The sequence below is a fragment of the Eikenella sp. HMSC061C02 genome (assembly GCF_001809035.1).
Classification (GTDB): domain Bacteria; phylum Pseudomonadota; class Gammaproteobacteria; order Burkholderiales; family Neisseriaceae; genus Eikenella; species Eikenella corrodens.
This window is the reverse complement of record NZ_KV795566.1, coordinates 1-101034: the sequence shown is the minus strand read 5'-3', so window position 1 is coordinate 101034 and position 101034 is coordinate 1. Positions and strand designations below refer to the sequence as shown.

The 101034-nt window shown below is 57.3% G+C and carries 98 protein-coding genes, 4 tRNA genes and 1 pseudogene; 51 read left to right on the top strand and 52 right to left on the bottom strand.

Annotated elements, in window-relative coordinates:
• The first annotated feature begins 207 nt into the window (after positions 1–207).
• Positions 208–567, top strand: coding sequence for a hypothetical protein (locus HMPREF2541_RS09670; protein WP_023887052.1), 360 nt, complete (start codon positions 208–210; stop codon positions 565–567).
• Positions 568–991: 424 nt separating this feature from the next.
• Here the strand turns inward: HMPREF2541_RS09670 and HMPREF2541_RS09665 are convergent, their stop codons facing one another.
• Complete coding sequence (locus HMPREF2541_RS09665) at positions 992–2143, bottom strand: class I SAM-dependent methyltransferase (RefSeq protein ID WP_070543391.1); 1152 nt, start codon at positions 2141–2143, stop codon at positions 992–994.
• 260 nt (positions 2144–2403) lie between these two features.
• Here HMPREF2541_RS09665 and mraZ point away from each other — a divergent pair, with 260 nt between their 5' ends.
• The 7 genes from mraZ to HMPREF2541_RS09630 all read left to right on the top strand — a co-directional run bounded on the left by mraZ (position 2404) and on the right by HMPREF2541_RS09630 (position 9973).
• Positions 2404–2859 (top strand): division/cell wall cluster transcriptional repressor MraZ, encoded by a 456-nt coding sequence (gene mraZ / locus HMPREF2541_RS09660; protein WP_023887050.1) that lies wholly within the window; start codon positions 2404–2406, stop codon positions 2857–2859.
• The gene (gene rsmH, locus HMPREF2541_RS09655; protein WP_070543389.1) at positions 2856–3812 is read left to right on the top strand and encodes a 16S rRNA (cytosine(1402)-N(4))-methyltransferase RsmH; all 957 of its coding nucleotides are present in this window, start codon (positions 2856–2858) and stop codon (positions 3810–3812) included. The genes mraZ and rsmH overlap by 4 nt, the downstream gene beginning before the upstream one ends.
• Positions 3805–4068: a cell division protein FtsL gene (gene ftsL / locus HMPREF2541_RS09650; RefSeq protein ID WP_023887048.1), complete on the top strand. Its 264-nt coding sequence runs from the start codon at positions 3805–3807 to the stop codon at positions 4066–4068. Before rsmH ends, ftsL begins: the two co-directional genes overlap by 8 nt.
• Before the next feature lie 88 nt (positions 4069–4156).
• Positions 4157–5893, top strand: a complete 1737-nt coding sequence (locus HMPREF2541_RS09645) for a peptidoglycan D,D-transpeptidase FtsI family protein (protein WP_070543388.1) — start codon at positions 4157–4159, stop codon at positions 5891–5893.
• A 20-nt stretch (positions 5894–5913) separates the two neighbouring features.
• Positions 5914–7395: a UDP-N-acetylmuramoyl-L-alanyl-D-glutamate--2,6-diaminopimelate ligase gene (locus tag HMPREF2541_RS09640; protein ID WP_070543386.1), complete on the top strand. Its 1482-nt coding sequence runs from the start codon at positions 5914–5916 to the stop codon at positions 7393–7395.
• Between the two features lie 123 nt (positions 7396–7518).
• Positions 7519–8901, top strand: coding sequence for a UDP-N-acetylmuramoyl-tripeptide--D-alanyl-D-alanine ligase (gene murF, locus HMPREF2541_RS09635; RefSeq protein WP_070543384.1), 1383 nt, complete (start codon positions 7519–7521; stop codon positions 8899–8901).
• Positions 8891–9973, top strand: a complete 1083-nt coding sequence (locus HMPREF2541_RS09630) for an MBL fold metallo-hydrolase (RefSeq protein ID WP_070543382.1) — start codon at positions 8891–8893, stop codon at positions 9971–9973. Before murF ends, HMPREF2541_RS09630 begins: the two co-directional genes overlap by 11 nt.
• A gap of 93 nt (positions 9974–10066) precedes the next feature.
• On the opposite strand, the gene HMPREF2541_RS09625 is transcribed toward HMPREF2541_RS09630, so the two are convergent.
• Entirely contained in the window at positions 10067–10834 is a 768-nt protein-coding gene (locus HMPREF2541_RS09625) for an alpha/beta fold hydrolase (RefSeq protein WP_070543380.1), read from the bottom strand.
• A gap of 281 nt (positions 10835–11115) precedes the next feature.
• Between HMPREF2541_RS09625 and mraY the strand changes: the two genes are divergently transcribed.
• The 14 genes from mraY (at position 11116) to ftsZ (ending at position 26100) form a co-directional block, all read left to right on the top strand.
• On the top strand, positions 11116–12198 hold the full coding sequence (gene mraY / locus HMPREF2541_RS09620; RefSeq protein WP_070543379.1) for a phospho-N-acetylmuramoyl-pentapeptide-transferase: 1083 nt from the start codon (positions 11116–11118) through the stop codon (positions 12196–12198).
• 321 nt (positions 12199–12519) lie between these two features.
• Entirely contained in the window at positions 12520–12822 is a 303-nt protein-coding gene (locus HMPREF2541_RS09615; RefSeq protein WP_083296816.1) for a hypothetical protein, read from the top strand.
• Positions 12823–12923: 101 nt separating this feature from the next.
• Positions 12924–14267 (top strand): UDP-N-acetylmuramoyl-L-alanine--D-glutamate ligase, encoded by a 1344-nt coding sequence (gene murD / locus HMPREF2541_RS09610; RefSeq protein WP_070543377.1) that lies wholly within the window; start codon positions 12924–12926, stop codon positions 14265–14267.
• 100 nt (positions 14268–14367) lie between these two features.
• The gene (locus HMPREF2541_RS09605; protein WP_246824989.1) at positions 14368–14928 is read left to right on the top strand and encodes a hypothetical protein; all 561 of its coding nucleotides are present in this window, start codon (positions 14368–14370) and stop codon (positions 14926–14928) included.
• Between the two features lie 109 nt (positions 14929–15037).
• Entirely contained in the window at positions 15038–16192 is a 1155-nt protein-coding gene (gene ftsW / locus HMPREF2541_RS09600) for a putative lipid II flippase FtsW (protein ID WP_003822459.1), read from the top strand.
• A 10-nt stretch (positions 16193–16202) separates the two neighbouring features.
• The gene (murG, locus tag HMPREF2541_RS09595; protein WP_070543372.1) at positions 16203–17273 is read left to right on the top strand and encodes an undecaprenyldiphospho-muramoylpentapeptide beta-N-acetylglucosaminyltransferase; all 1071 of its coding nucleotides are present in this window, start codon (positions 16203–16205) and stop codon (positions 17271–17273) included.
• Between the two features lie 78 nt (positions 17274–17351).
• Positions 17352–18068 carry a hypothetical protein gene (locus tag HMPREF2541_RS12060; RefSeq protein ID WP_155733683.1) on the top strand — a complete coding sequence of 239 codons (717 nt, stop codon included), beginning with the start codon at positions 17352–17354 and terminating at the stop codon, positions 18066–18068.
• A 167-nt stretch (positions 18069–18235) separates the two neighbouring features.
• The gene (gene murC, locus HMPREF2541_RS09585; protein ID WP_070543370.1) at positions 18236–19633 is read left to right on the top strand and encodes a UDP-N-acetylmuramate--L-alanine ligase; all 1398 of its coding nucleotides are present in this window, start codon (positions 18236–18238) and stop codon (positions 19631–19633) included.
• Entirely contained in the window at positions 19626–20675 is a 1050-nt protein-coding gene (locus tag HMPREF2541_RS09580) for a hypothetical protein (RefSeq protein WP_003822450.1), read from the top strand. The genes murC and HMPREF2541_RS09580 overlap by 8 nt, the downstream gene beginning before the upstream one ends.
• Positions 20676–20678: 3 nt before the next feature.
• Positions 20679–21725, top strand: coding sequence for a hypothetical protein (locus HMPREF2541_RS09575; RefSeq protein WP_070543368.1), 1047 nt, complete (start codon positions 20679–20681; stop codon positions 21723–21725).
• A gap of 73 nt (positions 21726–21798) precedes the next feature.
• Entirely contained in the window at positions 21799–22719 is a 921-nt protein-coding gene (locus HMPREF2541_RS09570) for a D-alanine--D-alanine ligase (RefSeq protein ID WP_070543366.1), read from the top strand.
• On the top strand, positions 22703–23458 hold the full coding sequence (locus HMPREF2541_RS09565) for a cell division protein FtsQ/DivIB (protein ID WP_070543364.1): 756 nt from the start codon (positions 22703–22705) through the stop codon (positions 23456–23458). The genes HMPREF2541_RS09570 and HMPREF2541_RS09565 overlap by 17 nt, the downstream gene beginning before the upstream one ends.
• 131 nt (positions 23459–23589) lie before the next feature.
• On the top strand, positions 23590–24828 hold the full coding sequence (gene ftsA, locus HMPREF2541_RS09560) for a cell division protein FtsA (protein ID WP_070543362.1): 1239 nt from the start codon (positions 23590–23592) through the stop codon (positions 24826–24828).
• A 99-nt stretch (positions 24829–24927) separates the two neighbouring features.
• On the top strand, positions 24928–26100 hold the full coding sequence (ftsZ, locus tag HMPREF2541_RS09555) for a cell division protein FtsZ (protein ID WP_049258065.1): 1173 nt from the start codon (positions 24928–24930) through the stop codon (positions 26098–26100).
• Between the two features lie 310 nt (positions 26101–26410).
• Here ftsZ and HMPREF2541_RS09550 read toward each other — a convergent pair whose 3' ends face one another.
• The 5 genes from HMPREF2541_RS09550 to rarD form a co-directional block, all read right to left on the bottom strand.
• Entirely contained in the window at positions 26411–27073 is a 663-nt protein-coding gene (locus HMPREF2541_RS09550; protein ID WP_070543361.1) for a hypothetical protein, read from the bottom strand.
• A 62-nt stretch (positions 27074–27135) separates the two neighbouring features.
• Positions 27136–27657, bottom strand: coding sequence for a hypothetical protein (locus HMPREF2541_RS09545; RefSeq protein WP_070543360.1), 522 nt, complete (start codon positions 27655–27657; stop codon positions 27136–27138).
• Between the two features lie 94 nt (positions 27658–27751).
• On the bottom strand, positions 27752–30151 hold the full coding sequence (gene gyrB / locus HMPREF2541_RS09540) for a DNA topoisomerase (ATP-hydrolyzing) subunit B (protein WP_070543358.1): 2400 nt from the start codon (positions 30149–30151) through the stop codon (positions 27752–27754).
• A 115-nt stretch (positions 30152–30266) separates the two neighbouring features.
• Positions 30267–30677: a hypothetical protein gene (locus tag HMPREF2541_RS09535; protein WP_064087164.1), complete on the bottom strand. Its 411-nt coding sequence runs from the start codon at positions 30675–30677 to the stop codon at positions 30267–30269.
• A 167-nt stretch (positions 30678–30844) separates the two neighbouring features.
• A complete protein-coding gene (rarD, locus tag HMPREF2541_RS09530) occupies positions 30845–31771 on the bottom strand; it encodes an EamA family transporter RarD (protein WP_223417324.1) in 927 nt (308 codons plus the stop codon).
• Between the two features lie 338 nt (positions 31772–32109).
• Between rarD and HMPREF2541_RS09525 the strand changes: the two genes are divergently transcribed.
• From HMPREF2541_RS09525 to HMPREF2541_RS09495, 7 genes are all read left to right on the top strand, one after another.
• Entirely contained in the window at positions 32110–32766 is a 657-nt protein-coding gene (locus tag HMPREF2541_RS09525; RefSeq protein ID WP_070543356.1) for a hypothetical protein, read from the top strand.
• Between the two features lie 216 nt (positions 32767–32982).
• Positions 32983–33804: a bifunctional DNA-formamidopyrimidine glycosylase/DNA-(apurinic or apyrimidinic site) lyase gene (gene mutM, locus HMPREF2541_RS09520; protein ID WP_070543354.1), complete on the top strand. Its 822-nt coding sequence runs from the start codon at positions 32983–32985 to the stop codon at positions 33802–33804.
• Positions 33805–33849: 45 nt separating this feature from the next.
• Positions 33850–34626 carry a 1-acyl-sn-glycerol-3-phosphate acyltransferase gene (locus HMPREF2541_RS09515; protein ID WP_070543352.1) on the top strand — a complete coding sequence of 259 codons (777 nt, stop codon included), beginning with the start codon at positions 33850–33852 and terminating at the stop codon, positions 34624–34626.
• Between the two features lie 432 nt (positions 34627–35058).
• Entirely contained in the window at positions 35059–36816 is a 1758-nt protein-coding gene (locus tag HMPREF2541_RS09510; RefSeq protein WP_246824988.1) for an ESPR-type extended signal peptide-containing protein, read from the top strand.
• Positions 36782–37414 carry a phage portal protein family protein gene (locus HMPREF2541_RS09505; RefSeq protein WP_070543350.1) on the top strand — a complete coding sequence of 211 codons (633 nt, stop codon included), beginning with the start codon at positions 36782–36784 and terminating at the stop codon, positions 37412–37414. The genes HMPREF2541_RS09510 and HMPREF2541_RS09505 overlap by 35 nt, the downstream gene beginning before the upstream one ends.
• The gene (locus HMPREF2541_RS09500; RefSeq protein WP_070543348.1) at positions 37404–37763 is read left to right on the top strand and encodes a hypothetical protein; all 360 of its coding nucleotides are present in this window, start codon (positions 37404–37406) and stop codon (positions 37761–37763) included. The genes HMPREF2541_RS09505 and HMPREF2541_RS09500 overlap by 11 nt, the downstream gene beginning before the upstream one ends.
• Positions 37764–37777: 14 nt before the next feature.
• Positions 37778–38056, top strand: a complete 279-nt coding sequence (locus tag HMPREF2541_RS09495; protein WP_070543347.1) for a hypothetical protein — start codon at positions 37778–37780, stop codon at positions 38054–38056.
• Between the two features lie 52 nt (positions 38057–38108).
• Here the strand turns inward: HMPREF2541_RS09495 and HMPREF2541_RS09490 are convergent, their stop codons facing one another.
• Together HMPREF2541_RS09490 and lgt are read right to left on the bottom strand one after the other, a co-directional pair.
• The gene (locus tag HMPREF2541_RS09490) at positions 38109–38606 is read right to left on the bottom strand and encodes a DUF1697 domain-containing protein (RefSeq protein WP_083296814.1); all 498 of its coding nucleotides are present in this window, start codon (positions 38604–38606) and stop codon (positions 38109–38111) included.
• Between the two features lie 78 nt (positions 38607–38684).
• Positions 38685–39560, bottom strand: a complete 876-nt coding sequence (lgt, locus tag HMPREF2541_RS09485; RefSeq protein ID WP_070543402.1) for a prolipoprotein diacylglyceryl transferase — start codon at positions 39558–39560, stop codon at positions 38685–38687.
• Between the two features lie 351 nt (positions 39561–39911).
• Between lgt and dapF the strand changes: the two genes are divergently transcribed.
• The 4 genes and pseudogenes from dapF to HMPREF2541_RS09465 form a co-directional block, all read left to right on the top strand.
• The gene (gene dapF / locus HMPREF2541_RS09480; protein WP_070543345.1) at positions 39912–40760 is read left to right on the top strand and encodes a diaminopimelate epimerase; all 849 of its coding nucleotides are present in this window, start codon (positions 39912–39914) and stop codon (positions 40758–40760) included.
• Positions 40760–41410 (top strand): DUF484 family protein, encoded by a 651-nt coding sequence (locus HMPREF2541_RS09475; protein WP_070543343.1) that lies wholly within the window; start codon positions 40760–40762, stop codon positions 41408–41410. Before dapF ends, HMPREF2541_RS09475 begins: the two co-directional genes overlap by 1 nt.
• The gene (locus HMPREF2541_RS09470; protein WP_070543341.1) at positions 41410–42054 is read left to right on the top strand and encodes a hypothetical protein; all 645 of its coding nucleotides are present in this window, start codon (positions 41410–41412) and stop codon (positions 42052–42054) included. Before HMPREF2541_RS09475 ends, HMPREF2541_RS09470 begins: the two co-directional genes overlap by 1 nt.
• A 110-nt stretch (positions 42055–42164) precedes the next feature.
• Positions 42165–42449: pseudogene (locus HMPREF2541_RS09465) on the top strand (tyrosine-type recombinase/integrase); the annotation flags it as partial.
• 29 nt (positions 42450–42478) lie between these two features.
• Here the strand turns inward: HMPREF2541_RS09465 and HMPREF2541_RS09460 are convergent.
• The 11 genes from HMPREF2541_RS09460 to HMPREF2541_RS09410 form a co-directional block, all read right to left on the bottom strand.
• A tRNA-Lys gene (locus HMPREF2541_RS09460) sits at positions 42479–42554 on the bottom strand.
• Between the two features lie 138 nt (positions 42555–42692).
• The gene (locus tag HMPREF2541_RS09455) at positions 42693–43373 is read right to left on the bottom strand and encodes a hypothetical protein (RefSeq protein ID WP_246824987.1); all 681 of its coding nucleotides are present in this window, start codon (positions 43371–43373) and stop codon (positions 42693–42695) included.
• 226 nt (positions 43374–43599) lie between these two features.
• Entirely contained in the window at positions 43600–46383 is a 2784-nt protein-coding gene (gene ileS / locus HMPREF2541_RS09450; protein ID WP_070543336.1) for an isoleucine--tRNA ligase, read from the bottom strand.
• A 192-nt stretch (positions 46384–46575) separates the two neighbouring features.
• The gene (locus HMPREF2541_RS09445) at positions 46576–47022 is read right to left on the bottom strand and encodes an ExbD/TolR family protein (RefSeq protein WP_070543334.1); all 447 of its coding nucleotides are present in this window, start codon (positions 47020–47022) and stop codon (positions 46576–46578) included.
• 4 nt (positions 47023–47026) lie between these two features.
• Positions 47027–47683, bottom strand: coding sequence for a MotA/TolQ/ExbB proton channel family protein (locus HMPREF2541_RS09440; RefSeq protein ID WP_070543332.1), 657 nt, complete (start codon positions 47681–47683; stop codon positions 47027–47029).
• A 51-nt stretch (positions 47684–47734) separates the two neighbouring features.
• Complete coding sequence (locus HMPREF2541_RS09435) at positions 47735–48691, bottom strand: energy transducer TonB (RefSeq protein ID WP_070543331.1); 957 nt, start codon at positions 48689–48691, stop codon at positions 47735–47737.
• 187 nt (positions 48692–48878) lie between these two features.
• Entirely contained in the window at positions 48879–49547 is a 669-nt protein-coding gene (locus HMPREF2541_RS09430; protein ID WP_070543329.1) for a hypothetical protein, read from the bottom strand.
• 72 nt (positions 49548–49619) lie between these two features.
• Positions 49620–50384: a hypothetical protein gene (locus HMPREF2541_RS09425; RefSeq protein WP_070543327.1), complete on the bottom strand. Its 765-nt coding sequence runs from the start codon at positions 50382–50384 to the stop codon at positions 49620–49622.
• A gap of 108 nt (positions 50385–50492) precedes the next feature.
• The gene (locus HMPREF2541_RS09420) at positions 50493–50852 is read right to left on the bottom strand and encodes a hypothetical protein (RefSeq protein ID WP_070543325.1); all 360 of its coding nucleotides are present in this window, start codon (positions 50850–50852) and stop codon (positions 50493–50495) included.
• A gap of 72 nt (positions 50853–50924) precedes the next feature.
• Positions 50925–53087 (bottom strand): heavy metal translocating P-type ATPase, encoded by a 2163-nt coding sequence (locus HMPREF2541_RS09415; protein WP_070543324.1) that lies wholly within the window; start codon positions 53085–53087, stop codon positions 50925–50927.
• 99 nt (positions 53088–53186) lie between these two features.
• Positions 53187–53396: a heavy-metal-associated domain-containing protein gene (locus HMPREF2541_RS09410; RefSeq protein ID WP_003674677.1), complete on the bottom strand. Its 210-nt coding sequence runs from the start codon at positions 53394–53396 to the stop codon at positions 53187–53189.
• Between the two features lie 147 nt (positions 53397–53543).
• Between HMPREF2541_RS09410 and cueR the strand changes: the two genes are divergently transcribed.
• A complete protein-coding gene (gene cueR / locus HMPREF2541_RS09405; protein ID WP_070543322.1) occupies positions 53544–53936 on the top strand; it encodes a Cu(I)-responsive transcriptional regulator in 393 nt (130 codons plus the stop codon).
• 56 nt (positions 53937–53992) lie between these two features.
• On the opposite strand, the gene HMPREF2541_RS09400 is transcribed toward cueR, so the two are convergent.
• Genes HMPREF2541_RS09400 through HMPREF2541_RS09385 form a run of 4 tightly spaced genes read right to left on the bottom strand, consistent with a single transcriptional unit; the run spans position 53993 to position 60468 of the window.
• The gene (locus HMPREF2541_RS09400; protein WP_246824986.1) at positions 53993–55531 is read right to left on the bottom strand and encodes an efflux transporter outer membrane subunit; all 1539 of its coding nucleotides are present in this window, start codon (positions 55529–55531) and stop codon (positions 53993–53995) included.
• A 40-nt stretch (positions 55532–55571) separates the two neighbouring features.
• Positions 55572–56693 (bottom strand): ABC transporter permease, encoded by a 1122-nt coding sequence (locus tag HMPREF2541_RS09395; protein WP_070543318.1) that lies wholly within the window; start codon positions 56691–56693, stop codon positions 55572–55574.
• A 1-nt stretch (position 56694) separates the two neighbouring features.
• The gene (gene rbbA, locus HMPREF2541_RS09390; RefSeq protein WP_070543316.1) at positions 56695–59475 is read right to left on the bottom strand and encodes a ribosome-associated ATPase/putative transporter RbbA; all 2781 of its coding nucleotides are present in this window, start codon (positions 59473–59475) and stop codon (positions 56695–56697) included.
• 9 nt (positions 59476–59484) lie between these two features.
• Positions 59485–60468, bottom strand: coding sequence for an HlyD family secretion protein (locus HMPREF2541_RS09385; protein ID WP_083296813.1), 984 nt, complete (start codon positions 60466–60468; stop codon positions 59485–59487).
• Positions 60469–60641: 173 nt separating this feature from the next.
• Between HMPREF2541_RS09385 and HMPREF2541_RS09380 the strand changes: the two genes are divergently transcribed.
• Positions 60642–61217: a TetR/AcrR family transcriptional regulator gene (locus HMPREF2541_RS09380; RefSeq protein WP_070543315.1), complete on the top strand. Its 576-nt coding sequence runs from the start codon at positions 60642–60644 to the stop codon at positions 61215–61217.
• Between the two features lie 462 nt (positions 61218–61679).
• On the opposite strand, the gene trpS is transcribed toward HMPREF2541_RS09380, so the two are convergent.
• The 3 genes from trpS to HMPREF2541_RS09365 all read right to left on the bottom strand — a co-directional run bounded on the left by trpS (position 61680) and on the right by HMPREF2541_RS09365 (position 64261).
• A complete protein-coding gene (gene trpS / locus HMPREF2541_RS09375) occupies positions 61680–62687 on the bottom strand; it encodes a tryptophan--tRNA ligase (protein WP_070543313.1) in 1008 nt (335 codons plus the stop codon).
• 307 nt (positions 62688–62994) lie between these two features.
• Entirely contained in the window at positions 62995–63465 is a 471-nt protein-coding gene (locus tag HMPREF2541_RS09370) for an Aca2/YdiL-like domain-containing protein (protein WP_003822378.1), read from the bottom strand.
• Positions 63466–63484: 19 nt separating this feature from the next.
• Complete coding sequence (locus HMPREF2541_RS09365; RefSeq protein WP_070543311.1) at positions 63485–64261, bottom strand: tRNA threonylcarbamoyladenosine dehydratase; 777 nt, start codon at positions 64259–64261, stop codon at positions 63485–63487.
• Positions 64262–64403: 142 nt separating this feature from the next.
• Here HMPREF2541_RS09365 and HMPREF2541_RS09360 point away from each other — a divergent pair, with 142 nt between their 5' ends.
• Positions 64404–64868 (top strand): universal stress protein, encoded by a 465-nt coding sequence (locus HMPREF2541_RS09360; RefSeq protein WP_003822375.1) that lies wholly within the window; start codon positions 64404–64406, stop codon positions 64866–64868.
• A gap of 205 nt (positions 64869–65073) precedes the next feature.
• On the opposite strand, the gene HMPREF2541_RS09355 is transcribed toward HMPREF2541_RS09360, so the two are convergent.
• The 4 genes from HMPREF2541_RS09355 to HMPREF2541_RS09340 form a co-directional block, all read right to left on the bottom strand.
• Positions 65074–65496 (bottom strand): hypothetical protein, encoded by a 423-nt coding sequence (locus tag HMPREF2541_RS09355; RefSeq protein WP_064086919.1) that lies wholly within the window; start codon positions 65494–65496, stop codon positions 65074–65076.
• A gap of 260 nt (positions 65497–65756) precedes the next feature.
• Positions 65757–66929, bottom strand: coding sequence for a radical SAM family heme chaperone HemW (gene hemW / locus HMPREF2541_RS09350; protein ID WP_070543309.1), 1173 nt, complete (start codon positions 66927–66929; stop codon positions 65757–65759).
• Between the two features lie 31 nt (positions 66930–66960).
• Positions 66961–67401: a hypothetical protein gene (locus HMPREF2541_RS09345; protein WP_070543307.1), complete on the bottom strand. Its 441-nt coding sequence runs from the start codon at positions 67399–67401 to the stop codon at positions 66961–66963.
• An 89-nt stretch (positions 67402–67490) separates the two neighbouring features.
• Entirely contained in the window at positions 67491–68591 is a 1101-nt protein-coding gene (locus tag HMPREF2541_RS09340; protein ID WP_371327088.1) for an NUDIX domain-containing protein, read from the bottom strand.
• A gap of 182 nt (positions 68592–68773) precedes the next feature.
• On the opposite strand from HMPREF2541_RS09340, the gene HMPREF2541_RS09335 reads away from it, so the two are divergent.
• Positions 68774–69856 carry an ATP-binding protein gene (locus tag HMPREF2541_RS09335; RefSeq protein WP_064084558.1) on the top strand — a complete coding sequence of 361 codons (1083 nt, stop codon included), beginning with the start codon at positions 68774–68776 and terminating at the stop codon, positions 69854–69856.
• Positions 69857–70089: 233 nt separating this feature from the next.
• On the opposite strand, the gene glnD is transcribed toward HMPREF2541_RS09335, so the two are convergent.
• Together glnD and HMPREF2541_RS09325 are read right to left on the bottom strand one after the other, a co-directional pair.
• Positions 70090–72642: a [protein-PII] uridylyltransferase gene (glnD, locus tag HMPREF2541_RS09330; RefSeq protein ID WP_210387156.1), complete on the bottom strand. Its 2553-nt coding sequence runs from the start codon at positions 72640–72642 to the stop codon at positions 70090–70092.
• Between the two features lie 109 nt (positions 72643–72751).
• Positions 72752–74965 carry a RelA/SpoT family protein gene (locus HMPREF2541_RS09325; RefSeq protein WP_070543305.1) on the bottom strand — a complete coding sequence of 738 codons (2214 nt, stop codon included), beginning with the start codon at positions 74963–74965 and terminating at the stop codon, positions 72752–72754.
• 167 nt (positions 74966–75132) lie between these two features.
• On the opposite strand from HMPREF2541_RS09325, the gene HMPREF2541_RS09320 reads away from it, so the two are divergent.
• Complete coding sequence (locus tag HMPREF2541_RS09320) at positions 75133–75723, top strand: adenine phosphoribosyltransferase (protein WP_035579973.1); 591 nt, start codon at positions 75133–75135, stop codon at positions 75721–75723.
• 173 nt (positions 75724–75896) lie between these two features.
• A complete protein-coding gene (gene azu, locus HMPREF2541_RS09315) occupies positions 75897–76466 on the top strand; it encodes an azurin (RefSeq protein WP_070543304.1) in 570 nt (189 codons plus the stop codon).
• A 115-nt stretch (positions 76467–76581) separates the two neighbouring features.
• Here the strand turns inward: azu and HMPREF2541_RS09310 are convergent, their stop codons facing one another.
• On the bottom strand, positions 76582–77307 hold the full coding sequence (locus HMPREF2541_RS09310) for a phosphatidylserine decarboxylase (protein WP_049259183.1): 726 nt from the start codon (positions 77305–77307) through the stop codon (positions 76582–76584).
• A 160-nt stretch (positions 77308–77467) separates the two neighbouring features.
• Positions 77468–78157, bottom strand: a complete 690-nt coding sequence (locus HMPREF2541_RS09305; protein ID WP_049259184.1) for a hypothetical protein — start codon at positions 78155–78157, stop codon at positions 77468–77470.
• 54 nt (positions 78158–78211) lie between these two features.
• Here HMPREF2541_RS09305 and argG point away from each other — a divergent pair, with 54 nt between their 5' ends.
• Positions 78212–79558: an argininosuccinate synthase gene (gene argG / locus HMPREF2541_RS09300; protein WP_049259186.1), complete on the top strand. Its 1347-nt coding sequence runs from the start codon at positions 78212–78214 to the stop codon at positions 79556–79558.
• A gap of 173 nt (positions 79559–79731) precedes the next feature.
• Entirely contained in the window at positions 79732–80916 is a 1185-nt protein-coding gene (hflX, locus tag HMPREF2541_RS09295) for a GTPase HflX (RefSeq protein WP_070543395.1), read from the top strand.
• A 303-nt stretch (positions 80917–81219) separates the two neighbouring features.
• Here the strand turns inward: hflX and HMPREF2541_RS09290 are convergent, their stop codons facing one another.
• On the bottom strand, positions 81220–82110 hold the full coding sequence (locus HMPREF2541_RS09290) for an NAD(+) kinase (RefSeq protein WP_070543302.1): 891 nt from the start codon (positions 82108–82110) through the stop codon (positions 81220–81222).
• A 258-nt stretch (positions 82111–82368) separates the two neighbouring features.
• Between HMPREF2541_RS09290 and miaA the strand changes: the two genes are divergently transcribed.
• Complete coding sequence (miaA, locus tag HMPREF2541_RS09285; RefSeq protein ID WP_070543300.1) at positions 82369–83322, top strand: tRNA (adenosine(37)-N6)-dimethylallyltransferase MiaA; 954 nt, start codon at positions 82369–82371, stop codon at positions 83320–83322.
• Entirely contained in the window at positions 83319–83837 is a 519-nt protein-coding gene (locus HMPREF2541_RS09280; RefSeq protein ID WP_049259191.1) for an RDD family protein, read from the top strand. Before miaA ends, HMPREF2541_RS09280 begins: the two co-directional genes overlap by 4 nt.
• A 283-nt stretch (positions 83838–84120) precedes the next feature.
• Here HMPREF2541_RS09280 and rplI read toward each other — a convergent pair whose 3' ends face one another.
• The 7 genes from rplI to HMPREF2541_RS09245 form a co-directional block, all read right to left on the bottom strand.
• Positions 84121–84573, bottom strand: a complete 453-nt coding sequence (gene rplI, locus HMPREF2541_RS09275) for a 50S ribosomal protein L9 (protein WP_003822342.1) — start codon at positions 84571–84573, stop codon at positions 84121–84123.
• Between the two features lie 19 nt (positions 84574–84592).
• Positions 84593–84823, bottom strand: coding sequence for a 30S ribosomal protein S18 (gene rpsR, locus HMPREF2541_RS09270; protein ID WP_003822340.1), 231 nt, complete (start codon positions 84821–84823; stop codon positions 84593–84595).
• A gap of 5 nt (positions 84824–84828) precedes the next feature.
• Positions 84829–85125 carry a primosomal replication protein N gene (gene priB, locus HMPREF2541_RS09265; RefSeq protein WP_003822339.1) on the bottom strand — a complete coding sequence of 99 codons (297 nt, stop codon included), beginning with the start codon at positions 85123–85125 and terminating at the stop codon, positions 84829–84831.
• A gap of 10 nt (positions 85126–85135) precedes the next feature.
• A complete protein-coding gene (gene rpsF, locus HMPREF2541_RS09260; protein WP_049259193.1) occupies positions 85136–85510 on the bottom strand; it encodes a 30S ribosomal protein S6 in 375 nt (124 codons plus the stop codon).
• 250 nt (positions 85511–85760) lie between these two features.
• Positions 85761–85836 (bottom strand) — tRNA-His (locus tag HMPREF2541_RS09255).
• Positions 85837–85849: 13 nt separating this feature from the next.
• Positions 85850–85926, bottom strand: a tRNA-Arg gene (locus HMPREF2541_RS09250).
• A 38-nt stretch (positions 85927–85964) separates the two neighbouring features.
• Positions 85965–86042 (bottom strand) — tRNA-Pro (locus HMPREF2541_RS09245).
• A 392-nt stretch (positions 86043–86434) separates the two neighbouring features.
• On the opposite strand from HMPREF2541_RS09245, the gene folD reads away from it, so the two are divergent.
• Positions 86435–87298 (top strand): bifunctional methylenetetrahydrofolate dehydrogenase/methenyltetrahydrofolate cyclohydrolase FolD, encoded by an 864-nt coding sequence (gene folD, locus HMPREF2541_RS09240; RefSeq protein ID WP_049259194.1) that lies wholly within the window; start codon positions 86435–86437, stop codon positions 87296–87298.
• Positions 87299–87430: 132 nt separating this feature from the next.
• On the opposite strand, the gene HMPREF2541_RS09235 is transcribed toward folD, so the two are convergent.
• A complete protein-coding gene (locus HMPREF2541_RS09235; RefSeq protein WP_070543298.1) occupies positions 87431–87796 on the bottom strand; it encodes a hemerythrin domain-containing protein in 366 nt (121 codons plus the stop codon).
• Between the two features lie 127 nt (positions 87797–87923).
• Here HMPREF2541_RS09235 and hemC point away from each other — a divergent pair, with 127 nt between their 5' ends.
• From hemC to HMPREF2541_RS09215, 4 genes are all read left to right on the top strand, one after another.
• Entirely contained in the window at positions 87924–88862 is a 939-nt protein-coding gene (gene hemC / locus HMPREF2541_RS09230; protein WP_070543296.1) for a hydroxymethylbilane synthase, read from the top strand.
• A gap of 282 nt (positions 88863–89144) precedes the next feature.
• Complete coding sequence (locus tag HMPREF2541_RS09225; protein WP_081253496.1) at positions 89145–89660, top strand: CPCC family cysteine-rich protein; 516 nt, start codon at positions 89145–89147, stop codon at positions 89658–89660.
• Between the two features lie 48 nt (positions 89661–89708).
• Positions 89709–90512, top strand: a complete 804-nt coding sequence (locus HMPREF2541_RS09220) for an SEL1-like repeat protein (protein WP_049259200.1) — start codon at positions 89709–89711, stop codon at positions 90510–90512.
• Positions 90513–90710: 198 nt separating this feature from the next.
• Positions 90711–91556: a leucine-rich repeat domain-containing protein gene (locus tag HMPREF2541_RS09215; RefSeq protein ID WP_049259202.1), complete on the top strand. Its 846-nt coding sequence runs from the start codon at positions 90711–90713 to the stop codon at positions 91554–91556.
• 185 nt (positions 91557–91741) lie between these two features.
• Here HMPREF2541_RS09215 and lolD read toward each other — a convergent pair whose 3' ends face one another.
• The 5 genes from lolD to HMPREF2541_RS12055 form a co-directional block, all read right to left on the bottom strand.
• Positions 91742–92422 carry a lipoprotein-releasing ABC transporter ATP-binding protein LolD gene (gene lolD / locus HMPREF2541_RS09210; protein WP_049259203.1) on the bottom strand — a complete coding sequence of 227 codons (681 nt, stop codon included), beginning with the start codon at positions 92420–92422 and terminating at the stop codon, positions 91742–91744.
• A complete protein-coding gene (locus HMPREF2541_RS09205) occupies positions 92415–93665 on the bottom strand; it encodes a lipoprotein-releasing ABC transporter permease subunit (protein WP_070543294.1) in 1251 nt (416 codons plus the stop codon). The genes lolD and HMPREF2541_RS09205 overlap by 8 nt, the downstream gene beginning before the upstream one ends.
• 355 nt (positions 93666–94020) lie before the next feature.
• On the bottom strand, positions 94021–94176 hold the full coding sequence (rpmG, locus tag HMPREF2541_RS09200) for a 50S ribosomal protein L33 (protein WP_003822324.1): 156 nt from the start codon (positions 94174–94176) through the stop codon (positions 94021–94023).
• 25 nt (positions 94177–94201) lie between these two features.
• Positions 94202–94435 (bottom strand): 50S ribosomal protein L28, encoded by a 234-nt coding sequence (rpmB, locus tag HMPREF2541_RS09195; RefSeq protein ID WP_035579964.1) that lies wholly within the window; start codon positions 94433–94435, stop codon positions 94202–94204.
• Positions 94436–94676: 241 nt separating this feature from the next.
• The gene (locus tag HMPREF2541_RS12055) at positions 94677–94961 is read right to left on the bottom strand and encodes a hypothetical protein (protein WP_141744234.1); all 285 of its coding nucleotides are present in this window, start codon (positions 94959–94961) and stop codon (positions 94677–94679) included.
• Between the two features lie 331 nt (positions 94962–95292).
• Between HMPREF2541_RS12055 and HMPREF2541_RS09190 the strand changes: the two genes are divergently transcribed.
• The 3 genes from HMPREF2541_RS09190 to HMPREF2541_RS09180 all read left to right on the top strand — a co-directional run bounded on the left by HMPREF2541_RS09190 (position 95293) and on the right by HMPREF2541_RS09180 (position 97686).
• Positions 95293–95838 (top strand): RNA 2'-phosphotransferase, encoded by a 546-nt coding sequence (locus HMPREF2541_RS09190; protein WP_070543293.1) that lies wholly within the window; start codon positions 95293–95295, stop codon positions 95836–95838.
• A gap of 276 nt (positions 95839–96114) precedes the next feature.
• A complete protein-coding gene (locus HMPREF2541_RS09185; RefSeq protein ID WP_070543291.1) occupies positions 96115–96864 on the top strand; it encodes a GNAT family N-acetyltransferase in 750 nt (249 codons plus the stop codon).
• A 21-nt stretch (positions 96865–96885) separates the two neighbouring features.
• Positions 96886–97686, top strand: coding sequence for a lysophospholipid acyltransferase family protein (locus HMPREF2541_RS09180; protein WP_070543289.1), 801 nt, complete (start codon positions 96886–96888; stop codon positions 97684–97686).
• Positions 97687–97960: 274 nt separating this feature from the next.
• Here the strand turns inward: HMPREF2541_RS09180 and HMPREF2541_RS09175 are convergent, their stop codons facing one another.
• The 3 genes from HMPREF2541_RS09175 to HMPREF2541_RS09165 all read right to left on the bottom strand — a co-directional run bounded on the left by HMPREF2541_RS09175 (position 97961) and on the right by HMPREF2541_RS09165 (position 100971).
• Positions 97961–98302 (bottom strand): YbaB/EbfC family nucleoid-associated protein, encoded by a 342-nt coding sequence (locus HMPREF2541_RS09175; RefSeq protein WP_003822314.1) that lies wholly within the window; start codon positions 98300–98302, stop codon positions 97961–97963.
• Positions 98303–98358: 56 nt separating this feature from the next.
• Positions 98359–100542, bottom strand: a complete 2184-nt coding sequence (dnaX, locus tag HMPREF2541_RS09170) for a DNA polymerase III subunit gamma/tau (protein WP_070543393.1) — start codon at positions 100540–100542, stop codon at positions 98359–98361.
• A gap of 177 nt (positions 100543–100719) precedes the next feature.
• On the bottom strand, positions 100720–100971 hold the full coding sequence (locus HMPREF2541_RS09165) for a putative hemolysin (protein WP_070543288.1): 252 nt from the start codon (positions 100969–100971) through the stop codon (positions 100720–100722).
• Positions 100972–101034 lie beyond the last annotated feature (63 nt).

Here is a 101034-nt window from a genome sequence, read left to right as displayed (position 1 = left end):
TTGCTTCCTAAGCCCCTAAATTTAATTCACTATACTTCATCATTATGCGCGCCAACAAATAAGGTGCGCAATGTTTTGTGTTCAATGCTATCTATCTTTGATTTTTTGCCCTGCCGGTATGGTTATCGTGGCTGCATATTGCCCGTTTGATACTTGCTGCTTTTTGATAAAATGGCGGTTTTTATCTGTTTCATGCCAAGGACGAGCATGTCTTTTATTAGAAGAACATTTGGCGGGTTGTCTGCCGCATATTATATCCGCCACTTTCTTATTGGCCTGATTTTCTATATTTTCATCATGTTCGATTTCGGCGGTAGTAAAGAAAATCCGAATTATTGGTCGATCATGATGGCATTTACCGCATGCCAGTTGCTGTATCCGTATGCGTATTTTGTGTATGACCGTATCGCAGATTATATTTCGGGTGATCGCGGGACTTACTTTGTTTCGCATATCATGTCGGTTGTGCGGATTTTTGCCGCGATTCTGTGCTGGTTTGGCGCCCCAATCATCGCGCCGCTCGGTTTGGCTTGGCTGTATTGGGAACACGGCAGGCAGGAGCAATGAACAGAATATTAAGGATAAGATGCGGAGGCAGCTTGAAAGCAGTTTCAGGCTGTTTTTGTTTTATAGTGAATTAACAAAAACCAGTACAGCATTGCCTCGCCTTGCCGTACTATTTGTACTGTCTGCGGCTCGGCCGCCTTGTCCTGATTTTTGTTAATCCACTATAGAAGGGGCGGTGGTTGCTGCGGGTTGTTGTTTAAAGCCGATATTTTGGTTTTCAGGTAGCCTCAAAGCGGGTAGAGGCTACCTGAAAAACTAGGTAGGCAAATACCCGTCTGGCGGCTTTCAGGTAGCCTTTAGGCTTTCGGCAATGCCATCAAAGTAAACAAAACGCTTGCGGAGCATGATTCCGCAAGCGTTTTGTTATTGGAAGGCGCGGGCTGGGGCTACCTGAAAGTGTCGGCTGCAAACCGGCAGTTGGCGGCTATAGCTTGTGGCACAAATCTCCGAGGGCGAAGCCTGGCCAGTCGGGGTCGATATCGCGGCCGAAGGCGATAACTTTGAAGAGCTCGCCCATTTCCTGCGGGGCGAGCAGGGTTTGGCAGGCAGTAGCAGCACGGATGTAGGCTTGGCTTTCCGGTTCGCCTTGGGCGGCAAGCAGGTCGGTGAGGCCGAGATTGAGCAGGAAGGCGGCCTGGGTGGTGTAGCCGATGAGGTCGAGCCCGGCTTGGCAGGCGGCTTCGGCGATGGCGGTGAAATTTATATGGCAGGTGAGGTCGGTGAGGCCGATGTGCTCGAAGGGGTTGTGCACGGCGTGGTGGCGGTAGTGGCCGATGAGGGTGCCGCCGTTGCGCTGGGGGTGGTAATACTGGGCGGCGTCGAAGCCGTAGTCGATAAAGAGCAGGGCGCCGCGCGTGAGGCGCTGGGCGAGGGTGCGGATAAAGGCTTGCTGGTGCCGGTGCAGTTCGCTGGTGTAGCCGTCGATGGCGGGTAGCAGCGCTTGGGCGGCGGGCAGCAGCTCGGCCGGCAAGGGGGCGCTTTGCCATTGGAATTGTTGGTTTACATCCAGCCCCACACCCATCAGCTGCCATTGGCCGCTTTGATAGCGCACGATGTCGCAGGGCATGGCGTCGAGCACTTCGTTGCCGATGACGATGCCGTCGAACTCGGCGGATAGTTCGGTGAGCCACGTGATTTGGTGCTGGTGTTGGGGCAGGGCGGCAGCAAGGTGGCGGCGTTGGCGTTCGGCCAAATCGGGTGAGACTTCAATGATGTAGTAGTGCCGGAGGCTACCTGAAAGTTTGCTGATCAGTTGGGCGGCCAGCTCGCCGGTGCCTGCGCCGAATTCGTAGATATTGCCGTCGGTTTGCGGCAGCATGGATTGCAGCTGGATGGCGAGGGTTTGCCCGAACAGCGGGGTGAGCGTGGGGGCGGTGATGAAGTCGCCGGCCGCGCCGATTTTATGTGCACCGCCGGAGTAGTAGCCGTATTGCGGCTGGTAGAGTGCGAGCTGCATGAAGTCGGCAAAGGGCAGGAAGCCGTGGTTGGCCTGAATGCGTTGTTGTATCAGGCCACACAGTGCCTGTGAGGTGACCAGCGCTTCGGGGCCGGGGGTGGGCAGGGTAGGGCGGTTCATAGAGCAATTATGCGAATAATCTGGAAAACGTGCGCAATTATAAAGGCTTGCTGCCGGGAGGCAAAATCGGGGCTGCTCGGAAAACGGCAGGCGTGGTGATTGAGACTAACTATCTTATGTAAAAACAGTTTGTTAATCGTGGGTTTTTACGGTGTTTGCAATTGACCGATGCCGTAGCTTTGCCGTATAGTGTCGCTTCGTGGGGAATTGTGGGGCAAAGTGCCTTTTCAGTTCCAAAAATTAATCGAAGGTGGGAAAAAGTGTTTGGCGGCGTACATGAATTGAGCATCGACAGCAAGGGGCGCTTGGCGATTCCGGCCAAGTTCCGCGACTTGCTTGCGCGCCACTACACGCCGTCTTTGGTGGTTACCGTGGAGGCGCGCACGCATCTGGTGATGTATCCGGAAGCGGAGTGGCAGAAAACGGCGGAAAATTTGCAGGCGATGAATGTGTCGGGCAATCCGGCTGCCAGAATGTTCCGCGATTTGATGCTGAACCATGCCGAAACGCTGGATTTGGATGCTTCAGGCAGAATTTTGCTGCCGCCGAGCCTGCGCCGTCGCGTGCAATTTGATAAAGAAGTAACGTTGGTGGGTCGTGCCGACCGGCTGGAGCTGTGGAACCGCGAACGTTGGGAAGCCAATATGAACGCAGTGCTGGATATGGATCCAGACGAATTGGCCGAACAGCTCGATAAAGCCGGGTTCCGCCTATGAGCGCGCAGGAATTGGCGCACGTTACCGTGCTTTTGCACGAGGCGGTGGACTCTTTGGCAGTGAAGCCGGACGGCGTGTATGTGGACGGCACTTTCGGCCGCGGCGGGCACTCCCGCCTGATCTTGTCGAAACTGGGCGTGAACGGCCGATTGGTGGTGTTTGATAAAGACCCGCAGGCCATTGCCGTGGCGCGGCAGCTGGCGGAAGCCGACAAACGCGTGCAAGTAGTGCACGGTGGGTTTTCCAGCTTTCAGGTAGCCTTAAAAGAATTGGGTATTGAAGCGGTGGACGGTGCGTTGTTTGATTTGGGCGTGTCTTCGCCGCAGATCGACGATGCCGAACGCGGCTTCAGCTTTCGCTACGATGCGCCGCTGGATATGCGGATGGATACCACGCACGGCCAAACCGCCGCGCAATGGCTGGCCGAGGCCGGCGAAGAAGAGATTCGCGAGGTAATCAGAGATTATGGTGAAGAGCGGTTTAACAGCCAGATTGCGCGCGCCATTGTGCAGCAGCGGCAAGAGCGCCCCATCCTTACAACCGGCCAGCTGGCGCAGTTGGCGGCACAAGCCGTCCGTACTCGCGAACGCGGCCAAGATCCGGCGACGCGGACGTTTCAAGCCATTCGGATTTTCATCAACCGTGAGCTTGAAGAAATAAGCGCGGTGCTGCCGCAGGCCGCAGGCTACCTGAAAACCGGCGGGCGTTTGGCGGTGATTGCCTTCCATTCGCTGGAAGACCGGATAGTGAAACAGTTTATCCGCCGCCACAGCCGCCCCGCGCCGCTGCCCAAGTGGGTGATGGTGCGCGAAAGCGAACGCCCCGAACCGCCCTTGCGGGAAATCGGTAAGGCACAGCGGGCTTCGGCAGCAGAAACCGCAGCCAATCCGCGTGCACGCTCCGCTGTGTTGCGCGTGGCCGAGCGGACGGCGGGAGAGTTTGTAGATGAATAAGCTGAATATCATGCTGTTTGTGCTGGTGGTGCTCTCTGCATTGGGCGTGGTGTCGGTGCAGGACAGCTCGCGCGAATCGTTTATTGTGCTGGAAAAAGAACACCAGCGGCAGGCAGATTTGGAAGAGGAATACCGCCGCCTACAATGGCAGCAGGCCAAGTTGGCCAACCATAGTTTCATCAAAGAGGCGGCTCAGCAGCAGCAGTTGCAGCCGCCCACCATGCAGAACACCAAAATCGTGCGTCTGCAATATTAAAAGGCGAATGAAGCCGATATAAAGTGGTTGAATATATTAAATAAGCAGTTTTGCTGCCGTGTGGGCGGCAGCGTAGAGAGTAAATACCATGCTGATTAAAAGCGATTACAAGCCGCAGATGCGGCAGAAACCAGTTAAACAGAAGAAACCGGTAAGCACCAATGGCCGGATTGCCTTTGTTTTGCTGGTTTTTGCTTTGGCTTTCGCCGCAGCGGCGGGCTGGAGCGTACATTTGCATACGGTGGAGCAAGACCGCCTGCAAACCGAGGGCAATAAGCGTTTTGTGCGCACTTTGGTGCAGCAGGCCAATCGCGGCACGATTACCGACCGCAACGGTGCAGTGCTGGCCTTGAGCGCACCCACCGATTCGCTGTATGCCATCCCTTCTGCCATGGATAAAATGCCCAGCCAAGAGCAGCTGGAGCAGCTTTCCGAAATCATCGAAGTGCCGGTGGAAACCATTGCCGACCGTTTGGCGCGTACCAACAGCGATTTTGTGTTTTTGAAACGGCAGATGAGCGCGGAAACCGCTGCCAAAGTGCGGGCTTTGAAAATTGAGGGTTTGGCCTTCCAAACCGAGCCCAAGCGGCAATATCCGATGGGCAATTTGTTCTCCCACGTTATCGGCTTCACCAATATCGACGGCAAAGGCCAAGAAGGTTTGGAGCTCTCGCGAGAAGACGACCTGCGCGGCCAAGACGGCGCGCGCGTGGTGCTGCGCGACAATAAAGGCAATTATGTTGATCAATTGGATTCGCCGCGCAACCGCGATGCGGTAGACGGGCGCAATATGGTGCTCTCGCTGGATCAGCGTATTCAATCGCTGGCGCACGATAAATTGGCGCAGGCTATTGACTACCATCAAGCCAAAGCCGGCACCGCAGTGGTGTTGGATGCACAAACCGGCGAAATCCTTGCTTTGGTAAACCTGCCGGATTTCGATCCGAACCAGCCCGGCGGTGCCGAAATCTCCCTGCGCCGCAACCGTGCGGTGACCGATATGATCGAGCCCGGCTCGGCCATGAAACCTTTCCCGATTGCCAAAGCCTTGGATTCGGGCAAAGTGAACGAAAATATGGTGTTCAACACCAATACTTATAATATCGGCCCGGCTACCGTGCGCGATACGCACAACTACCCTTCGCTCACCCTGCGCGGCATCATGCAGAAATCTTCCAACGTAGGCGTGAGCAAGCTTTCGGCCATGTTTAAGCCAGAAGAGATGCACGATTTTTATAAATCAGTCGGTTTCGGCCGCCGCATGCACTCCGGTTTCCCCGGCGAATCGCCCGGCCTGGTGCGCGACTGGCGCAACTGGCGGCCCATCGAGCAGGCCACCATGTCGTTCGGCTACGGCTTGCAGATGAGCCTGCTGCAGCTGGCGCACAGCTACACCATCTTCACCAGCGACGGCAAACTTTTGCCGGTGAGTTTCCTGCGCCAGAGCACCGCGCCGCAGGGCGAGCAGGTGATTAAGCCTGAAACCGCACGCGCCATCCGCCGCATGATGGTATCTGTTACCGAACCCGGCGGCACCGGTACGCAGGGTGCTGTGCCCGGTTTCAACGTGGGTGCGAAAACCGGTACCGCACGCAAGCTGGTGGGCGGTCGCTATGCCGACAACAAACACATGGCCACCTTCATCGGTTTCGCCCCAGCCGAGCATCCGCGCGTGATTGTGGCGGTGAACATCGACGAGCCTACCCAAAACGGCTATTACGGCGGTCTGGTGGCCGGGCCGGTGTTTAAAGACATCATGGCCGGTTCGCTGAATATTCTGGGCGTAACGCCCACCAAACCTGTGCAGCAAGTTGCTGCCAAATAAATCGGTGCTTGGAGCCGACCATGTATTGCTTGAAGGACAAACAGTTTGACTTGCCCGACAACTGCACCCTGCCGCCCGATGTGGCGGCGGGGTGCATTTTGCGTATGGACAGCCGTCTGGTGCAGCCGGGCGACGTATTCGTGGCCTGCCAGGGCGAATATGCCGACGGCCGCAACTATATTCCCGCCGCGATTGCCAATGGCGCGGCGATGGTGTTTTGGGACAGCGGTGACGGTTTCGCTTGGCAGCCGGAGTGGCAAATCGCCAACCTCGGCGTGCCGCACCTGAAGCAAAATGCCGGCCTGTTGGCAGCCAAACTCTACGGCAATTTTTCAGGTAGCCTCTCCTGCTGGGGAGTAACCGGCACCAACGGCAAAACCTCGATTTCGCAATGGCTTGCCCAAGCCGCCGATTTGCTCGGCACGCCCTGCGCCATCATCGGCACGGTGGGCAACGGCTTTTGGGGGCGGCTCGAAGAAACCACCCACACCACGCCCAATCCCGTGCGCGTGCAAACCCTGCTGCACCAATTCAAACAGCAGGGTGCAAAAGCCGTGGCGATGGAAGTATCCAGCCACGGCCTCGACCAAAACCGCGTGGTCGGCACGCCCTTTTCCTCCGCCATCTTCACCAACCTCACCCGCGACCACCTCGATTACCACGGCAGTATGGCCGCCTATGGCGCCAGCAAGGCCAAGCTGTTCTATTGGCAAAGCCTTCGGCACGCCATCATCAATACGGACGATGAATTCGGCCGCGAGCTGGCCGCCGGATTGCGCACCGACCGCCCAAATTTGAACGTGTATGGCTACGGCTTCAATGAACAAGCCGATATCCGAATCACCCGCTTTGCCGCTTCCGCTCAGGGCATGCAGGTAGCTTTTGATACGCCTTGGGGCAGCGGCGAAATCCACAGCCGGCTCTTGGGGCGGTTCAATGCGCAAAACCTCGCTGCCTGCGTCGGACTTTTGTGCGCCGAAGGCTATTCGCTGCCCGACGTATTGCGCGTGCTCGCACAAATCCGCCCCGCCACCGGCCGCATGGACTGCATCAGCCGCGCAGGCCGCCCGCTGGTGGTGGTGGATTATGCCCACACCCCCGACGCGCTGGAAAAAGCGCTGGCCACCCTGCGCGAAATCAAACCGCAGGGCGCGAGCCTGTGGTGCGTGTTCGGCTGCGGCGGCAACCGCGACCGCGGCAAACGCCCGCTGATGGGCAGCGCCGCCGTGCAGGGTGCAGATAAAGTGGTGATTACCAGCGATAATCCGCGCATGGAAGAGCCACAAGACATTATTGCCGACATCCTGCCTGCCGTGCCGCAGCCCGCGCTGGTGGAGGCCGACCGCCGAGTGGCCATCCAAACCGCCATCCGCCGCGCTGCGCCGCAGGATATCGTGCTGATTGCCGGCAAAGGCCACGAAACCTATCAAGACGTACAGGGCGAGAAGCACCATTTCTCCGATTTTGAAATAGCCGAAGCCGCGTTGGATGAGGCTACCTGAAAAGTCTAGATTTGGTTGAACCCATACGTTCAGGTAGCCTTTTGAGCTTGCCACAGGCTACCTGAAAGCGTTAATACCTTTTCAGCTAGCCTGCCGCCCTGTCATATTTTCAATGGAATGCCCATGCCCACACTCGATTTAGCCTTTGTCTGCCGCGCCCTGAACCTGCCCGTGCCGCAGCACAACCTCCCCATCCGCCGCGTCATCACCGACAGCCGTCAAGCCGCTGCTGCTGACGAGCGCGGCACGGATTTGTTTGTCGCTTTGGTGGGCGATAAACACGACGCCCACGATTTTGTGCCTGCCGTGTTGGCACAGGGCGCTTTGGCACTGGTGTCGCGCCAAGACTGCGCCGCACTTTCAGGTAGCCTGCCGGTGGCCGATACGTTGGCGGCACTGCAAACCCTGGCTGCCGCTTGGCGCGAAGCGGTGAACCCGCTGGTGCTCGGCATCACCGGTTCTTCCGGCAAAACCACGGTGAAGGAAATGCTGGCCGCCATTCTGCGCCGCCAGTTCGGCGAAGCGGCCGTGTTGGCTACCGCCGGCAATTTCAACAACCACATCGGCCTGCCGCTCACCCTGCTTGCCCTGCGGCCGCAGCAGCGCTACGCCGTTATCGAAATGGGCATGAACCATTTCGGCGAGCTTGATGCGCTCACCCGCATTGCTCGTCCCGATGCCGCGCTGGTCAACAATGCCCTGCGCGCGCACATCGGCTGCGGTTTCGACGGCGTGGGCGATATTGCCCGCGCCAAAAGCGAAATCTATCGCGGGCTACCTGAAAGCGGCACGGCGCTGATTCCGGCGGAAGACGAATACGCCGAAGTGTTCCGCGCCGCCTGCCGCGCCCTGAATTTGCGCCAAATCGAATTCGGCGTGGACAAGGGCGAAGTGCATGCCGAAAACGTTCAGCTGCTGCCCCTGGGCTGCCGCTTCGATTTGGTGTGGCAAAACCAACGTGCGGCGGTAGAACTGCCGGTGCCGGGCAAGCACAATGTGGCCAATGCCGTGGCCGCTGCCGCGCTGGCTTTACAGGCCGGCGTGGGGCTACCTGAAAGCGCCGCCGCACTGGCCGGGTTTGCCAATATCAAAGGCCGTTTGCAACGCAAGGCCGGCCTGCGCGGCAGCACGATTATCGACGACACCTACAACGCCAACCCCGACAGCATGAAGGCCGCGCTGGATGTGCTGGCCGAGCTGCCGGTGCCGCGCATTTTCGTGATGGGCGATATGGGCGAACTAGGCGACGGAGAAGCCCCCTCCCTGCACGCCGAAATCGGCCGCTATGCGCGGGATAAGGGCATCGAAGCCGCCTATTTTGTGGGCGATTTCAGCGTGGAAGCCGCCGAAGCCTTTGGTGCGGCCGGGCTGTGGTTTGCCGCCAAAGACCCGTTGCAGCAGGTGCTGGTGCACGAATTGCCGGAGCAGGCTTCGGTGTTGGTGAAAGGTTCGCGTTTTATGCAGATGGAAGAGGTGGTGGCCGCCTTGCAGGGTCATGAAGCGTAGGCCGCACGGCGGTTATCCGCTCTATCCGGCCAGCAACCACTACGACCCGATCCGCCGCCGTTTTTTCAACCCAGAGCCCAAACGCCGATTGCAGCCGCTGGATTTTGGCGGAGCATTCAAAATGCTCAGCCGGCAAGGCCGCTTTCCCGCGCAGCCGCTGCCGTTTGAGAAGCCTGATTTTGCCGCCTTCATGCGGCAGGAAGGGCTACCTGAAAACGAGCAGCGCGAGTTTCGCCAAAACGAGCAGAGCGAGTTTCTGTGCAGCAAAAATGAGCAAAAGGCGCAGTTTGTTTGGTTCGGCCATTCCACCTTGCTGATGCGTGTGGCCGGGTTGAATATCATCACCGACCCCGTGTTCGGCATGAGCGCGGCGCCGCACAATAAAATGTTCCGCCGCTTCCAGCCGCCGCCCGCCGCGCCGCACGAATTGCCGCCGCTCGACATCATCCTCTACAGCCACAACCACTACGACCATTTGGAGGAATCCTTCGTGCGCAGCGTGGCAGACAGCGGGGTGCATTTCCTCGTGCCGCTTGGCATGGAAGTGCTGTTGCGCCGCTGGGGTGTGAAGGCGGAAAACATTTCGGCGGCGGATTGGTATCAGAGCCATACCGTTGGCGGCGTAACATTCACCGCCACCCCCGCCCGCCACGACAGCTCGCGCAACCTGGCCGACCACAACCGCATGCTGTGGGCGGGCTGGGCCATCGAAGGCGGTGGCCAGCGGCTTTATTTCAGCGGCGATTCGTCCTACGGCAGCCACTTCGCCGACATTGGCCGGCACTTCGGCAGCTTTGATCTGGCCTTTATGGAAAACGGTCAATACGACCGCCGCTGGCCGGACAACCATATGTTTCCCAGGCAAACCGTGCAGGCCGCCATCGACGTGGGCGCGCGCCGCATGATGCCGATTCACTGGGGTGCCTTCAGCCTGGCCATGCACGATTGGGACGAACCCGTGCGCCGCAGCATCCCGCTGGCCATCGAGCGCGGCCTGCCGGTGCTCACGCCGCTGATCGGGCAGGTGTTTGATGCGGATACGGAAACTGGGTTTTGGTGGGAAGAAGTTTGAGCGGTTTGGACAAATTCGACTTCGTTTGCTTTCAGGTAGCCTTACTGGTTCAAAGTTGGCTGAAACAAAAACAGCCATGTTGGTAACCCAAGCTCAAGCGCACATAAATTCCGCCAAAGCGGTAGCCAAGCCTTCCGGATTTTCCCAAGACATCGAGTGCCCGGCATCGGCAATCACGGCGCAGGGAATACCGTATTGAAGGATAAGGTCGTAGTCTGTGTTGGGCAGGGAACGATCGCCAACTAAATAAATTTTGCGTTGGGGCAGGGAGGAGAGGCGGTACAGCCAATCGGGCGATATACCGTTCACTAAATGATATGCACTACGCCACAATGCCCACGGGGCAGCACTTTGTAGGCTGCCCGCCCACGGCGAGAGTTCGTTATTTAGCAATTCGGCATAGCCATTGTGGATGAAATACGCTTCATTCTGTGCGGTAATGTTGCGGCTGAATATACCGCCGCCAGCAATCAGGTTGCATTCGCTAACCATGAGTCCGCGCACGCGGCTGCCGAGCTGTTCGGCGGCTTCAATAGCGATGCTGCCACCCATGCTGTGCCCATAGAGATAGAAGTGCGGCAAGTTAAGATGGTTGGCCAGTTCGGATACGATTGCGGCTTGCGCACTGGTGGAATAGGAGAAATCCTGTGGGCGTTCGCTGTAGCCGTGACCTGCCAAGTCAAGCAGGATAGTGCGGCGGCCTGCCAAGGCCGGACTGGCAGCGATGCGGGGGTACTCGTAGCTGGCAGCGCAGCCTAGGCCGTGGATAAATAAGCAAGGGGTGCTGTTTCTGCCCGCATGGGCTGGTAGATCCATAAATCGGATGCGGCAGCGTGCGCTGTGGGAGTGCATGGTTTGCATAGTTTGTGCCTCGCATGGCAGTGGGAATTTCGGTTTTCAGGTAGCCTCTCTTGGGTAGCGGCTTAGTTTATAATGCCACATTTGCCCATTTTACAGTGGTGCAATACAGATAATTATGTTTCAGGTAGCCTTTTCTATTTCCGGCTGCCTAGGTTAATTAAGCGAATTCAATTTAAATCAGGACAAGGCAGCGAGCCGCGGATCGTGCACACGTACGGCAAGGCGGGCTAACGCAATATCGGTTTAAATTGAACTTACGAGAAATGATTTAAGGAAGTTTTATGCTTTTATGGTTGGCCAAACTCAGCAACTGGATTTCGGCGCTGAACATTTTCCAATACACCACTTTTCGCGCGGTGATGGCGGCGCTCACGGCACTGGCGTTCAGCCTGATGCTGGGGCCGTGGACCATCCGCAAGCTCACCGAGCTGAAAGCCGGCCAGGCCATCCGCAGCGACGGGCCGAAAACCCATCTGGCCAAGGCGGGCACGCCCACCATGGGCGGGGTGCTGATTTTGGTGTCGATTACGGTGTCCACACTGCTGTGGGGCAATGTGTCGCACCCGTATATCTGGATTCTGCTCGGCGTGCTGCTGGGCACGGGCGCGCTGGGCTTCTACGACGACTGGCGCAAGGTGGTGTATAAAGACCCGCACGGCGTGTCGGCCAAATTTAAGATGGTGTGGCAGAGCAGCGTGGCGCTGGCGGCGGGCTTGCTGCTGTTTTATGTGGCGAGCAATTCGGCAAACAATATTTTAATCGTGCCGTTTTTTAAGCAGGTGGCGCTGCCTTTGGGCGTGGTGGGCTTTGTGGTGCTGTCGTATTTCACCATTGTCGGCACGTCCAATGCGGTAAACCTCACCGATGGTTTGGACGGCCTGGCGGCTTTCCCGGTGGTGCTGGTGGCCGGCGGGATGGCGGTGTTTGCCTATGCCACCGGGCACTGGCAGTTTGCACGCTATCTGCAGTTGCCATTCGTGCCGGGGGCGAACGAGGTGATGGTGTTCTGCGCGGCCATGTGCGGCGCGTGTTTGGGCTTTTTGTGGTTCAACGCGGCACCCGCGCAGGTGTTTATGGGCGACGTGGGCGCGTTGGCACTGGGCGCGGCGCTGGGCGCGGTGGCGGTAATCGTGCGGCAGGAATTTGTGTTGGTGATTATGGGCGGCCTGTTTGTGGTAGAAGCTTTGTCGGTGATGCTGCAGGTGGGCTGGTATAAGAAGACCAAAAAACGCATCTTCCTGATGGCGCCGATTCATCACCATTTCGAGCAGAAGGGCTGGAAGGAAACGCAGGTGGTGGTGCGCTTTTGGATCATCACCATCGTGCTGGTGCTGGTGGGCTTGAGCACATTGAAAATTCGTTAAACGGTTTTCAGGTAGCCTAATCTGTAGAAATCGACAGCGTTGTTTACACTTTCGGCTTTTGCTTGAAGACCTATTTGAGCAGCTATCCGGCATTGTCAAGAATGTCGATAGACACGGGGAAACCGCTCTGTTCTTGATAATGACGGATAGCTGTCTAAGAATCATTCAAGCAAAAACAAAAGCTGTCCACCATAGAAAAAGTGTAAACAACGCGACGATTTCCTACACCTAATCTGGTTAAAGAGAGGCTACCTGAAAGCGGACACGGCAGGCTGCTATGAAGCCAAAATCCATTGCAACCCAATTTAAAGAACCTAGGTTATGCTGCTACACATGCTAATTTTGCTGGCCTTTGCCAAAATGCAGGATTTCGCTGAGGATTCCTATGCTTGGCAATGGGCGCTGGCTTTTGCCGTTGTAACTTTTTTATTCGGCTTGTTTGGCGGCCCCCTGATTGCGGCAGCTATTTCTACTGTGATTTGGGGCTTGTATTCATGGGGCTATTTCGCCCTGCTGCGGCAGATGGCAGACAGTTTGATTTTGTGGCTGATGGTGTGCATCGGCGGGATTATGCTGCCGTGGCTGCTGCTGATGAAGCTGCTGGCTAATACAGCCGTGCAGTAAAGGCTACCTGAAAACGCAAGCTACAACGCAGTCAAAATGAGCGAAGCGAAAAACTGAGAAAGCAGCCGCCTGCAGGCAAACCGGGCGGCATGGAGAATAGAATGAAAAGCGAATGGCAAAACCAAAAAATCCTCGTGGCCGGGATGGGCGGCAGCGGCATTTCCATGTTGGATTTCCTGCGCCGCAAAGGCGCGGTGGTAGCCGCTTATGATGCCGACTTCCCGGCAGCCAAACAAGCCGAGCTGCAACAGCGTTTCCCCGGCCTGGCCTGCCACACAGGCTACCTGAAAAACGCATTGGCCGAAGGTTTCGGCATTTTGGCACTCAGCCCCGGCATCAGCGAGCGCACGCCTGAAATCGAAGCCTTCAAACAGGCCGGCGGCCGTGTGCTGGGCGATGTGGAAATCTTGGCACACGAGCTTTCCGGCAAGCGCGACAAAATCATCGCCATCACCGGCAGCAACGGCAAAACCACCGTAACCAGCTTGGTGGGTCATTTGTGCCGCGAATGCGGGCTGGATACCGTGGTGGCCGGCAATATCGGCACGCCGGTGCTCGAAGCCTATGAAGAACGGCAGGAGCAGAGCGCCGACGTGTGGGTGCTCGAGCTTTCCAGCTTCCAGCTGGAAAACACCGACCATTTGAACGCCGCCGCCGCCGCCGTGCTCAATATTTCCGAAGACCACCTCAACCGCTACGACGACCTGCTCGACTACGCCCACGCCAAAGACAAAATCTTCCGCGGCAACGGCGTGCAGGTAATCAATGCCGACGATGCGCTGTGCCGCGCCATGAAACGCAGCGGCCGCGAAGTGCGCCGCTTTTCGCTGCAGCAGGAAACCGATTATTGGTTTGACGCCGCATCAGGCTACCTGAAACACGGCGCGGAAACGCTGATTGCCGCCGCCGACATTCCGCTGCAAGGCCTGCACAACGCCGCCAACGTGCTGGCCGCGCTGGCTTTGTGCGAAGCCGTCGGCCTGCCGCGTGCCGAACTGCTGCGCCATGTGCGTACCTTCAAAGGCCTGCCGCACCGCGTGGAAAAAATCGGCGAGAAAAACGGCGTGGTGTTTATCGACGACAGCAAAGGCACTAATGTGGGCGCCACCGAAGCCGCCATCGCCGGCCTGCAAAGCCCGCTGTTCCTGATTGCCGGCGGGCAGGGCAAAGGGCAGGACTTCACCCCGCTGAAAAACGTGCTGCCCGGCAAAGCCCGCGCTGTGTTGCTCATCGGCGAAGACGCACCGCAAATCCGCCGCGACCTGGCCGGCTGCGGCGTGGAGATGATGGATTGTGCCAGCCTGCAGGAAGCCGTGCAAACTGCCTACCGCCTGGCCGAGCCCGGCGACATTGTGTTGCTCAGCCCAGCCTGCGCCAGCTTCGATATGTTTAAAGGCTATGCCCACCGCTCGCAGGTGTTCATTGAGGCGTTTGAGGCCTTGTGATGTTTTCAGGTAGCCTTTGTTGAAGCCGAAAGGCTACCTGAAACTGCCGCATCGGCAGGCAAACTGACTTGGGAAAGCACAAATGGTATTGCACACTTTTTTGGAAAACTTTCCGTGGCGTCGGTTTGGCACGCCTTATGAAACCCACGCCAAAGGAGTGCAGCAGAACATTTTGAATATATTGGCGGGATCGGCTGTAGAAAAAGATTATGAGCGGCTGATTGACAGCTTGGAATCGCAGGCTTGGCTGGTGAAATTGTCGCCTTGGGGGCTGAAGGTTTGCCTGGCGTTGCTGGTGGAAGAGAAGCCGAATAAGGCTTGGTTGCTCAAGGGAATGCGTACGCTGTTTGAAGCGGCCAACTATAGTGCCCAATCTCCGCAGGCTCAGGCATTTAAAGAAACCAAGGGCAAGGCGCTGAAATACGGCATATTTAAAGCCAAGCTGTTCGATCCTGCCTTCGATGGCAGGATTGACGACGAGTTTCTTAAAATAAGCAAAACATTAGACAGGCATTATTTACACGTGTCTGTTTTAGAATTGTTTGCGGCAAACCGCGACCTGATAGCGGGTTTGGCCGCTTCCGCAGATGCAGAAACCGCCAAGCAGGCGGCTTTGTTGGCGGAGGCGATTGCCAACCCTAAGCAGTATCCTTGCAGTTAGCCGGCCGCAGATTTGAGCCGCAACAGATTTTTCAGGTAGCCTCTGTTGAAGCCTAAAGGCTACCTGAAACCTTGTTCCATTGATTTTTGAAGTAACTTGAAGTACCTGAATGATTACCGAATCCAAACTCCTCGACCGCAAAATCCTGCGCCACGGCCACATCATCGATCAATCGCTGCTGTGGCTGGTGGTGCTGATGCTGGGCTTCAGCCTGGTGATGGTGTATTCCGCCTCGGTGGCCTTTGCCGGGCAGGGCGGCGGCAATAAATGGGCATTCCTTATCCGCCAGGCGGCCTATATTGCCGTGGGCGGCGGGGCGGCTTGGGTGGCGTTCCGGGTGCCGATGCGCACTTGGCAGAAGTATTCGATGGTGCTGCTGGTGATCAGCCTGCTGATGCTGATTGCGGTGCTGCTGGTAGGGCGCGATGTGAACGGCGCGCGGCGTTGGATTCCTTTGGGCGTGGCCAATTTGCAGCCGAGCGAATTTTTCAAGCTGGCGGTGATTCTTTATCTTTCCGGCTTTTTCATGCGCCGCGCCGAAGTGTTGCAGCATTTGAAGAAAGTGTGCTGGGTGGCGCTGCCGGTGGGCTGCGGGCTGGGGCTGATTATGCTGCAGCCGGATTTCGGCTCGTTTGTGGTGGTGTCGGTAATCAGCGTGGGCTTGTTGTTTTTGGTGGGGCTGCCGTTTCGCTGGTTTATCGTGGTGGTGCTGGCCGGTTTGAGCGGCATGGTGACGCTGGTGTTGATTTCGCCCTACCGCATGGCGCGTGTTACCGCCTTCCTCGATCCGTGGGCCGACCCGCTGGGCAGCGGCTACCAGCTCACTCACGCGCTGATGGCCATCGGACGCGGCGGCTGGACGGGCGTGGGCTTGGGCGCAGGGCTGGAAAAACGCTTCTACCTGCCTGAAGCGCATACCGATTTCATCACCGCCGTGATCGGTGAGGAATTCGGCTTTCTCGGCATGATGCTGCTCACCGCCTGCTATTTGTGGCTGGTGTGGCGTTCGTTTTCCATCGGCAAAATGGCGCGCGATTTGGAGCAGTTTTTTGGCGCGTTTGTGGCCAGCGGCGTGGGCATTTGGCTGGGGATTCAGAGCTTTTTCAATATCGGCGTGAACATCGGCCTGTTGCCCACCAAGGGGCTGACCCTGCCGCTGATTTCCTTCGGCGGCTCGGCACTGGTGGCCATGCTGATAGCCGTGGCGCTGCTGCTGCGGGTGGATTATGAAAACCGGCGCAAAATGCGCGGTTTTGAAGTGTGAGGAGCCGAATATGGGCGTGAAAACCTTTTTGCTGATGGCCGGCGGTACCGGCGGGCATATTTTCCCCGCGCTGGCGGTGGCCGCCGCGCTGCGCGAACGCGGGCACAAGGTGGTGTGGCTGGGCAGCGAGGGCGCGATGGAAACGCGTATCGTGCCGCAGCACGGCATCGAAATCGAAACCCTGGCCATCAAAGGCGTGCGCGGCAACGGCCTCAAGCGCAAGCTGATGCTGCCGTTCACGCTGTGGCACACCATCCGTGCGGCGCGAAGCATCATCCGCAAGCATCAGGTAGACGGTGCCATCGGCTTCGGCGGCTTCGTTACCGTGCCCGGCGGCGTGGCAGCCAAGCTGTGCGGCGTGCCGCTGGTGATTCACGAGCAAAATGCCGTGGCCGGGCTTTCCAACCGAATTTTGGCCAAGCTGGCCAGCCGGGTGCTGTATGCCTTCCCAAAGGCGTTTAGCGATGAAAACGGGCTGGTGGGCAACCCCGTGCGCGCTGATATTGCCGCATTGCCCGCGCCGCAAGAGCGGTTTGCTGAGCGTTCAGGTAGCCTGAAGCTGTTGGTTACCGGCGGCAGCCTAGGCGCAGATATTCTCAACCGCCTGCTGCCCGAAGCAATGGCCTTGCTGCTTGCCGAGCAACGCCCCCAAGTGCGGCACCAAAGCGGGCGCGGCAAGCTGGAAGGCTTGCGCCAGCGTTATGCCGAAGCCGGTGTGCAGGCTGAATGCAGCGAATTTATTGATGATATGGCAGCGGCCTACGGTACGGCGGATTTGGTGGTGTGCCGCTCCGGCGCGCTTACCATTGCCGAGCTGGCCGCGGCCGGCGTGGGCGCATTGCTCGTGCCCTACCCCTATGCGGTGGACGACCACCAAACCGCCAACGCCCGTTTCGTGGCCGCCGGCGAGGCCGGGCTGCTTTTGCCGCAGAGCGAGCTGACGGCGGAGAAACTGGCTTTGGTGCTGGGCGGCCTCAACCGCGACACTTGCCTCCAATGGGCGCAAAACGCCCGCCAAATGGCCAAACCGGATAGTGCGGCCAAGGTGGCGGAAGCTGCGCTGGCAGCAGTGGGCGGATGATTGATGTGAGGCTACCTGAAAAGCGGTTTTGAAGTTTCAGGTAGCTTGTCTGAGGCGGTTTTGGAAGGCTACCTGAAAATGGAGTTTGGGATTTCAGGTAGCCTTGGCTTGGCAGGAGAGAGTGCAATGTTCGATTGGCTGAAAAGCAAAAGCCGCCGTGAAACCGGGCGGCTGAATGCGCTGCTGGCCGAAGTGTTCGCACAGCTTGGCGAAGAGCGGCTGCGGCAGGCTGTGGCAGATGGGGCGGTGGCGCGGTTTCCACACGGTTTGGGTAATTGTTTTGACGTGGTTTTCTCTCCCCATGCGGCGGCGTATGAAAACCTGCTGCCGAAGCAAAACGCTGTGTTCCGCCAAATTGCGGTGCGTAACGCGGCCGGGCAGCACACGCGTTTGGAAATCACGGTAATCGACAATCTGCCTGCGGGCATTGCGTTTGACAATGTGGCGTTTGATTTTACGCAGCCGCTGTTTGCGGATACGGGCATGGCCGTCCGGGCGGCATCGGTAACGGAACAGGCTTTGGCACGCCGGCTGGCGGCGTTGGGCTTTGTCGGAGATATACCGGCGGCAGTGGTGAATGAGGTGGAAATCAAAGGGCAGTCCTATCTGCGGCTGCAAGAAACCGCCGATGGTGATTTTGTGGGCTTGGGTGCGGACGATGCGCTGTATTGGTGCAGGCATGCGGGCGGGGTACTGGCGGTGCCGCCGGAGTTGTCTGCCGTGTTGCGGGAGAGGCTGTTTGCCGCGCCACGCGGGGAAACGGCGGCGTTGTTGGCAAGCCTGCTTGATGATTAGCATGCAGATGGTTTAAAGGCCTTGCTTGGGTAGCGTTCCAAGTGGCTGTTTTCAGGTAGCCTCAATAGTAGTATCGGCTTTTCCCGCTTGTGTTGTATCGAAAAATGTTTATCCGCTATACAATAGCGGTTTTGTCTGCAAAGGCTGCTTGGGAAGCAGTGATAACTATGAAGCAACGAGTAAAACGCATCCATTTCGTCGGCATCGGCGGCTCTGGCATGTGCGGCCTGGCCGAGGTGCTGTATAAAGAATTCGACGTATCCGGCTCGGATCAGGCACAAAGCGCGGTAACGCGCCAGCTGGCCGATATGGGCATCAAGGTGTTCCACGGCCATGCGGCAGAGCATATCGAAGGCGTGGACGTGGTGGTTACCTCCACCGCCATCAAGCCGGATAATCCGGAAGTGTTGGCCGCCCGCGAGGCAGGCATTCCGGTGATTCCGCGCGCCATGATGCTGGCGGAAATTATGCGCTTCGGCCAGGGCATCGCCATTGCCGGCACGCACGGCAAAACCACCACCACCAGCCTCACTGCCTCCATTCTCACCGCCGCCGGCCTCGATCCGACTTTCGTTATCGGCGGCAAGCTCACCGCTGCGGGCACCAATGCCAAGCTCGGCGGCGGGCAGTATATTGTGGCCGAGGCCGACGAATCAGACGCCTCTTTCCTGTATCTCACGCCCGTGATTACCGTGGTGACCAATATCGACACCGACCACATGGACACCTACGACCACAGCGTGGACAAGCTGCACCAGGCCTTTGTGGAATTTGTGCATCGTATGCCGTTCTACGGAAAGGCATTTTTGTGTATCGACAGCGAACATGTGCGCGCCATCCTGCCGGAGATTCAGAAACCGTTTGCTACCTATGGCTTAGACGAAACCGCCGATATTTATGCTGATAATGTGCACAGCGAAGGTGCGCAGATGTGCTTTACCGTGCACCTGAACAAACGCTCAATCGCGCCGTTTGAAGTGCGGCTGAATGCGCCGGGGCGGCACAATGTGCTCAACGCGCTGGCTGCCATCGGCGTGGCGCTGGAGTGCGGCGCGGACGTGGAAGCCATTCAGCGTGGGCTGGCCGGTTTCGGCGGCGTGGGACGGCGTTTCCAAAGCTACGGCGAAATCAAGCTGCCGCAAGGCGGCAGCGCCTTGGTGGTCGACGACTACGGCCACCATCCGGTGGAAATGGCTGCCACGCTCTCCGCCGCACGCGGTGCTTATCCAGAACGCCGCCTGGTGTTGGCATTCCAGCCGCACCGCTACACCCGCACCCGCGATTTGTTTGAAGACTTCGTACGCGTGCTGAACACCGCCGATGCAGTGGTGCTGACCGATGTATACGCTGCCGGCGAAGAGCCGATTGTGGCCGCCGACAGCCGTGCGCTCACCCGTGCCCTGCGCGTGGCCGGCAAGCTGGAGCCGATTTACTGCGCTGATGTGGCCGATATGCCCGCCACCTTGCTTAATATGCTGCAAGATGGCGACCTGCTGCTGAATATGGGCGCAGGCAGCATCAATAAAGTACCGCAGGCTTTGCGGGATTTAGCAGCGCATGGATGATTTCCTGAAACGCCGCCAAGAGGCGCGGCAGCGTGCCGCCGCTTTTTGGCAGAGTTGGCAGTGGGAGCAGCCCTGGCAGGCCGGCGGCGGTTGTGTGGCGCTGGTGAATAGCGGAAACTATCTGCTGCACCACTATTTCCCCGGCGTGTTTTTGCAGATCGTGTCGGATTATGCTGTTGATGCCGGCGCTAAATTTCAGGTAGCCTTCAGTAGCGGCGGCCGGTTGGAGCCGATGGCCGATGCAGTGTTGCTGGCTGAGGCTGCGCCACCGGGTTTGCCCTTTGGTGTGCAGGCCTTGCTGCGGCGCTGCCGGGCTGCTGAATTGCCGCATCGCCGGGCTGGTTTTGGCAAAACGCAGCTTTCCGGCAGCCAATTTCAGGTAGCCTGTGCGCCGGGCAGCGATGGTTTGGTGCATTTACAGGTGTTTGTGAACGATAATCCTGATGGCACGGATGCCGACGACCGCCGGTTGGCGGTGTGGCTGCTTTTGGCGCAGGCCTTGGGGCAGTGGGATTTAAACGTGAAAACCGGCTATGTGGAGCTGGTGGAGCAGCCGCCTCGGGGTGGGCTGCCGTTGGCCGAGCTGCCCGCTGCTTTTGATAAGTTGTGGCGTGCCCAGCTGGGGCACAACGGCGTGTATCCAAGCGGCGAGGCGGAATTCCGCGTGTATGGCGCGGAAAACGATGATGGCGAGCCGGCCAAGATTTTGGTGCGCAACGAATCGGCTGCTTCGCTGCTGGGGCGTGCCGATTTGGCCTGGTGTTTGAGTGTGCGCTGTGAAGTGTACGATGACATGAGCCAGGCTCTGGCGCAGGAACTGGCACACGAGTTTTCCGGCTGCGTCGGGCAGCATGAGCAGGGTATTCTCACCGCCATGCTGGCCGATGCGGAAAAAGGCGAATACACCGCCTTTGCCATGGTGGCCGAGCCGGAAGGATTGTGGGAGAAGGTACGGGAAATCACCGCACGCTACGAGCGGCTAGATGCACGGGTCAACTGTGTGTTCGACCCGTCATGGCGGCATTACCGCTTGCAAGGATAAAAGATGACGAAATCAGATACCAACGAAGCCGCAGGCCGGCACAGCCTGAGCGAATGGCAAGATAATGCTCATTGTTTCTGGACAGTGTGGCGGCGCGAAGAGGCGCGGCTTGCAGCGCTGGAAGACCCAGTGGCCTTCGTTACCGAGGCCAATAATTTGTTGCACGAATATTGCCCCGGGGTGGTGGTGGAATTGGAAGGGCCGCCGGCCGACGGCGCGCTGGTGTTCAGCGCCAACGGCGATTTGGAACACTTCCCGCAAGTGCTGGCGCTGATTGCCACAGCTGCGGAATCCACCGAGCGTTCGGTGCTGTGTTTCCGCCAACGGCTGGGCTCGCCCGAGCAGTTTGCCATCCGCATGGGCGGCGTGGAAATGCAGGCGGCGGATATTTTGGTGCGCTGCGAAGAATGGCGCGGCCTGCCTGCGTTGGATGTGGCTTTTGCCAAGCCGCCCAAGGCAGAAGATTTGGAAACCGCGCAGCGGCTGGCGTTGATTATGCTCGACCATGTGTTGGGCGAGTGGGACGCGGTGGTGAAAGTGGGTGCGCTGGATTTTGTGGATACTGCGCCGCCGGAAGCCGTGCCGCTGCACAGGCTACCTGAAAAATTAGACGAAGTATGGAAAGCCTTGGGGCGCGATGCGCTCTATCCCGAGCCGGAATGGCAGTATACCGCCTATCAGCGCGATGAAGACGAAGAAAACGAACAAGATGGCCTAGTGCTGCTGCGCAACGAGTCGGCCAACGGCCTGCTCGGCCGGGCAGATATGGGCTGGTGCGTTTCCGTGCGCTGCGAAATCAACGGCGAAGACGCACTGATGGCGGCCTATCGGCTGCAAGACGAATTCGACGCCGAAGCCTGCCACCGGCAGCAAGGCATCGGCACGATTGCCGTCACCAATCTCACGCGGGGCGAGCGCACCATATTTGCCGCTACTGGCGAGCCGGAGCGCCTCATGGCAAAAGCGCAGGCACTGTGCGAGCAGTTTGCCGAACTCAAGCCGCAGGCCGCGTGCGAATACGACCCGAGCTGGCGGCATTACCGGTTTTAAGTTTTCAGGTAGCCTTTCAGACGGGCGTTTGATGGGGCTACCTGAAAGTAGAAGTAAGAAAGAAGCAAAGCAAATGAACAAGCAGTTTGGCAAAGTGGCCGTATTGAACGGCGGATTTTCCAGCGAGCGTGAAGTGTCGCTCGACAGCGGCGCGGCCGTATTGGCCGCCTTGCAGAGCCGGGGCATCGATGCCCACCGGTTTGACCCGAAAGAGCAAGATATCCTGCAACTGAAAGCGCAGGGTTTTCAGGTAGCCTTCAATGTGCTGCACGGCACTTACGGCGAAGACGGCACCGTGCAGGCGCTGCTTGATTCCATCGGCATCCCCTACACCGGCTGCGGCATGGCCGCCTCTGCGTTGGGTATGGACAAATATCGCTGCAAACTGATTTGGCAGGCGCTCGGCCTGCCCGTGCCCGATTTTGCCGTGTTGCACGATGATACCGATTTTGCCGCCGTGGAAGCGGAGCTTGGCCTGCCGATGTTTGTGAAGCCTGCCGCCGAAGGCAGCAGCGTGGGCGTGGTGAAAGTGAAGCAGGCGGGCGAACTGCCCAAAGTGTACCGCGAGCTGCGCGAACGCCACCTGCACGGCGAAATCATCGCCGAACGCTTTATCGACGGCGGCGAATACACCTGCGCCGTGCTCGGCCAACAAGCCCTGCCCAGCATCCGCATCATCCCCGCCACCGAGTTTTACGATTACGACGCCAAGTATTTCCGCGACGACACGGTATACCAATGCCCCAGCGATTTGGATGCAGCGGGCGAGGCCGAAATCCGTCGCCTGGCCAAAGCGGGCTTTGAAGCCATCGGCGGGCGCGGCTGGGGCAGGGTGGATTTCCTGCGCAGCCAGAGCGGGAAGCTTTATTTGTTGGAAATCAACACTGTGCCTGGCATGACCAGTCACAGCCTGGTGCCGAAAGCCGCCGCGCAAACCGGCTTGGATTTTGCCGATTTATGCGTTGAAGTATTGAGCCATGCGACTTTGGGATAACGCCGGCGCGCTCAAACGCATCAACAGCAGCCTTTATCTTTTGGCTGCTGTCGGCCTGATTTCGGCAGCGGTGATGTGGATGATGAATTCGCCGTATTTTCCGGTGAAACTGGTGAAAATCGACGGCGACCTACACCGTTTAAGTGCCACCCAGCTGCAACAAACCGCCCATCGTCACATCCGCGGCAATATATTCAAAGCCGATTTGAACGAAGCACGGCAGGCGTTTGAAACGCTGCCTTGGGTGGCTAAGGCGGAGGTGCGCCGAATCTGGCCGGATACGGTGCAAATCCGGGTGGAAGAGCGGCAGCCTGTGGCGCGCTGGGAAGGCGGCGGGCTGGTGGATAGCGAAGGCAAAGGCTTTGATGCCCCCACCGATGAAAACTTTCCCGTATTTGCAGGCACGCCGGGAATGCGTAAAATTATGGTGGAGGAATTTATGGAGTTCCAAGCCATCTTGGCGCCGACTAATCTGAAAATCAGCCGCATGGACTATAGTTCGCGTTCCTCGCGGGAGCTGGCTTTGGAAAACGGCATCCGGCTGCATCTGGGTCGTGTCGACGCACAAGATCGTCTGCGCCGCTTTGTGCAGGCATGGCACGAAATCTTGAAAGAACGCGCAGCTGACGTACAATACGTGGATTTGCGCTATAAAGACGGCTTTGCCGTGCGCTACAAACAGGGCGCGGCAGATGAAGACAACAACAAGCAACAACCGCCATCAGGCGGGCATGACTGAAGCAATTATTTTTCTACAAAATGGCGAGTAGTAGCATAGTACACAAGTACAGCAAAGCGAGTTAGCGTAGTAGAAAATGAATAAGTGCTTTAGTGATAAACAACCATTTCAACAATAAGCGAGACAGAGTTATGTCAAACAACAAACAACTGGTGGGCGCACTGGATATCGGCACCTCGAAAACCATCGTTTTGATCGGCGAAGTGCAAGACGATAAGGAAATTCACATCATCGGCTTTGGCCAAGCGCCGTCACACGGCTTGAAAGCCGGCATGGTAACCAATATTGATGCCACCGCCCAAGCTATTACCCAGGCTATGGAAGAAGCCCAACTGATGGCTGATTGCCAAATTGGCAGCGTGGTAACCGGCATTGCCGGCAACCACATCCGTAGCATGAATTCGCAAGGTGTGGTAAAAATCAAGGAAGGCGAAGTAACACAGGCCGACATCGACCGTGCCATCGAAACCGCCAAAGCCGTAAACATTCCGCCGGATCACCAGATTCTGCACACCGTGGTGCAGGAATATATTATTGACAACCAGCCCGGCGTGCGCGAGCCTATCGGCATGAGCGGTGTGCGGCTGGATACGCGCATTCATATCGTAACCGGTGCGGTTACTGCCATGCAGAACATTCAAAAATGTATAGAACGCTGCGGTCTGCACATCGACAATATGATTCTGCAGCCCTTGGCCAGCGGCCGTGCTGCGCTGACTGAAGACGAGAAAGAACTGGGCGTGTGCGTCATCGATATCGGCGGCGGCACGACCGATATCGCCGTGTACACCAACGGTGCCATCCGCCACACTGCTGTGATTCCGGTGGCCGGCGATTTGATTACCCGCGATTTGGCGCAAGCCCTGCGTACTCCTTATAACGCCGCCGAATACATCAAAATCAACCATGGCGTAGCCTTGGCTACCGGCGATGGCTTGGATGAAATGATTGAAGTACCCAGCGTGGGCGACCGCAGCCCACGCCAGATTTCACGCCGTGTGTTGGCCAGCGTTATCGGCCCGCGCGTGGAAGAAATTTTGGAACTGACCCGCAATGAACTGCACCGTTCCGGTTTCCCCGAAGAAGTGCTCACCTCTGGTGTGGTGCTCACCGGCGGCGCATCTTTGCTTTCCGGTGTGGTGGAACTGGCTGAAGACGTGTTCAATCTGCCTGCCCGTGTCGGTGTGCCGAAGGAAATGGGCGGTTTGTCGGAACGCATCCGTAACCCGCGCTACGCCACAGCCATCGGCCTCCTGCAAACCGCTGCTGAATACAGCAGCCAGCATGGCACGCATAACACCGTGCGACAGGCTGCAGAGGGAGATTCTGTTTTCTACCGCCTCAAAGAGTGGCTGAAAAACAATTTCTAAGCTTTTTGCTTATTCTTGCACACAAAATCCGTTCAAACCTTTATAATACGGGCGATTTCAGTTTTCAGGTAGCCTTCCGGGGCGCAAAAGGAGTGTTAAATGCAGTTGGTTTATGATGTTGTCGAATCCGCAGCCAGTCCGGCGGTCATTAAAGTTATCGGTATTGGTGGCGGCGGCTGTAATGCTATTAACAATATGATAGACAACACGGTACAAGGCGTTGAATTTATTAGCGCCAACACCGATGCCCAGTCTTTGCAGGGCAGCAAAGCGCCCAAGCGCATCCAGCTAGGTACTAATTTGACCAAAGGTTTGGGGGCTGGCGCCAATCCGGAAACCGGCCGCAATGCCGCTCTAGAAGACCGTGAAACCATCGCCGACGCCATTCAAGGCGCCAATATGCTGTTCATTACCACCGGTATGGGTGGCGGCACCGGTACCGGCGCTGCTCCGGTAGTGGCCGAGATTGCCCGTGAGCTGGGTATCTTGACCGTGGCTGTGGTGACCCGCCCGTTCGAACATGAAGGCAAACGCATCCAGATTGCCAAAGATGGCTTGGAAACCCTGAAAAACCAAGTAGACTCGCTCATCGTTATCCCGAACGACAAACTGATGACCGCCCTGGGCGAAGATGTAACCGTGCGCCAAGCATTCCGTGCTGCTGATAACGTGTTGCGCAACGCGGTGGCCGGTATTGCCGAAGTGATTACCTGCCCCGGCATGATCAACTTGGACTTCGCCGACGTACGCAATGTAATGGGCATCATGGGCATGGCCATGATGGGTTCTGGTTTCGCACAAGGCATCGACCGTGCCCGTTTGGCTACCGAGCAGGCAATTGCCAGCCCGCTGCTGGACAACGTAACGCTGGAAGGCGCACGCGGCGTGTTGGTGAACATCACTACCGCCCCTGATGGTCTGACCATGAAAGAGTACAAAGAAATCATGTCAGTAGTGAGCGAATATGCTCACCCTGATGCTGAATTGAAATATGGTACAGCTGAAGACGCTGCCATGGAGGAAGGCGAAATTCGCGTTACCATCATTGCCACCGGCCTGAAAGAGCAAGGCGATAACAGCCAGAGCAGCAATTTGCGCATGGTGAAAGCTGCCCAAGCTACCGGCACAGATGGCGCATTCCCGGAAATCGACAGCGTTATCCGTTCCGGTCGCACTGCCCGCACCATGAATTTGGCTGCTTCTGATTTTGCCAACCAATCTGTGTTGGATGATTTCGAAATTCCGGCGGTGATCCGCCGCCAGGCTGATTAAATCAGTTTGGTTCTCAATGTAAAACCTGCCTCTTTATGAGGCAGGTTTTTGTTTGGTTTGTTGGATGGAATGGTGAAAGGTTACTGATTAGTTGAGCTAGGCGAATAGCTGATGAACATTCTTGCACTTTCCAATGTCATTCTTACGCTATTGATGACCGCTGGCGGCGAATCATGAATAGTCATTCAAAATATATATTGGGGTATTTAGCCTAGCAAAGATCTAGACTTAGTTCGGCTAGGATAGCATTGTAAGTCCGTTGCCGCTTATATTTTCAGGTAGCCTTTGAGGCTACCTGAAAACATTTCGGCTAGTGGTTGCAGCCGCAGTTGTGGCCGTGCTCGTGCCCGTGGTGTTCGTGTTCGGGCTGGCTCTCGCCGCCGTGTTCGTTTTGGAAGAATTGGTGCGCTTGGCGGGCGGCTTGGCTGCCGAGGTCTTCGATCATGAGGGAGACGTATTCGGGGAAGAGGTAGCGGCCACCGAGTTTGGCGCGGGCGGCGTCGGTTTCGGGATCGAGGCTGGGGATGGGGGTGGAGAGGTCTACTTGGCCGTCCCATTTGATGGTGAAGCGTTTGTCGGCAAAGCGGATGGGGATGAGCTCGGCTTCTTTGTGGCGGTGCATCAGGCACATGGCTTGACGGCTGAATACGTCGTAGAGCCAGGCGTCGCCTTGGTCGGTGTTGAACAGGAGGTAGGCGCTGGGGGTGGCGGTTTCAAAGCCGGTGGCGGTTACGTAGTCTTGGCCGGCACGGGTGTGCTCGACTACGGTGTGGCATTCTTCGGTGAGCGGGGTGCGGCCGAAGCGTTCGCCGGCCTGGTGGCAGATTTCGGCGTGGCGCCAGCTTTGGTATTTGGCTTCTTGGGCGGCGCGGTTGAGCAGCTCGGCGATTTTGCCGCCTTGTTTGTTTTGGCGTTTTTTTGCCTGCTGGCGGAGATGTTCGAGGGTGTCGGCGGTGGTGTGGATGTATTTCATGCAGGGTCTCTTTTTAATTTGATGTGAGGCTACCTGAAAATGTTTCAGGTAGCCTTTCGGGTTTATTGGGCTGTGCCGGAGGCTTCGCTGGCGGCCGGGGTTGCGGAGGCGTCGGCGGGGTTTTTCAGCCAGGCGGCGGTGTCTTTGGCGAGGGTGTCGGTTACGCGTTCGAGCACGGAGCAGGAGCTTTTAAACATGCCGCCCATGCCGCCGAGGGAGCGGCGGGAAAGCTCGGTGGTGGCAGTTTGCTGGCCGTTTTCGTAGCGGGTGAGGCGGATGTGTATGGATTTGTAGTGGCCGGTGAAGGCGCTGCCGTAGCTGCGGGCGTCGGTAATCTGCACTTCGAGGCGGTTGGGCTGCCCGGCGAGGCTGTCGGCGCCGGTAGCCTGCAGTTCGATGCCGCCGGCTTTGGCTTGCTCGATGATTTTGCGGCTGAAGTTTGCGCCTAAATCGGTGCATTCTTGGCGGATGCGGTCGGCCACTTTGGCTTCGGGGGCGTAGGGGATGGTGTCGGCGATAAAGCTTTGGGCGTAGGTTTGGCCGGCGATGAGGAGGGCGGCGATAGCGGTGAGGCGGCGGAGCATAGGGCGTCCTTGTGGTGGTTGAACGGTGGAGTAAGGAGTTTTAAATTTTCAGGTAGCCTTTGTGGGAAAGGCTACCTGAAAAATCTGCGCTGCTTTATGCATCAATATTTTGTGCAATCAGGGCGTTGGTTTCGATGAACTCGCGGCGGGGTTCGACTTCGTCGCCCATGAGGGTAACGAATACTTTGTCGGCGGCGATGGCATCTTCGATGCGCACTTTCAGGAGGCGGCGCACTTCCGGGTCCATGGTGGTTTCCCACAGCTGTTCGGCGTTCATCTCGCCCAGCCCTTTGTAGCGCTGGATGGCCATGCCTTTTTGCGCACCGGCGAGCAGGATGTCGATGGACTGCTCGAAGCTGTTTACGGTTTGCGGCTCGGCTTCGCCTTTGTGGAGCAGGGCGCCGGGCTCAACCAGGCCTTGGAGCTGTTCGGCGGTGCGGCTGATGGTTTGGTAGGCTTTGCTGTCGATGAATTTCTGGTCGAGATAGGAAACCATCACGTTGCCGTGCAGCTGGCGGGTGATTTTGATGAAATGGCCGCCTTCGTGGCCGTCGAGTCGCTCCAGCGCCACTTCTTCTTTGGCCAGCAGGGAGGAGAGGGCGGCAATGGCGGTATCAGTGCTTTCGGCGCTTTCGAGCGAAATGGGGGCGGTGTCAAGCAGGGCGCGCAGCACGAGGCCGTCGATGATGCGGCTTTCCTGTTCGATGGTGCTGCGGGCGCGGAGGAACTGCTTGGCGGCGCGTTCCAGCTCGGCGCCTTCCAGCGTGCGGCCGCCGGAAACGATTTTGGCTTTGTCTACAGCGAGGCCGAGCAGGAATTCGTCTTTTTCCGTGTCGTCTTTCAGGTAGCGTTCCTGCTTGCCGTATTTGGCTTTATACAGCGGGGGTTGGGCGATGTAGATGTAGCCGCGCTCCACCAGTTCGGGCATTTGGCGGTAGAAGAAGGTTAGGAGTAGGGTGCGGATATGGGCGCCGTCCACGTCGGCATCGGTCATAATGATGATACGGTGGTAGCGCAGTTTTTCCAGATTGAATTCTTCTTTGCCGATGGAGGTGCCCAGCGCGGTAATCAGGGTGGCCACTTCTTGACTGGCGAGCATTTTCTCGAAGCGGGCTTTTTCCACGTTGAGGATTTTGCCCTTCAGCGGCAGGATAGCTTGGAATTTGCGGTCGCGGCCTTGTTTGGCGGAGCCGCCGGCGGAATCGCCCTCCACCAGATAAAGCTCGGATAAGGCAGGGTCTTTTTCTTGGCAGTCGGCCAGTTTGCCCGGCAGGCCAAGGCCGTCCATCACGCCTTTGCGGCGGGTGATTTCGCGCGCTTTGCGGGCAGCTTCGCGGGCGCGGGCGGCATCTACGATTTTGCTGCAAATGATTTTGGCGTCTTGCGGATTTTCTTCCAAGAATTCGTGCAGCGCCTGGCTGAGCACTTCGTTCACCACGGGGGCGATTTCGCTGGAAACCAGTTTGTCTTTGGTTTGGGAGGAGAATTTCGGGTCGGGCAGTTTCACGGAAAGCACGCACACCAAGCCTTCGCGCATATCGTCGCCGCTGGTATCCACCTTGGCTTTCTTAGCGATTTCGTTGGCTTCGATATATTGGTTGATGGTGCGTGTCATGGCGGTGCGTAGGGCGGTGAGGTGGGTACCGCCGTCGCGCTGCGGGATGTTGTTGGTGAAACATTGCACGGATTCTTGGTAGCTGTCGTTCCACTGCATGGCGCATTCTACGGCCATGCCGTCTCTTTCGCCGAGGGTGTAGAAGATTTTGTCGTGCAAGGGTTTTTTGCCGCCGGTGGTGTAGCGGACAAAGCCGGCCACGCCGCCGGATTCGGCGAAGTTTTCGTGTTTACTGTCGCGTTTGTCGAACAGTTCGATTTTCACGCCGTTGTTCAGAAAGGACAATTCACGGATACGCTTGGCCAAGGTTTCAAATTTATATTGCACCTCGCCGAAGGTTTCTTCGCTGGCCATGAATTGCACGCGCGTACCGTGTTTGTCGGCCGGGCAATCGGCCACGGCTTTGAGCGGGGCAACGGTTTCGCCACGGCGGAATTCGACAAAATGCTCTTTGCCTTCGCGCCAGATGGTGAGTTTCAGCCAGTCGGACAGGGCGTTTACTACGGATACGCCCACGCCGTGCAGACCGCCGGAGACTTTGTAGCTGTTGTTGTCGAACTTGCCGCCCGCGTGCAGGATGGTCATGATCACTTCGGCAGCGGAGCGACCTTCTTTGGGGTGGATGCCGGTGGGGATGCCGCGCCCGTTGTCTTCGATGGTGATGGATTCGTCGGCGTTGATGGACACGGTGATGCTGTCGCAATGGCCGGCCAGTGCTTCATCGATTGCGTTGTCGAGCACTTCGAACACCATGTGGTGCAGGCCGGAGCCGTCCTGCGTATCGCCGATATACATGCCGGGGCGTTTACGCACGGCCTCCAAACCTTCGAGGACTTGGATACTGTCTGCGCCGTATTCTTGCTGGGTTTGTTCTGTCATGGTTGTTTTGCTGTGATGAGAATGAGTTTGAGGCTACCTGAAATAGTGTTTGCTACAAGTAGGTTTGATTTATCAGGGTAGGTTTTCTAGTTTTTTAGCGTGTTAGATTGTTTCTTCACGCTGCGTGGAGTGCTTCTTCATAAGTGGGCGGTTTGCCCCGATAGAGAATCAGTATTTCCGGCTGTTTCATTGTGTTTTTAGGGTTAATCCACTCTAAGGTATTGATCAGGATATACCATTCAACTAGGGATAAGCCGCCTTCCAGTGTTTCGCATACATCAAAATACAGGCAGGGACGGTTTGGTTGGTTATCGCTTTCAGACGTTATCAGTTTGTGCGTGGACCAGTTTTGTTGTTCAAAAATGCCTTGGTCTGCGGCTTTGCCTGCTGCAGCTATTAGAGCGGTCATCCATTGGAAGCCGTCCGCAATAATCAGGTGGCTGTTGCTGAACATGCCGTGATGTTCCACCACGGTGTTGTTGTAACGGATAGTGATGTGGTTAAAGCGGATTTCTATTGTAATCATTTTCTATGGTAATCATACAGATGTGTGCTGAGACTCAGGGTTTCAGGTTACTTGAAACCCAACGTGTAATTATAACACATTACCTAAGTCGTTTTGGTCTGAGAAAGAACAGGCTTCCGCTTAGGAAGCCTGGTTTCATTACATTAAAGCAGATAATTTCAGGCAGCCTATTCTGCCTTTTCGCGGCGCATGGTTTGGATACCGTGATACAGCATCACGATGATGCTCGCCCAAATCAGGCTGTGGCTCACCATGGCCACCCAATCTAAATGCTCGCCCAGCACAAACACCGAAAGCAGAAACAGCAGCGCCGGCTCCAGATAGCTCAGCATGCCGAACAGCACCACCGGCAAAAGCTCGTTGGCTGTGAGGTTGACCTGCATTGATACCGCGCCGTTGAGCCCCAAGAGTACGGCAAATAAAAGCAGAATCGGCTTGGCCTCGATCATGGCCGGGCTGGGTGAATACATCACCAGATACCAAATAACGAAAGGCAGCGCCAAAATCAAATCCAGCAAGAGTCCGAGTAGCGGCGGTACGCCTTGCCAGCGGCGCATGATGTAATAAATCGGGAAGGTGGCGAACACGGCAATGGTTACCCAAGAAAATGTGCCGCTGTTCCAGATTTCCAGCGCCACCGCCGCCGAAGCCAGCAGCACGGCAACCAGCTGCAGCCGATCGAGCCGCTCGCGGAACACCATCACCCCGCCCAGCATCATCGCAAGCGGAAACAGGAAGTAGCCCATCGATACGTCCACGCCCTTGCCGTTTACCGGCGCCCACATATAAAGCCAAATCTGCCCGATCATAATCGGCGCGGGCAGTAGCACCAACGCCCAGCGGCGCACATTGCCGCCGATTTCGTGCAGGAATTTGGCCGCATCGTGTTTGGCCGAAGTGAGCAGCATAATAGAGAGCGCACAGGCAAACGTGCCCACGATACGCCAGGCAAACACATCCGTGCCGCTCATCGGCCGCATCCACGGGCCAAACATAAACAGCGAGCCGAACAGAATATTGGAGACCACGGCCGCAATAATCCCCTTGGCCATTCTCGACATATACAGCCTTTCGGAATTAAAGATAGTTAACATTATAAACGTCTTCTCGCTGCTTGGCACGTTTTGGCAGTTCTTGCCCAAATAGCCGTGGGGAAAGAGAAACATGGCAATGATTTGCCTATTTGTTCCGTGGGCAAAGGCTACCTGAAAAATTCCGGCGGTGGTTTGTGTGAAGTTGGGTTAATTAAGATAGAAAGGATTTGAGGTTGCTTGATTAAGACGATTTTTCAGGTAGCCTTCTGCGCACTCAAAGGCTACCTGAAAAATATCGCGGCGCTTCAGGCAGCCTCTCTTGTTGATTAAACATTGCCCAGTTTGTCTTTCTCTTGTACTCTGCTGCCTCCCTGCAATCTTGTTTTAAGGAAGCTGAGATGTCTGTTTATGCTAAAGCCCTTTTGCCGCTGCTGTTGGCTGCCTTGTGTGCCTGCCGTGTGGATGTGGGCCACTATGATGGCGAGGCTGCCAGCCAGGCCGCTGCCGCTGCGCCTGTTTTGCAAAGCGTGGAAGTGGGCAAGACCACAGTGGATCAGATACGGGCGTTGTATCCCGATGCGGTGAAGATGGAAGACGGTGTGATCATTTTCGGCAACCGGAGGCTTGGTAGTGAATCCGGTGCGGTGGAAGTGTATCAGAGCAATGTTCAGAACGGCTTTCCGTTGCGCATATTTTCGTTTGATGGCGAGAGCAAGCTGCTGCAAATGATGATTTTGGCGCGCACGGATAATGAAGTGGCGCCCTTGGTGAAAGATTTGGAAGCCGCCGGGTTTGCACCCTATCCGCACCTGAGCGTGGAAGAATTTACCGTGCTCAACAGCGGCATGTTCGTTACGGCCGAAGAGCGGGAAAAGTTTTTGGCCGAAAACGGTATACAGCAGTTTAAGCGCGGCAACCTGCTGGCTTTTGTGATGACTAAGGGTGTCAACAATGGCAAGGCCGGAATCTTTATCATGAACCTCGCCTACGAGCCGGAACACCGCGCCAAATGGCAGCGGCAGGAGGCCGCCAAACAGCAGGCGGGGCAGCAATAGCCTATCAGGTTTCAGCTGGTTTTTTCAGGTAGCCTTCGCACTACAAAGAGGCTACCTGAAAAATAGTGACTGTATTTTTGCTTACCAAAACTAGGCCTTGGCTTTATTAAAAACATCTATCCACTTTATTGAGTTAAAGCTCACGTTTCCCGGTAGCCTAAATTAGATAAAACGTCTAAACTTCCCGCTTTATTCACTTCAACCCTGAATTTTGCTATGCCCGAATTACCAGAAGTTGAAACTACCCGACGGGGTATCCAGCCCTATATGCAGGGCAAAACCGTGGCCGAAGTGGTGGTGCGCCAGCCGAAATTGCGTTGGCCGGTGTCGCCTGATTTAGCGCAGCAGCTTGCCAGCAGCCATATTGTGTATATTCATCGCCGTGCCAAGTATTTACTATTTGAGTTTCCTCATGGCGTGATGCTGCTGCATTTGGGTATGTCGGGCAGTCTGCGCGTATACCCCAATGACAGTGCACCACCGCCGGGAAAGCACGACCATATCGATATCATTACTGTTGACCAAACTGTGTTGCGCCTGCGCGATCCGCGCCGCTTTGGTTCGGTGCTGTGGTTTACGGGTGCGGCCGAGCAGCATCCGCTGTTGCAGCATCTGGGCCCTGAGCCACTACAAGAAGAGTTCACTTCAGGCTACCTGAAAAATGCGCTTTCACGCCGCAAAAGCGCCATCAAAACTGCGTTGATGGATAATAAAGTTGTGGTGGGCGTGGGCAATATTTATGCTAACGAAGCACTGTTTGCCGCCGGCATCCTGCCTACCCGCCGCGCCGACCGCGTGTCTGCCGAAGAGTGCCGCCGTTTAGTGGTGGAAATCCGTAACGTGCTGCACTGTGCCATAGAAGTTGGCGGCAGCAGCTTGCGCGATTTTGTGCACAGCGACGGGCAAAGCGGCTATTTTCAGCAGCAATATCATGTATATGGCCGCGAGGGAGAACCTTGCCACCATTGTGGTACGCCGATTGCACGGCAGATTGTCGGCCAGCGCAGCAGCTTTTACTGCCCGAAATGCCAGCGTTGAAGCCGTTCAGGCAGCCTTCTCAATCTAATAATTAAACCAACACAAATGAGCACGCAATCCACTTCAATCTTTACCCGCCTGTTCCGCATCCTGCACCTACTATTTTGGTTCTTCCGCGCTGGCTACCGCCTGTTCCGACTGAGTGAATACAACCAGCATAGCAAAGACGTGATGCAGGATTTGGCGAGCAGTATGTTGAAAGTGTTGCATATCCGAATCGAAGCCAATCCGAACAACCCGCCGTTTCCGCCCGTGTTTCTCGGGGCGGCGAATCATGTGTCCTGGCTCGATCCGATGATTCTGATGGCCATGTATCCCACCGTGTTTATCGCCAAGCGCGAAATCCGGTCCTGGCCGGTGTTGGGTGCGGTGGTGGCGCGTACCGGTGCGGTGTTTATCAATCGTAACAGCCGCAACGATGTGGCGCCGGTAAACGAAGCTATTGTGCGCTCGATGAGTGCGGGACACAGCGTGTCGTTCTTCCCTGAATCCAAAGCCTCAGATGGGATGGCGTTGCTGCCGTTTAAAGCCGCACTGTTCCAATCCGCACTGGACAGTGGCCTGCCTGTGGTGGCCGTGGCGCTGCGCTATTGTGACAGCGTAGGCCGTCGTAGCACCGCTCCCGCCTATGCCGGCAATACCAGCCTCCTCACCGCGCTGTGGCGCATCGTATCCATGCCCGAAATCATCGTCCGTGCCGATTGCTCCGAGCCGCTGACTCTAAACGCAGAGGAAGCCGCTGATGCTTCCGCCCGCTTTTTGCTCAAAGATAAGGCGGAAGCTTTTGTTGGCGCGATTGTAAACGGTGAGGATAAGGGCTGATTGCTATTGCAGGAATGAAAAGAGGCTACCTGAAAAGTTTCAGGTAGCCTTTATTAATAACTGGGAGGCTGTTGTTTTTTTGTGAATGATATATTTGTGTACTAGATGCACCGTTTTATTCTCAAGCCCACCTTGGCAAGTATTTCAGCTTGAAGCCCGTCAGTGGTGGATTTTTGTCTGTTTGTAGCTTGCTATGTTGGTGGTAGAGCCATCATGCTAAAAAATAGATGGCAAGTTTTCAGGTAGCCTCTGCCTATATGGCGAATAGTTTTTTACATTCACTATATTGATAGTATTGAGTATAATGCGCGGTTTCTTGCCATGTATCAACCTAGCTGTGTAGATTTTAATAGAATGCACAGTGGAGTAAGGCATTTAGTTTTTTGGTTTTGCAACAATCCGCGAAACCCGCAACAGATAAGGAATACCACAATGAACAAAACCTACAAGACTGTTTACAACGCTGTGAGCGGCACTTGGGCAGCTGTTTCTGAGCTGGCTAAATCACAGGGCAAAAACACCACGCGCGCCGCTGCCGCTTTGGTGCTGCTGGCGGTAGCCCCAGCTTGGGGTGCACAAAATACTGGTACAACCACTTCTGGTGGTACTGTTGTGCCCGCTGGTACGGACTATAAAACTTGCTATTACGATGACAACAGTAAAAACGTGGTCTGTGGTGATGCCACCACGACGGCTGCCGATGTTGTAGACAGCAAGCCCGGTAAATCTGTTGCTATTGGTATGTCTTCTACGGCTGCCGGTGAGAGCAATGTGGCTTTGGGTTCGAGTGCGTCAGCTTCCAGCACCTCCGGTTTGGCAATTGGTTCAAACAGCAAAGCGCACCATAATCAAACTGTGGCCATTGGTGAGCGTGCCAGTGCGCTGGGTGAGGCGGATATCGCCATCGGCAAAGCGGCGGGTGAAAACGCAACCAGCACAGGGCGCAATATTGCCGTGGGTGAGGGTGCGGTGAAAGACGCGGTGGTGGCCAATAATGTGATCGGTATCGGTACCGGCGCAGCGCAGAAAATTGACGGTCAGCACGTTATTGCCATCGGTACGGATGCCAACCAAGGTGTGTCCGGTGTGAAGCAAGTGGTGGCCATCGGCTATAAAAGCTCTGCTGTAACATCGCAATCGGTTGCCGTCGGCACAGCGGCTTCTGCTAAAAACATTGGTGCTTTGGCGTTGGGCAATAGCAGCAATGCTGTTACTGAGAGTTCCGTAGCAGTGGGTCGCTTCTCCCAAGCTTCCGGCGCAAACTCGATTGCTGTTGGCGGCGGCCGCAGCGCTGCACAGTCGGCACAGGCCGGCGGTAATTATTCCATCGCTGTCGGCGCGGGTACAGCAGCAACACACGCACAATCGATTGCCATGGGCTGGAATGCTGGTGCGAAATCTATCGGTACTGTGGCAGTAGGTGATACGGCGCAGGCTTCAAAATTGTATGCGATTGCCATCGGTAACAAAGCAGAGGCATCGGGTGAGAAATCTGTTGTGATCGGCTCGAATGAAACGGCCACCAATATTGCCAAAGCCACCGGCAGGCAGTCTGTGGCCATCGGCTGGACGGCTCAGGCAACAGGTTTTACCCAAGCGGTGGCCATCGGCCCGGATGCACAGGCATTGGGCGGGCAATCCACTTCCATCGGTAACAACACCCGAGCCAATGGCAATTCCTCCATCGCTATCGGCAGCGATGATTGGGATTTAGCCAAAGCCCAAGTGGACGCGGATTACCAACGCCTGACCGGCACGTCAATGAGCACCGGTTATCAAAGCACAGAAGCGGCTGAGGCCGCGATTGCCGTGGGTGTGAAAGCCCAAGCCACAGGCGCGCTTTCCACTGCTTTCGGCCCGGGGGCACGAGCCACTGAAGTCGGTGCAACAGCAGTTGGCGTGGGTGCCGAAGCTGACAAAGAAAAAGCAGTGGCTATCGGCGCAGGTTCGCGCACAAGCACTGTTGCAACACCAGTGACTAGCGCTACCGTGAACGGCGTGACCTACAGCGGTTTTGCCGGTGCCACCAAGATTACAGATGGTTCTCAGGTTTCCATCGGTACGAAAGACTACGAGCGCCAAATCAAACACGTTGCCCCAGGTGAAATTTCAGCCACCTCCACCGACGCCATCAACGGAAGCCAGCTCTACCAGGTTGCCGCCCAACGCGCTGGGGCAAATCCACAATGAAGTGCGGCACGACTTGCTGGCGTCTGACGCCAAGCAGCTGGCGGCCACGCTGACCCGGCAGCTGATTGCGCCGCTGCTGTATCTCAACAAGGGCATCACCGACCCCAATAACATCCCCTATTTTGAGTTTGACACCCGCCAGCCGGAAGACATGAAGCTGTATGCCGAGGCGCTGCCCGAATTGGTGCAGCTCGGCATGAAAATCCCGCTGGAATGGGCGCACGAAAAGCTGGCCATCCCGCAGGCGGCAGACGACCAAGACATGTTGGCTATGCGTGGCGCCCAGCCGGAACTGCGGCAGGCGCAGGCCAGCCGCTACCGGCAGGTAGCCTTGTCGCGGCAGGGCGAAATCATCTATCCCGACCAGCTGGCGTTGGACGACGGTATTGCAGGCTACCTGAAAAATACCGAGCTGCCCGCACTGCTCGAACCGCTGATTAAGCAACTCGGCCAAGCCATCGCCGAAGGCGGCAGCTACGAGGATGCGGCGGCACGCCTGCTGGCGGCCTACCCGCAATTGGACACCGCACAGCTGCAAGAGGCGCTGGGGCGTGTGCTGTTTGTGGCGGACTTATGGGGGCAGATCGGTGGGCGCTAATCAAGTGGATTTGGCCTATGCCTTCGGCCTGCCGCCGGAGCGTGCCATCCGTTATTTTGAGACTTTGGGCTACACAGTACCGACCGATTGGCCGCAGCGGATGCAACAAGCAGCGGTCAAGGCGCAGACCATCGCCGGCATCTATCGGCAGGATGTGGTGGCCGACATCCACCGCGCGCTGGGCGAATCGGCGGCCAAGGGCACGCCGTTTGCCAAATTTAGGGATGCGGTGGAGCGGCAGCTGACGGCCAAGGGGCTGCATCTGGATCAGGCAGGCGATATGGTGGACGCCGCCACCGGCGAGTTGCTGGGAAATGGCAGGGTGCCGGAGTCGGTACGCGCTTTCTAAACGGCTGTGCCGAAATGTGGCTGCGTGGAGAAAACCGCTATCGCCGCCCGCTGCGCACTCTAATCAACACCTCTCATCCCGGCTTGGCCGCCGCCCTGCGCCGCAATCCACAATGGACGCAGGTATCGGCTGCCCTATACGGTGCCGACAAACTGCGCTGCCGCGACAGTCTGCGCCGCTCCGCCTTAAAACACGGGAAGGATACCGGTAAAGCCCGCAGTGCCACCGGCTACGGCGGTCATTTCCGCGCCGTGCAAGGCTTCCGCTATTTAGGCAACGGGCAGGAGGAATAGCGTAGCCCGGCCGCCATTGGACATAGCATGAAAATCCCCGTTTAACAGACCATTAAACGGGGATAAATTTGTGCAAAAGCTGATACAATTTGCTACGCTGCGGCGGTGCAAAAGCTAATGCCAATTCAGGCAAAAGCTGCCGCCGCCTTACAGTTTCGCCAAAATGTAAATGCTCTTCTTCGTTTACCCACGAGAGTGTTTCGGCTTGGATTTGCTCTCTGTCTGCTTCAGGCAGATAAAAGAGGACATCGCGCCGATAGGCTGTTTCGTCTTGCCACCAGTCCGGCAGTTTCTCCGCTTCTTGTTGCAGAATATCGGCGCGGATTAGGGCAAACGGCAGGGGAAAGTCGTAGGTGCCGTTGAAATGGTTCGTCAGTAGTTCTCTAATTTTCTGTTCCGGCGCTTGGCTGTTGAAGAAAAGATTGCCGCTGTTGATATAGGAAACGGGATGCTCAAAACCCATTTTGGCTAAACTTTTCTTTAAATTAGCCATCACAACCTTATTGTTCTTGCCGACATTGATGCCTCGCAGTAAAAGCACATAGCGCATTTTTATTTCCTTTTGATTAATATAAGGCTACCTGAAAACCATTTTTCAGGTAGCCTTTTTGTTCTCAAAGCTATGATATCAAACATCTCCCTCTGCCGGTTTAGCCTTGCGCCGACCAAAGTAGAGGAAGCAGATCAGGCCGCAGGCGATCATGGGGAGGCTGAGCCACTGGCCCATGGAGAAGTTTAAATAGAGCAGGCCGAGGAATTCGTCGGGCTCGCGGGCGAATTCGGCGATAAAGCGGGCGGTGCCGTAGCCGAGCAGGAACAGGCTCACTACCTGGCCGGTGGGGCGTGGTTTTTTGGAAAACCACCACAGCAGCACAAACAGCAAAATGCCTTCCAGGGCAAATTGGTAGAGCTGGGAGGGATGGCGCGGCAGCATGCCGTATTGCTGGAAAATCGCCCCCCACAGCTGCGGCTGCTCGGTGGCCAGTTTTAAGTCTTCGCTATGTGCTTGGGGAAAGCCCATGGCCCAGAAGGCATCCGGCCGGGTGACGCGCCCCCAGAGCTCGCCGTTCACAAAGTTGCCGCCCAGGCGTACGGCAGCAAAGCCTAATGGCGTGAGCGGAGCGATGGAGTCGGCCAGCTTGAGCGGATTGATTTTATGTTTGTAGGCAAATAGGAGGCCGGCGGTTACCACGCCGAGGAAGCCGCCGTGAAACGACATGCCGCCCTGCCATACTTTGAAAATTTCCAGCGGATTGGCAAAATAGTAGGCGTGCTGATAAAACAGCACATAGCCAAGCCGCCCGCCCACAATCACGCCGATGATGCCCCAGGTGAGGAAGTCGTCCAGCGTTTGCGTGGTGAACACGCTGTTGCCTTGGCGGATGCGCCGCCGCCCGAGCCACATAAACAGGGCGAAGCCGACGAGGTAGCTGACGGCATACCAGCGGATGGCGAGCGGGCCGAGCTTGAGCATAACGGGATTGAAAGCGGGATGGATCAACATAGGGAAAATGCGGCTGAAACAAAAGGGCGCATTATAGCGCATCTGGCTATCGGCCGATAACGGGCAGAGGCGTAAATAAAACCCGGTTTGGGTTGGATTTTGCCGGGTTGTGTTGCGGTTTTGTTGGGAAGGATGGGTTTCAGGTAGCCTGGGTGGAGGGGAGGTTACCTGAAAAGAGCGATTCAAACCAAGCTGTCTGCCGGAAACACAAGCATCTTGCCGTATGGCATGGCTATGCTGATTTTCAGGTAGCCTATTCCGGGAAGGCTACCTGAAAGTTGAAGCGCGGCTTTAACTTGCGGCGGGGATTGGGTATGATAGCCCGCTTTGAAAGCGTCGGTGGAGGCTGTGATGGCTGTATTGAAATTTACCAAAATGCACGGTTTGGGTAACGATTTTATGGTTATCGACGGCATCAGCCAGCATTTTGATCCGGCGGCAGCGCCGATTGCCGAATGGGCAGACCGCCACCGGGGCATTGGTTTCGACCAGCTGTTGCTGGTGGAGGTGCCGCCGCTGCCCGAAGCCGAGTTTGGCTACCGCATTTTCAATGCAGACGGCAGCGAGGTAGAGCAGTGCGGCAACGGTGCGCGCTGTTTTGCCCGTTTTGTGCACGAAAAAGGCCTGAGCCGAAACCGACGCATCAGGGTGGCTACGGCCAAAGGGCTGATTGTGTTGAATTTACAGGAAAACGGCCTGGTTACGGTGGATATGGGCGAGCCGCGTTTGGCGGCGGCGGATATTCCGTTTGCGCCCGCGCCGGGCGAGGCTGCCGATGCCTTGTGGCACGAGATTGGTTTGGATGGCGCAAGCGCACGTTTTTCCTGTGTGAATATGGGCAATCCGCATGCTGTCCTGGTGGTGGACGATGTGCACTATGCGCCGGTAGCCGAATGGGGCGCGCGCCTGGAGCGGCATCCGCAGTTTCCCGAGCGGGTGAACGTGGGCTTTATGCAGGTGCTGGATGCGCACCATATCCGGCTGCGTGTGTTTGAGCGCGGCACGGGTGAAACCCAGGCCTGCGGCACGGGCGCGTGCGCGGCGGCGGTGGCTGGTATGCGAGCCGGGCTTCTGGCGCGGCAGGGCGCGGTGTGCGTGAGCCTGCCGGGCGGTGATTTGCAGATTGAGTGGGCGGCGGATAACCATGTGTTGATGTCAGGGTCGGCGGCCACGGTGTTTGAAGGAACGGTAACTTACTGATGAACGAAAAGAAAATATTGGCTTATTTGCAGGAGCACCCGGAATTTCTGTTGAACCATGCCGCCGATTTGGGCGTGCGTCCGGCAGAGGGGCGGGTGCAGTCGTTTGCGCAGGCGCAATGGCTGGCGCAGCAGAAAAAGGCGGCCAAAATGGCCGGGCAGTTGGCACAAATCATGCAGGATGCCGATAGCAACCATCAAACGCTTGGTCGGATGCTCGGCTTCGTGCGCCGCTTGCTGGCTGCCAATACGCTGTTGCAGGTGTTGCGTGCGGCGGAGGCAGGCTGGCAGGAAGATTTTGCGTTGCCGTCCGGTCGGGTGTGGCTGCTGGCCGAGCCGCCGAAAAAAGGCGCGGTTTCCGGCGCCTACAGGCTACCTGAAAACCATGCCGCCCATGCTGCCTTGTCTGCCCTGAAAGAACCGCTGTGCGGCAACCGCATCGCGCCGGCGCTGATGAAGGCGCTGCCGCAAGAGGGCAGGGGGCTGGAGAGCTTCTTGCTGCTGCCCTTGCGCGTGAACGGACAAACCGTGGCGTCGATGGTGGCGGGCGATGCGGATGAAACGCGCTTTACGCCGGATTTGCCGCTGGATTGGATGCGCGAGCTGGCTGCCTGTGCCGCAGCGGCGCTGGCCAGAGCCGGCGGGTGGTGATGATGGCTTGGCAAAGCCCGACTTTGTGGGCGCTATCGGTGTATATCGCCGTGTTTCTGACTTTGGCGTTCCAGCGGCAGCAGTTTTCCTGGCTGTGGGGCAGTGTGATGCTGTGGCTGGGCTTCGGCATCCTCAGCGCGCGGATTATGCCCGGCGTACTGGGGATTACCCATGTGGCCAACCTCTATCCGGTATACGGTTATTTTGCGCTGGGTAGCCTGTTCCTGTTTGCCAACGGCTGGCGTTACGATGCGCGGCAGATGGGCTGGCGGCTGGACGGCGGCGGGATATTTCTGGCCTATTTCGCCGTGGCCGGCGCGGTGCAGCACATAACGTTTTTGTTTTTGCTGCTGCTGGCGGGCTGGCAGTATCCGCAAGGGATGTCTGCCCCGCTGCTCACCGGCCTTGCCACGCTGTATTTCCTTAAACCGCTGCTGTGGATCGCCGGACAGGCGCTGCTGATGCTGCTGATGTGGCTGCACCGGCGTTATTTGAGCCGAGACGACGTGCTGCTGTTCAGCCCCTTGCAGCTTCAGGGCGTGTTGCTGATCAGTTTGCTTTTTCAGGTAGCCTGTTTGTTGGCGAGTGAAAAACTCCTGCTGATTGCCCTGTTGCGCGCGCTTTGGATGCTGTTTTATGGGTAGGGATTGAATTAGTCTAAAGTTTGTCCAAAGTGCTGCTGAGAGCTCAGATAAAAGAAATCGCAAATACGCATAGCAAAGGCGCACGGGTTAAATCCATCAGCAGCCGTGTGTGGCGCGAAGCGTTGGAGAAAGCGGGGATAACGGATTTCCGCTGGCACGACCTGCGGCACACATGGGCAAGCTGGCTCGTCCAGCAGGGGACACCCTTAGCAGCCCTAAAAGGAATGGGCGGTTGGGAAAGTGTCGAAATGGTGCAGAGGTATGCCCACCTCGCCCCGGAACACTTATCACAACACGCCCGATTGATTGATTCCGGTATTGCCCCCGGAATCGGTTTACTCCAAAGTTTTGTCAAAGTCTCAAGCGCGCAAACCTTGGAGGGTAAAATAATCTAACCTAAATTACTGATTAGTTTTGATTATTTTGGTGGGTCGTGAGCGGCTCGAACGCTCGACCAACGGATTAAGAGTCCGCTGCTCTACCAACTGAGCTAACGACCCATGTAATGTTGTGTATTGTAAAAATGCTTTAACAGACTGTCAAGCATGGTTGGCATGGCGGGAGAGGAAAGGCTACCTGAAAATTGAAAAATGGTTTTCAGGTAGCCTTTTATTGTGCGAGTAATGCGCCCTGCTTACCTAAGCCACCAGCCAAGCATTTTTGTGCTGATACATCAGATAGTCGGCGATTTTCCCGTCTTCGTATGCCAGGCGGGGTTTTTGATCAGGGGTGCTCGGGATGCGTTTGTCTTGGCGTACGAATTCCAATAAATGGGTTTGGCCGTCTTTTTGCAGCTGCAGGGTGCAGCGGTGCTCGGCGAGGGAGCAATCGGTGATTTCGCAGCCGATGAGCAGGGGTGAGAGTTCGTCCCATTCGGCTCCGTTCAAATTGCCAACCCAACTGCGTGTAGCGGAGTTGCCATATGGGGGCATTTTTACTGCGCGGTTGTCCAGCAGCGTGCTGTATCCCGCGTGCCATGCGGTGTAAACCAAGTATTCATCTGTGTCCAGTAGCAGGCCGAAAAAGCCGGAGCCGCCCATGCCGTAAGTGCCTAGATGGGTGCAGAAGCCAACAATTTTGCGCCCGATAGGGGATTTGGCCACCAAATATTCGGGGCGGCTAAATAGCAGCACATCACGGCCGAAGCGCATGAAACCGTAAACCATAGAGGCACGGTTGGCCTCGCGGCGCGACAGGCCGACGGCGTAATGCGGCAGCCAGCCTTGCTCGTACCATTGCGGCACTTCTGCTTTGGGCACCATCATGCAATAGTTTTCTACATTGCCCTGTTGCAGGTCTAAATAGGGGTGGCTTGTCATGTGTTTGATTCCTGATCGTTCAAATCCTTGTTTCTTCCTACTATGTTGGCTCGCCTTATCGTACTGGTTGTACTGTCTGTGGCTCGCCGCCCGATATGAAGAAATCATTATTTCGGCTATATGCGCTTTCAGGTAGCCTGAAAAAAGGTGGGCAACGATGCCCACCTTTTTGCTGCGGATAGTTTAATTTCGTTGAAGCTGACGCTTTCAGGTAGCCTCAACCGGCTTAGGCGTAATCCCTCTCTTCACCTCTGCCGTCCACATTCTCTGCGCAGCGGGCGCACAGTGTGGGGTGGGCGGCAACGCTGCCTACGCTGTCCACATAGTGCCAGCAGCGTTCGCATTTGGCCTCGGTGCTGGGGTGGACTTCGGCGGTGAGCGCATCGCCTTTTTGCAGCTCGATTTTGGAAACGAGCATGGCGAAGCGCAGTTCGCTGCCGAGCGCTTTCAGGTAGCCGTATTGCGGTTCGGGCGCGGTGAGGACGACTTCGGCCTGCAATGAGGAACCAACGGTTTTGTCGGCACGCAGCGGCTCGATGGCGGCGGTAACGGCAGCGCGGGCTTCGCGGATGTGTGTCCATTTTTCCACGAGCGCGGCTTCGCCGGCGGCTGGGATGGGCGGGAAGTCGTGCATGGTGTGATAAAGCACGCTGTCTTCTTCGCCGCCGCCGATGATGTCCCATGCTTCTTCGGCGGTGAAGCAGAGGATGGGCGACATCAGGAGCACGAGGCTGCGGGTGATGTGGTAGAGCGCGGTTTGCGCGCTGCGGCGGGCGTGGCCGTCTTTTTTGGTGGTGTAGAGGCGGTCTTTCAGAATATCCAGATAGAACGCGCCGAGGTCTTCGGAGCAGAACTGTACGATGTCCTGCACGGCGAAGTGGAAGGCGTAGCGCGGATAGTGGCTACCTGAAACTTTTTCCTGCAACTGGCTCGCCAGCACGAGGGCGTAGCGGTCGATTTCCACCATGTCGGCCTGCGGTACGGCGTCTTCAATCGGGTTGAAGTCTTTGAGGTTGGCAAACAGGAAGCTGAGCGTGTTGCGGATGCGGCGGTAGCTTTCGGTTACGCGTTTGAGGATTTCTTTAGAAATCGCCAATTCGCCGCTGTAGTCGGTGGCGGCCGCCCACAGGCGCAGGATGTCGGCGCCGAACTCGTTGTAGACTTCCTGCGGGGCAACCACGTTGCCGATGGATTTGGACATTTTGCGCCCGTTCTGGTCGACCACGAAGCCGTGGGTGAGCAGTTGTTTGTAGGGCGCGCGGCCGAGGGTGGCGCAGCCGGTGAGCATGGAGGATTGGAACCAGCCGCGGTGCTGGTCGCTGCCTTCCAGATACAAATCAGCCGGCCAGGCGAGCTCGGGGCGCTGTTTCAGCACGGAGAAGTGGGTGCTGCCTGAATCGAACCACACGTCCATGGTGTCGGGCAGTTTGTCGTATTGTTCGCAGTCTTCGGGCGACAGCAGCTCGGCTTTATCCAGCTCAAACCAGGCGTTGATGCCTTTTTTCTCGATGAGCAGGGCGACTTTTTCCAACAGCGTGGCGGAATCGGGGTGCAGCTCGCCGGTTTCTTTGTGGGCGAAGAAGGTCATCGGCGTACCCCAGAAACGCTGGCGGCTCACCACCCAATCGGGGCGGCCTTCAATCATGGCTTCCAGCCGCGCGCGTCCCCAAGCGGGGAAGAATTCGGTGTCGTCCACGGCTTTGAGGGCTTTGTCGCGCAGGGTTTTGCCGTCTGTGCCGGCTTTGTCCATGCCGATAAACCATTGGCCGGTAGCGCGGTAAATCAGCGGGGTTTTGTGCCGCCAGCAGTGGGCGTAGCTGTGCTCGATTTTGCTGTGAGCGAGCAGGCGGTTGTTTTCCTGCAACCAGGCAATAATCGGCTGGTTGGCTTCCCACACGGTCATGCCTGCCAAGCGCGGGGTATCGGCGGCATAGCGGCCTTGCGCATTCACAGGGTTGATGAGCTCGATGCCGTATTTGTTGCAGACGAAATAGTCTTCCAAACCATGCGCGGGGGCGGTGTGCACGAGGCCGGTACCGGCTTCGGTGGTGACATGGTCGCCATTCAAAATCAGAATATCGCGTTCGATAAAGGGATGTTCGGCTTTCAGGTTTTCCAAATCCGCGCCGGTGCATTCGGCGAGGATGGGGCTACCTGAAAAACCGTGGCGTTCCAACGCGGCTTCGGCCAAATCTTTGGCTAGCACCAGTTTGCCGCGCGGCGTGTCGATGAGTTGGTACACGATGTCGGCGCCGGCAGAAATGGCCTGGCTGGCGGGCAGCGTCCACGGGGTGGTGGTCCAAATCACGGCAAACGCGTCGCCTGAGATTTCAGGCAGCCTGAAAGCCTTGGCCAGCGCGGCGTTGTCTTGGAAGCGGTAGGCCACATCAATTGCAGGCGATACTTTGTCTTTGTATTCCACTTCTGCCTCGGCCAGCGATGAGCCGCAGTCCAGGCAGAACTGCACGGGCTTCGCGCCGCGATACAGGTAGCCTGCTTTATAAATTTCACCCAGCGTGCGCACAGTGTCGGCTTCGGTTTGGTAGTCCATGGTCAGATAGGGATCTTCCCAATCGCCAATTACGCCCAAGCGGATAAAGTCTTTTTTCTGACGCAGAATCTGCTCGCCAGCATATTGGCGGCAGAGCTCGCGGAACTTGCTGGGCGGCATTTCCTTGCCGTGCAGTTTTTCCACCATCACTTCAATCGGCAGGCCGTGGCAGTCCCAGCCCGGCACATAGGGCGCGTCGAAGCCCGCCAGCGTTTTGCTGCGGATGATGATGTCTTTTAAAATTTTATTGACTGCATGACCGATGTGGATGTCGCCGTTGGCATAGGGCGGGCCGTCGTGCAGGATGAATTTGGGGCGGCCGGCGGCAATTTTGCGCAGCTTCTGATAACGTTTTTCGTCCTGCCACTGCTTCACCCACGCCGGTTCGCGCTTGGCCAGATTGCCGCGCATGGGGAAGGGGGATTCGTAGAGGTTTACGGTTTTGGCATAGTCGGTCATGTTGGTCTCGGAATGGTTTGATTACGGCTGTGCGGCGGGCGTGTGCAGCTTGTCTGCCGTGCCGGAATAAGTAAAAAACAAGTTGCCGATTTTATAAGGATTTGGCACAAAAGGCTACCTGAAAAAGCCACGCAGCGGAGTTTCTGCGTGGCTAAAGTTTCAGGTAGCCTTTTTATTGGCCTAGGTAGCGGTTTATTGCTGTGGTTGGGTGCGCTCTTTTTCTTCGGTAACGAAGCCGACTTTGCTCAGGCCGGCGTCGCGTACGGCGCTGAGGGCTTTTTCCACATAGTCGAATTGGGCGTTTTTATCGGCGGCGATGGCAATCACTTGGTCGGGATTGGTTTTGGCCAGCTGTTGCAGCTGGCTTTCCAAAGCCTGCAGGGTAATCGGTTCACCTTCGGCTAAGTGATAGCTGCCGTCGGCAGAAATGGAAATGCGCATCGGGTCTTTGGGCTGGGCGGCGTTTTCCGCCACCTGCTTGGCCGAAGCGGTGGGCAGTTCCAGCGGGATGGAGTGGGTCATCACCGGCATGGTGATCATGAATACAATCAGCAGCACGAGCATCACGTCTACCAGCGGGGTAACGTTAATGTCGGCCATGGGCGAATCGTCGCCGCCGTTCATCGAACCGAAGGCCATACTCTTACTCCTTATTATTCATAATCTTAACGTGCAAATCGTAGGCGTAGGCATCCATATCCTGCACCACTTGCTTATTGCCGAACACGATGAAGTTGTAGGCCAGCACGGCGGGGATGGCGGCAAACAGGCCGACGGCAGTGGCCACCAGAGCTTCGCCGATGGGGCCGGCCACGGTGGCGATGTTTACCTGACCTTGCAGGCTGATGTTTTCCAGCGCGTGGTAAATGCCCCACACCGTGCCGAACAGACCGATAAACGGGGCGGTGGCGCCTACGGAGGCGAGGATGGTTAGGCCGCCGTTGAGGCCGCGTTTGGCAATGTCCATTTTATGGCGGATGTGTTGCACCAGATAGTCGCCCAAGGGAATGCTGGTGAGCTGGCTGGCGGGGTTGGCGCGGTATTGGCGCGCGGCCTGAATGGCAGCTTCGGTGAGGTCGGCCAGCGGGGAGGGGTGGGCTTTGGCCAGGCGCAGCATATCATCGAGCGAGGCTACGGTGGCTACAGACTCAATCGTGCCCCGATTGGCGTGACGCACTTGGTGCAGGCGGAAGCTGCGCATGATGATGATCCACCAGGTGAGGACGCTCATCAGCAACAGCAGCAGAAATACGGTAATCAATACAATGTCGCCTTGGGCGAAAACGTGTCCTAGATTCATGATATTCCTAATATAAGGTAATGAGATTGGGTAATTAGTTTAGTTGGGTTTTTAAGGGGCTTTAAAACGCAAGGTAAAAGTATAGCTCTGGCGCACCGGCTGGCCGTTGCGTTTGGCCGGAACGAAGGTATAGCTCTGGCGCACGGTGTCGGCTGCTGATCTGCCGAACAGCGGATGGGAGGCGGAAACGATTTCCACGCTGGAAGGCTTGCCGTTGGCTTCCACCATCACGCGCAGTTTTACCGTGCCGCTGATGCCTTCTTCTTCCAGTTGCTTCGGATAGGGCGGTTTCGGGTTATTCAGGTAGCCGCCAAGGTGGGTGGGCGCGCTGTCGCCGCCACCTCCTTGGCCGGTACCGGAACCATTACCCGTACCACGCCCGCTGCCGTGGCCGCCGCCTTCGCCGGAGCCGGAACCGGGGCCGCGTCCGCTGCCTTCGCCGGAGCCGACACCGGTGCCTTTGCCGCCACCGCTGCCACCGCCTTCTCCGGCGGAAGGTGTACCTTTCCCGCCACCGCCACCGCCTGCGTTGGCGCTATGGCCTGCGCCCGGGTTGGCAGGGGCAATCGGCCGCTCAGGCTGCGCCTGCGGCTGGGGTTCGGGGCGGGGTTGCGCTTGAGGCTGCGGTTTGGGCTCGGGTTTCGGCTCGGCAGGTTTGGGCTGAACGATATCGGCGGGTTTGTCTTGCCGTTCCACCGGTTTGATTTGCGCGCGCTGTTCCGGCACGGGCTTGGCCGGCTGCGGCTTGGGCTGCTCAGGTTTGGGCGCTTCGGGCGGGGTTTGCTCCGGTGGCCCGGCGGGCGGCTCGTCTTCGGATATGGTGTCGCCACCCGTACCGCCGCCGCCCCCGCCGCCGCCAATCTCGCCGAGATCAACAAAGCTCAGCCCGGGCGGTTCGGGCGGCAGTTCCGGCGGTTTAATCGAGATCAGCAGCCAATACAGCAGGGCATGGGCAGCGATCACGAATAAGAGCGCAATCGGGGATAAAAGACGGTTTTCGTTTTGCATGATAGGGCGGCATATTAGTGCGAACTATTTTTGTTTGCAAGTGGTTTTTATTTGCTTGCTGAAAGTGGCAGGTGCTTCAGGTGAAAGAATGTTTGGCCGGAGGGATGTGAGAGGGTGGGCGATTTAACTGCTAGATTTAAGGCTACCTGAAAATACGGAATGGTTTTCAGGTAGCCTTATTGTTGGTTTAACTGTGCGGTACGAACAATTGGCCGTTGAAGCGGTATTTGAGGCGGCGGTTGGTGGGGGTGTGGGTATGGCTGCTGATTTGCGGCTGGCTGATGGTGTGGCTGCCGGGCTCATAGAAGAAATAGTTGTTGGCGTGTTGGCCGCTGTAGGCGATGTTGAGGCGGTGGGTGGGCTCGGCGGCGGTGGCGGTTTGGATGAGGGGCAGGGCTTGGAGCTGCTCTGCGGCGAAGTGGAGGAGGACGAGGGATTTTTCGGTGTGGTCGCCATCGGTGTGCTCGGTGAACAGGAGGTAGGCGTGGCCGTAGCCGTTGAGGCGGAGGGTGTGTAGGCGTTCGATGTGGCCGGGCAGGGATTGCACGCTGGTGTGGCCGCCGGGGCTGCGGGCTTGGAGCAGGCTGCTGGGGCTGTGCGGCGGGGTGAAGCCGCGCACGCGGCCGTCGGCACTGCTGTGGATCATCAGGCCGGCGGCGCGGGTTTGGCTGAAACGGCAGGCCCAGGATTCGGCGGTTTTCAGGTAGCCTTCCAGCTGTTCGGCGAAGGGCAGGGCGGGCGGGCTGCCGTTGTGCTGCAGGGCGGCGGCGAGGGCGGCGTCGGTTTTGGCGGCATGGCGGGCATGCAGCGGGGTGGCGAAGAGGGTTTGCAGGGCGATGAGGGCGTGGCGGAGCATGGCGGCGGGTTTCAGGTAGCCTTGGGGGCTACCTGAAAAGTGTCGGGTGGGTTGGATGGTGTTTTGGCGGGTTTAATTCAAGCGGACAAACTGTTCGCCGTTGAAGCGGTAGCGGATGCGGCGGGTGCTGACGCGTGCCGCGCCGTATGCGGCGTCGGGGTGGTTGGCGTCTGCTTTGGGCACCAGCGGGAAACTGATGGTTTTGCTGCGGGCGTCGTAGGCAAAATCTTCGTTCCTACCGCTATGGCTGGCGCTGTATTCGTAGGAGAGCGTGTTGGTGGCTTTGCTGGTGCGGATGATGTTGAGCGGGCGCAGGCCGTCGTTGCTGATCTGCCAAACCGATAGGCTTTGCCCGTAGAGGCTGTTGCTGTATTTGCCGATGCTGGTAACGAAATAGGCGGTGCCGTGTTGGCCGAGTGTGTCGGAATAGATGCCGCTGAGGATGCCTTCGCCTTTTTGGGTGGCGCTGCGGCCGGATGGGGTGCGGTATTGCAGCAGGTTGTGGTATTCGCGCAGGGTGCCGCCGCTTTGGGCATCCCAGCTGAAACTGCGCAGGCGGCCGTTGGGCGCGGTGTGAATAACGATGCCGGCTCTGGTGGTTCTGGGGAAGCAGCAGGCCCAGGAATCGGGCTGTTGCAGATAGGCGGAAAGGGTTTGGTTGAAACGGGTTTCGGCGGTTTCACGCTGATTTTCGTTGGCTGAGCCTGCATGGCTGTGGCTGCCGCCTTCTTTCATCTGCGTGTAGGCTTGCGCCAGCGCGGCATCGGCTTGGGCGCAGGTTTGGGCATAAATCGGGGCGGCAATGGCGACGGTGGCGAGGATGAGGAGTTTCCGCATGGCTGATGTCCTTTATGCAGGGGAGAGATGTTATTTTGCTGGCTTATGCGGCGCTTTTCAAGGCAGGCTACCTGAAAATGGATGTTTACCCATCAGCCGGTTTGAGGTTTACCGGATGCCGCCTTCCTGGTTGTATTCGATCATGTCGTTTACCGCTTGGGCGAGCCATGCCCAGCAATTGGGGAATTCTTGACGTTGCTCCCAGCCGGGGTCGGCAAAGTCGTGGATTAGTTGGACTTTGCCGCCTTTTCCGATTTCAAAGCAGGCAGTGTCATCGCAATCGCTGCGTTTGGCGAAGGGAATCAGTTTTCTATTGGGATAGCGCGTTTGCAAGCCTCGGTATAGTTCGACTGCCCAATGACTATCGAGCAGATGCCAAATATCGAAATCGACTAAATTCAGTTCGACAATTTTTTGAAATGATTCAGGGTATTCAAAGTGGGGAATATTGAGCGTATAACTTTTCATCGGTTGATTCCTAGTTTGAGGCTACCTGAAAAATGAAATTGGGCGTATGCGTTTCAGACGACCTTTCCCATATTACTCAATCTTCACCCGTTTCAAGCGCAGCGCATTGCCCAATACCGACACCGAGCTTGCCGCCATTGCCGCGCCTGCGATGACGGGGTTTAAGAAGCCGAGTGCGGCGAGCGGGATGCCCAAGATATTGTAGAAGAAGGCGAAAAACAGGTTTTGTTTGATGTTTTTCAACGTCGCCTGCGATACCAGCAGGGCGTCGGCGAGCTGGTTGACCGAATGCTGCATCAGCGTGGCGGAGGCGGTGTGTTCGGCAACGTCCGCGCCGCCTTTCATGGCGAAGCTGACGTTGGCGGCGGCGAGTGCGGGCGCGTCGTTGATGCCGTCGCCGACCATTGCCACGGTTTTGCCGGCGGCTTTGAGTTTCTGCACTTCGGCGGCTTTGTCGCGCGGACTCATGTTGCCGAAGGCGTGTGCGATGCCCAGTTGTTTGGCGACGTATTCGACCGTACCTTGGTTGTCGCCGCTCATGATGTAAACGTCGATGCCGTGTTTTTTCAGACGACCTATGGCTTCGGCGGTGTCGGTTTTCAGCGCGTCGGCGAGTGCGAATGCGCCGATGGGTTTGCCGTTGGCGGAAACGGCGACGATGCTTGCAATGCGCCAGACGTCGTCTGAAAACTCGGGCAAGGTTAATTCGGCAAATTCGGCTTTGCCTGCTTTCATCAAACCTATGCCTTCGACTTCGGCGGTAATGCCTGCCCCGACGACGGTTTGCGCGTTTTGTGCGGCGGGGATGTCCAAACCGCGCGCTTGGGCGGCGGAGACGATGGCGCGGGCGAGCGGGTGGGTGGCGTTTTGTTCGACGGCGGCAGCGATGCGGTACAAAGCGTCTTCGTCAAAGCCGCTGTCGGGAACGCAATAGACGTCGGCAACCTGCGGTCTGCCTTCGGTTAGCGTGCCGGTTTTGTCCAACACGACGGCATCGACGTGGGCGGCTTCTTCCATCGCTGCCGCGTCTTTAAACCAAATACCGTGTTTCACCGCCTTGCCCATGCCGACCATAATCGCGGCGGGCGTTGCCAGACCGAGCGCGCACGGGCAGGCAATCACTAAAACGGCAACGGCGTGCATCAGCGCGACCGTCCAATCTCCCTTAAGCAGCCAAGTGGCGATAAAAGTCAGAAGCGCGATGCCCACAACGGCAGGCACAAACACTGCCGCCGCCTTGTCCGCTACGCGCGCAATCGGCGCCTTGCTGCCTTGCGCTTCGGACAGTGCATTCATCATGTCGCCGAGCAGGGTTTGGCTGCCAAGCTGCGTGGCGCGGTATACCACGCTGCCTTCGGTCATCAGCGCGCCCGCCAACACTTTGCCGCCCGCTTTTTTCTCTTCGGGATTGGATTCGCCGGTGAGGTGGCTCTCGTCCGCCCAGCCGCTGCCGCTCTCGATAATGCCGTCGGCGGCAATGCGTTCGCCGTGGTTGGCGCGGATTAGGTCGCCAATTTGCACTTGGTCGATGGGCAGTTGTTTCCATTCGCCATCGCGTTGCACGTTGACTTGGGTCGGCGTGAGTTTCAGCAGCAAGCCCAAGCTGTTCAGGCTGGATTTTTTGGTGCGGTGTTCCAAAAACTTGCCCAGCGACACAAAACCAATCACCATCACGCCCGCTTCAAAATACACATGCGCCATGCCGTGCGCCGCGTGCGGGCTGAAAAACAGCATATAGACGGAATACAGGTAAATCGACACCGTGCCGATGGTAACGAGCACGTCCATATTCGCCAGCCCGCCTTTAATACTCGCCCACGCGCTTTTGTAAAACGGCACTGCCAGCCAAAGCTGCACCACACTTGCCAGTGCAAACTGCCACAACGGCGGAATCATCCAATCGTGCCGACCAATCATCATGCCCGCCATACCGATAAGGAACGGGATATTGATTGCCAGCAAAAGCCACAGCCGCCAGCTTACATGCGTTGTTTCTTCGGGCTGTGGCAGCGCGTCTTCCGTCTTTTCTTTTGCGCCGTAACCGGTTTTCTCGATGATTTTGGCGATGTCGGCGGCGGAGGTTTGGCTATCGTCAAACACCACCTGCGCCTCTTCGCTGGCGAAGTTCACCCCCGCTTCGGCGACAAAGTCTTTTTTGTTCAACACTTTCTCAATGCGCGAAGCGCAGGCCTGACAGGTCATGCCTTCGATTTGGAAACGGACTTTTTGTTGCATGGTTTCCTCCTTCTGAATGTGGTTGGGCTACCTGAAAAAAGCGGAGCAGGGTTTTCAGGTAGCCTTTGGAGTGTTGCAGTCGATTTGTTGCGATTCGATTTACAAAGCCGCATCAAAGCCGCCGTCTTCCACCGCTTCTATCAGCGCGGCGGGGTTGGTTTGGGCGGGGTCGAATTCCACGACGGCGTTCTTGTTTTCCAGGCTTACTTCGGCCTTGTCCACGCCGTTTACGCCTTCGAGGATGCTGGTAACGCTTTTCACGCAGCCGCCGCAGGTCATGCCTTCGATGTTTAATGTGATGGTTTGCATAGTGTTTCCTTTCTGTTGGAATGAGGCTGAGGTTTTAAAGCCCGTTGCAGCCAAAGCTTTCAGGTAGCCTGAAATGATGGGTCTGCTCTTGCTTTCCCGCTAAGTGCCACCACTATAAAGCTTCACCCGAAGTAAAGGTCAAGCATCATGATGAACATCAGCCAGGCCGCGGCCGAGAGCGGCCTTTCCGCCAAACAAATCCGCGACTACGAAAAGCACGGCCTAATCGCCCCGGCCGCGCGCAGCGAAGCGGGCTACCGCCGCTACGGACAGGCCGAACTTGCCCGGCTGCGCTTTATCCGCCATGCGCGGGAAGTGGGCTTTTCGCTGCCGCAGATCGGGCAGCTTTTGAGCCTGCAACACAACCCGCAGCGCACCAGCCGCGAAGTGAAAACGCTCACCGCGCGGCACATCGCCGAGCTGGAAGCCAAAATCGAACGCTTGCAGGGCATGGTGGCCGAGCTACAACGCTGGCACGATGCCTGCGCGGGAGACGACTGCCCGGATTGTGCGATTTTGGCCGGGCTGGAGGAGCGTTAGGCGGCTTGGGCAGAATAGAAACAGGCTACCTGAAAAGTTTCAGGTAGCCTGTTTTACTATTTAGCTGCCGTTTCGGCTGCTTCGGGCTGGGTGCCTTCTTCCTGCCAGCCGCTGCCGATGGCTTTGTAGAGGTTGAGCAGGTTGAGGCCGGAGGCGAGTTGGTTGTCGAGCAGGTTTTGGCTGAAGCCGTGGGCGTTGAGCTGGGATTGCAGGGCGGTGTCGAGGGTTTTGCGGCCGTAGCGGAAGAGTTGGCGGTCGTTGCGTACTTGCTGCTGCGCGGTGCGTTCGGCCTGCTGCAATTCCTGCTGCTGGGCGTTGAGGGCGTGTTGGGCCTGGTAGGCGTTGTCTACGTCGGCGAGGGCTTGCAGCAGGGTTTGGTCGTATTGCAGCAGGGCGGTTTGCAGGCGGGCGTCGGCGGCTTGGATGTTGGCGTGGATGCGGCCGGCGGTGAAGAGGGGGAGTTGTACGCCGATGCTGAAAAGGCCGCCGTTGCCGCTGCGGGCGCGGTTGAAGGGGGCGAGGTCGCTGTTGAGCTCGATGCGGCCGGTTTGCCAGAGGAATTGGATGTCGAAGCGGGGAAGGAGGTCGGATTTGGCGCTGGCGAGCTGGGCGCTGCGGGCTTGGATTTCGGCGGCGCGGGCGCGCAGGTCGGGGCGTTGGTTGAGGAGGCTGCCGGGCCGGATGCCTTGCGGCGGGCTGGGCAGGTGTTGCAGCAGGGCGGCTTGGCGCATGGCGTCGCTGTCGAGGCGGAAGGTTTGCGGGGTTTGGCCGATGAGCACGGCGATGCTGCGCTGTTGGGCGTCGAATTGGGCTTGGAGGGTGCTTTGGCGGGCTTGCAGGGCTTGGATTTGGGCGGTAATGGCGGTGGTGTCGTGGGCGGTGGCGTGGCCGGCGTTGAAGCGGCCGGCGGCGTAGCGTGCCAGTTCGTGCAGGGTGGCGAGCTGTTGGGAAACGAGGGTTTGCTGCTGCTGGATGTGGGCGGCGCGCAGGTAGTGTTCGGCGATTTGGGCGGAGACGAGCAGGCGGCTGCCGTGGAGTTGCTCTTGGCTGCCGAGGGCGGCGGCGCGGGCGGCATCGGCATCACTGCGTTTTTGGCCGAAGATGTCGGGCTCCCAGGCGGCGCGGAAGCTGGCGGAGGTGAGGTTGCCGCCGTTGCCGAGGTAGGGGTCGCGGCGGTGGTTGCGGTAGCCTTTGGCATCGGCGGCGAGGCCGGCGCTGGGGAGGAGGTCGGCTTCGGCCAGGCGGGAGGTGGCGCGGGCTTCTTCAAGCCGGCTGCGGGCAATGGCGATGCTGTGGTTGTGTTGCAGGCCTTGTTCGATGAGATGGCCAAGCTGGGGGTCGGGCCATTGCTGCCACCAGCGGGCCAGGTTGGGTGCGGAATCGGCCTGGCCGGTGTGTTGGAAGTTTTCAGGTAGCGTGATGCTGGATTGGCGGTCGATTTGGGTAGTGGTGCAGGCGGTGAGGAGGAGGGCTAGAGCAATCGGGAGGAGTTTGGAGGTAGGCATGGTGGGTTTCCTTGGTGTGGGGCTACCTGAAACCTGAAACAGGATGTGCAAGCTTTCAGGTAGCCTTTGGGGTTGGGGTTTATCGGGCATGAATGCCTGATTTGTGTATTTTCAGGTAGCCTTGCTCCCGCTAATTCTGCTGCGCCAGCATCCGGCGGAAGCGGATTACGGCGATGGCGGTGAAGAGGATGCCGGATACGGCGGTGATGGCTACGCGGTGGCGGATTACGCTCCAGCTGGCGCCCCGGAAAATGATGTCTTTGGAGAGAGCGGTGAATTGGGTCATGGGCGAGAGCTCGGAAAGGCTGCGCAGCCAGGGCGGCAGGTTTTCGATGGGCGAGGTGCTGCCGGAGAGCAGGAATACGGCGATATACACGATGATGCACAGTAGGCTGAATTGCGGCATGGTGGGCGCCTGGGTGGCGAGCAGCACGCCGAGCCCGGCCATGGCAAACAGATACACGGCCTCGCAGAACACGAACAGCGCCAACGAGCCGTTAATCGGCACACCCACGGCGCGGTGCACCACCAAGAGCAGCGAGAGCAGGGAGGAAACCAGGATAATCAGGCCGTTGGCCAGGATTTTGGCCATCACGATTTCGTTCGCGTCCACCGGCATCACTAACAAATGCTCAATCGTGCCGTGTTCGCGCTCGCGGATCACGGCCGCGCCCACCAGCAGGATGGTGAGCAGGGTGGCGTTGCCCACCAGTTGGTTGAGCGGCATAAACCATTCGCTGCGCAGGTTTTCGTTGAACAGCACGTTCACCACCGGCTCGAAGGGCGCGGCGTTGCCGTGCCGCCCCAGATAGGCCGCCGTTTCGCGGTTCACGATTTGGCCGATATACACCGAGCCCACGCCGGCCTGCGACATGGCGGTGGCGTCCACCAATAATTGCAGCTCGGGGCGTTTGTCGGCTAGGAGGTCGGCGGTGTAGTTGGGTGGGATAACCAGCACGAAGCTGTATTCGCCCAAATCCATGGCGCGGTCGATGCGGCTGCCGTCAATGTCGTCTACCTGTTTGAACTGCGGGGCGATCATGGCATCGCGGATGCGGTAGGTGAGCGCGCTGCGGTCTTGGTCGTAGACGGCCAGCGCGGCGTTTTTCACTTCGGTGGTGACGTTTTGCGACACGGAATACACGGAAAAGGTGAACATGAACACCAACAGCGCAAACAGCGCGTAATCGGTGAAGAAGCTGCGGATTTCCTTGCCGCCCAGATACCAAACGTTGCTTATCCATTGGCGCATATCATTTCTCCTGCTTTTTCAAAAGCAGCCCAGCAGCGAGCCAATAGGCGGCGAAAAACAGCAACAGCGTGCCGCACAGCGTATCCACATCGCGCCAGCCCAGGCCTTTGGTGATAACGCCCAGGCTGACGGTTTGAAACCAGCTGGTGGGGCTGAAAATGCCGATCCACTTGCCGGCGCCGCTCAAGGTGGATGCCGGATAAATCATGCCGGAGAAATCCAGCGCCGGAATCATGGCCAGAATCGCTGCCGCGAAAATGGCCGCCACCTGCGTGCGCACGAAGGTAGACACCAACAGCCCGAAGCCGGTGGAGGCAAACACGAAGCACAGCACGCCGACCGTGAGCGCGATAAACGAGCCTTTCAGTGGCACGCCCAGCCCGAACACCACCACGCCGAGCAACACTAGATAACTTAAGAACGAGAGCAGCACATAGGGCAGCTGCTTGCCTAAAAGATATTGGAAGGAGGAAGCGGGCGAGCTGTAGAGGTTCATGATGGAGCCGATTTCTTTTTCGCGCACCACGGACAGGGCGGTGAGCATGGCGGGAATCATCATCAGCGAAAGCATTAAAAAGCCCGGCGTGAGCGCGTTGATGCTTTTGAAGGTGGGGTTGTAGATGAATCGGGTTTGTAGGCCGCCGCCATTGTTGATGCGGATGCCGCGTTCGCGGTAGAGCTCGGCCATATAGCGATTGAGGATGCCTTGGGCATAGCCATGGAGGTTTTCGCCCACAAACGGCCACGAGCCGTCGAAATAGAGAGCCAGCTGCGGGCGGCGGCCGAGGGTGAGGTCTTTGCCGAAGCCGGGCGGGATTTCAATCACCATGCGCGCACTGCCGTTGGTGAGCACGGCGTTGATGTCGTTGCGGGTGGCGAGGCTGGCTTTTTGGCGGAAATAGGCCGAGCCGTCGAACTCCTGCGTTAGCTGGCGGCTGTAGTGGCTTTGATCTTGGTCGAGCACGGCGAAGTCCATTTCGTTTACGTCAAACGACACGCCGAGGCTACCTGAAATCAGATACACCAAGGGGCCCAGCAGGGCAAACATCAGGCGGATGCGGTCGCGCAGCAGCTCTTTGCCCTCGCGGCGGGCGAAGGTGAACACGGAGGCCAGCCAATAGAGGAGGCCGGATGTGGCCGCAGGTTCGGGTAGACTTTGCGTTTCAGGCAGCCCGTTGGGAGCAGGTTCTGCAACTGGGTTTTGGCCTGGAGCAAACCCATTTTGTGCGCTTTTAGGTAGCCTTTCTGCCGCTTCGGCAGCTTCGTCTTGCTCCAAATAGCGGATAAACGATTCTTCCAGCGTATCGGCGTGTTGGCGGCGGCGCAGTTCTTCCGGTTCGCCCACCGCCAACACACGGCCGCGGTGCATCAGCGAGATGCGGTCGCAGCGGGCGGCTTCATTCATGAAGTGGGTGGATACGAAAATGGTTACGCGCTCTTCCCGCGCCATGCGGAACAGATATTGCCAAAACATATCGCGCGCAGCGGGATCGACGCCGGAAGTGGGCTCGTCCAAAATCAACACCTGCGGGCGGTGCAGGCAGGCGGCGGCCAGTTGCAGGCGCTGGCGTACGCCCAAGGGCAGGGCGGCGGGGGTGGCGTCGGCTAGGTCGGCCAGCTCGAATTGCTGCAACACGGCATCGATGGCGGCGCGGCTGTTTGCGCCGAGCTGGTAGAGCTGGGCATGCAACACTAAGTTTTGCCGCACACTCAGCTCTTCATATAGCGAAAACGCCTGCGACATATAGCCCACGCGCTGGCGCACGGCGGTGCTGCCTGCGTCTATCGGCTCGCCCAAGAGTGTGGCCTCGCCTTCGCTGGCATCTAAGAGGCCGGTGAGCATTTTCATGGTGGTGCTTTTGCCGCAGCCGTTGGAGCCGAGGAAGCCGAAAATTTCGCCTTGGCGGATGCGGAAGCTGACTTTGTTTACCGCCGTGAAATCACCGAAGCGTTTGCTCAGGTTGTGCGCCTCCATCGCGGGCGGCAGGGAATCGTCGGGGATAAACGGCGGCAGTTGGGAATCGTCCCAATGAGTTTGCTTGCTTTCAGGTAGCATCCGGATATAGGCCTGCTCCAGCGTGGCACAGCCGCTTTGCGCGAGAATTTCCTGCGTGCGGCCGTGGGCGAGGATTCGTCCGTCGTCCATGGCCAGCAGCTGCTCGAACTGTTCGGCTTCGTCGATGTAGGCGGTGGCCACCAGCACGGTCATGCCGGGGTTTTCGGCGCGCAATTCGCGTACCAATGTCCAGAATTGGCGGCGGGAAAGCGGGTCGACGCCGGTGGTGGGTTCGTCCAGAATCAGCAGGTCGGGGTTGTGCACCAGGGCGCAGCACAGGCTGAGCTTCTGCTTCATGCCGCCGGAGAGCTTGCCGGCGGCGCGGCCGGCAAAGGGTGCCAGGCCGGTGGACTGCATCAGGCGCTCGATATGCTGCTTGCGCTGGTGTTTGTTCAGGCCGAACAGGCGGGCGTGGAAATCGATGTTTTCATACACGGAAAGCGTGGGGTAGAGGTTTTTGCCCAAGCCCTGCGGCATAAAGGCAATGCGTGGCAACAGCGATTCGCGCTCGGACTTGTGCGCCACATTGTGCCCGAGCACGCGCACTTCGCCGCTTTGGAGCGTGCGCACGCCGGCAATCAGCGAGAGCAGGGTGGATTTGCCCACGCCGTCGGGGCCGATCAAGCCGACGGTGGCGCCGCGCCCAATGGTGAGCGACACGCCGCGCAAGGCCTGCACTTTGCCGTAGGCGTGCGAGAGTTGGCTGATTTCGATGGCGTTCGGCATGGAGGCATCCTACTGCGGCAGGCGGGTTTGCAAATCGGCCGGCCAGGCGAGCTTGGAGTCGGTGCGCACAAAGCCGGTGGCCGTCATGCCGCCTTTCAGGTAGCCCTGGTATTTGGCCGCCACGTCGGCCGGAATCTGCAATTTCACCCGAAACATCAGCTTGGTGCGCTCTTCGGCGGTTTCCACAAATTTGGGCGTGAACTGCGCCTCTGAGGCGATATAGGTAACTTTGGCGGGGAACACCGCATCCAGCCCATCCATCTTAATCCGCGCCTCGCTGCCCAACGGGATTTGGTTTACCGTGGGCGCGGGCAGGAACAGGCTGATGCTCGCGTCGTTCAGGTTCAACAGGCTCACCACTTTGCCGCCTGCAGGCAGCACGTTGCCCGGCTCGGCCAGCCGGTATTCCACCCGCCCGGCCTGCGGCGCGCGTACCGATAAATCGCCGATAACGGAAGACACCTGCGCCATTTTCGCTCGCGCCTGCCCCACGCCGGCCTGGGCTTCGTTGCGCGCCGCTTCTGCTGCCTGCACCGCCGCCCGCGCCGCATCGCGCTGCGCCAAGCGGGTGTTGAGTTCGGCCTGCGAAATTAAGTTGTCGCGGAACAGCTGGCGGGCGTTGTCTGCCTCCATCTGCGCGGTTCGCAGTTGCTGGCGTTGCGCCTCGATTTGTGCTTGTGCGCGGCGCACCGTTTGCTCCAGTTGCGCCTTGCCCGCCTGCGCTTCGGAAAGCTGTGCTTCGGCGGTTTGCGAAGAAATCCGCGCCAGCACCGTGCCCGCCTCCACAAACTGCCCTTCGCTCACCGTTATTTCCTCCACCCGCCCGGCATATAGGCTGGCCACATCCATGTGGGCAAACTCCAGCCGCCCGTTGGCATGCGCGATGCCCGCCAGCGGGTCGGGCGTGGCATATTGGCGGAACGCAAAAAAGCCGATGCCGACAAGGGCAGCAAGCGGCATCAGGAAAAGCAGGGATTTGGGCAGGCGTTTCATCACGAATACCTCGCAAATAAGAATGATTTAAGTGTAAGTCTACAGCACAGGGCTGCATACCATTAAAAAACAATTCCGCGTATTATTAAGCACACGAAATCAGTAAAAAAGTTGCTTAAGCATACGTGAAACCGCAAAATGCTTTGGCCGAGACCCAAAATGGAAGCGCAAACATGAGCGAAAACAAAAGCTATACCGACCCCCGCATTATCAAAACCCACCGCGCTATTCGCGAAGCCTTTGTGGATTTGCTGCACGAAAAACCCTTCGCCCAAATTGCCGTGCAAGATATTCTCGACCGCGCCCCGGTAAACCGTTCCACCTTCTACAAATACTACTCCGGCAAAAGCGACCTGGCCGGCAAGATGATTGCCGACTTCAAAGCCGAATACAGCCGATACATCCTCACCCGTTTCCAGGCAGGCAGCTTTGATGTGTTCCTCAACATGATGCCTGAAGCCTCCGACTGGATACACAGCCGCCGCCGTCTGATTCTCGCCCTGTGGAAAGTGGATACCCGCCGCCACCATCTCTACCGCGATATGCACAAGCTGATTAAGCAGCAATTCCTCCGCTTCGCCCACACCCTGCCCAACGCCGCCCCCGGCAAAGATTGGGACTACCAGGCCGACATGCTCGCTACCCTCATTCTCGGCAGCATGAACTACTTCTTCAGCCGCGACCTGCCGCTGCGCCTACCCGAAGTCCGCCAAGCCTGGGCGGAAATGAGCCAGCTGCTGCTGCCGTGAGGCAGAGCGACATACTGGGTTGGATGCTAGAACCCGCCATAATGCAAAAGGCTACCTGAACCCTGTTTCAGGTAGCCTTTCAGCATGAGGTGTATGCCGTAGGGACGCGCGCCGTTACCAGTTATTCCAAAGCCACGTGCGTGCGTATCGCACGCACCCTACATCCCACAAGCGAGCAGGCTACCTGAAATTTATTTTTCAGGTAGCCTGTTGATGGGGCAGGGCGTAGGTTGGGTTGGTAAACCCAACATTCCACAATTTATAGTGAATTAAATTTAAATCAGGACAGGGCGGCGAGCCGCAGACAGTACAAATAGTACGGTAAGGCGAGCTAACGCTGTACTGGTCACTATATTCCAAAGCCGCGTGCGTGCGTTCCTCACGCACCCTACATGGCTGCAATGGAAAGGCTACCTGAAATTTCAGGTAGCCTTTTGTGTGTCTGCCAAACAGCAGTATTGTTCAACGAAGCGGACGGATGCCTACGGCGTCGCGCACTTGGTCGAGCAGTTCGCGGGCTTGTTTGCGGGCTTTGGCGGCGCCGGCCTGCAGGATGTCTTCGATTTGTGCGGGTTGGGCGGTGAGCTCGTGGAAGCGTTCGCGTTTGGGGGCAAGCTCTTCGTTCAGCTTGGCACCGAGCAGTTTTTTGGCTTCGCCCCAGGCCAGGCCGTCGGCCAGCATTTGGGTGAATTCGGCAGTTTCGGCGGGGGTGGCGAAGGCTTTGTAGATGTCGAACAGCGGGCTCTCGTCGGGAGTTTTCGGCTCGCCGGGCTCTTTGAGGTTGGTGATGATTTTGTTCACGGCTTTTTGCAGCTTTTTCTCGCTTTCAAACAGCGGGATGGTGTTGCCGTAGCTCTTGCTCATTTTGCGCCCGTCGAGGCCGACGAGGAGTTCCACGTTGTCGTCCACTTTGGCTTCGGGCAGCACGAACAGTTCTTTGAAGCGGTGGTTGAAACGCTGGGCGATGTCGCGGGTCATTTCCACGTGCTGGATTTGGTCGCGGCCTACCGGCACTTCGTGGGCGTTGAACATGAGGATGTCGGCGCTCATGAGGATGGGGTAGCTGTAGAGGCCCATTTCCACGCCGTGGTCTTGGTCGGTTTGCCCGGCGTCGAGGTTGGCCTGCACGGCGGCTTTGTAGGCGTGGGCGCGGTTCATCAGGCCTTTGGCGGTGATGCAGGTGAGTATCCAGTTGAGCTCGGGCACTTCGGGGATGTCGCTTTGGCGGTAAAAGGTGGTGCGCTCGGGATCGAGGCCGCAGGCGAGCCAGGTGGCGGCCACGGCCTGGGTGGAGGCGTGGATGAGCTCGGGGTCGTGGCATTTGATGACGCCGTGGTAGTCGGCCAAAAAGAGGAAGGATTCGGCGGCGGGGTCGGCTGCGGCGGCAATGGCGGGGCGGATGGCGCCGACGTAGTTGCCCAAATGCGGGATGCCGGTGGTGGTTACGCCGGTGAGGACTCGTTTTTTCATGGATGGCTTTCTGTGGTTTGGCGGAAATAGGGAGGCGGCGCTGGGGCTACCTGAAAAATGGCAGATTATAGAGCAAGGGCAGGGATGCGGTCATGCCGGCGGCAAAGTGGCGGGGAATTTTTGTTTCGCACAAACTTTGGCATGCTACGGTTTCAGGTAGCCTTTGGGGGTTGGATAAAGGCTACCTGAAAAATGGGAAAATGTCGCAGATGCAATAAGTTATCTTGTTTTGCTCAACAAGGCCACCTGAAACTAATTTAGTTTCGTCTAGACATTGTTTTCAGGTAGCCTCTTTAAGCATCCATATTTATCGGGATTGCTCAAATTGCTCTTGTGCCCAGCGTTGGCGGTTGTCGGGGGTGTCGGCAGTTTGAGCTTGCCCTTGCCGCCAGTTGCGGTAGGCTTCGGCATCGAAGGCGATCACCCGACCACCCATGGCGGCTACTTCGCCGGCCACGCTTTGGCTGATGCGCCAAGAGGCCAGGTCGGGGCAGGCGTTTGGTTCGGGATACCACAGTACCACCACGGCATTGCCGCCCTGCATTTGGGCTTCGAGTTGTTCGGCATATTGGTCGATGGCTTGGTATTTCTGGTTGAGGCGGGTTTCCACGGCGCGAACCACGTGCAGGGGGATGGGGGCGGCGCCGTTTTCCCATTGTGCCCATTCTTCGGCAGAAGCGCCGTGGGGGAAATCGACATTGGCGGCAAGAGCCTGGGCGGCTTCGGCTTGGGTGAGGCCGAGATTGCGGCGCAGGGCTTTGAGTTCGATGGGGAACATGGTTTTCCTTTTAGGTTGGTTATTTAACTTGTGCGGCCAAGTGTTCTATTGCTGCCTGTGCACAAAACAGGCCGAAGGCGGCGGTAACCAGCATACTCGCGCCGTAGCCCGCGCAAGACAATCCTTGCGGTGCGGCATCGGTTTCGCAGGCGGCGCCGGTTTGCGGCGGGGTGACGTTTTCTTCGGAATAGATGCAGCTCACTTTCATGCGCTCTTTCGGATCGCGCGGAAAGCCGTGGCGGCGGCGCAGGGTGTAGCGCAGGTTGGAAAGCAGCGGGTCGTGGGTGGTGCGGGCGAGGTCGGCGCGGCGGATGAGGGCGGGGTCGCGCTGACCGCCTGCGCCGCCGGACACCACAAAAGCCTGCTTCTGCGCCACAAAATGAGCAGCCATGGCGGCTTTCACACGTACTTGGTCGATGGCGTCGATCACAAAATCAAACGGCTCGGCAAATAAGGTTTGCACGTTTTCCGCATCCACAAAATCTTCGATTTCGTGCACGGTGCAGGCAGGGTTGATTTGCAGGATGCGCCGGTGCAGTGCGGTTACTTTGGGCAGGCCGAAATTGTCGGTGAGCGCGTGGAGCTGGCGGTTGGTGTTGGATTCGGCCACGTTGTCCAAATCAATCAGCGTGAGCCGGCCGATGCCGCTGCGCGCCAGCGCCTCCACCGCCCAAGAGCCCACGCCGCCCACGCCCACCACGCAAACATGGGCTTGGGAAAAGTGTTGCAGGGCGGCAGGGCCGTAGAGTCGGGAAATGCCGCCGAAGCGGCGCTCGTTTGGGGCGGAAATAATCATCGGGATAAGTCAAAAAACAGGTAGAAAAAATGGCACATTCAGTGCATCAGTATTATACTGTAAACGTATCAGGAAGAGACCCGTCCGGCGGCTGTAGCCTCTGCGCGGAAGCATCGGAATAACGTTCACTAGGAGAAAGCTTATGTATCAACATATCGTGATTGCAGTAGACGGCAGCCGCACCTCCCAACATGCGCTCAAACAGGCCTGCGGCCTGGCTCAGGCCACCGGCGCGGCGCTCACATTGGTGCACGTGGCCAACCCTGCCGAATACGTGGCCACCGTTGCCCCCGAGTTTTTGCAGTATGAAAACTACGAAACCGCTGCCACCGAACAAGGCAACGCCATTTTGGATGCCGCCATCAAACAGGCGCGTACCACTTTGGGCGAAGATGCAAAACTCGGCCGCCACCTGCTCGTGATCAGCAAAAACGCACGCGATATGGCTAAAAGCCTGGTGGATTATGCCACCGAGCAGAAAGCCGACCTGCTGGTGCTGGGTACCCACGGCCGCACCGGCCTGATGCACCTCCTGATGGGCAGCTTCGCCGAAACCGTGATGCGCGAAACCCGCCTGCCGTTGTTGATTATCCGCCGCGAAGCATAAGGCTGAGGATTGAGGCAGGATTAGAGGCTACCTGAAAGTTTCAGGTAGCCTCTTTTGATATAGTGAATTAACAAAAACCAGTACAGCGTTGGCCCGCCTTGCCGTACTGTGTGTACTGTCTGCGGCTCGCCGCCTTGTCCTGATTTAAATTGAATCCACTATATTGTCTAGGTCGGGCATGGATGCCCGACCTACGCGTTGGGTTTTAGAGTTCGTTGCAGTTAATCCGCCATTCCTTGGTGTATTCCCAGCGGTAGTCCACCACGATGTCGTTGGCGTCGGTGTAGTAGGTTTGGTAGAGATTGCGCCCGTAGCAGACATCGGCGTAGTAGGTGGTTTGGCCGGTGCCCATGCCGGGGTTTCGGTAGGTGCCGAGGTTTTCCCGGCCGGCGTATCGGGTGCGGTAGTATTTATAGGTGTAGGCATAGCGGTTGTTGCCTACTCTGCTGCGGCCGGAATTGGGTTGGCCGCCGTGTTCGCGGAACACTTCGTTGATGTGCTGGCCAACTTGGCGTTTCATGTTGTCGTCTAGAGAGGCGCAGCCGGCAAACAGGAAAACGGCGCCGGCAATCAGGCTGAGGCGCAGCAAGTTTCGGGCGGGGCGAGCGGGGGACGGATAAGTTTGCATGGTTGCTTTCCTCGCAGGTTGAAATTAAAGGGATAATACTAATAGTGGGGTGTATTGCCAAGAAGGCTACCTGAAAGTTTCAGGTAGCCTTCTTGGTGGTTTTGCATGTTGTTTGACCTAGGGCAATTTATTGCTGCCGACATGCTGAAAAAGAGATGAATTTGGGGTTTGGCTCACTCATGGGGCGGAAACCGAAATGATGGTTTTAACTTCGTTGAAGCTCACGCTTTCAGGTAGCCTCTGCAAGGGCGCAAACGGATTTATAAAAACAGTTGCAGCAAATCGTTTAGATAGCGCTGGCCGCGTTCGGTGGGGCGCAGGAGGGTGGGGTTGGGGTCGATGAGGCCGAGCCGGGTGGCTTCCTGCAGGGGGTGGGCGATGGCGGCGAGGCTGTGGCCGGTGCGCTCTTGGAACAGGCGGGCGGGTACGCCGTTGGTGAGTCGCATAGCGTTGAGCATGAATTCGAAGGGCAGCTCGCTTGAGGCTACCTGAAAGCGTTCGACGGCATCGGCGGGGTTGCCTTGCATGGCGGCGAGGTAGCTGCGCGGGTGGCGGGCGCGGGTGGTGCGCATGATGCCGCGGTGGCTGCTGATTTTGCCGTGGGCGCCGGCGCCGATGCCGATGTAGTCGCCGAATTGCCAGTAGTTGAGGTTGTGGCGGCATTGCTGGCCGTTTTGGGCGAAGGCGCTGGTTTCGTAGCGTTCGAAGCCGGCGGCAAGCAGGGTGTGGTGTACGGCTTGTTCGATGGTGTAGGCGGTGTCTTCTTCGGGAATGCCGGGGGGCGGGGTGCGGCCGAAGGGGGTGTTGGGCTCCATGGTGAGGTGGTAGGCGCTGATGTGGGTTACGCCGAAGGAGAGGGCGGTTTCGGCGTCGCGCCGGGCTTCTTCGGGGGTTTGGCGCGGCAGGGCATACATGAGGTCGGTGTTCACGCGGGGGAAGATGGCGAGCGCGGCTTCGATGGCGGCGCGGGCTTCATCGCCGTTGTGGATGCGGCCGAGGGCGTGCAGTTTGGCGTTGTCGAAACTTTGGATGCCGAGCGACAGGCGGGTGATGCCGGCTTCAGCGTAGCCTTGGAAGCGGGCTTGTTCGAAAGTGCCGGGGTTGGCTTCGAGGGTGATTTCGGCTTCGGGCTGCAGGCGCACCAGGGCGCGCACACCGGAAAGCAGGCGGTGGATGGATTCGGCGGAAAACACGCTGGGGGTGCCGCCGCCGATAAAGATGGTATCCACCGGCCGCCCCCAGATGTGGGGCAGTTCGTGTTGCAGGTCGGTGAGCAGGACGTTGATGTAGGCGGCTTCGTCGGTGTCGGGCTTGAGGCGGTGGGAGTTGAAGTCGCAATAGGGGCATTTTTGAATGCACCAGGGAATGTGGATATAGAGCGAGAGCGGGGGCAGGGCGCTGAGGCCTGAACCGGGGGCTTGCAGTAGGGGCATGGTGTGGAGGGTTTGTTTTTAAAATAATGGGTTATTCGACTTGGAAGGCTACCTGAAACACCTGGTTGCCGATGCGGATGTCTGCCAGGTAGCCGTCGCGGCGGTCGGTGCACACGGGCAGGCGGATTTGGGCGGCGAGCCAGGAGCCGTCGGCTTGGCGCTGAAGCGGGAAACGGTTGAAGCCCATGTCCATGCCGTCCATACTGAAGCTCACTTCGGCCTGCTGCACTTGGGGCGGTACGTTTTCCAGCGTGATGTCGAAGGGGCGGTGGCGCGCGGCGGCAAAGCGGATGCGGCTGCCGTTGGGCAGGGTGCAGCCTTGGTTCGGGTCACAATCGGTTTGAACCACCGTTTCGGCAGCGGGTTGCTGCCCAGCACGCCATTGGCGTACGGCGAAATGACCGCCGGCCAGCAGCAACAGCGCGGCGAGGGCAAGCAGGATTTTGGTGCGGGGGGAGAGGGTTTGCGACATAAGAGGCTACCTGAAAAAGTTTGGGTGGGTTATCTGGGTCTGAAAAGCATGATTGCAAAATTATCGGCAAAGGCTACCTGAAAACATCTTCATCGCCCTTGCACCACCGCCTGCGCCCCCGACGCGAGCCAGCGTTCGGCATAACGCTCCGCCAGCGCCGCATTGGCAGGCAGCAGCACCAGCGGCAGCGGCACGCCTTCGGCCAGCGTGGCGCAGACTTGTTCCGCCGCTGTTTCGTTATCTGCCGGCCATACGGCGGCTTCGGCTTGGGCGGCGGCTGCGGCGGCAATGTCGTCGGGCGAGTGCACCAGCGGCCAGCGGCGCACATCGCCCGGCGTATCGGCAGCCAAATCGGCTAAATCCGCCAGCAGGCGGCTGCCCGGCGGCGGGTTGGCGGCATGGGGCGGCAGCACGCAAAAGCCGTCTGCCGCGCGCAAACCCTCATTCAGGCTACCTGAAAACTGCGTGGGCAAAGCCAGCGCCGCCAGCAGCGCGGCATTGGCCGGCAGCATGGGCGACACATCATAACGCCCCGGCTGCTGCCAGCGCCATTGCTGGCCTTCGCGCGCCTGCAATTCGCCGCGCCAGCCGTCGGCCGGCACGCGGAAAAAACGCAGCCGCACATGGGCGTGTTCGTAGCTGTGGGTTTTGGCGAGCCACGGCACGGCGCTGCGGATTTGAATGCCCAGCTCTTCGGCAAACTCGCGGCGCAATGCCGCCAACTCGCCCTCGCCCGCCTCCACCTTGCCGCCGGCAAATTCCCAATAGCCCGCATAGGCCTTGCCTGCGGGGCGCGAACTGAGCAGCACTTCGCCGCGATCGTTATACACAATGCCGGCCACCACTTGCAGCAGCGGGCGGGGGTTGGCCTCGGCCGGGGCGATGCGGGTGTGCCAGAGCCAGTCGATACACTCCTGCAGCAGGGCGGGCAGGCGGCTGATTTCGCGGGTGTATTCCTGGCGCAGCGGATGTTCCCAATCTTGGTTTTCCACCAGCATCACGCCAAACCGCCCGCTCGGGCCGAAGCCATACCAGCCCGCATCGAGCAGGTATTGCCCGCCGCCAAAGCTGATTTGCAGCAGGTCTTCGCTTAAAAGCAGGTCGGCCGGGTTTTTATCGGCGTGTTCCAGCAGCCAGAAGAAATTGTCGTAGGTGATGGTTCCGTTGCGGAGGTTGAGGGCTTGGGGCATGGTGTGGCGGTGGGAGGGATAAACGCGGGCAGTTTACTGTAGCGGGCGGGCTGGGGCAACGGCGGCGTTTCAGGTAGCCTGCAAAGGGTGGGTGGGTATCGGCTTAGACGTTATTAGACGAGAAATGTACAATTAGACAAAATACAGTACAATAATGGCTAATCCCACATAAAGGCACCCGTATGGAAGACCCTCTCTATTTTCCCAGAACCGAATTGGCCGCAGCCCTGCTCAGCAGCCTGAAAAGCGGCGTATCCAACGCATTCACACTGTTTGCCCCGCGCCGCATGGGCAAAACGCAATTCCTCACCAACGATATTGCCCCCGCCGCCGAGAAAAACGGCTTTAATGTGTTTTACTTCTCTTTCATGGACAACAAAGACAGCGCCAGCACCGCGCAGTTTTTCCATGAAGCCCTACACCGTTTTGCCTTGGAAACCCGCACCGGCAACGGCGTGAAAACCTTTTTCGGCAGCCTAACCAAGATAGACGTGTTGGGCGTGGGCCTGGAGCGCGAAACGCCGCCGCGCGACCTGCCGGGCATCAGCGAAATCATCGCCTATATCGCCGCCGACAGCCGCCCCACCTTGCTGCTGCTAGACGAAGCGCAAGAATTGGCGCGGCTGCCGAATACCGAAGGCATGATACGCAGCTTGCGAACCGGCCTGGATATCAACCAAAGCCGCGTGAAAACCCTGTTTACCGGCAGCAGCACCAACGGCCTGCGCGCCATGTTCAACGACATCAAAGCCCCATTCTTCCACTTTTCCCACGCGCTGGATTTCCCCACTTTGGGGCAGGATTTCATCGATTTTTTGGCCGGCGTTTATCACGACCGAACCGGGCAGCAGCTGGATGCGGAGAAGTTTTACGCCATTTTCGAGCAGTTCAATAAAAGCCCGATGTATATCCGCGCCGTGATTCAAGACATGATCATCAACCCCGCGCTCAGCCTGGAAGCCGCCGCGCAAGTGCGGCTCGAACAGATGCAGGAAAACAGCAATATTCCGATGCAGTGGAAAGCATTAAGCGCCATCGAGCGGCTGCTGCTGCAATCGATGGCGCTGGGGGAGGTGAGCCCGTATGGTGCGGAATTCAGAGAGCAGGCCGCCCGGATATTGGGCGTGGAAAGCGTGAAAGTGAGCACCGTGCAAAGTGCCATTAGAAAGCTGCAACGCAAAGACATGATCAGCAAATTCGGCAACAGCGCGTTTCAAATCAACAATCCTTTGCTGCAAACGTGGCTGAAAGAGAATATGGAATAGCTGTAGGCTGGGTATAAATCATACCTAGCATCGGATTGAGGCTACCTGAAAATCTGCCAACCGCTTGGTATGGATTACGGTTGAGTTGGCGCGGATATTTTCAGGTAGCCTTTGCTATTGCTGTGGGTAGGGGTTAATCCTGCCCGTTTGCCCTTAAAGGCTACCTGAAAATGGGAAGCAGCCGCTAGAACCAGTATGCGGTTCGTGCACATTGGTTTTCAGGTAGCCTGCGCTCAGCCGCCGATGCGTTCCAGCAGCATCCGTTCGAGTTTGAGCTGGAAGGCGGTGTCGGCCAGCTGGGGGTGGCGGATTAGGAAGCTGTCTTCCACGCGTTCGTCGAAGGTGGCGATGGCGGCGTAGCTGAGGCTGATGTTGAGCTGGGCGAACACGTCGGCGATGTCGGCCAGCAGGAAGGCGCGGTTGGCGGCGATGATTTCCAGGGTGTAGGCGCCGGCGGTTTCTTCGGCGGAGAGGGTGATGCGCGGGGCGATGGGCAGGTGGCGCAGGCGGCGGCTCAGCTGGTGGGGCGTGGGCTCGGTGGCGCCCGGCGGGTGGTGCACGAATTGGTTTAATGCTTGCTGCAGGCGGCTGCTGATGCGCTCGATGTCGTCGGCGAGGCAGTTGGCGGGCAGTTGCAGCACGAAGGTGTCGAGGATGTATTGGTGGTCGGTAACGTAGGCGTGGGCGGCGAGGATGCCGAGCTGGTGGCGGCCGAACAGGCGGCACAAGCCGGCAAACAGGCGATCGCGGTTGGGCATAAACACCATCACCTGCAGGCCGCCGGTTGCGCCCAGGGGGCGGATGTGGGCTTGGGGCGTTGCGGCATCGGCAGCGAGCAGGGGCAGGTGCCACAGGATGATGTCGGCGCTGTGGCGCACGAAATAGGCCTGCCCGAGCTGCTGCCACAGTTCGCGGCTTTGCGCTTCGCCCACGCCCGCTTCGGCCAAGGCCTGGCGGGCTTTTTGCTGGCGGCGGCTCACGGCCATGTCGCGGCTGGTGGTTTGGCCGCCGAAGTATTGCAGGGCGGAGCGGAACAGGGTTTCGAGCAGGCTGGCTTTCCAAGCATTCCAGATTTTTGGATTGGTGCCGCGCATATCGGTCACGGTGAGCAGATAAAGCGCGGTGAGCCGCTCGGGCGTTTGCACGCGGCGGCAGAAGGCGGCCACCACGGCCGGGTCTTGGATGTCTTCTTTTTGCGCGGTGAGCGACATTAAAAGATGGTTGCCCACCAGCCACACGAGCAGGTCGGTTTCATATTGGCTCAGGAAATGGTCGGTGGCGAAGCGGCGGGCGTCTTCCATGCCCAGCTCGGCATGGTCGCCGCCGCGCCCTTTGGCGATGTCGTGAAACAGGGCGGCCAAATACAGCACGGGTTTGCGCTCGAAGGCGTGCATCAGGGCGCTGGCAAAAGGCAGCTCGTGGCTGTGCGCCTCCAGAGCCAGCCGGCGCATATTGCGCACCACCATCAGGATGTGGTCGTCCACGGGGTAAACGTGGAACAGGTCGTGCTGCAGCAGGCCGACGATTTTGTTCCACTCGGGCAAGTAATGCGAAAGCGCGCCGTAGAGGTTGAGGAAGCGCAGCAGGTGGGTGAGCCCGCCGCCGTGGCGGAAGAAGCCCACGAAGCGGCGGCGGTTGGCCGGATCGGCATAAAAACGGGCGTCGGTTTTCTGCACCGCCTGCCACCAGGCACGCAGGGTTTCGGGGGAGAGGCCGGAGAGGTGGCTGTATTGCTGCCACAGCTCCAGCACCTTAAAAATATGCTGCGGCTCGCGGCGGAACAGGGGTTTGTCGCGCACGGCGATGAGGTTGTTTACTTGGAAATAGTGCTCGTCCAAATCCATCGCCACGCGTGGCAGCGGCGAGGAAATGCGCCCGCGCAGCATCGGCAGCAGGATGCCGCTCAGCTGCTTCACGGTTTTCACCGCGCGGTAGAGCGTGTGCATCAGCCGCTCGCTGCGCACTTGTTTGCTTTCATCGGTGTAGCCCAGCGCGTAGGCCGCCTGCGGCTGCAAGTCGAAACGCAGCTGTTCCTGCGGCTTGCCGGCGGCCAGGTGCAGCTCGATGCGGATGCGCGCCAGGCTGCGGTGGCTGCGGCGCAGCATGGCCGCTTCGGTGCGGGTGAGGATGCCTTGGCGGGCCAGGCGGTGCAGTTGCGGCGAAATGCCCTGCACCCGTGCCAGCCAAAGCATGGTGTGGATATCGCGCAGGCCGCCGGGGCAGGTTTTCAGATTTGGCTCCAGGCTGCTGCCTGCTTGCGCTTTCAGATGCCGCTGCTGCAATTCCAGCAGTTTGCCCTCGGCAAAGGCGGTCAGGTCGCGCTGCACATCCAAATCGCGGCACAGGCGGGCAAACAATTCTTGGCTGCCGTGGAGCAGGCGGGCTTCGAGGAGCGAGGTGTCGCCGGTTAGGTCTTCCGCCGCCCCGGCGCACAGCTCGGCCACGCTGCCGGTTTTCAGCGAGGGGTTCAGCCCCATATCCCACAGGGTTTGCAGCCAAGTTTCAATTTGCTGCTGTTGCGTTTCATTCAGGGAATCGGCCGCCACAATGCCCAAATCCACATCGGAATGCGGATACATCTCGCCGCGCCCGAAGCCGCCCAGCGCCAGCAGCGCCAGCTCTCCTTCCGGCTGCATTTGCCGCCACAGCGCGGTAACGGTGTGCGAGAGCAGGGCGCTGTAGGCAGCAAAAAAACGCTGCGGGCTGCGGTGGCGGCGGTAGTCGGCAACGATTTGCCGTTTGTGCTCGGCCAGCTCTTGCGCCAAAAGCTGCGGGGATTGCGGCATGGTGGGATTCCTTGGATGGGGTGATGGTAGCCTTGGGATGGGAATGGGAAGGCTACCTGAAAATATTTGATTGGATTTTCAGGTAGCCTTATCTGGTTAAACCATGCGCCTACAGCCTGCTCACGCCGGTTACGCCTTTCACGTTGGCGAGGCTGGCGAGCACGTGCGGCAGATCGTCCACCTGATGTACTTCCAGCGTGAAGCGCAGGCTGGCCTGCAGGTTGCGCGATTGGGTTTGCACGGCGGTAACGTTGAGTTTGTGTCGCGCCAGTGCTTCGGAAATATCGCGCAACAGACCGTTGCGGTCTTGGGCGGATACTTCGATATCCACGGCAAACACTTGCCCGGCAGGCACGCCGGCCCAGCAGGCCGGCACAACTTTTTCAGCCGCGTCGGCGGCGAGTTTCTGGAAAGAGGCGCAGCCGATGCGGTGGATGGAAATGCCGCGCCCGCGCGTTACGAAGCCGGCGATTTCGTCGGGCGGGGCGGGTTTGCAGCATTTAGCCAACGAGGTGAGCAGGCCGGATTCGCCGTCTACCAAAATGCCGCCTTTGCCGCCGGTTTCTTTGATGCGCGACTGTTTGACGATGCTCTCGGTGCTCACGGGCGCGGCAGGCGGCTCGGCCAGCAGGCCGCAGGCTTTCTGCACGGCGCGGGGCATGATTTCGCCGTGTGCCACGGCGGTGTAGAGTTCGTCCGGTTTTTTGAAGCCGAGCTTTTCGGCCAAAGCCTGCATATTGGGCTTGGGCTGGACTTTGAGCAGGGTTTTTTCCAGCTGCAGCCGGCCTTGTTCGCGCACACTTTCGGCGTTTTGGCGGCGGATGTGGGCGCGGATTTTGGCGGCGGCCTTGTTGCTTTTCACCCAGCCTTCATACAGCCAGTTTACGGAGGGCTCGCCCTCTTTGGCGGCGATGATTTCCACGCGCTGGCCGTTCTCCAGCGGAGTGGAGAGCGGCACGATTTGGCCGTCTACCTTCGCGCCGCGACAGCGGTCGCCCAGGCTGCTGTGCAGGGCGTAGGCGAAGTCGATGGGAGTGGCGCCCACGGGTAGGGAGAGCACTTTGCCGTGCGGGGTGAGCACATAAATGGTGTCGTTGAAGAGCTCGGTTTGGAAGGCGGCGGCGAGGTCGGCTTTGCCGCTCTCGGCCATGTTTTCGCGCCAATCCAAGAGTTGGCGCAGCCAGGCGATTTTCTGCTCATACGCGGAATCGCCTTTGCCGCCTTCTTTATAACGCCAGTGCGCGGCCACGCCGAATTCGTTGAATTGGTGCATTTCTTTGGTGCGGATTTGCACCTCGATGCCTTTGTCTTCCGGGCCGACAATCACGGTGTGCAAGCTTTTGTAGCCGTTGCCTTTGGGGTTGGCGATGTAGTCGTCGAATTCGCCGGGGATGGGCTGCCACAGGCTGTGCACGATGCCCAGCACGGTGTAGCACTCGGGCACGCTGTTCACCAGCACGCGCACGGCGCGGATGTCGTAGAGCCCTTCGAAATCGAGCTTTTTCTTCACCATCTTGCGGTAGATGGAGTAGATGTGTTTGGGGCGGCCGGCCACGTCGTAATCGCGGATGCCGTATTTGGCCAGCTCGGCTTTGAGGATGCCGAGGAAGTGGTCGATATAGTGTTGCCGCTCGGGGCGTTTTTCGTCGAGCAGGTGGGCGATGCGGCGGTATTCTTCGGGATTTTGGTGGCGAAAGCCGAGGTCTTCGAGCTGCCATTTGAGCTGCCACACGCCCAAGCGGTTGGCCAGCGGGGCGAAAATATCCAGCGTTTCTTTGGCAATGCTGCGTTTTTCCGGGCTGTCGGGGCAGCTGCCGAGGTATTGCATGGTGCGGGTGCGCAGGGCGAGCTTGATCAGCACCACGCGGATGTCGGACACCATAGCCAACAGCATTTTGCGCATGGTTTCGGCCTGTGCGGCACGCTCTTCAGGCGTGGCCAAGCCGTCTACGCGGGCAAAGTGGGTGAGCTTCTGCACTTGGTCGATACCTTGCACCAGGCTGCATACGGTTTGGCCGCATTGCTCGGCTACCTGAAGCTGCCAATCCCCGCCCTGCTTGGACATACCCGACAATATGGTGGCGGCCACGGCTTCGGGCAGCAAATCGAGCTGTGCCACCATCTGTGCGGCACCCACGGTGTGCGGTAGCAGCGGCTCGCCGGCGTGGGTTTGCGCGTCGGCGGGGTAGTGCGTCTCGGCCAGCGCAAGCGCCTGCTGCAAGAGTGCGCGGTCGGCCTCGTTTTGCTGCGCGGCATAGCCTTTCAGCCAGGCCAAACATTCTTGCAGGTTGGTTACATGCGTGTCTGAATAGCCGGTCTCCATGGTTTCCCCTTTTTTGCGGTATGAATTTTTACGGTATGAAAGTTGATTGTAACCAAAAATCCGGCCAGTGGGGCCTGGTTGGTGCAGGGAGTTTGATGCAGGTGCAATTTTGTGTGGGGAAGTGGTAAGATTCGCGTTTCGCACAGGCTACCTGAAAGATACCCGCTATGCTGTTCCATCCCGAAGTCATGACCGTTGAAATGCTGGCGCAGAAAATCCGCAAAATCCCCAACTGGCCGCAGGAAGGCGTGCTGTTTCACGACATCACCCCCGTGCTGCAAAGCCCGGAATACTTCCGCCTGCTGGTGGATTTGCTCACCTACCGCTACATGACGCAAGACATCGATGTGGTGGCCGGGCTGGACGCGCGCGGCTTCATCATCGGCGCCGCGCTGGCTTATCAGCTCAACGTGGGTTTTGTGCCCATTCGTAAGAAAGGCAAGCTGCCCTTCACCACCGTTTCCGAAAGCTATGCGCTCGAATATGGCGAAGCTACCGTGGAAATCCACACCGACGCCATTAAAGACAACGCCCGCGTGTTGCTGGTGGACGACCTTGTGGCCACCGGCGGCACCATGCACGCCGGCATCAAGCTCATCCGCAAGCTCGGCGGGAATGTGGTGGAAGCTGCCGCTATCCTTGAATTTACCGACCTACCCGGCGGCGACCGCGTCCGCAACGAAGGCGTGCCCCTGTTTACCCTGTATCAAAACAGCGGCGCGGTCACAGAAGAGCATACGGCGCCGCAGGCCGGCTAAAACCTCCATATCCATATCGGGCTTTCAGGCTACCTGAAAGCCGGATGATTTTTGGTGCAGCAGCATTTGATGCCGCCGGATAAAACGGTGCCGTATCGGCAGTATCAAAAGGCAGGGCAGTTCGCTATAATCGCCCACGCAGTATTTACCCGTGTTTTGATAAGGACCATGCTATGAAACTGTATCTTCCCCTGATTGCCGCCGCCGTTCTGGCGCTGGCTGCCTGCGGCGGCGAAACCGCCCCCAGCGCGCCCGCTTCCGAAGCCCACCACGACCACGCTGCTTCGGCCGCCTCCGCCGCTTCCCAAGCCGCGCCGGCCTCTGAAGCCGCCTCCGCTCCCGCCGCAGCTGCCGAAGGCTGCTCGAAATTGGTGGAAACCGGCGACAGCATGCAGTACAACACTGCTGAAATCAGTGTGCCCAAAGGCTGTACCGACTTTACCGTTACCCTCAAACACACCGGCAGCATGCCCAAAACCGCAATGGGGCATAACATTGTGATTACTGCCGAGGGCGATGTGAACGGCGTAAACAACGACGGCGTGGGTGCAGGCCCGGACAACGATTATGTGAAACCCGGCGACGAGCGCGTGATTGCCCACACCAAAATCATCGGTGGCGGCGAAGAATCCTCCGTTACCTTCCCCGTGGCCAAACTGGCTGCCGGCACCAACTACAAATTCTTCTGTTCTTTCCCCGGCCATGCCGGCGTGATGAACGGCGTGGTGAAACTGGCGGATTAATCTCCAAGGGTTTGCCCAAACAGGCAAAAGGCTACCTGAAAGTTCAGGTAGCCTTTTTTGCTGGCCGGATATGGATGCCGGTTCAGGTAGCCTTATCTTGAAAGGCCGCGCCCGTTTACTCCGGCAGCACTTCTTCCGCTGCTTCCTGCACCAAGGCCGAAGCTGTTTCGATAACGGTTTGTTCGCCATTAGCTTCCAGCGGCAAACGAGCCAAAATGGTTTCGCTGGCACGCACTTTTTCGCCGATGGCCACCAGCGGCACGGCATCGGTGGGCAGATACACATCCACCCGCGAGCCGAAACGGATAAAGCCGTAGCGTTGGCCACGCGTGATTTTTTCGCCCGGCTGCACGTAGCACAGAATGCGCCGCGCCACCAAACCGGCCACCTGCACAAAGGTCAGCTCGCGCCCGCTCTTCGTGGTGGCGAACACCGCATTGCGTTCGTTTTCCGTGCTGGCCTTATCCAGCGCGGCGTTGACGAATTGGCCGGGGAAGTAGTCCACCTGCGTTACCGTGCCGTCAACCGGCGCGCGCTGCGAATGCACGTTGAACACGTTCATAAACACGCTGATTTTCAGCGCGGGCACTTTGCGGAACGGATCTTCGGCTCGTTCCACCACCACGATGCGCCCGTCGGCCGGGCAGAGCACGGCTTCCGGATCGGCCGGAATATCGCGCGCCGGATCGCGGAAAAACTGCACCGCAAACACGGTGAACACCCAAAACGGCAGCGACCACCAGCCGCAGCAGATGCTCACCAGCACGCTCAGCAGCAGCCCGCCCAAAATAAACGGCCAGCCTTCCCGCGCAATCAGCGGGTGGGGGTAGAAACGGTTCACGGTATATCCTTTTTGAATTGAGTTGGAATGGGGCAGGATTATACAAGATACGGGATAGAGGGAAAGCGGCTTGCACCAAATCGATGAGGCTACCTGAAAGCATGAGCTTCAACGAAGTTAAAACAGCCCCGTCTGTATTTTCAGGTAGCCTCAGCCTCCGTTACCACTGCTCGCCGCGTTCGCCTGTGCGGTCGCCCCAAGTTTCGTCTGGTTCGTAGGGCAGCACCATCATGGCCGCGAGCCAGCCGCCAACCGCAAACAGTGCGGGCAGCACATACCACGGCGGCGTGGCCATCAGCCGGCTGAACATGCCGTCGGGTACGGGCAGCATGCCCTCTAAAGTGTTGGCAATCAGCTGGTTGAACTCCGGCACCACATCCACACCCGCCAGTTGCGGCAGGGCATACAAAACCGCCGTCAGTCCCATCCAGGCCAAAGTGGCCATTGTCCGTCCCGGCAGATTATTTTGCCAAGCCAAGCGGCCGGCCAGCCAGCCCGTGAGCAGGGCGGGCAGCGCGAGTAGCCACAGGCAGTGGATGGCCGATGTCAGTACGATGCTCAAACCGTTGAATCCCGCCAGGCGCAGCAGCATGGCCTGCGGCGACTGCCAGCCGCCTTTCCACAACATGGTTAGAGCGCCGTAGAGCAGGCCGCAGGAAATGCCTGCATACAGCACATACCAAATCATCGTTTGCCGCTGCGGCAAATGTTGCCGATTGCCCATGGCCGGTTCCTTGATTTCACCAAAGGCACACAGGCTACCTGAAAGCGCCATGCGCGTAAACCGGCTGGCTTTAACTTCGTTGAAGCTCACGCTTTCAGGTAGCCTGTTCCGGCTGGACAAGTTCATGCGTTTAGGCACACAATCCCAGCCTTCAACCATCTTGCCAAACAAAGGAGCATCATGAGCCAGAACAACGCCACCATTCTGCAAACCCTGCCTGTTGGCCAAAAAGTCGGCATCGCCTTTTCCGGCGGGCTCGACACCTCCGCCGCCCTCCTGTGGATGAAACTCAAAGGCGCGCTGCCTTATGCCTACACAGCCAACCTCGGCCAGCCCGACGAAGACGACTACAACGCCATTCCCAAAAAAGCGATGGAATACGGCGCGCAAAACGCCCGCCTGATTGACTGCCGCGCGCAGTTGGCGCACGAAGGCATCGCCGCCATCCAATGCGGCGCGTTCCACGTTTCCACCGGCGGCATCGCCTATTTCAACACCACGCCTTTGGGCCGCGCAGTAACCGGCACCATGCTCGTTTCCGCCATGAAGGAAGACGACGTGAACATCTGGGGCGACGGCAGCACCTACAAAGGCAACGACATCGAACGCTTCTACCGCTACGGCCTGCTCACCAATCCCGCGCTGAAAATCTACAAACCCTGGCTCGACCAGCAATTTATCGACGAACTCGGCGGCCGCCACGAAATGAGCGAATTCCTCATCGCCAACGGCTTCCAATATAAAATGTCGGTAGAAAAAGCCTATTCCACCGATTCCAATATGCTCGGCGCGACGCATGAGGCCAAAGATTTGGAGTTTCTGAACAGCGGCATCAAAATCGTTAAACCCATTATGGGCGTGGCGTTTTGGGATGAAAACGTGGCAGTGAAAGCCGAAGAAGTGCGCGTGCGCTTTGAAGAAGGCGTGCCGGTGGCATTAAACGGCCAAACTTTTGCCGACGCAGTGGAACTCTTCCTTGAAGCCAACCGCATCGGCGGCCGCCACGGCTTGGGCATGAGCGACCAAATCGAAAACCGCATCATCGAAGCCAAATCGCGCGGCATTTACGAAGCCCCCGGCATGGCGCTGCTGCATATCGCCTACGAACGCTTGGTCACCGGCATCCACAACGAAGACACCATCGAACAATACCGCATCAACGGCCTGCGCCTCGGCCGCCTGCTGTATCAAGGCCGCTGGTTCGACAGCCAAGCGCTGATGCTGCGCGAAACGGCGCAACGCTGGGTGGCCAAAGCCATCACCGGCGAAGTAACGCTGGAACTGCGCCGCGGCAACGACTATTCGATTCTGAACACCGAATCGCCCAATCTCACCTACTCGCCCGAACGCCTGAGTATGGAAAAAGTGGAAAACGCCGCCTTCACGCCGCTTGACCGCATCGGCCAGCTCACCATGCGCAACCTCGACATTACCGACACCCGCGCCAAACTCGGCATCTACGCCGACAGCGGCCTGCTCTCGCTGGGCGAAGGCTCGGTGTTGCCGAAACTGGGCAGCGGCAAGTAAGCTCGGTCTGTATAAAAAGGCTACCTGAAACGAAACTGCCGAAGGCAGCCGAGTTTCTGCGAAGCCAAAATTTTCAGGTAGCCTCATCAACAAAGGCTACCTGAAATTGCTTTCGGGCAGCCGCCTGCCCATGCGCTATAATGCCGCATCTTCAATCCATTCCGCCTGATGCCATGCCACGCCGCCCCCCATTCCAGCCCGACAAATCCCTCAGCCGCCCCGAGCGCGTATTGCTGGTGGGCGTGATGCTGGCCGACAGTTTCTCCGGCAGCAACGAGCAGCGCGCCCGCGCTTTTCAAAATGTGCTGGACGAAGCCGCCGAGCTGGTGCGTGCCGGCGGCGGGGAGTTGGTGCACGTTTCCACCGCCCGCCGCGACCGCCCCAGCGGCGCATTGTTTGTGGGCACAGGCAAAGCCGAGGAGCTGGCGGCCGAAGTGCAGGCGCACAATATCGAATTGGCCGTGTTCAACCACGAGCTCACGCCCACGCAGGAGCGCAACCTCGAAGCCAAGCTACAATGCCGCGTGCTCGACCGCGTGGGGCTGATTCTCGCCATTTTCGCCCAGCGCGCGCAAAGCCAGGAAGGCCGCCTGCAAGTGGAGCTGGTACAGCTCACCCACCTCTCCGGTCGCCTGGTACGCGGCTACGGCCACCTGCAAAGCCAAAAAGGCGGCATCGGCCTCAAAGGCCCGGGCGAAACCCAGCTCGAAACCGACCGCCGCCTAATCGCCCAAAAAATCACCACCCTGAAAAAACGCCTTGCCGACGTGCGCCGCCAGCGTGCCACCCGCCGCAAAGCCCGCCAGCAGGGCAGCCTGCCCACTTTCGCCCTAGTGGGCTACACCAACACCGGCAAATCCAGTTTGTTTAACCGCCTCACCAAAGCCGACGTGTTGGCCAAAGACCAGCTCTTCGCCACGCTCGACACCACCGCCCGCCGCCTGTATCTCGACCGCGAACACAGCATCATCCTCACCGACACCGTAGGCTTCGTGCGCGACCTGCCGCACCGCCTGGTGGCCGCCTTCTCCGCCACGCTGGAGGAAACTGCCCAAGCCGACGTATTGCTCCATGTGGCCGACGTTTCCCAGCCCGACTACGAGCAGCGCATGGAAGACGTCAACCGCGTGCTGGCTGAAATCGGCGCCGCTGATGTGCCGCAGCTCTTGCTGTATAACAAAATCGACCTCCTGCCCGCCGAGCAGCAACAGCCCGGCATCCTGCGCAGCAAAAGCGGCCAAATCGCCGCCGTGCGCCTTTCCGTTACCCAAAGCCTGGGCTTAAAAGACTTTCGCCAGGCATTGATTGAATGGGCGGATACGCATAGCAAGGCATCAGGCGGTAAAGAGGCTAGCTGAAACAGCTATAGTCGGGACACTTTATTTCCTACAGTGTCGGCTTGCCTTCCCCTGTTTGTCGACGTGGGCTAAGGTGGATTGCCCATGCGGTTGCCCTGGTTATTTATTGTTTGGAAAGGCTACCTGAAAGTGAAGCTAAAAATTTCAGGTAGCCTTTTTAATTTGAATTGTTTGGTATTTACACATGGCGGATTCCAAGGTGGAAAGGCTACCTGAAAAACCAAAAGCCGGGCATGAGCCCGGCTGGTTTCATTTTTACTATCCGCACCTTTATCAAAACTGTTTTCAGGTAGCCTCTGTCTGCTAAACCAGCTGCTCGCCCCAATGCAGTTTTTGGCGCAGGGTTTTGTAGTATTGGTAGTTGGTGGGGTGCAGCACGCGCAGGGTGTTGCGGTAGCGGCGGATGGTGAGCCGGTTCATACTGTGCAGGTCGATGTGGGATTGGCCGTCGCAATGCACGCGGGCGTTGTCGGCTTTGGTGATGAGGATTTCGATTTCGCAGCTGTCGGGCACCACGATGGGGCGGTTGGTCATGGATTGCGGGCAGATGGGCACGAGTGTGAGGGCGCGTAGGGTGGATTGCAGAATCGGCCCGCCGGCGGCCAGGGCGTAGGCGGTGGAGCCGGGGGGGGTGGATACAATCAGCCCGTCGGAGCGTTGGGTATAGACGAATTCTTGGTTGATAAATACTTCGAATTCAATCATCTGCCCCAAGCCGCCACGGCTGATGACGACTTCGTTGAGAGCCAGCGCGGTGCAGTCGGATTCGTCGTGGCGCTGCACGGTGCATTCGAGCATGATGCGCTCTTCGGGCAGGTATTGGCCGGCGAGCATGCGCGAAATGTCGGCAATCATGTTTTGGCGCGGCACTTGGGTGAGGAAGCCTAAATGCCCCAGATGCACGCCCATGATGGGGATGCGGTAGGGGGCAAGTTGGCGGGCTACGGATAAAAATGTGCCGTCTCCTCCGAGCACCAGCACCAAATCGCAGCAGGTACCCATGTCTTCTTTAGACACTCTGCGGCAGCGTTCGGTTAGCAGGTTGGCAGACAAATCGACACCGCATTCTTCGTCTAGCAGCACTTCGATGCTGTTTTCTAAAAAGAAGGCCACCAGTTCGCTCAGTGTTTCGCCCAATTGCGGGGTGTTGGGGCGGGTAACGATGCCGATGCGGTGAAATTGGCTGTGTTTCATGTGGTGTAATGGAGAAATTATGGGGAAATTACGTTAGGCCGAACTCTACCTGATTTTCAGGTAGCCTGAAAGGCAGGAGCGGGGTAGGGCGGGGCAACGAAGCAGCCTTCTTATTTTAAATTCACTATATTTTGTTTTTTATCATGCGGCTGATAGAATGCCGCGCCGTGTGGCTTTATGTTTCAGGTAGCCTTTTGTGTGGACACAGGCTACCTGAAACATAAAGCCGGAATATTGATTTCTTTTTCAGGTAGCCTCATGCCGCAATCCACTCCGCCACCGGCACTCGCCCTGCTCGGTCCCACCGCTGCCGGCAAAACCGCGCTCGCGCTTGCTTTGGCGGAACAGCTGCCGCTGGAAATCGTCAGCCTCGATTCCGCGCTGATTTACCGCGGCATGGACATCGGCACCGCCAAGCCCACTCCGGCCGAGCGCGCTGCCGTACCACACCATCTCATCGATATCATCAACCCGCCGCAAAGCTACAGCGTGGCCGATTTTTTGAACGATTGCTTGCGCCTGTGCCGTGAAATCCATGCGCGCGGCCGCCTGCCGCTGATTGTGGGCGGCACCATGATGTACTACCACGCCCTCGTTAACGGCCTCAACAGCCTGCCCGCCGCCAATCCTGAAATCCGCCGTCAACTGCAAGAGCAAAAACAGCAACACGGCCTGCCGCACCTGTATGCCCAACTGCAACAGGCCGATCCTGCCACTGCCGCCCGCCTCAAGCCCGGCGACAGCCAGCGCATCGAACGCGCATTGGAAGTGTGGCTGCTCACCGGCCGGCCGCTCAGCCAACACTTCGCCGAACAGCCCAGCGCCACGCCAATGCTCTCCCTGCGCAGCATCGCCCTGATTCCGGCGCAACGTGAAAGGTTGCACCATAATATCGAACAACGCTTCCACGCCATGCTGGAGCAAGGCTTTCTCGAAGAAGTACGCCAACTGCAAGCGCAATATCCCGAACTCAATCCAGATTACCCCGCCGTGCGCTGCGTGGGCTACCGCCAAGCCTGGGCGCACCTGCAAGGCGAAACCGACCGCAACACTTTCATCGCCCAAGGCATTGCCGCCACCCGCCAGCTCGCCAAGCGCCAGCTCACCTGGTTGCGCAAACTGCCCGCCGATTTGGTGATTGACCCGTTTTCAGGTAGCCTCCAGCAACACAGCCAAGCCATTCATTCTTTTTACCAACAACACTTCGCATGAGCACTTCCGCCCCCGCCTCTTTCCGCCGCCGTTTCGCCGCCCTGTGCTACGAAGCCTTGCTGCTGGCCGCCGTAACCTGTGTGGCCTTTATCCCTGCCGCCGCCGCCAATATGGCGTTGCATACTGTGCCGCTGCTGGCCGAAACCGCCGTGGCGCTGATTATTCTCGCTGTGTGGTGGGGCTATTTCCGCCTCTGCTGGCACAGTCCGCGCGGGCAAACCCTGCCGATGAAAGTGTGGCGGCTGCAGCTGCAAACCCCCGCCGGCAGCCGCCCCAGCCTGCGCCAACTGCGCCTGCGTTTCATCTGGGCTACTGTGCTGCTTTTGCTGCTGCCGCTCGCCTCCTTCGGTATCCTGCGCCAACTCACTCCCCTGCCGCCCCAAACCGTGGCCGGCATAGCATTGGCGTGGTGGATATTGCCCATCGGCTTTGCCCTTATCCACCCCTCCCGCCAATTTCTCTACGACTACCTTGCTGGTACGGTTTTAACGGAGAAAGTGGGAGAAAGGAAATAGCATTCGCTGCTATATAAGCGGCTATTTGAAGGGCTGGTTGTAGCGTAGTTAAGATTCAAACTATAGTTATCCGAAAAGGTATGGGACAAGATGGTGGGCTTGTATTGTTTTTATTTGGATGATTATGTAACTAGAGCCCTTCTTGTGTACCAAGTTGAGTTGTTCTAGTGCAACGTCCCCCGTTTACTGTTTGCATGGACAGATGATTGCTCAGCCATAATGGGAAAAAGGCTACCTGAAATATTCAGGTAGCCTTTTTGTTGCTGCAGACAACAGCGTAGGTTTATTCCGCAGTCGGTACAACAACCACAGTAATATTGGCCACGGCATCGGTATGCAGGGCGATTTCGATTTCGTATTCGCCAACTGTCTTGAACGGGCCATTGGGCAGGCGTACATTAGCTTTAGCAGCTTCTACACCAAATGCACGGATAGCTTCAGCGATGTCGGCGTTGGTTACAGAACCGAACAGACGGCCATCCACGCCAGCTTTTTGTGCGATGGTGATAGATTGGCCTTCCAGTTTGGCCTGGCGAGCCTGTGCATCGGCCAGAATTGCAGCTTGACGAGCCTCGAGCTCAGCACGGCGGGCTTCGAAATCGGCCAGGGCAGCTTCGGTAGCGCGCTTGGCTTTGCCTTGCGGAATCAGGAAGTTACGGGCATAGCCATTTTTTACGGTTACTACATCACCCAGATTGCCCAAGCCACCAATTTTTTCTAACAGAATGATTTGCATAATATAAATTCTCCGTTAATTATTTGTGTTGGTCGGTGTAGGGCAGCAGAGCCAGGAAACGGGCACGTTTTACGGCCACAGACAGCTGGCGCTGATAGTGAGCTTTGGTGCCAGTAATACGGGCGGGGATGATTTTGCCGTTTTCAGAAATGAAATCTTTCAGCAAATCAACTGATTTGTAATCTACTTGTTTGATGCCTTCTGCAGTAAAGCGGCAGAATTTTCTACGTTTAAATGTTTGACGAGCCATCTCATTCAACCTTTATTTTCAATAATTGTCTGTATATGCAATATGGGGCGACGGTATTTTTGGCTGTAAGCTGCAAGAAATCCGGATATATCCACCATACTGCCTGCTTTGTATTGCCAGAGTTTTGCCTGTTCGCCGATTAATTTCGCCTGGAGTTCAAACCGGGCGAGATAGGGTTCACCTGCTTCTGTCTGCCACGATTCATGCTCTAGCATCAATCCCAATACGGCTATGCCGGCCGGGGTGTAGCGCAAGGTGTCGGCATCTTTGATGCGGGCGGTAAGGCTTACAGTATTGTTCAAAATCTCACGCTTAGGCTTCGGCAGCAGCTTCTTCCTGAGGCTGGCCGTTCAGCAGGTTTTTGGATTTTTCTTCCTTCATCATGGGAGAAGCTTCAGTAACGGCTTCATCCATTTTGATAGTCAGGTGGCGCAATACGGCGTCGTTGAAGCGGAAACCGGTTTCCAGCTCTTCGATGGCAGCCGGGGTGCACTCGATATTCATCAGCACGTAGTGTGCTTTGTGCAGCTTGTTGATGGGGTAGGCCAATTGGCGGCGACCCCAGTCTTCCAAGCGGTGAATGTGGCCGCCAGACTCGGTAATCAGGGTTTTGTAACGTTCAACCATAGCGGGCACTTGCTCGCTCTGGTCGGGATGAACGATAAATACAATCTCGTAATGACGCATGTTATCTCCTTATGGCTAAATACAGCCCGCCGTCATGCGGAAACAGCGGGCAAGGGGTGGAAAACGCGGCATTATATCGGCAAAATACAGCGTAAGCAAGCATTTGCTGAGTAGGGCGTGGTGACTAGCTTGGTATGTGTGCAATATTTCACACCGTTAACACAGGCTACCTGAAAAAGAAGATTCAATGGCTTGCAGATAAGCTTTGGGATACAAAAAACCCGTATGCCGAAGCATACGGGTTTCAATTTGGGGTGGCTGATGGGGCTCGAACCCACGACAACCGGAATCACAATCCGGGGCTCTACCAACTGAGCTACAGCCACCATAAAACTTTTATGGCGCGCCCGACAGGAATCGAACCTGTAACCGCCCGCTTAGAAGGCGGGTGCTCTATCCGGTTGAGCTACGGGCGCTCTACCTATCCTGTCGTTCACAATTTTTCGGAGAACTTTGGTCGGGGCGGTGGGATTCGAACTCACGACCCTCTGCTCCCAAAGCAGATGCGCTAACCAGACTGCGCTACGCCCCGATAAGAAAGGTGAATTCTACTCATACTGCTTTTACCCTGTCAAGCAGGTAATGCAAAATTAAATATCAGTTTTAATTTGTTTGTATGGTTTCATTCTAAATAACAGTATGTTAATTGAAGATATGCTTACACAACATCGGTGCATATATGCATAAGAAGTTTACATGACCAAAGCCTCTTCCAACCTAAAAGTGTTATGAACAACATGCTATAATTGCCAAGCCAACAATCGTTGAAACCTCAGCAAAATCGCCGGCTATAGCATATGTTGCTGCACGAAGTGTTTTTATTTTTTATCAATAGATTAATACATGATCTAATTTTTATCCGAGGCAGCCATTCAGCCCATCCATTTTACTTCCCCACCCAACCCGACAGAAAAGGAACAGCCTATGACAGCCCAGCTTCTCGATGGTAAAGCCGTTGCTAACGAACGTCTGCTGAAACTTGCCGACAAAGTGGCCAAGCGGCGCAAACAAGGCTTGCGCCCCCCGTGTTTGGCTGTTTTGCTGGTTGGCAGTGATCCTGCCAGTGTTGTGTATGTGAACAACAAAAAAATTGCCTGTGAAAAGGCTAGTTTCGACTCCCGTTCCTACGAATTGGCAGCGTCCACTACCGAAGAAGAGCTGCTGCAACTGATTGACGAACTCAATGCCGCCCCTGATGTGGACGGTATTTTGGTGCAGCTGCCTTTGCCGGCACACATTAACAGCCAGTCGGTAATCGAGCGCATTCAGCCGGATAAAGACGTGGATGGTTTCCATCCTTACAACGTTGGCCGCTTGGCCGTGAAAATGCCGCTGATACGCCCATGCACACCTAAGGGCGTGATGACCTTATTGGAAACTTACGGCGTGGAGCTGCGCGGCAAAAAAGTGGTGATTGTGGGTGCATCCAATATTGTCGGCCGCCCGCAGGCGCTGGAAATGCTGCTGGCCGGTGCCACGGTTACCGTATGCCACCGCTTCACCGTAAACTTGGAGCATGAAGTTTCTGAAGCCGATGTAGTGGTAGTGGGCGTGGGCAAACCCAAGCTGATTCAGGGTAGCTGGATTAAATCCGGCGCTGTGGTGGTGGATGTTGGCATCAACCGGTTGGCAGACGGTACGCTCTGTGGTGATGTGGATTTTGAAGCCGCCAAAGAACGCGCTTCCATGATTACCCCTGTTCCCGGCGGCGTAGGCCCGATGACCATCGCCACCCTGTTGGAAAACACCTTCTACGCAGCCACCCTGCACGACCAACCGGCAGCCTAGGCGCATATCGGTGCACAATAAAGGGCAAACAGCCATATCGACTGTTTGCCCTTGTTTTTCTAAATGATATAACCACCAAAAGGCTACCTGAAACCCTACGGGGCAAGCCACACAATATTTTCAGGTAGCATCTCACTCTTCAGCCAACATTTCCTGAAACGCCTGGAACAGCTCACGCTCTTCAAAACGCGCATGGCCGCGCAGGGTTTCGGCAAACGTTTTCATCCAATCGGGATTGTCGAACTCGGGCGCTGCCAGCATTCGGCGCAACAGCGCATGTTCTTCCTCAAAACGCCGTTGCATGGCCGGCTGTGCCAATTTATTCCACCACGGCGCAAACAGCGCTTCCTCCTCGGCAAAATGCGCCAGCAAATCATCTTTTTGCTTGGCAAAATCGGCACGGTGATCTGCGGCAGGATCGCGCAAGATACGGGCACACATGGCCAGTGAATGGTGGTGGTCTTGCGACAGCGGAATCAGCAGGGGATGGCGTTTCATTTTTCAGGTAGCCTGAAGTGGTTGCACAATAGCCGGATTATATAGCGGACAGTGCAAAACGCCCACAAACACGCCGCCATTTCATGATAGACTGCCCGCCGTTTGCCATTCCGTTTTCCTAATTGAAATGACCCCGCAAAAACTTGTTATCGCCAGCCGCGAAAGTGCCCTCGCCATGTGGCAGGCCGAACACATCCAATCCCGCCTGCGTGCGCTCTACCCCGGCTGCGAAGTATCCATCCTCGGCCTCACCACCCAAGGCGACCGCATTCTCGATAAAACCCTCTCCAAAATCGGCGGCAAAGGCCTGTTTGTGAAAGAGCTCGAACAAGCCCTATCCGACGGCCGCGCCGACCTTGCCGTACACTCTATTAAAGACGTGCCGATGGTATTGCCCGAAGGCTTTGCCCTGGCCGCCATCTGCGAACGCGAAAGCCCGTTTGATGCCTTCGTTTCCAACAACTACCAGCGGCTTGAAGACCTGCCCGCCGGCGCCGTTGTCGGCACGTCCAGCCTGCGCCGCGAAGCCCAGCTACGCGCCCGTTTCCCGCAGCTTCAGGTAGCCCCTTTGCGCGGCAACGTGCAAACCCGCCTTGCCAAACTCGACCAGGGCGACTACGCCGCCATCATCCTGGCCGAAGCCGGCCTCAAACGCCTCGGCCTCACCCAGCGCATCCGCCACACCCTCTCCCCCGCCGACAGCCTGCCCGCCGCCGGCCAAGGCGCGCTCGGCATCGAAATCGCCGTGCACCGCAGCGAACTGCTGCCCCTGCTCGCCCCCCTGAACCACGCCCAAACCGCCGCCTGCGTTACCGCCGAACGTGCCCTCGCCCGCGCGCTGGGCGGCAGCTGCCAAGTGCCGCTGGCCGCCTACTGCACCAAGCAAGACGGCCTGCTCACCCTGCACGGCCTGGTCGGCCATCCTGACGGCTCCGTCATCCTGCGAGAAGAAGCCCAAGCCCCGCGCGAATACGCCGATGCCCTCGGCCGCGCCGTCGCCAAGAAACTGGCCGACAACGGCGCCCAAGAGCTCATCGCCGCCGTGCTGGCCGAGCAGGCCACCTGAAAAAGTATAGTGAATTTAACTTAAACCAGTACAGCGTTGCCTCGCCTTGCCGTACTATCTGTACTGTCTGCGGCTCGGCCGCCTTGTCCTGATTTTTGTTAATCCACTATAGAAATCAACCCGAACGGCATCAGGGCAGTATTTCAATAAAAGCAAAACAAATGCCCTCCAAACGTTTTCAGGTAGCCTGTGTTTGAGGCTACCTGAAAACGCAATTTGCAACGAAATTATGATTTTATATGCTATTTATCTAGTATCAAACACCTCAAAGCGATTGACCACATGGTAATAGACCGCGAACAAGCCATGCGCCAACTGGCCGAACACGAAATCAGCCAACTCTCTGACGAACAAAAGCTCAATCTGGTTTTGGATTATTGGTATTTGTTTGAAGACTTTGACCTCAGCCACGAATTAAAATTCTTTCTCGCCAACCATGAAGCCGAAAGCCTAACCGAATACACCGATTTTTTCCGCCTCATCGTCCTTATTGGATTGGCGGATAAATGTAAAATATTCAACAACAAATACCTAGCCGAAGAATTAAAACGTTATACTCAAAACGAATTTCAAGTAAGCGGCAACGAAAAACAAACCTTATCCCCTTGCCCCTGCTGCTCGTTTTATTCCCTCAGTCCTCCAACGGATTACGCTGTTTGCCCGATTTGCCAATGGGAAAACGACGGCACGGCTGGCGAGCAATACTCCGCCATCAACCGCGGCACACTCAGCCGCTATCGGGAAAACTTCCTGAAAAAGCATTCAAAAAGCCCACTACACACCAAATACATTTTGTAAACGGTTCTACACAGAGGCCGTCTGACTCTCCCCAGAAAGGCAAAAACCATGAAACCTAAATCCCTCTACCGCGCCGCCCTACTCGAATACCTCTATTGCGCCTCCTTTGCCGCCGATCCTGCCGAAGCCCGCGCCGCCTACCGCAGCTACCGCCAGCTCGCCAAAAAAGGCTGTCCCGACGGCTGGTTCGGCCTCGGTCGCGCCCGCCAGTACGGCTACGGCGTCAAACCAAACCGAGCCAAGGCCGAAAAATACTACCGCCGCGCCGCCAAACTCGGCCACGCCGAAGCACAGGAAGCCCTCGGTTGCCTATACGAATTTGCCGAAAAGCCCGACTATCGGCGCGCCCGCAAATGGTACGCCCACGCCCTTGAGCAACACAGCAGCGATACCCCCGATGCAGCCTACCGCCTCGGTTACCTATATGAAAAAGGCCTCGGCGGTAAAAAAGACATCCAAACGGCCTGCCAGCTCTACCGCAAAGACGCCAAGGCTGGCCATCCCGATGCCCAACGCGCCCTCGGTTACTGCTACGAAAAAGGCCTAGGCCTGCCCGAAAACCATGCCAAAGCCCGCAAATGGTACGCTCGCGCCGCCTTGCAGGCAGATGCCACCGCCTGCAACAACCTAGGCTTCCTCCACTACAACGGCAAAGGCGTGCGCCGCAGCAAAAGCCAGGCGAAAAAATGGTACAAACTCGCCGCCCGCGCAGGCAGCATCATTGCATTATCGAACCTCGGCGATCTCTATGAAGACGCAGGCCGTCTGAAAAAAGCCGTCCGCTACTACCGCCGTGCCGCCGAGGCAGGCAACAAATATGCTGCCAAGCAATTGAAGCGGTTGGACAAGTAATCACCGGCCGTTTTCAGACAGCCTTTTTGTAGAAGGCCGTCTGAAAACAAAAATCGGCAGGTACAGGTAGGATTTTGTCATCCGGCCTGCTCCTGCCGATTGCCGATTAAAGAGATTACAGCCGCCAGTTCAGTTTGAACATGATATTGCGCGGCATGCCGTAAAAATTATAGGCACCATTGATGATTAGGTTGAACCATGTATTTACGTTTCTTTCCTGAAAACACCACCTCGATAGAACATGCCGAAGTTATTCTCGAAAAGAATGATACCCTTGAGGACATTAAAGCATTTATGAATCAGCATCAATGCTTCAAGCTATTCGTGTCGGGAGCCTTTGGATTCGATCAAGATAAACTACCGTTTGACGAACCGGCAGATTTTATTGAAGCCATCACCATCCAATGCAGTAAGATTCGAGATTTAACTCCGCTTTACTTTCTGAAAAATATCAAGAAAATTTGCTTAGAAGGAAATCCGGATATAAAAGGCGAATTGGATTTGCATCATTTTCAGCATTTGGAGCGTGTGGATTTTTATGACAGCATAAAGAACATTACCGGCTTATTTGATCATAAAAATCTGAAAGCCGTTTATATTGAGCCTAAGAAATTAAAATGCTTAAGCATTGATGAAGAAAATCATACTATCGAACATCTTGGCTTGAGCAATAGCCATATTGCCGATATTGCTGATATACAAAAGCTGCCTGCACTTAAAAGCATTGAATTGGCATATTTGCCCAAAATAACCAATATTTCCTTCTTACTTCGCTGCAAGCAAATCAGTGAAATTCAAATCTGTTCATGCAAAAAGATTGAAAACTTAATCGAAACCTTGTCAAAGTTAGACAGCCTCACATCCATTACGCTATGGAATCAAGGAAATATTGATACCATTCAGCCTTTTCGCTGTTTAAGCAAGCTACAAATAGTCAGGTTGTGGGAAGCAACAAAAATTCTTGATGGAAAAGTCAGTTTTCTTGATCAAATGCCTGATATGCAGCATTTGGAGATCAAACGCTATGCTCATTACGATAAATAGCAGGTTAATTTAACCTCCGCCACTTTATTGCCTTGCAGGCTACCTGAAATGCTATCGGGGTAGGGTTTATGCCTTTATTTCCTAAAATTGCAAAGGCTACCTGAAAATTGCCAAACTCTTTTGAGTTTGAGCTTTCAGGTAGCCTTTGTTATGCGCTAGGCTGCTTGGATAGTTGTTGGATAGATTCAAGCTCGCAAACAGCCGTCGTCCATAGTGAGCACGCGGTCGAAGCGTTTGGCCAGCTGCTCGTCGTGGGTAACCACGATGAGGGCAGTGCCGAGTTCATGTTTGAGTTCCAGCATCATTTCCAGCGCGTGGGTAGCGTTTTTACGGTCGAGGTTGCCGGTGGGCTCGTCGGCCAGCAGACAGTCGGGCTTGGTTACCAGGGCGCGGGCGATGGCGGCACGTTGGCGTTCGCCACCGGAGAGTTCGCCGGGACGGTGGGTCATGCGGCTGCCAAGACCAACTTTTTCTAAAATTTCGGCAGCGGCCGCTTGTGCTTCGGCCCGGCTTTTGCGCGCCACCAACAGCGGCATCATCACGTTTTCCAGTGCGGAAAACTCGGGTAGCAGGTGGTGGAATTGGTAGACGAAGCCCAAATGGCGGTTGCGCAACTGGCCGATGGCCACCTGGGAGAGGCTGTTTAGGCCCTGGCCTTGGATTTTCACTTCGCCGCTGGTGGGCTTGTCCAGCCCGCCGAGGATGTGCAGCAGGGTGGATTTGCCGCTGCCAGAGGCGCCGATGATGCCGATGCCTTCGCCTGAGGCTACCTGAAAATCGATATTGCGCAGCACTTCCACTTTGAGGCTGCCGTCGTCGTAGGTTTTGCCTACGTTTTGGCATTGGATAACGGCTTCTTTATTCATAGCGTAAGGCCTCTGCGGGTTGGGTTTTGGATGCACGCCAGCTGGGCAGCAGTGTGGCCACGAAGGAGAGGCCGAGGGAAATGGCAACAATCGCCAGCACGTCGGACAGCTTCACTTGCGAGGGCATATAGTCGATGAAATAGATGGCGGAAGTAACCAGCTTGCGGCCAGCCATCTGCTCGATGGCGGAAACGATAGCGCCCACGTTCAGCGCTACGGTTACGCCCAGCGCCACGCCGATGGCGGTGCCGACCACGCCCAAGAGCGTGCCCTGCACCAGGAAAATCTTCATGATGCCGCGCGGAGGCAGGCCGAGGGTGCGCAAAATGGCGATGGCGGCCTGCTTTTCGGTTACGGTCATGATGAGGGTGGAAATCAGGTTGATGGAGGCGACAAGGCTGATGAAGAACATGATGACGAACATCATCTTCTTCTCCACCTCCACGGCTTGGAAGTAGTCGCGGTTTTGGTAGGTCCAGTCGAAAGAGGCGATACGGTTGCGCTGCTCGGCGGGCACAATAGTAGAGGTCACGTCGGGTGCGGTTTCCGGCTGCGAGAGGCGCAGCTGAATGCTAACATCGCCATCTCCGGCACGATACAGGGTTTTGGCGTCTTCAATATGGATGATAGACAAGCTGTTATCTACAGCAAAAATGCCGGTGGAAACGGTGGAAGCCACAGTGAATTGCTTCATGCGCGGCACCATGCCCACCGGCGTAATGTTGCCTTCGGGCGAAATCAGGGTAACTTTCTCGCCCGGCTGCACGCCTAAGCGGTCGGCAATATCTTTGCCCAAAATCATTTCAAACTGACCGGGCTTGAGCTGCTGATACAGCTCGTTGGGCAGCTTGTCGCCGTATTCCGACACTTTCGGTTCTTCAGCCGGGTCGATCCCCTTTACCTGCACGCCCTGAACCTCTCCGGAATTAGCCAGCAACGCCTGCCCGCTCACATAGGGCGCCACGCCCAGCACGCGCGGATTGGCTTGGGCGATTTTGGCCAAGCCTTGCCAAGTGTCACCCGGATCGGCCTGTAGATAGCTCATCTGCATGTGGGGGGTAACTTGCAGCAGCTGGCCGCGAATTTCTTTTTGAAAACCGTTCATTACGGAAAGCACCACAATCAGCGCGGTTACGCCGGTGGCAATGCCGAAAATCGAGATGATGCTGATAACAGACATCAACCCGTTGCGTTTTTTGGCGCGCATATAGCGCAGGCCGATCCAAGTTTCTAAGGAAAGCATAGTGGAATGGGCTCCGCAGCCTGCCGAAGCAGGCTGCAATCATGGGATTGGCAGGGTTTCAGGTAGCCTTTATCCGGCTAAAAATCACTTCATGCAGCATCAGTTCGCTTCATTTGCAAAATATGCTTCAGCGGTGTATTTGATACGGGGGCAAGGTACACGATATGCAAACTTGGCCAAGCATTAGATTTGCAAAAAGCGGCGCACAGTATACAGGCTCTTTGCCGGGCAGGGCATTGGTATTACGCGCATTTGCCCTATTTAACGGCAGATGTGCCCTTAGTGGGGCAGATATAGAAAACTGCATTCTCTGCCAAGCAGAAAATGCAGTCTGGGTAGAAAGTGTGGCTGAAGATTATTTCAGCTTGGTTTCTTTGTAAACCACGTGCTTGCGGGCAACCGGATCGAATTTTTTGATTTCGAATTTGCCGGGGGTAGTCCGCTTGTTTTTGGTGGTAGTGTAGAAATGGCCGGTGCCGGCGCTGGATTCCAGCTTGATTTTATCGCGCATGACTCTAATTCCTTAAATAATGTGATTAGGCTTCGCCGCGTGCGCGCAGATCGGCCAGAACGGCATCAATGCCAACTTTGTCAATCAGACGCAAAGCCGCGTTGGAAACGCGCAAGCGCACCCAGCGGTTTTCGCTCTCAACCCAAAAACGGCGCGATTGCAGGTTCGGCAAAAAACGGCGCTTGGTTTTGTTGTTGGCGTGCGATACGTTGTTACCGGACATCGGCCGCTTTCCGGTTACTTTGCAAACTCGTGCCATGGTTAATTCTCCAAACTTCAAAAAATATTAGATAGAAACGAAACTTGCTTTATACCATAGAAAGCATTTTCGGTTCAAGTTTTATCGCGATGAAATTGGCGGATGTGCTGCTGGATACAACATCTTGCGGGCACCCCATCCTAAAGAGGTATAGTTAATCCTTCAGTTTATTGTTTCAAAAAAACATTTGCTTTTGCTCGGTACGTTAATTTTCAGGTAGCCTTAATCGTGGGGCAATTATTTATCTTGTGCAGCGGACGGCACTGGGCGCAACCCAGCCGGTATTGACACCAAAATAACGGTTGTAGTGATTAGGTTTACCACGCCATCTGACCAGCGCCCAGTTTTTACCATGATCATCGGGGCTGCGTTCAAACAGGGTAACATTTAGATTAGCAGGCAGACTGCCTAAAATACGGCCGCCTGGCGTTTCACGTACTGGAGCAGCAGCGGCGATGCGGCAGCTTTCTGCATGGGTGGCAGCGGAAACTAGCGCAAACAGAACAAACAAGCTAAGGTGTTTCATTTTGAATCTCCCATGGTCAAGGACAATTAGGATACCTGAAAAATAGCCTATCTGGGTAGGTAATTAGTTAGATGCCCTGTTGTAACAAAGCAGAATTGAGGTAACTCTTGTTTTTCGCGGACGCAGCTTTGCAGATGCAGACGACCATCTAATATTTCACTTTTCAATCATATAACTATAACGAAATTATAATTGAATTGGCTTGACATAAGGCCGAAAGGTAACCGTACTGAAGTAAAGCAAGACAACTCAATGCTGTAGCTGAATCTAAGTTAATTCGCTATAACACATACTTAAGACTCAACCAAACACCAAATTTAAAGGCAACACAATGGACAAATCAAACGCCGGCGTGAGCAAATTCCTCAGTTATATCCTGCGCCATCATCCCGAAGCCATCGGTTTGACACTAGATGGCGAAGGCTGGGCAGATGTGGGTGAACTATTAACCCAGGCAGCTGCGCACGGGCGCAATATCAGCCTGCCGCTATTGCATAAGGTGGTGGCTACCAATAATAAAAAACGATTTACGCTGTCTGCCGATGGCGGCAAAATCCGTGCCGAGCAAGGGCATTCCACGGCACAAGTGGATATTGCCTACACCGAAACCGAGCCGCCGGAAATCTTGTATCACGGCACGGCGCAGCGTTTTGCCGAAGCTATTGAAGAGCAAGGATTGTTGCCGGGCAGCCGGCATTATGTGCACTTGTCGGGCGATGTGGAGACGGCTGTGTCGGTGGGTAGCCGCCACGGCAAGCCGTTGGTGTTGGAAGTGCAGGCCGGGCTGATGCGTCAGCAGGGTTTTGTGTTTTATTTAACAGCCAATAAAGTGTGGCTGATTAAAGAAGTGCCGTCACAGTTTTTACGGCGAATGTAAGAGGCTACCTGAAAAATTTCTACTGCTCAGGCAGGCTTTCAGGTAGCCTGTTAGCTATGGATTGATGGGCTACCTGAAAATGTAAACTACAACCCAGACCAAACATTTGGCCGGCAATATTCTTGAATAATCTAGGGCGTGCCATTCCGCTGTTGAGTAAAACCTTTGTTAAAATCCGCTATTTCTGCCGCATAGGCAAACAATTTACTTGCCACTTGCGCCATGTGGCTTTACAGTTCAGCCTGTGCGAAATGGCACGTTTTTCCGGAGTAACCCATGCAACAAATAAAAAACCAAGAATGGCTGCTGGTAGACAGTGGCAATCTTGAAGTGAGCGTAACCCGCGAAGCAGATGCCGTGGAAGAAGCGCAACGCTTGCGTTTCGACATTTTTGGCCGCGAGATGGGCGCCGGCATACACGGTGAAGACGGCCGCGATATCGACCGTTATGATGAATTCTGCCGCCACCTGATTGTGCGCGACAAAAACAGCGGCTGCATCATCGGCACCTACCGCTTGATTACCGAAGAAGCGGCCAAAGCCGCCGGTGGTTGGTATTCCGATTCCGAATTCGACCTCTCCCGCATCCGCCACATCCTGCCCAAAACCGTGGAGCTAGGTCGCGCCTGCGTACATAAAGACTACCGTACCGGCGGCACGATTTCACTGCTGTGGATGGGTTTGATCAGTTTCATGCAAGCACATGGTCTGGAATACATGATCGGCTGTGGCAGCGTGCATGTAGATGACGGCGGGCATTATGCCGCCAGCCTGTTTAACCAGCTCAAACAGACCCATTACTCGCCCGAGGAATACCGCGTGTTCCCGAAAGTGCCGCTGCCGCTGAACGAACTGCGGCAGGATTTGGAGGTGGAAGCGCCGCCTTTGATGAAGGGCTACCTGCGCGCCGGCGTGTGGATTTGCGGCGAACCGCATTGGGATAAGGATTTCGGCAGTGCCGATATGCTGGTGATGATGCCGATGGCCAATATCCATCCGCGTTATGCCAAACATTTTGTTAAATAAATCAGAAGACAAGGTTAGCTGATGCGTAGGCTCAGACTGATTGTCAGGCTATTTGGGGTGGCTGCCGTTTTGTTGTGGGGCTGCCTTCAGGTAGCCTTGTTTTTCGGCCGTGAAGATAAGGCCAAACGCCAATGGCGGATTCAACGCTGGTCGCGCCAGTGCATGAAAGTGTTTGGTACCAAGCTGACCGTGCACGGAGCGGAACGTTTTTTCGCCGAAGGTGGCCAGTTTATGGTGGGCAACCACATCTCCTGGCTGGATATTTTTCTCATCAACTCCGTGCAGGCTGTACGCTTTGTAGCCAAGCAAGAAGTGCGCGACTGGCCGGTAATCGGCTGGCTGGTGGCGCGAGTCGATACAGTATTCATCAAACGCGGCAACCGCCAATCATCACAGCAGGTGATGGATGTGCTGTTGCAGATTTTGTCGGAAAAGGATTACGCGGTTGTATTCCCCGAAGGAACAAGCACCGACGGGCGGGGCATCAAGCCATTTAAGAGCGGGCTATTCGATACCGCCATCATCGGCCAATATCCGGTGTGGCCGGTGTTGGTGTACTATCCAAATGAAGACGGCAGTCCGAACACGGATATGGCCTATTGCGGCGAAATCAGCTTGTGGGAATCGTTCTGCCGCATCCTGCCGCAAAAGCGCAGCGAAGGCGTGCTGTATTTTCTGGAACCGATTTCGCCGGAAGGCAAAACGCGGCAAGAGCTATGCGCCGCCGCCCAGGCGCAAATTGCGGCCAAGATGGGCGAACTGCACGGCCTGCCACCCGAGAGCGTGGTGGAAGAAAAGGGTGCCGTGTTTGAGCGGACTTAATCTGTTGTGATGATTGTTGAGCCGTCCCGTTTGTTGGGACGGCTTTTTGTTTGATGGGTGGATTTGATTGGTGGCGGTATCCATTGTTTTGCATACTAGCTGGTGAGAGCTGTAGGCAGTACAGAAATATGGCGAGATGAGTTTCTATTGGGATGGCGATAAAACCTTTTCAGGTAGCCTTGGTAAGGCGATATGGAGGCTACCTGAAAACGGATGCAAGCCAAATACGAACCGGCTGCCTGACGAGTTCGGGCAGCCGGTGTTTATGTGTGGATTACTTGAAGAAGTTGTCCATGCCGGGGGGTAGGCCGAGGCCTTGGGTGAATTGCGACATATGCTGTTGGGCGGCGGCTTCTACTTTGCGGGTAGCATCGTTGAAGGCGGCGGCAATCAGGTCTTCCAACATTTCTTTGTCGGAAGCGGCATCGGCGGCGAGGCTATCGTCGATGTGCACGCGTTTAACGGCGTGGTGGCAGCTGAGGGTGATTTTCACCATGCCGCCGCCGGCTTCGCCTTCCACGGTGATGTTGGCCAATTCGGCCTGTGCCTGTTTCATTTTTTCCTGCATTTTTTGTGCCTGTTGCATCAGGTTGCCGAGGCCGGCTTTGTTGAACATGAGTGTGCTCCTATTAAAAAGGGGGTGAAAAAAGGATGTTGGGGAAAGGTTTTGCCCTAGGTTTGGCCGTTTTCCTGCAATACAAGGCTTTCAGGTAGCCAGCGGGCGCCGAATAGATTGAGGATATCTTGCGCGGCAGGGTCTTGCTCCAGCAGGCTTTGCGCTTGATCGCGGGCGGCTTGGCGCAGGCGTTGTTGGCGCATGGCGGGGGTTTCGGCGGCTTTGCCACCGGCCGGCCAATCCATGGTACGGATGCTGACGGGATGGCCGTAGGCGGCGGCCAGGTGCTGCTCGATGCGCTGGATGTGTTCGCGGCTGATGCTGACTTGCCCGGCTTCGGCCACGGCGAGGGTGAGCAGGTGTTGCTGCGGGTCGTAGCCGAGGCAGGCGGTGTGCTGGGCGCTCATTTGGGCGGCACCGATTTTGGGGGCGATGGAGGCGACGATCTGCGGCCAGGTGTCGGCATCGGGCAGGGGCAGGGCTGCGGTGTCGGCGTTTTCCGGGGTTTCAGTAGCGGCTGATTGGGCGGGAAATGGTTCGTTTTGCCCGTTTTGGCTGTGTGGAAGCTCGCCTTGTTCGTTTTCAGGTAGCCTTTGGCTTAATGCGCCGACCGACAACGCGGTTTCTAAACCGGCGGGTGGGGCATCATCCCACGGCGGGCTGCTTTCGAAGGCGGCAGGGATGGCTTCCGACGCGGCAGGTTGCGGCTCGCTAGGATAGGGGCGGCTGGGTTCGACTGAACCAGGTGCCGGGCTGCCGGATTCGTTTGGGTTTGGCGAAAGCCCGTGCTGACTGTTTGGACTACCTGAAATATTTTCAGGTAGCCTTTCGGTATGGCGGGCAGCGGGGGCAGTTTCTTGCGTCAAGGGTTCGTTGTGCGAAAGCCTGCCGTTGTCGTTTGGGCTACCTGAAAAACGGCCGTGTTCATTTGGGCTGTGCGGGAACTCGCGTTGCTCGTTGTTGCTGCGTAGAAGCTCGCTATGCCCGCTTTCAGGTAGCCTTGGTTCGGCTTGGGCGGGTGGGGTTTCTGCTGCATGGTTTTCGGCTGGAATGCGGGCGTTATCCGGCTGCAGTGTGGCAGCCGGACGGGGCTTTGGGGAGGGGTCGTGCAGTTCGCTGCCGCTGATGTGGCTGCCTTCGGGCAGTTCGGCTGCGGCCAGGGGGGTGAAGGCGAGCAGGCGCAGTAGGGTCATCACGAAGCCGGCGTATTCATCTGGCGCGAGCGGCAGGTCTTGTTTGCCGTGGATAACGCATTGGTAATACAGCTGGATTTGTTCGTCGCCCAGTTGGGTGGCGAGCTGTTGCAGGGTGTCGCGTTCGGGGTCATCGGCGGGCACGGCAGCGGGGATGGTTTTGATGAGGGCGAGCTTTTGCAGCAGGAGGGCGAGCTCGCTCAAGGCGCTGTCGAAACCGATGGCACGACCGGCCATTTCCTGTGCGGTGGCGAGCAGGGCGGCGCCGTCTTGGTTGGTAGCGGCTTGCAGCAGGGAGTAAAGGTAGCGTTGATCAACGGCGCCGATCATTTGGCGCACGTCGGCTTCGGTTACGCTACCGGAGCCCATGGCGATGGCTTGGTCGAGCAGGCTGAGCGCGTCGCGCATGGAGCCGGCGGCGGCGCGGCCGAGCAGGGCAAGGGCAGGGGCTTCGTAGGGGATTTGTTCGCTGTCCAGAACGTGCGCTAGGTGCTGCGATACCTGCTGGGCGGTCATGTTGCGCAGCACGAATTGCAGGCAGCGGCTGAGCACGGTAACGGGCACTTTGTGCGGGTCGGTGGTGGCCAGGATGAATTTGACGTGTTCGGGCGGCTCTTCCAGCGTTTTGAGCATGGCGTTGAACGCGCTTTTGGAGAGCATGTGCACTTCGTCGATGATATAGACTTTGTATTTGCCGGCGGTGGGAGCGTATTGGGCGTTTTCCAGCACTTCGCGGATGTTGTCGATGCCGGTGTTGGAGGCGGCGTCGATTTCCAGCAGATCCACAAACCGCCCGGCGTCGATGTCGCGGCAGGATTGGCATTGTCCACAAGGCTCGCCTTCGTGCGGGGTTTCGCAGTTGAGGCTTTTGGCCAGGATGCGGGCGATGGTGGTTTTGCCCACGCCGCGGGTGCCGGTGAGCAGGTAGGCGTGGTGCAGTCGGCCTTTGCCCAGGGCATTTTGCAGGGCTTTGACAACGTGTTCCTGTCCGACTAAATCGGCAAAGGTTTTGGGGCGCCACTTGCGGGCGAGAACTTGATAGGCCATGTGGAATGCTTTGATGGGGTTGTTCGGGCGCACAGATGCGCGGTACGGCATGATGTTGCTGATGTTGCTAAGGGCGGTATTTTAGCATTATCAACGCTATTCTTGGCGACAGGAAAAGGCAAACAGGCTACCTGAAAATCGGATTTCAGGTAGCCTGCCTGTTTGGCCGGGCGGGGCTTATTTGCCGTTGCCGCCGTTGTTGGCGCGGTAGTATGCCCACTCTTCCACTTCTTTGCCGTCTGGCAGGATGCACACGCCGTATTCGCTGCCGTCTTGGTTTTTGCGGATTTCAGACTTGCCGCCTTGCTGCACGCAGTATGCGCTGGCGGGGTTGGGCGTGCCGATGGCGGGCGCTTGGGCGGAAGTGGTGTGGCTGCCGGCGCAGGCGGCCAAGCCGAGGGCGGCCATCAGGGGGAAGAAACGTTTCATGGGTTATCCTTTTTGGGTGTGGTGAATAAATTTGGGGCTGTCCTAGATAACCAGGAATATTCA

What these genes read in the sequence shown, in the direction of transcription:
- HMPREF2541_RS09475 (WP_070543343.1), top strand. Translation starts at nt 40,760, where the DNA reads ATGAACGAAAAGAAAATATTGGCTTATTTGCAGGAGCACCCGGAATTT.
- rpmG (WP_003822324.1), bottom strand. Translation starts at nt 94,176, where the DNA reads ATGCGCGATAAAATCAAGCTGGAATCCAGCGCCGGCACCGGCCATTTC.
- gyrB (WP_070543358.1), bottom strand. Translation starts at nt 30,151, where the DNA reads ATGACAGAACAAACCCAGCAAGAATACGGCGCAGACAGTATCCAAGTC.
- HMPREF2541_RS09325 (WP_070543305.1), bottom strand. Translation starts at nt 74,965, where the DNA reads ATGGAGACCGGCTATTCAGACACGCATGTAACCAACCTGCAAGAATGT.
- ftsA (WP_070543362.1), top strand. Translation starts at nt 23,590, where the DNA reads ATGTCAAACAACAAACAACTGGTGGGCGCACTGGATATCGGCACCTCG.
- HMPREF2541_RS09345 (WP_070543307.1), bottom strand. Translation starts at nt 67,401, where the DNA reads ATGTCGCAAACCCTCTCCCCCCGCACCAAAATCCTGCTTGCCCTCGCC.
- HMPREF2541_RS09430 (WP_070543329.1), bottom strand. Translation starts at nt 49,547, where the DNA reads ATGCTCCGCCACGCCCTCATCGCCCTGCAAACCCTCTTCGCCACCCCG.
- HMPREF2541_RS09355 (WP_064086919.1), bottom strand. Translation starts at nt 65,496, where the DNA reads ATGCAAACTTATCCGTCCCCCGCTCGCCCCGCCCGAAACTTGCTGCGC.
- cueR (WP_070543322.1), top strand. Translation starts at nt 53,544, where the DNA reads ATGATGAACATCAGCCAGGCCGCGGCCGAGAGCGGCCTTTCCGCCAAA.
- rpsR (WP_003822340.1), bottom strand. Translation starts at nt 84,823, where the DNA reads ATGGCTCGTCAAACATTTAAACGTAGAAAATTCTGCCGCTTTACTGCA.
- HMPREF2541_RS09425 (WP_070543327.1), bottom strand. Translation starts at nt 50,384, where the DNA reads ATGCGGAAACTCCTCATCCTCGCCACCGTCGCCATTGCCGCCCCGATT.
- HMPREF2541_RS09580 (WP_003822450.1), top strand. Translation starts at nt 19,626, where the DNA reads ATGGATGATTTCCTGAAACGCCGCCAAGAGGCGCGGCAGCGTGCCGCC.
- HMPREF2541_RS09190 (WP_070543293.1), top strand. Translation starts at nt 95,293, where the DNA reads ATGGACAAATCAAACGCCGGCGTGAGCAAATTCCTCAGTTATATCCTG.
- HMPREF2541_RS09415 (WP_070543324.1), bottom strand. Translation starts at nt 53,087, where the DNA reads ATGCAACAAAAAGTCCGTTTCCAAATCGAAGGCATGACCTGTCAGGCC.
- rpsF (WP_049259193.1), bottom strand. Translation starts at nt 85,510, where the DNA reads ATGCGTCATTACGAGATTGTATTTATCGTTCATCCCGACCAGAGCGAG.
- rbbA (WP_070543316.1), bottom strand. Translation starts at nt 59,475, where the DNA reads ATGCCGAACGCCATCGAAATCAGCCAACTCTCGCACGCCTACGGCAAA.
- HMPREF2541_RS09410 (WP_003674677.1), bottom strand. Translation starts at nt 53,396, where the DNA reads ATGCAAACCATCACATTAAACATCGAAGGCATGACCTGCGGCGGCTGC.
- HMPREF2541_RS09320 (WP_035579973.1), top strand. Translation starts at nt 75,133, where the DNA reads ATGCTGTTCCATCCCGAAGTCATGACCGTTGAAATGCTGGCGCAGAAA.
- HMPREF2541_RS09235 (WP_070543298.1), bottom strand. Translation starts at nt 87,796, where the DNA reads ATGAAACGCCATCCCCTGCTGATTCCGCTGTCGCAAGACCACCACCAT.
- lolD (WP_049259203.1), bottom strand. Translation starts at nt 92,422, where the DNA reads ATGAATAAAGAAGCCGTTATCCAATGCCAAAACGTAGGCAAAACCTAC.
- rplI (WP_003822342.1), bottom strand. Translation starts at nt 84,573, where the DNA reads ATGCAAATCATTCTGTTAGAAAAAATTGGTGGCTTGGGCAATCTGGGT.
- HMPREF2541_RS09380 (WP_070543315.1), top strand. Translation starts at nt 60,642, where the DNA reads ATGAGCGAAAACAAAAGCTATACCGACCCCCGCATTATCAAAACCCAC.
- HMPREF2541_RS09545 (WP_070543360.1), bottom strand. Translation starts at nt 27,657, where the DNA reads ATGCTCCGCCGCCTCACCGCTATCGCCGCCCTCCTCATCGCCGGCCAA.
- HMPREF2541_RS09440 (WP_070543332.1), bottom strand. Translation starts at nt 47,683, where the DNA reads ATGAATCTAGGACACGTTTTCGCCCAAGGCGACATTGTATTGATTACC.
- HMPREF2541_RS09535 (WP_064087164.1), bottom strand. Translation starts at nt 30,677, where the DNA reads ATGATTACAATAGAAATCCGCTTTAACCACATCACTATCCGTTACAAC.
- HMPREF2541_RS09435 (WP_070543331.1), bottom strand. Translation starts at nt 48,691, where the DNA reads ATGCAAAACGAAAACCGTCTTTTATCCCCGATTGCGCTCTTATTCGTG.
- HMPREF2541_RS09490 (WP_083296814.1), bottom strand. Translation starts at nt 38,606, where the DNA reads ATGCGCTATGTGCTTTTACTGCGAGGCATCAATGTCGGCAAGAACAAT.
- ftsL (WP_023887048.1), top strand. Translation starts at nt 3,805, where the DNA reads ATGAATAAGCTGAATATCATGCTGTTTGTGCTGGTGGTGCTCTCTGCA.
- rpmB (WP_035579964.1), bottom strand. Translation starts at nt 94,435, where the DNA reads ATGGCACGAGTTTGCAAAGTAACCGGAAAGCGGCCGATGTCCGGTAAC.
- HMPREF2541_RS09215 (WP_049259202.1), top strand. Translation starts at nt 90,711, where the DNA reads ATGTATTTACGTTTCTTTCCTGAAAACACCACCTCGATAGAACATGCC.
- HMPREF2541_RS09400 (WP_246824986.1), bottom strand. Translation starts at nt 55,531, where the DNA reads ATGCCCGATAAACCCCAACCCCAAAGGCTACCTGAAAGCTTGCACATC.
- HMPREF2541_RS09670 (WP_023887052.1), top strand. Translation starts at nt 208, where the DNA reads ATGTCTTTTATTAGAAGAACATTTGGCGGGTTGTCTGCCGCATATTAT.
- murG (WP_070543372.1), top strand. Translation starts at nt 16,203, where the DNA reads ATGGGCGTGAAAACCTTTTTGCTGATGGCCGGCGGTACCGGCGGGCAT.
- HMPREF2541_RS09360 (WP_003822375.1), top strand. Translation starts at nt 64,404, where the DNA reads ATGTATCAACATATCGTGATTGCAGTAGACGGCAGCCGCACCTCCCAA.
- HMPREF2541_RS09385 (WP_083296813.1), bottom strand. Translation starts at nt 60,468, where the DNA reads ATGAAACGCCTGCCCAAATCCCTGCTTTTCCTGATGCCGCTTGCTGCC.
- HMPREF2541_RS09220 (WP_049259200.1), top strand. Translation starts at nt 89,709, where the DNA reads ATGAAACCTAAATCCCTCTACCGCGCCGCCCTACTCGAATACCTCTAT.
- azu (WP_070543304.1), top strand. Translation starts at nt 75,897, where the DNA reads ATGAAACTGTATCTTCCCCTGATTGCCGCCGCCGTTCTGGCGCTGGCT.
- HMPREF2541_RS09165 (WP_070543288.1), bottom strand. Translation starts at nt 100,971, where the DNA reads ATGAAACGTTTCTTCCCCCTGATGGCCGCCCTCGGCTTGGCCGCCTGC.
- ftsW (WP_003822459.1), top strand. Translation starts at nt 15,038, where the DNA reads ATGATTACCGAATCCAAACTCCTCGACCGCAAAATCCTGCGCCACGGC.
- dapF (WP_070543345.1), top strand. Translation starts at nt 39,912, where the DNA reads ATGGCTGTATTGAAATTTACCAAAATGCACGGTTTGGGTAACGATTTT.
- HMPREF2541_RS09205 (WP_070543294.1), bottom strand. Translation starts at nt 93,665, where the DNA reads ATGCTTTCCTTAGAAACTTGGATCGGCCTGCGCTATATGCGCGCCAAA.
- trpS (WP_070543313.1), bottom strand. Translation starts at nt 62,687, where the DNA reads ATGAAAAAACGAGTCCTCACCGGCGTAACCACCACCGGCATCCCGCAT.
- HMPREF2541_RS09615 (WP_083296816.1), top strand. Translation starts at nt 12,520, where the DNA reads ATGCTGCTACACATGCTAATTTTGCTGGCCTTTGCCAAAATGCAGGAT.
- dnaX (WP_070543393.1), bottom strand. Translation starts at nt 100,542, where the DNA reads ATGGCCTATCAAGTTCTCGCCCGCAAGTGGCGCCCCAAAACCTTTGCC.
- miaA (WP_070543300.1), top strand. Translation starts at nt 82,369, where the DNA reads ATGCCGCAATCCACTCCGCCACCGGCACTCGCCCTGCTCGGTCCCACC.
- HMPREF2541_RS09185 (WP_070543291.1), top strand. Translation starts at nt 96,115, where the DNA reads ATGCAACAAATAAAAAACCAAGAATGGCTGCTGGTAGACAGTGGCAAT.
- HMPREF2541_RS12060 (WP_155733683.1), top strand. Translation starts at nt 17,352, where the DNA reads ATGGAGTTTGGGATTTCAGGTAGCCTTGGCTTGGCAGGAGAGAGTGCA.
- HMPREF2541_RS09305 (WP_049259184.1), bottom strand. Translation starts at nt 78,157, where the DNA reads ATGAACTTGTCCAGCCGGAACAGGCTACCTGAAAGCGTGAGCTTCAAC.
- mraY (WP_070543379.1), top strand. Translation starts at nt 11,116, where the DNA reads ATGCTTTTATGGTTGGCCAAACTCAGCAACTGGATTTCGGCGCTGAAC.
- HMPREF2541_RS09335 (WP_064084558.1), top strand. Translation starts at nt 68,774, where the DNA reads ATGGAAGACCCTCTCTATTTTCCCAGAACCGAATTGGCCGCAGCCCTG.
- rarD (WP_223417324.1), bottom strand. Translation starts at nt 31,771, where the DNA reads ATGTTAACTATCTTTAATTCCGAAAGGCTGTATATGTCGAGAATGGCC.
- HMPREF2541_RS09515 (WP_070543352.1), top strand. Translation starts at nt 33,850, where the DNA reads ATGAGCACGCAATCCACTTCAATCTTTACCCGCCTGTTCCGCATCCTG.
- HMPREF2541_RS09495 (WP_070543347.1), top strand. Translation starts at nt 37,778, where the DNA reads ATGTGGCTGCGTGGAGAAAACCGCTATCGCCGCCCGCTGCGCACTCTA.
- HMPREF2541_RS09625 (WP_070543380.1), bottom strand. Translation starts at nt 10,834, where the DNA reads ATGCAAACCATGCACTCCCACAGCGCACGCTGCCGCATCCGATTTATG.
- HMPREF2541_RS09510 (WP_246824988.1), top strand. Translation starts at nt 35,059, where the DNA reads ATGAACAAAACCTACAAGACTGTTTACAACGCTGTGAGCGGCACTTGG.
- HMPREF2541_RS09175 (WP_003822314.1), bottom strand. Translation starts at nt 98,302, where the DNA reads ATGTTCAACAAAGCCGGCCTCGGCAACCTGATGCAACAGGCACAAAAA.
- HMPREF2541_RS09225 (WP_081253496.1), top strand. Translation starts at nt 89,145, where the DNA reads ATGGTAATAGACCGCGAACAAGCCATGCGCCAACTGGCCGAACACGAA.
- HMPREF2541_RS09445 (WP_070543334.1), bottom strand. Translation starts at nt 47,022, where the DNA reads ATGGCCTTCGGTTCGATGAACGGCGGCGACGATTCGCCCATGGCCGAC.
- HMPREF2541_RS09630 (WP_070543382.1), top strand. Translation starts at nt 8,891, where the DNA reads ATGAAGCGTAGGCCGCACGGCGGTTATCCGCTCTATCCGGCCAGCAAC.
- hemW (WP_070543309.1), bottom strand. Translation starts at nt 66,929, where the DNA reads ATGCCCCTACTGCAAGCCCCCGGTTCAGGCCTCAGCGCCCTGCCCCCG.
- murF (WP_070543384.1), top strand. Translation starts at nt 7,519, where the DNA reads ATGCCCACACTCGATTTAGCCTTTGTCTGCCGCGCCCTGAACCTGCCC.
- folD (WP_049259194.1), top strand. Translation starts at nt 86,435, where the DNA reads ATGACAGCCCAGCTTCTCGATGGTAAAGCCGTTGCTAACGAACGTCTG.
- HMPREF2541_RS09280 (WP_049259191.1), top strand. Translation starts at nt 83,319, where the DNA reads ATGAGCACTTCCGCCCCCGCCTCTTTCCGCCGCCGTTTCGCCGCCCTG.
- HMPREF2541_RS09570 (WP_070543366.1), top strand. Translation starts at nt 21,799, where the DNA reads ATGAACAAGCAGTTTGGCAAAGTGGCCGTATTGAACGGCGGATTTTCC.
- HMPREF2541_RS09370 (WP_003822378.1), bottom strand. Translation starts at nt 63,465, where the DNA reads ATGTTCCCCATCGAACTCAAAGCCCTGCGCCGCAATCTCGGCCTCACC.
- HMPREF2541_RS09565 (WP_070543364.1), top strand. Translation starts at nt 22,703, where the DNA reads ATGCGACTTTGGGATAACGCCGGCGCGCTCAAACGCATCAACAGCAGC.
- HMPREF2541_RS09645 (WP_070543388.1), top strand. Translation starts at nt 4,157, where the DNA reads ATGCTGATTAAAAGCGATTACAAGCCGCAGATGCGGCAGAAACCAGTT.
- HMPREF2541_RS09340 (WP_371327088.1), bottom strand. Translation starts at nt 68,591, where the DNA reads ATGCCCCAAGCCCTCAACCTCCGCAACGGAACCATCACCTACGACAAT.
- HMPREF2541_RS09575 (WP_070543368.1), top strand. Translation starts at nt 20,679, where the DNA reads ATGACGAAATCAGATACCAACGAAGCCGCAGGCCGGCACAGCCTGAGC.
- HMPREF2541_RS09290 (WP_070543302.1), bottom strand. Translation starts at nt 82,110, where the DNA reads ATGAAACACAGCCAATTTCACCGCATCGGCATCGTTACCCGCCCCAAC.
- argG (WP_049259186.1), top strand. Translation starts at nt 78,212, where the DNA reads ATGAGCCAGAACAACGCCACCATTCTGCAAACCCTGCCTGTTGGCCAA.
- HMPREF2541_RS09665 (WP_070543391.1), bottom strand. Translation starts at nt 2,143, where the DNA reads ATGAACCGCCCTACCCTGCCCACCCCCGGCCCCGAAGCGCTGGTCACC.
- glnD (WP_210387156.1), bottom strand. Translation starts at nt 72,642, where the DNA reads ATGCCGCAATCCCCGCAGCTTTTGGCGCAAGAGCTGGCCGAGCACAAA.
- HMPREF2541_RS09525 (WP_070543356.1), top strand. Translation starts at nt 32,110, where the DNA reads ATGTCTGTTTATGCTAAAGCCCTTTTGCCGCTGCTGTTGGCTGCCTTG.
- HMPREF2541_RS12055 (WP_141744234.1), bottom strand. Translation starts at nt 94,961, where the DNA reads ATGAAACACCTTAGCTTGTTTGTTCTGTTTGCGCTAGTTTCCGCTGCC.
- HMPREF2541_RS09180 (WP_070543289.1), top strand. Translation starts at nt 96,886, where the DNA reads ATGCGTAGGCTCAGACTGATTGTCAGGCTATTTGGGGTGGCTGCCGTT.
- rsmH (WP_070543389.1), top strand. Translation starts at nt 2,856, where the DNA reads ATGAGCGCGCAGGAATTGGCGCACGTTACCGTGCTTTTGCACGAGGCG.
- ileS (WP_070543336.1), bottom strand. Translation starts at nt 46,383, where the DNA reads ATGACCGACTATGCCAAAACCGTAAACCTCTACGAATCCCCCTTCCCC.
- HMPREF2541_RS09470 (WP_070543341.1), top strand. Translation starts at nt 41,410, where the DNA reads ATGATGGCTTGGCAAAGCCCGACTTTGTGGGCGCTATCGGTGTATATC.
- HMPREF2541_RS09420 (WP_070543325.1), bottom strand. Translation starts at nt 50,852, where the DNA reads ATGAAAAGTTATACGCTCAATATTCCCCACTTTGAATACCCTGAATCA.
- lgt (WP_070543402.1), bottom strand. Translation starts at nt 39,560, where the DNA reads ATGTTGATCCATCCCGCTTTCAATCCCGTTATGCTCAAGCTCGGCCCG.
- HMPREF2541_RS09640 (WP_070543386.1), top strand. Translation starts at nt 5,914, where the DNA reads ATGTATTGCTTGAAGGACAAACAGTTTGACTTGCCCGACAACTGCACC.
- ftsZ (WP_049258065.1), top strand. Translation starts at nt 24,928, where the DNA reads ATGCAGTTGGTTTATGATGTTGTCGAATCCGCAGCCAGTCCGGCGGTC.
- HMPREF2541_RS09550 (WP_070543361.1), bottom strand. Translation starts at nt 27,073, where the DNA reads ATGAAATACATCCACACCACCGCCGACACCCTCGAACATCTCCGCCAG.
- HMPREF2541_RS09395 (WP_070543318.1), bottom strand. Translation starts at nt 56,693, where the DNA reads ATGCGCCAATGGATAAGCAACGTTTGGTATCTGGGCGGCAAGGAAATC.
- HMPREF2541_RS09455 (WP_246824987.1), bottom strand. Translation starts at nt 43,373, where the DNA reads ATGACAAGCCACCCCTATTTAGACCTGCAACAGGGCAATGTAGAAAAC.
- hflX (WP_070543395.1), top strand. Translation starts at nt 79,732, where the DNA reads ATGCCACGCCGCCCCCCATTCCAGCCCGACAAATCCCTCAGCCGCCCC.
- mutM (WP_070543354.1), top strand. Translation starts at nt 32,983, where the DNA reads ATGCCCGAATTACCAGAAGTTGAAACTACCCGACGGGGTATCCAGCCC.
- murD (WP_070543377.1), top strand. Translation starts at nt 12,924, where the DNA reads ATGAAAAGCGAATGGCAAAACCAAAAAATCCTCGTGGCCGGGATGGGC.
- HMPREF2541_RS09365 (WP_070543311.1), bottom strand. Translation starts at nt 64,261, where the DNA reads ATGATTATTTCCGCCCCAAACGAGCGCCGCTTCGGCGGCATTTCCCGA.
- hemC (WP_070543296.1), top strand. Translation starts at nt 87,924, where the DNA reads ATGACCCCGCAAAAACTTGTTATCGCCAGCCGCGAAAGTGCCCTCGCC.
- murC (WP_070543370.1), top strand. Translation starts at nt 18,236, where the DNA reads ATGAAGCAACGAGTAAAACGCATCCATTTCGTCGGCATCGGCGGCTCT.